The following is a 97,013-nucleotide window of genomic DNA, read 5'->3' as shown; positions in this document are numbered from 1 at the left end:
CAGGGCTATGCGCTTTATGGCAGCAAGGTCATTGCTCGCTGTGAGCTAAGCACGCCACCCCAAGGAGCGCCGGCCCATCGGGCCGGTCCGGCGCGCGCCCGGCACCTTCGGTGCTATTCGGGCGCAAGGGGGCGCGTGGGGTGATTGGGTTCGGAAGACCTTCGAAACCACGGGCGGCAAGGCGCGGGGCCGGGGCGGGGCGCCAAGCCCCCTCACACCCCGCACCAACAGAGGGCGCGCGCCGGGCCGGGGGCCGGCGCTTCTGACCTCAGAGCGAGGCGTTTTATCCCAGCAAGGTCAGGGCTAGAGGCGATCTAAGCACGCCATCCCAAGGAGCGCCGGCCCAAGGGGCCGGTCCGGCGCGCGCCCGGCACCTTCGGTGCTATTCGGGCGCAAGGGGGCGCTTTGGGTGTCGATAAGCCGCATCGCACCGGGCGTTCGAACTTGGTCAACTCGCTACGCACGGATCGCTCCGAACGCCTTGCCCAAGCTAAGCATCCGCCCCCACCGCCACACCACGACCCACCCGACTCACCCCACCCTGACCACACCCACCCCCACACCAAACACCCCCACACCACACCCCAAACACCTCCACCCCCCGCGCAACCCCGGGGCGAGGCGCCCCGGGCGGCCTACCCCGGCGCGGTCGGGGTGTCGCAAATGCACCGGCGCAAGCCGCCGGCGACACGGGGCGGCAATTTCACGCTGATTTGCCGCATGGCCACCCTTTCACAAGCGGCGGGACCCACATATAAGTCGCCCCGCTCGGCCCGTGACGGAGTCGCGGGCCGATCACGCTTTAGGGGAACGCATTATGTTTGGTTTGGACAAGCTCATGGGCGCCTTTTCGGCGGACATGGCCATCGACCTCGGCACCGCGAACACGCTGGTCTACGTCAAGGGACGCGGCGTGATCCTGTCGGAGCCCTCCGTCGTCGCCTATCACGTCAAGGACGGCGTGAAGAAGGTGCTGGCCGTGGGCGAGGACGCCAAGCTGATGCTCGGCCGCACCCCCGGCTCGATCGAGGCGATCCGCCCGATGCGCGAAGGCGTGATCGCCGACTTCGACACCGCCGAGGCGATGATCAAGCACTTCATCCGCAAGGTGCACCGCCGCTCGACCTTCCATAAGCCGAAGATCATCGTCTGCGTGCCGCATGGCGCCACCCCGGTGGAGAAACGCGCGATCCGCTCCTCGGTGCTCTCGGCCGGGGCGCGCAAGGCCGGCCTCATCGCCGAGCCCATCGCCGCGGCCATCGGCGCGGGCATGCCGATCACCGATCCGACCGGCAACATGGTCGTCGACATCGGCGGCGGCACCACCGAGGTCGCGGTCTTGTCCTTGGGCGACATCGTCTATGCCCGCTCGGTCCGGGTCGGCGGCGACCGCATGGACGAGGCGATCATCAACTACCTGCGCCGCCAGCAGAACCTCCTGATCGGCGAATCGACCGCCGAGCGCATCAAGACCTCGATCGGCACCGCGCGGATGCCCGACGACGGGCGCGGCGCCTCGCTGCAGATCCGCGGCCGCGACCTGCTGAACGGTGTCCCGAAGGAGACCGAGATCAGCCAGGCGCAGGTCGCCGAGGCGCTCTCGGAGCCGGTGCAGGCGATCTGCGAGGCGGTGATGACCGCGCTCGAAGCCACGCCCCCGGACCTCGCCGCCGATATCGTCGACCGCGGCGTGATGCTCACCGGCGGCGGAGCGCTCCTGGGCGACCTGGACCTGGCGCTGCGCGAACAGACCGGGCTTGCGGTCTCGATCGCCGACGAGAGCCTGAACTGCGTCGCCCTCGGCACCGGCAAGGCGCTGGAATACGAAAAGCAGCTCCGCCACGCGATTGACTACGACAGCTGAGCGCCCGACCCTCTGAGGCGAGGGGAGACGACATGGCACGGGACAGATCTGGCGAGGATTATACCGGCCCGCTGAAGCGTCTGCTTGTGGCGGTGCTGATCCTGTGCCTGCTGGGCATCTTCCTGATCTGGCGCATCGACAGCCCCCGGGTCGAACGCTTCCGCGCCCAGGTCGTCGACCATGTCGTGCCGAGCTTCTCCTGGGCCATGGCGCCGGTCACCGCGGTGGTGAACCTCGCCGGTGACTTCCGCAGCTACCAGCAGATCTACGACCAGAACCAGGAGCTGCGCCGCGAGCTCAGGCAGATGACCGCCTGGAAGGAGGCCGCGCTGCAGCTCGAGCAGGAGAACGCCCGCCTGCGTGACCTCAACAACGTCCAGCTCGACCCCAAGCTGACCTATATCACCGGGGTCGTGCTGGCCGATTCGGGCTCGCCCTTCCGGCAGTCAGTGCTGATCAACGTCGGCAGCCGCGATGGCATCGTCGACGGCTGGGCGACCATGGACGGGATCGGGCTGGTGGGCCGGATCTCGGGCGTGGGCGCCAATACCTCGCGGGTGCTGCTCCTGACCGATGCGACCAGCCGCATCCCGGCGGTGATCCAGCCCTCGGGCCAGCGCGCGCTCATTGCCGGGGACAATTCCGCCGCCCCGCCGATCGACTTCCTCGAGAACCCCGACCTGGTGCGCCCCGGCGACCGGATCGTGACCTCGGGCGACGGCGAGGTCTTCCCGCCGGGCCTCCTGATCGGCCAGGTCGCCGAGGACCCCAACGGCCGGCTGCGGGTGCGGCTCGCGGCGGATTACGAGCGGCTCGAGTTCCTGCGGGTGCTGCGCGACCACGGCGCGCGGCGGGTCTCGGAACAGGGCGGGCTGATCGCCCCGCGCCTGCCCCTGCCCGACGAGATGCCGCTCGAGGGGCCGCCCGCGCCGGAGCCGGAGGTCACCCAATGATCGACGCCGACGGCCTCAGGATCTGGATGATGCGCGGCGTCTTCGTGCTGCTGGCGGGGCTGGTGGTCTTCTTCCACCTCCTGCCGCTCTCGCATCTGCCGCAGCTCCTGGCAGGGCCGGATTTCATCACGCTCCTGGTCTTCGCCTGGGCGCTGCGGCGCCCCGAATACGTGCCGGCCTGGCTGATCGCCGTGGTGGCGCTCCTCGTCGATCTGATCTTCCAGCGCCCGCCGGGCCTCTGGGCCGCGCTCACCGTCATGGTCGCCGAAAGCCTCAAGACCGGCGAGCGGCGCCAGCGCGAGACCAACTTCCTGCTCGAATGGCTCTCGGTCTCGGTGAGCCTCGGGGCCATGGTTCTGATCTATCAATTGGTGAAGCTCCTCCTTATCATCGAGCCCATGGGTTGGGTGCTGGCCCTGTCCTCGCTGCTGGCCTCGATCCTGATCTATCCCGGCGTGGTGGCGCTGAGCCGGATCCTCGGCGTGGCGCGGGCCGCTCCGGGCGACGGCGACAGGCTGGGGCAAGGCGCATGAAACGCACCGCCAAGGAAACATCCGAAAGCTGGGCGCGGATCTCGCGCCGGGGGCTGATCCTGGGGGGCCTGCAACTGGGCTTCGCCGGCGCCCTGGCGCTTCGGATGCGCTACATGCAGGTCGACCAGGCCGATGAGTTTCGGCTCCTGGCCGAGGAGAACCGCATCAACCTGCGGCTCATCCCGCCGTCCCGCGGGCAGATCTTCGACCGCGAAGGCCGGGTGATCGCCGCCAACGAGCCCGCCTACCGGATCACCATCGTCCGCGAGGAGGCCGAGGACGTCGACGCCGCGCTCGAGGCGCTGGGGCGGATCGTCCGGCTCGACCCCGACGAGATCGAGCGCGCCCGCGCCGAGATGGCCCGGTCCGCGCCCTTCCTGCCGGTCACCGTGGCCGACCGGGTGAGCTGGGAAGAGGTGAGCCGCGTCGCGGTCAACGCCCCCGCCCTGCCCGGCGTCAGCCCCGAGGTGGGCCTCTCGCGGGTCTATCCCCACGACGGCACCTTCGCCCATGTGGTGGGCTATGTCGGCCCGGTCTCCGACCGCGACCTGGCGCGCTACGAGGACCCCGAGCCGGTGCTGCGCATCCCCCGCTTCCAGGTCGGCAAGGTCGGCGTCGAGCGCAACTACGAGGAAGAGCTGCGCGGCCGCGCCGGCGCCAAGCGCGTCGAGGTCAATGCCGTCGGCCGGGTCATGCGCGAGCTCGACCGCCGCGAGGGCGAGGCCGGGGCCGACGTGCAGCTCACCGTCGACGCCGAGCTGCAGAACTACGTCCAGGCCCGCCTCGGCGAGGAAAGCGCCAGCGTGGTGGTCATGGACCTGGCCGAGGGCGACCTCCTGGCGATCTCCTCGGCGCCCTCCTACGACCCCAACAAGTTCGTGCGCGGGATCTCGGTCGGCGATTACGGCATCTACCGCGAGAACGAGCGCCGCCCCCTGGCCTCGAAGACCGTCCAGGACGCCTATCCGCCGGGCTCGACCTTCAAGATGGTCACCGCGCTGGCGGCCATGGACGCGGGCGTCGTCAGCCCCTCCGAGACGGTCTGGTGCCCCGGCCACCTCGATGTCGGCGGCCGCCGCTTCCACTGCTGGAAGCGCGCCGGCCACGGCCATATGAACTTCGAGCAGAGCCTGCGCGAAAGCTGCGACGTCTACTACTACGACCTGGCGCTGAAGGTCGGCATCGAGAAGATCGCCGAGACCGCGCGGCGCCTGGGCCTCGGCGAGGTGCATGACATCCCGATGTCGGCGGTGACCGACGGGCTCATTCCCGACAAGGCCTGGAAGCGTGCCAACCGCGGGGCGGAATGGGTGATCGGCGACACGGTGAACGCCTCGATCGGCCAGGGCTTCGTCTTGTCCTCGCCGCTGCAGCAGGCGGTCATGGCGGCGCGGCTGGCGACCGGGCGGTCGATCTCGCCCCGGCTGGTGAAATCCATCGACGGGATCGAGGCCCCGGGCCGCCCCGGCGCGCCCATGGGCTTCAACGAGACCCACCTGCAGCGGATCCGCGAGGCGATGTTCGCGGTCTCCAACAACCGCCGGGGCACCGCTTACGGCTCGCGAATTATCGACGACGCCATGCGCATGGCCGGCAAGACCGGCACCAGCCAGGTGCGCAACATCACCGCCGCCGAACGCGCGCGCGGCGTGACCCGCAACGAGGACCTGCCCTGGAACCGGCGCGACCACGCGCTCTTCGTGAATTTCGCCCCCTACGAGGCGCCGCGCATCGCCGTGGCGGTGGTGGTCGAACACGGCGGCGGCGGCTCGGCGGCGGCCGCGCCCATCGCCCGCGACGTGACGCTGCAGGCGCTTTTCGGGGGCGACCCGCCGCTCGACGCCTATCCCACCAAGGACCGCGACCGGATCCGCGAACAGCAGGACCGCATGGCCGCCGAACGCGAAGAGCGCCTCCGGGCGTGGCAGAGCCGCGCATGAGTTACCTCGAGTATTCCGTCAAGACGACGCCCGCGGGCTGGCGCAAGGTCTTCTACTTCAACTGGCCGGTGGTGGTGCTGGTCACAGCGGTGGCCTGCGTCGGCTTCCTGATGCTCTACTCGGTCGCCGGGGGCTCTCTGACGCCCTGGGCCGAGCCGCAGATGAAGCGCTACGTCCTGGGCCTCATGGCGATGTTCACCGTGGCGCTGGTGCCGATCTGGTTCTGGCGCAACATGGCCTTCCTGGCCTATCTCGGCGCCTTGGCACTGCTGGTCGCGGTGGAGTTCATCGGCACCGTGGGCATGGGCGCGCAGCGCTGGATCGACCTGGGGTTCATGCAGCTCCAGCCCTCGGAGCTGATGAAGATCACGCTCGTCATGGCGCTTGCCGCCTATTACGACTGGCTGCCCCTGCGGAAGACCTCGCGGCCCTTCTGGGTGCTCCTGCCGATCCTGCTGATCGTCCTGCCCACCGGCCTGGTGCTGACCCAGCCCGACCTCGGCACGGCGATCCTGCTTCTGACCGCGGGCGGGCTCCTGATGTTTCTCGCGGGCGTGCACTGGGCCTATTTCGGCGCGGTGATCGCCGCGGGCGCCGGCACGGTGGCGGCGGTCTTCCAGAGCCGCGGCACCGACTGGCAGCTCCTCAAGGACTACCAGTTCCGCCGCATCGACACCTTCCTCGATCCCTCCACCGATCCGCTCGGCGCCGGCTATCACATCACCCAGGCGAAGATCGCCATGGGCTCGGGCGGCTGGACCGGGCGCGGCTTCATGCAGGGCACCCAGTCGCGGCTGAACTTCCTGCCCGAGAAACACACCGACTTCATCTTCAACACCCTCGCCGAGGAGTTCGGCTTCGTGGGCGGCTTCTCGCTCCTGGTGCTCTACGTGCTGATCCTGGTCTTCTGCATCGTTTCGGCGCTGAAGAACAAGGACCGCTTCTCCTCGCTCCTGATCCTCGGGATCGGCCTGACCTTCTTCCTGTTCTTCGCAGTCAACATGTCGATGGTCATGGGGCTCGCCCCCGTGGTCGGCGTGCCGCTGCCGCTGGTGAGCTACGGCGGGTCGGCCATGCTGGTCCTGATGATCGCATTCGGCCTCGTCCAGAGCGCCCATATCCACAGGCCCCGCTGATGACCCTGAATATCCTGTTTGCCGCCGGTCCCGACCGGTGGGAGGACTACGCCCGCCCGCTCCACAAGGCCCTGACCGACGAAGGACTGGACTACCAGCTCGCCACCGAGCTGCCCCCCGAAGCGGTCGACTACATGGTCTATGCGCCGAACAGCACGGTGCAGGACTTCACGCCCTACACCCGGCTCAAGGCGGTGCTGAACCTCTGGGCGGGGGTCGAGGCGGTGACCGGCAACCCGACGCTGAAGGTGCCGCTGACCCGCATGGTCGACGCCGAGGGGCTGACCCAGGGCATGGTCGAATGGGTGACAGGCCATGTGCTGCGCCACCACCTCGGGATGGATGCCCATATCGTCAATCCCGAGCACCGCTGGGCGCCCGAGGTGCCGCCGCTGGCCACCGACCGGAAGGTGACGATCCTGGGCCTCGGCGCGCTCGGCACCGCCTGCGCCGAGATGCTCTCGGCCCTGAAGTTCGACCTCGCCGGCTGGGCCCGCAGCCCCAAGGAGATCCCCGGGATGACCTGCCACAGCGGCCCCGAGGGGCTCGCCGCCGCGCTCGAAGGCGCCGAGATCCTGGTCCTGCTCCTGCCCGACACGCCCGAGACCCGCGACATCCTCGATGCCCGCGCACTCGCCCGCCTCGCCCCCGGCGCCGCGGTGATCAACCCCGGGCGCGGCCCGCTGATCGAGGACGCCGCCCTCCTGGCCGCGCTCGACACGGGCCAGGTCGGCCATGCCACGCTCGACGTCTTCCGCGAGGAACCGCTGCCCCGGGACGACCCCTACTGGGCGCACCCGAAAGTCACCGTGACCCCGCATATCGCCTCGGAGACGCGCCCGCCCTCCGCCGCCCGCGTCGTGGCCGAGAACATCCGCCGCCACCAGAGCGGCGCCCCCCTCCTGCACCAGGTCGACCGCAGCGCCGGCTACTGACCGAGGCGCGCCCTCTCAGCCGGGCGCCCCGCCCCACCAGCTTCAGCTTGGGTAAAATACCTCGGGGGTGAATGCGGGCCGCAGGCCCGCTGAGGGGGCAGCGCCCCCCGTCCGGGACGCCAAAGGCGGCCCGGACCCACAAAGAACGCCACGCCCCTCTCCCGAAAAACCACATACCACCCCAAACCACCCCCACTTGCGCCTGACCGGGCCCAAAATACTCCGGGGGTGAATGCGGGTGGCACACCCGCAGAGGGGGCAGAGCCCCCTCCCCCGGTCCGGGGCGCCGAAGGCGGCCCGGACCAAACACCCATCACACCCCCGGCGCCAGGCGCACCCGCTCGACGGAGAGCTCCCGCAGGCGCAGCCCGACCGGCGCGCGCAGGACCCGGCCCCGGGGCGAGAGGCCGCGCTTGCGATCGAGCGGGCCGTAGCCCTGGTGCAGGAGGCCGAGGCGCATCTCGACCGGGTGGTCGGGCTCCTGCAGCTCGGGGCGGCACTGGTAGGTATAGGGCGCCGCGCAATCCGCGGGCACCAGCGTGTCGATGCCCTGACGGGCGATCACCTGGCGGCCGTCGCAGCGCACCCGCAGCAGGCCGCGCTCGGCGTCATAGCGGATCAGCACCTCGATCTGCGCCCAGTCGCCGAAATCCGCGGGCGAGAGGCAGGGCGTGTCGCCGAAGCGCAGCCCCCGGCGGGCGTCGAGATGCAGGGCGTAGAGCTTGTTCTGGCTGGTCCGGTCGCGGCGCCAGTCGGCGATGGTCAGGAGGCTGCGGCGGTTCGGGCCGCCGCCGTAACGCAGGGGCTCCTCGACCAGCACCTCGAAGCGGTAGCGCGCGGCCTCGCCCGGAGCGATCAGCCGGGTCGATTTCAGCATGGCGCGGCTGTTGCCGTTGTAGCAATCGCTGACCTCGCGGTTGATGTATTCGGTCTCGGAACAGTCGGCGGCGGGCAGGGAGACATACACTTCCCCGCCGCGCATCTCCGGGTCGCGGCCGTTGTGGGCGTGGGGGACGAAGCCCGCCGGGGCGGCCTCGGCCAGGGGGGCTGCGAGGAACAGGCAGAGCGAAAGCGCAAGGCGCGGGGCGGCCTTGGGGCGCATGGGGACCTCCTTTCGGAAGCGTGGACGTGAGATTTGCACGGCGGGACCGGCGCGGAGGCCGGCTCGACAGGAAAGGACCGCGCGGACCGAAGCCAGACGGCACGGGGCCGTGCCACGGGGGCGCGGCGCGGGTGTGTTGTCGGGGTCATCGCGAGGGGCCGACAGCGCTCGGGTCACGGTGCTCGGGGCAAAGCGCCCAGGTCACAGAGCTCTGGGCAAAATGCTCAAGTCACAGTGCTCAGGGCAGCCTGCACAGGGCACGGCATGCCGCAGATCAAACGCTGTCGCGATGCGGCGGGCTAAGACGCATCCGCCCGCCGACCGGGGCCGCCCCGGAAAGGCGGCCCCGGGAGAAGGGGCCCGAAGGCCCCCAGAAACCTACCAGAGCGCGGACTGGCTGCCGCCGAGCTTGGAGTTGCCGAGCGGGCGGTAGTCCTCGACGAAAGCCGCGATCTCGGGGGCGTCGAAGAGCGAGAGATAGGCCTCCGCCCAGGCCAGCTCGAAGCTCTGCAGATCGTCCTCGCCCGAGAACATCAGCTGCGCCTCGCCGGCGCGCTCCTCGACCAGCGAATTGTCCTCGAAGGCGGCGGGCGTGAAACCCGCGATCCGGTGCAGCGCGCCGTCGCACATCTCGAAAGGCGCGAAGCCGTCGTCGTCGAGAAGCGCCGCGCCGACCACCAGGGCGCCGGTGGCATGCAGCTGGTATTTCATCGCCCGGGGGCCGCGGCTCATCTCGTGCGGCAGGGCACCGGCGTCATCGGCCTGGCAGGCGACCTCGGCGATGGAATAGGCGGCCCAGGCGCGCAGCATGTCGTCGTCGGTCGCCTCGCCCACCGCGGCCACGGCGTAACCGGCCCAGGCGCGCAGGTTGTTCTGACTCGCCATCGGCGGGGCCTCGGCGTCGAAATACTGCATCGAGGCGCGGGCCAGCGCGCCCAGCCAGTCCTCGATCCGGGCCTGGCGTTCGGGATCGACCGAGGCGACCTCCTTGGCCTGCAGATAGGCCATGGCCATGCCGCCCCAGCGCGAGGGCGAGGAGATCCGCGCGTTCATGGTCTCGAGCTCGCTCATCGCCCCGGCCTCGGCCCAGCTGTCGAGGGCGGCGAAGATGCAGCCCGCGCGGCGCTCGGCCTCCTTGCCCTGCAGCGCCTTGTTGGCGCTCTGGGCCAGGGCCTGCACGAAGTCGTCGATCGGGCCCAGGGCTTCGTCGACGGCGGCATCGGACTCCTTGTCGATGTCCGAGCGGTCCTCGCTCTTTTCGGTGTAGCGGCTGCCGTAGGACAGCGAGACCACGGGGTCGGGCACCTCGAAGCAGTCGCCGGGGGCGGCGTCTTCCTGTGCGAGGGCCGGGACGGCGGGCGCGAGAAGCGCCAGCGCGGTTGCGGTGAGGACGGTCTGTCTCATTGCGGTTCGGTCCTTGCGTTGTCGATCATGCGTGCGGTGGATTGCGCCGGCGCGTGGCCGGCCTCGGCGGCCCGGAACAACCAGTCGTCCGAGCGGCTTTGCGAGCGGTCGACGCCGATGCCATAGGCATAGGCCTGGGACAGCAGGAACATCGCCTCGGCGTTGCCCTGCCCGGCCGCGGCGCGCAGAAGGCTGCCGTAGCGCGCCATCTCCTCGGGGCCGCGGGCCTCGTCGCGCAGGATCCGGGCGAGTTCAAGCTGCGCCAGCGGGTTCCCCTTTTCGGCGGCGGTCTCGTAGAGGGCGCGGGTGTCCACCCGCTCCCGGACCGCGCGGGCGACCTCGGCGTCGGAATAATCGAGCAGGTTCAGCCCCGAGGCGACCTCGTCGATCGGCGCATCCCTCAGGAAGTCGACCCAGAGGTCGGTGGCCTCGGGCGCGGGCATCTCGATCCGACCTTCCTGGCGCAGCGACAGGAGCCGCCGCATGCCCTGCGGATAGCCCAGCTCGATGGCCGCGCGGTAGAGCTCTTCGGCGCGCGGCATGGGTGCCTCGTAGAAGCCCTCCTCGAGGATCGCATCGGCGAGGGAGACGAGCCGCCAGCCCGAGCCCTGCGCCTGGCTGCGCGCGATCTCGAGCCAGTGCTGCGCGCGCTCGGTCTCGTCCAGCGCCTGCAGCGCCTCGGCGAAGCGCAGCGCGCCCTCGGCGCTGCAATCGGCCAGGCTGCGGATCCGGCCGAGCTGCGGGCCCAAGGGCGCGCCCTCCTCGGCGAGATAGGGCAGCGCGAAGATCAGCCCGGCGAAATCGCCGTTCCGGGCGATGGCCTCACGGTATTCGGCCCAGGCGCCCGCGGCATCGAGCCCGGGGTCTTCCGCGATCAGGATCTCGATGGCCTGGCCCTGCCCTTCGGCGGCCAGCGCGCGGGCCAGCTCCAGCATCCGGGCGCGGGTCTCCTCGGAGGGATCGGCGTCGCGCAGATGCTCGATGAGCCGCATCCGGGCGCCGCCCTCGCCCGCCGCGATGGCGGCGCGCAGGTGCTCGCGGGCGGCCTGCATCTCGCCGCGGGTCTCGGCGACCTGGGCGCGGGCGACATGCACCTGCGCGCCCTGCGCCCGGGCCAGCCCGCGCAGGGGCGCGAGGCCGCGGTCCTCCTGGGTGACCGCGTCGAAATGCGCGAGCGAGCGCGCGCGGGCGTTCAGCGCCTGGCTCTGCAGCTTGGCATAGACCAACGGCGCGCTCTCGCGGTCGACCCGGGCCAGCGCCTCGGCGGAAAGCTCCACCGTCTCGTCGCCCGAGAACTGCTCCATCCCGGCCCAATAAGCGGCCTCCTGCGGCTGCGGCGCGGCGGGGCCGCGGCACATATGGGCGGTCTGCAGGTCCTCCATCGGGCCGGTGCGGCCATTGGCGCGCACCACGTTGCGCAGCGCCGAGGTCACGTCCAGGAAGTCCTGCCGGTCCTCGATCGCGCGCAGGTTCAGACGCGCCAGCCGCAGCTCGGCGGCATGGTCGGAGCCGTCGATCTCGGCGGCGCGGCGGAAGTCGGCGAGCGCCGCCTCGGCCCCGCCCCAGCGGCCGTCACGCGCGAGATAGGCGTCGCCGCGCTGGACGAAGGCCCAGGCCGGCGGGTCGGTCAGCTCGGTGAGCGCGGTGAGCCGGGTGATGACGCGGGTCAGGTCCTCTTCGGAGCCGTCGTTCTCGGCCCGCGCCATGCCCGCCAGCCGGGTCAGCGCGGTGCGGTCGCCGTAGCCCGCCGCGCGTTCGTAAATCTCCCGCGCGCGGGCGGCGTCCCGGTCGGTCAGCGCGCCGCGGTTCAGGATCTGGGCGTATTCCGCCATGGCGAAGGTCAGCCCGAAGTTTGAGGCCTGTTCGAGGTGGTCGAGCAGGACCGCGTTGTCCTTGTCGATCTCCTGCGCGTCGAGGTGGTATTGCGCCACGTCCCAGGCGGCGTTGGCCCCGCCGATGCTGGCGGAGAGGCGATACCATTCCTCGGCCAGCGCGGGGTTGCGGGTGACGACCTCGCCGTCGCGGTATTCCCCGGCGATCTGGTTGATCCGGTCGCAGACCAGCGCGTCGACCTCGCCGATACGGGCGCCGAAGGCCATGGTCACGGCGACCTCGGGGTCGATGTTCCAATCGCCGATCTCGGCGCCCTCGCTGGCAAGCCGCGCCATCTGCAGAAGCGCGGTGGGATGCCCGCCGTAGGCAGCCTCGCGGAAGAGCGCGATGGCGCGCGGGCGGTCGGCCTCGAGCCCCTCGCCCGCGAGCAGAAGTTCGGCGGCCATGATCTTGGCCTTGATCGGCCCGTTCTCGGCGGCCTCGAGAAGCGCCTCGAAAAGGCCCTCCTCGCGGACCTCCTCCATCCGGTCGGCGGCCATGAGCAGGTCCAGCCGGTCAAGCATCTGGTCGGTCGCGCCATAGCTCTCGACCTCGGCGCGCAGGAGGTCCTGCGCGGCGCTGATGGTCTCGAACCAGCCCTCGGCGTCGCGCTGGCGCAGGAGCCGCAGGTCACGCCGGACAAGCGCCACGGGGCGCCCGTCGAAGCCCTGGCCCTGCCAGTCGGCCCAGCGCTCGGTCAGCACATGGCCCGGCGGGCGCGGGGCGCAGACCGCGTGGGCCTCGATCTCCGGCGGCGCGAAGGTGACGTCGATCGGCGCGGCTTGGGCGCCGGGGGCAAGCCCCGCGACGGCCCAGAGGGCCGCCGCCGACAGAGGCATGGCGCGTGGGAAGGTCATCGGGTCCTCCTAGGGATCTGCGGCCCGCGGGTCCGGGGCTTATTGCGCGTAGGTGCTGGTGGTGGCCGCGGCGGCCAGCGCCTCGGCGCCCTCGCCGGTCAGCACCACGGTGGTGGCGGTGCCGCGCCGCAGCTCCACGGGATCGAGCGCGACCAGCGGCTCTTCCTCCTGGCGGACCTCGAAGCTCAGCGTCAGCGGCGCCTTGAGCCCGACGCCGTCGTGGCCCTCGGGGGCGATGTCCGAAAGTGCTGCGGTCTCGGCCTCGAGCGCGTAGAGATCGAAGCTTTCCAGCGTCGAGAGGTTGTAGAGCAGCAGGTCCGCCTGGGCCGGGGAATCCTTCACCTTGTCCTCGATCAACCCGGCTTCGGTGCCGGCGAGGAAGGTGTAATGGGTGTTGGCGCCCAGCTCGACGGTGGTCTCTTCCTCGCCCAGGCGCAGCGTCACCTCGCCGGGCGCGGCCTCGACATAGGGCGTGACGCCGGCGTCACCGGGGGTGACCTCGGTGCCGGCGATGGCCACGCGGTCGGCCTCGGCGCCGATCACCCGCAGGAAGGAAGCGTCGGGCGAGCTCGGTTCGGGATAAAGCCCTGCGTCCTGGGCCAGCGCGGTGCCCGCGGTCAGCAGCGCGGCGGAGAGCGGCAGCAGCGTCGAACGGTTGATCATGTGGAGGTCTCCTTCTCGTGACAGATGGACAGGGAGGCACCCTCGCGCGCCGGCTGGTCGAGCGTGACGCTAAGGGCGGTGAAATCGTCCCGCCAAAGCGGGGCGACATGGTGGTAGAAGCGCTGCGTCGGGGCGTAGCGGTCCGGGCGGGTCACCTCGGCGCGGGCCTCGAGCCCCGCGTCGGTGACGAAGGTCAGCCGCGCCGCGCGGCCGTCGGCGGCGCCGGTGTCGACCTCGACGTAGCTGTCGCGATTGAGGCCCTCCTCGGGCAACGCGGCCCGCAGCCCGCCGTCCTCGGTGACCTCGGTCTCGAGCGGCGCGCAGGTGGTCGCGACCGCGCCCAGCAGCTCGCGGAAGGGAAATTCGCCGAAGTCTCCGAGGTTGTTGTAGATCGGGTTTTCCCAGACCAGCACCTCGGGGGGATTGTCGCGGAAGTCCTCGGACAGAAGGTAGCCGGTGATGCCGCCGAACTGGTTGCCGCCGGTCACCGAGTAGTTCGCGACCGCAGCACCTGCAGCCTGCGACAGGAAGCCCTCGAAGTGAAAGCGCGGCTCGGCCGACATCGAGGTCCCGGCCAGCGCGATCGGCGGGCCGGAGCCCTCCTCGGCGAAGATGCCGCCGCTTGTGTCGGCGCCGCCCGCGGCCTCGGTCTCGAAGCCGCGCACCTCGGCGCGGGGCACCGTCTCGCGGCAATGCGCCTGGATCTGGCGGCGGAGCGCCGAGTTCACCATGCGCGGCTCCGAGGCCGTGGTCTCGAAGTCGGTCTTGGGCATCTCGCCGTAGCCCGGCAGCTCGCGGATGCGCGTGCCCAAGGCCTCGGCCACCGCGCGGGCGCCCTCGGGGCTCCAGTGGAAATCGGTGCCGATGAAGGGCGCGCCCTCGGCCCCGCGCATGGCGCGCATGCTGTCGACGGTGGTCACGCCGGCCTCGCGCAGCTTGCCCAGGAAGGCGTCATAGGCGGTCTCGGCGATGCCGATGTCGAAGCCGTAGCCCGCCGCCGCCTCGGGCAGGTTGTCGGGCATGGCGAGGCTCTTGGTCGGCACCGGCACATAGATCAGCTCGGTGCCCTGGGCGCGCAGCGCCTCGGCGAGGCGGCCCATCAGGCCCGCGGCCTCGACCGACAGCGGGTGGTTCGTCCGCATGTCCAGCGTGACGCGGTAGAAGGTTCCCTCGGAGCCTTCCATCAGGCGCATCGGCTTGGCCGATTGCAGCCCGTGGCAGCCGTAGCGCGAGGGCGCGGGGCCCTCTCCGCCCTCGGGGGCGGCGGCGAGCGGCGGGGTGGAAAGCGGCGAGGTCAGCGCCAGGAGCGCGGCGCAGAGCTTTGGGGCGGCCTTGGTCATTCCGGGGCCTCCTCGGGGTTGGATGTGTCCTGGGTGTCGAGCTGGCGCAGCAGGTTCTGCGCCGCGGTGCGGGTGCCGAGGCTCTCGGCCTGCATGGCGCCCTTCAGAAGCCCGCGCAGCCGCGCCGGATCCTCGGGGCCCGGGCCCGAAAGCGCCTCGGTCGCGAGCTCCAGCGCCGCCTCGGCGTCGCCGGCGGCGGCCTTCTCTTCGAGAAGCGCCTCGACCTTGCCGGGCTTGCGGCCGAAGGGATGGCCGGTCTCGTAGTAGCGCAGCAGCGCCTCGGAGGCGGTGTCGCTGCCCTGCAGCGCGAGGTTGCGCATGGCGTTCTCGAGGTGGTCGAGCCGCGCCTCGGAGAAGTCGATGTCGCGCTGGTCGAGCAGCCGCACCAGCTCGTAGACCGCGTAATCGCGCCCGGTCAGCCCCGCCGAGGCGAGATAGAGCGCCGCCGCCGAGCGCATGTCGCGGCCGTCCAGTTCCAGGAGCCGCTCGGCGTAGCGGAAGGCGGCGAGCCCGTCGCCCGCATCCGCGAGCCGGCGCATGTCCTGGAAGGAGATGGGCTTCTCGTCCAGCATCCGGCGGCGGAGCTGCTGCAGCTCCCAGGTGGGCAGATCGGTGGTTTCGGTGACGCGCCGGTCCAGCGCCTGGGCCTGGATCACCGGCGCGGCGCCGGAGGCCCTGGCGGCCTCGGGGCGCAGGGGGCCAAGCGGCGCGGCCAGCGCCGGGGTCGCGGCGCAGAGCGCCAGCGCCGCGCAGGCGAGCCTGGGATCAACCATGGGGGGCCTCCTCGGAATTCGGATGGCTTTGCGGGAGCCCGAGGTAGCGGACCGGATACTCCCAGAGGACAAGCGCGGGCGGCGCCTCGGAAAGTGCCGGGTCATCCAGGAGCGCGCGCATCGGTGCGACCGGGCCACGGCCCTCTTCGGCGAGGTTCAGGATGTCCCGCCCGAGCGCGAGCTTCAGCGCGGGCAGGAAGCTCCAGCTGTCGTTGGCGCTGTAGCTCGTGCCGACCAGGAGCGTGTCGACCCGGGGCGCGTCGGCAGCGAAGATGCCGCCCTCGGCGCCGCCCGCTTTCTTGGCGACATACGGCGTGACCCGCTCGGGCCCGAGCCCCAGCGCCGGGGCGAAGCTTTCCGAGGTGACGAAGGACACCAGGTCGCCGACGAATTCCTCGGGCTCGGCCGGGGCGCGGCGGAAGCGGGTGTCGCCCGGCTCGATCAGCCCGGAGGCCGCGACCGCCTCGGCCACCTGCCGGGCGCCCTCGGGCGTCCAGTGGGTGTCGGTGGTCAGATAGACCGGCGCGTCCTTGGCGGCCTCGGCCAGCGCCGGGCGGGTGTCGACGGCGGGGATGCCCGCACGGTTGAGCGCGGCGCGGAAGCGATCGTATTGCGCCTGCATCCGGGCGCCCGCCCCGTCCGGCGCGTGGTCGCGGTAGATGTCGGCCTTGGCGGGCACCGGGATCATCACCAGCCGCGCGCCCATCTCGGCCAGCGCCTCGTCCGCGCGGCGCACCGCCTGCATGGCCAGATCGAGGCTGTCCTCGGAGGCGCGGGTCATCTCCTCGTTGGTGAAAAGCCAGCCCTCCTCGCCCGCGGTGACCCCGGCGCGGCCCTCGCCCAGAAGCGCGTAGCGCCCCGCGCCGATCAGCCCCACCGAGGCCGCGCGATGCGGCAGCTCGGCGCTGTAGAGCTGGCCCAGCTCGCTCGTCGCCTCGCCGCTGACCAGATCGCCCTCGACCCCGTCGAGCGCCTCGGGCGCGGTGAAGATCTGAAGGTTCACCACGGCGGCATAGCCCAGGAAGGCCAGGGGCAGCGCGTGCCGCATGATCTGCAAGACTCTCTGCATCTCGGGCCTCAGAACTGGAAGTAGAGGAAAGGAGAGAAGCTCTGCTCGGCGAGCTTCATCAGCGTCAGCGCGGCCAGCCCGGAGACCAGGACCGAGGGCGCGAGCGCGCTGGCCAGGGTCAGCGTCCCGTCGGTGCGGGGCATCATCCGGCGGTGCACGAGGCCGCGCAGCGCGGGCTCGATCAGCACCACCCCCGCGGCCAGCGCGGTGAAGAGCAGGCTCTCGCCGCTGATCTCGAAGGCGGCGACAGGGCTCAGCGCCAGGCCATGCGCGCCTGCCATGCCGGCCAGAACCTGCCCCGCGGTGCCGAGGTCCGGCGCGCGGAAAAGCACCCAGCCGAAGAGCACCACGAGAAGCGTGCGCACCAAGGGCGCGAGGCCGGCCGCGCGGTCGCGGCCCGTGGCCCGCTCACCGGCCATCCAGAGCCCGTGCCAGGCGCCCCAGAGGACGAAGGTCCAGGCCGCCCCGTGCCAGAGCCCGCCCAGCACCATGACCGCCACGACGTTGACATAGGTGCGCAGGCGCCCCCGCCGGTTGCCGCCCAGCGGAATATAGAGGTAGTCGCGCAGCCAGACCGAGAGCGAGATGTGCCAGCGCCGCCAGAACTCGGTGATCGAGCGGGCGTGATAGGGCAGATCGAAGTTCTCGATGAAGCGGAAGCCCATCATCCGGCCGAGGCCGATGGCCATGTCCGAATAGCCCGAGAAGTCGAAGTAGAGCTGCAGCATATAGGCCACCGCCCCGGCCCAGGCGAGCGCCATGGAGGGGTTCTGCGTGGCGAAGGCCAGGTCCGCCAGCGGCGCCACGGCATCGGCCAGGAGCACCTTCTTCGACAGCCCGATGAAGAAGCGGATCATGCCGCTGGTGACATTCTCCATCGAGTGGTGGCGTTCGCGGAACTGGTCGGCCAGGTCCTTGTAGCGCAGGATCGGCCCGGCGATGAGCTGCGGGAACAGCGCGATGAAGGCGGCGAAGTCAAGAAGCCGCACGTCCTCGGGCGCGTCGCCGCGATAGGTGTCGACCAGGTAGCTGACCGACTGGAAGACGTAGAAGGAAATGCCGATCGGCAGCAGGATCTGCCAATGCATGCCCAGCGCCTCGGGCGTGGTGCCGAAGAGCCCCGCGAGGCTCGCCACGAAGAAATCGAGGTATTTGAAGAGCCCCAGCACCCCCAGGCAGCCGGTCACGCCCAGCGCGCACCAAAGCTTGCGGGCCCGGCCCTCCGCGTGGCGGATCATCCGGCCGATGCCAAAGGTCCAGAGCGTCGTACCGACGAGCAGCGCCAGGAAATCCAGCCGCCACCAGGCGTAGAAGACGTAAGACCCCGCCAGCAGCGTCGCCGATTTCCAGCGCCAGGGCGTCAGGAAATAAAGCGCCAGGAAGCCCGGCAGGAAAAGGAACAGGAAGGTTTCGGAGGAAAAGACCATCAGATTGCCCCCCCGGAGCGGCAGGCCTCGAAGGCGCGGTCGGCGGCGTCACGGCGCAGCGCCAGCGCTTCGCGGGCGGCGAGCCCCTCGACGATGACATCGGCCCGCGCGGGGCCCGTGCCGGCCTTCAGGACGGTCGGGGTGAGCTGGTCGAGATCGCCGCCCAGAAGCCGCGGCAGCTGGTCGGAGAGGTCGTTCATCGCCAGCCGCACATGGGTCATCTCGGAGCCGCGGATGCCGACGCGGTTGCCCGCCACCCGGTTGCGGATCAGGAGCGCGCTGGCGCCCGGCGTCTGGCGGTGCAGCGCGATGCCGGGGCCGTCGTTGTCGAGGATGCGGTTGCCCTTGGCGATCAGCGTGCCGCCGCCGCGCAGCGCGAGGCCCGCGCCGTCGTTGCGGGTGATGCGGTTGTCGCTCAGCCGCAGGCAGTCGGCGCGTTCGGCCAGGGTGACGGCGGTGCCCCCGAAGTCGGCCAGCGTGTTGCCGCTGAGCGCGACGCCATGCGCGCCGTTGTCGACCCGCAGCCCCTTGCCGCCGCCGCGGCGCAGGGTGTTGTCGCGGACCTCGCTGCGCGAGACGTCCGAGAGATGCAGCGCCTGGGCACCATGGGTGCCGAGGATCTCGTTCCCGGCGATCACGCCCTCGGCGCCGGTGCGGACATGCAGCGCGGTGCCGGTGCTGGCCTGAAAGCGGTTTTCCGTGATCTCGAAGCCGTCGACGCCGCTGAGCGTGACGCCGCGCAGGCCGAGGAAGCGGTTGCCGCTGAGCGCGCCCGCCTCGCCGCGCCCCAGCATCCCGCGCCCGCCGATGTGCAGGCCCGCCGCATGGGGCGCGTCGCCGTAGCCCAGATGCGCGATCTCGCTGTCACGGACGGCGAGGCTCTGGCGCCCGACGCCCGCGATGAAGGGCCGGAAGCCGTCGATCTTGGGATGCGCGCCGCCCTGCGCCGCGATCCGCGCGCCGGTGATGCGCGTCTCGCCGAGCGACAGCAGGAAGGCCCCGGCGCGGCGATCGAGAGTCAGCTCCTGACCCTCGGAGATGCTGAGCTCGGCGCCCTGGACGACGACCACCGGCAGGCTCAGCCGGTAGCCCGCGCCGCGGGTGGTCACCGCCTCGGGGGCGCCCGCCTTCTCGGTGGCGCGGTCGAGGTCGGCCAGCGTCGCCGCGCCGGACTGCAGGTAGATCGCGCGCTCGGGCCCGGCCTCCACGAGGTCCGAGACATCCGCCCCGATCCCCGTGGCCAGCTGCATCACCGCGAGCCGCGCGTTGGCGATGGAGACCTGCGGCGCGGTCGTCTCCTGCCCGGCCGCCATGGCTGGCAGGAGCGCCGCTGACGCGCAGGCCAGGATATGGCGCAGCGCCTTAGGCAAGGGCCCGGCTCCTTTTTCCGCCCGGAAGTTCCGCCTGCGCCGCCACGGGCTCTTCGGCCTTCTCCGAAGGGGAGCCCGCCGATGCGCAGAGATCGACACGCACCAGCGCCAGCGGCTCGGGGCCGTCGTTGGCGACCCGCAGCGCCTCGCCCGGGGCGAGGGTGACATGTTCACCGGCCTGCCGCGCGCCCGCGGCCTGCGCCGGGCCCTCGATCGAGGCGCAGCCGGCGGTCACCGCCAGCACCAGGCTGGCGCCCGGCTCGGCGCAAAGCTCCAGGCTCTCGCCCGGGGCCAGATATTCCTCGGCGACCCGGTCGGTGGCGCCGTCCGAGGCAGGCGCGGCCTCGGCATGGGTCAGCACCTCGCTCCGGTCGCGCTTTTTCAGCTCGCCCACGGCCTCTTTCACCTTCTGGGCGTTCTCGTGGTTGGTCACCAGGAGCGCGTCGGGCGTGTCCACGACGATCACGTCCTCCATGCCGACCACGGCGACAAGCTTGTCGCTGGCGCGGATCAGCGAGTTGCGGGTGTCGAGCGTGACCACCGAGCCGGTCTCGACGTTGCCGTCGTCGGACTTCTCGCCAAGGCTGTGGATCGCGGGCCAGGCGCCCACGTCGCTCCAGAGCACGTCGACCGGCACCACGCTCACCCGGTCGGACTTCTCGAAAATCAGCCGTTCGGTCGGGTCGTCCTTGGCGCGGGCGAAGCTCTCGGCCTCGAGCACCTGGCCGTCGCGGTCGCGGCTGCCCAGCAGCACGGCTTCCTGCACCGCGGTCAGGGTCTCGGGGTCGTGGCGGGCGAACTCCTCGATCAGAACGTCGGCGCGCATCATGCTGATGCCCGAGGACCAGAAGGTGTCACCCTGGTCGACCAGCTGCTGCGCGCGCTCGGCCTCGGGTTTCTCGATGAAGCCCTCGACCGCGTGCAGCCCGGGGTGTTCGGGATATTCCGCGCCCGAGCTGATGTAGCCGAAGCCGGTCTCGGGGTAGCGCGGCACGATGCCGAAAAGCACGATATGCCCGGCCCGCGCGGGCGCCACCATGGCGCGCACATAGGCGTCCATGTCGCCTTCGATGATATGGTCCGAGGGCAGCACCAGCAGCAGCGCCTGCGGATCGCGGGCATAGAGCGAGAGCGCGGCGGCCAGCACCGCGGGACCGGTGTTGCGGCCGACCGGCTCGCCGATGAAGCGCGCCTCGGCGCCGATCCCGGAGACCTGGTCGAAGAGCAGCTCGCGCTCGGCCTCGGAGGCCACCACGATGGGCGCCTCGAACAGGGCGGAGGTGTGCCGCAGCACGGTTTCCTGGAAGAAGCTGCGCCCGTCCGCGCCGTCGATCGGCTGGAACTGCTTGGGCTGGCGCACCCGGGACATCGGCCAGAGGCGTGTCCCCATGCCCCCCGAGAGAATGACCGGATTCACGAGGTTATGTGTCATTGGATGTCTCCTTGGGGTTCGTCGGCCGCGGCCGAAGGGGTGTCGGCCGTGCCGGCCAGAAGCGCCTCGGCGCCATCGCTCGCACCGGTCCAGAGCGCGGCGGCGCCCGACAGGGCGCGCGCGCCGAGGTCCTGCAGAGGGGCCAGCGGCGCCAGGGCGTCATGCGAGACGCTGAGCGCCGCGACCTGGCCCATGGCGCTTTCGGGCAGGTCGGTCTCGGGGGTGAAGGTCGCGTGGACGTGGTCCTCGGCCATGGTGCCCGGCGCGATGCGCGGGGCGTCCTCGGGGCGGGCCTCGAAGGACAGCCCGTTGGCCAGTTCGACCTCGACCGCGCCGCTGCGCTGGATGTCGAACAAGAGCGCGCTGGGGATGTCGGCCTCGACCACCATGCTGCCCTCGGCACGGCGCAGCGCGATCAGCGGCTCGCCGGCCAGGACGGTGCTGCCCTCGGCGATGTTCAGCGGCCGGGCCGCGCAGTCGCAGGGCTTGGCGAAGGACAGGGTCTCGCCGTCCGAGGTGTCGATGCTGTAGAGCACCTCGCCCTGGGCAGCTTCGGGGTTCAGGAAGGCGATCTGCCCGTCGGCGGTGGCGCGCATCGCCTGGCCGCTCGGCAGCACCCGGCCGGGCGTGTCGATCGAAGTGGTGAAGATGCGCTCCTGCATCAGCGTCAGGATCAGCCCGATCAGCGCCAGCGAGAACACCGCCACGGCGAGCCCCGCGAAGGCGCTGCCCAGCCGGTCGCCGAACCCGCGCGCCGGCGGCGGTGCCTTGGGCCCGCGCGGCTGGGTCAGCGCGCCGCTGCGAATGAGCGCCCCGGCGCTGGTCAGATCGCCCGAGATGTAGTCGTTCAGGATCTGCCTGAGCTGCGCCTGATGCTCGCCGGTGGGATCGGTGAAGACCAGCGCGGCGCTGGCGTCGTCCTGCAGCGTGATCCGCGCGGTGGGCGTCAGCACCACCTGGAAGCCGGGAAAGTCGAAGCCCAGGCGCACCACCCGTTCGGCACCGTCGAGCGCCGGGTCGACAAGCCCCGAGATCCGGGCCTCGACCAGCGACAGCGCCTCGCCCTTGTGGTGGCGCCCGTCGATCAGGACGCTGAAGGGCAGGTCGATCATCGGGTGTTCGTTGCCGTCATGGACCTGCGCGGGATGCGCGTGGGCCTGCGGGAATTGAGGGGATGAGGTCATGGAATACTCTTGGGCAGGAAGGGTCAGAGAAGGCCGGTGAGAAACAGCGCCCCGATGGCCAGCCAGCCGAAGGCCAGCGCGTGCATCCCGGTCGAGGAGGCGGCTTTCACCCGCTCGCGGAAGGCCGGGCGGGCGCCGCCGCCCGAGGCGCTCTGGCGGGTCCATTTCTGCCGGTCGAGCCGGAAGAGCGCGTAGCTCTTCACGCTCGCCCCGACGATCTGGCCGAAGTAGAGAAGCGGCGGGAAGACGATCGGGAAATAGCCCGGCCGGAACAGCGACAGCGCGGCGCAATAGACGTAGCGGGTGAACATGATCCAGGCGAGATAGGCGGGCAGCACCGCCGGCGTCGCGAGAAGCGCCGTGGCGATCACCGCCAGCGGCCCGGCCAGCGTCGTCCAGATCGAGAGACGCTGGTCGACGATCGACCACCAGGTGAAAAGCCCGATCCGCCAAGGCCCCAGCGCCATGGCCCGCCCGTTGGTCCGCAGCATGTTGCCGAACCAGCGCTTCATCAGCGCCACGGCGCTTTCGACGAAGCCGGGCTTGGGCTGCTCCTCCATGCTCAGCGAATGCAGGTCGGGCAGATAGGTCATCCGGTAGCCCCGGCTCAGGAGCCAGTACCAGGTGGACTTGTCGTCCCCGGTCAGGAAGCGGATGCGCCCGAGCCGCCAGTGGTCGATCTGGTCGGATTGCACCTGGGCGATGAAGCTCGGATCGGTCGCGAGATCGGCCCGGAAGACCGACATCCGCCCGGTCAGCGTCAGCACCCGCCCGCCGAAGGCCATGGAGGACATCATCATCTGGCGCTGGGTGAAGCGCAGCTCGAACCAGTCCCGGAAAAGCGGCGTCTCCTCGATCTCGACCTGTTCGTCGGTGGTCAGCGCACCGACCCGCGGATCGGTGAAGAAGGGCGCCGAGCGCGCGACGATGTCCTCTGGCACGCAGCTGTCGCCGTCGACGAAGACCAGCACGTCCCGCGGGCTCGGGGCCTCGCGCTGCAACAGCCGGAGCGAGCGCGCGATGGCGTCGCGCTTGCCCGATCCGGGGATCTGGTCGATCACCAGCTTGACGCCGGGCATCTGCGGTTTCCTGGCCTCGAAGAGGTCGCGGATGATCCTCAGGTCGGCCCCTTCGACCACCGAGGCGACGATGGTGGCGCCCCCCGGAGAGGCCGCCGCCGCCTCGAAGATCGAGGCGTAGACCCGGGCGGTGACCCGGGGCTCGATCTTGAAGGTGGTGACCATGAAATAGCCATGCGCGGGCACCGCGCGGCGGGCATAGGCCGCCTCGGCGCGGCGCCGCTGCCGGGGGTAGCGCCAGTGGATGTAGGCCAGGGCGCGGCTGAAGTTGATCGCCCCCCAGCTGTAGCGCCAGGCCCCGATCGCGCCGAGCGTCAGGATCGCGCCTTCCGCGCCGGAGAAGCTCCGGTCGTGGACGGCCAGCGCGATCGCCGCGCAGAGGGCTATGTAGGCCAGGTGTCCGAGCATGGGGTTACCAGCAGATGCCCTGGTAGGTCGCGTCGGACATCATGCCGGGCTCGATCCGCGTGAGGTCGACCACCCGGCGGCTGCCGATGCTGTCGCGGATGCGGGCCTCGACCTCGGGGTAGCGGTTGCCGACCACGATGACCTCGGAGCCCTCGATCAGCGCGTCGATGTCGGTCTGCATCCGGTCGCTCAGCTCCGGCACCACGGCATTGCCGCGGCCGACGGCGGTCGGATCCATCTCGAAGGCGGTCGAGACATAGGGGTCGTAGATCTGCACCTCCTGGCCGGTCTCGATGAGCCGCGCCGCGAGATCCGCAAGCGGGCTCTCGCGCAGGTCGTCGGTGCCCGACTTGAAGGAGACCCCGACGAGGCCCACGGCCTTCTTGGAGGCCGCCCGGACCAGCCCTTCCGCGCGGGCGATCTGCCCGTCGTTGGCGGTCAGCACCGCGTCCAGAAGCGGCGTCGGCACCCGGCGGTCGGCGGCGACATGGCGCAGCGCGCGCACGTCCTTGGGCAGGCAGGAGCCGCCGAAGGCAAACCCCGGCCGCAGGAAGGCCGGCGACATGGCAACCTTGCGGTCCGAGCAGAGGATCTGCATGACCCGCTGCCCGTCGAGGTCGTTGGCCTTGGCGATATTGCCGATCTCGTTGGCGAAGCTGATCTTCATCGCGCGCCAGGAGTTGGAGGTGTATTTCACCATCTCCGCGGTGCGCAGGTCGACGCGGTTGATCTCGCAGGGCAGATGCTCGTTCAGCCCCGAGAGCAGCGCCTCGGTCTTGGTGTCGAGGCTGCCGAAGACGATCAGCCCCGGGTCGTCGTAATCCTTGATCGCGGTGCTCTCGCGCAGGAACTCGGGGAAGTAGCCGACGCCGAAGTCGCGCGCGGCGATCTTGCCCGAGGCGGCCTCGATCGTCGGGATGCAGACCTCTTCCATGGTGCCCGGCACGATGGTCGAGCGCATCACGACCGAGTGGAACTCGGATTTCTGCGCCAGGGCGCGGCCGATGTGCTCGCAGACCGAGACCACGTATTTCAGCCCGACGGCGCCATCGGCGTCCGAGGGCGTGCCGACGCAAACAAAGGAGGCTTCGGTGGAGGCCACCGCCGCCTCGGCATCGGTGGTGGCGCGCAGGGCGCCGCTGGCGACGGTCTCGGCCACGAGCGTGTCGAGCCCGGCCTCGACGATCGGCGGCCTGCCGGCGTTGAGCGCCGAGACCTTCTCCGCGTCGACGTCGACGGCGATGACCTCATGCCCGTCCCGGGCGAGGCAGGCGGCCGAGACGACGCCGACATATCCGATGCCGAAGACGCTGATCCTAGCCATGTCTATCCCTTTCTGCCCCGCGGCCCGGGGCCTTGTGCGATTCTGTCTCCGGCGCGCCGCCCTGCTGGCGGCCGCCGGGTTCGGGGCGGGGGATAGAGGCTTTGGTCAGGGAGCTTCAGTCGGGAGGACTACGCAGTCGGGTCGGGCGTTCGCCCCCGGCCTGCGTGGTATTCCCGAGGGCTGGTGGGGCGGCGCCCCACCTGAGGGATTTGGGAGAGGTGCTGTGGTGGGTGAGAGGCGCGAGGGACGCGCTGAGACCGCCCGCACGCGGGCTCAATGCCCTTGAACCCGTCAAACCAGAATTGTCGGAGGAATGGCAAAGAGCGGCTGAAGCTGCGGCAAAGTCCTGCCGATCCAGCTCGTGCCACGCGGCTCTCCAGCGGTCTTTGCTAAAGCGGTTTCACACGGCCCGCGCCCGGCCCCCACCAGTCGGTTCTCAACAGGCACAGGCCAACTGACTATCTTATTGTCCGCGCCACGCGGCGCGCGCTTGGAATTCGCCATGAGCTACGCGCCCGACCCCGACCTCGGCCCCGCGCGCCGCGCTCAACACCCGCGCCGCAGCGCCAGCCCTACAGCAGCCAGCCCCGCGCCGCCGCCATGCGCACCAGCTCGGGCTTGCTGGCGATCTCCAGCTTCTGCATCGCCCGGGCGCGGTGGGTGTCCACGGTCTTGGGGCTCAGCTCCAGCGCCTCGGCGATGGCGCGGTTGGCATGGCCGAGCGCCGCCATGCGCAGGATCGTCTCCTCGCGCTCGGTGACGTCGCGCCCGGCGGTCCGGGCGATCTGCCCGCGCGCCAGCCCCCGGCCCACCGACTTGTGCACGAAGGTGCCGCCCTCGCAGACCACCCGCACCGAGCGCGCAAGCGCCTTGGCGTCCACGGTCTTCGGCAGCACCCCGCGAAAGCCCATCTCGACGCAGTAGCGCGCCAGCTCCACCGTCGGGCGGGTGGCATAGGCGATGAGCCGCACCCCTGGCACCGCCGCGCGCAGCGCCGCGACCAGCGGCTTCAGGGGATGCGCCAGGAGCGGATCGAGCAGCACCACGTCGGGCCGCGCGCCGCAGAGCCCCGCCTGCGTCACCGGCGCCTCGGCCCCGACCTCGTGGCCCTCGGGCCCGAGCGTGTCGCGCAGGAGCCCGGCCAGGGCCTGGGCCAGGATCGGGTTCTCCTCGGCGACGACGATCTTCGCGGCGGCTCTCGGCATGAAAGGCGTCCTTCAGAACCAGGCGTTCTGCATGGCGAAGCTGTGCAGCGAGGAGCGGTTGGCCAGCCCCAGCTTCTCCATGGCGCGGTACTTGTGAGTCTCCACCGTCCGCGCGGAGATCGAAAAGAGCCGCCCGATGTGCTTGCAGCTCTGCCCGCGCGCCACTTCGACCAGCACCTCGCGCTCCCGCGCGGTCAGATCGCCCGTGCCGGAAAGCGTCAGCGCCTCGGTGGGCGCGCCCGGGTCGCCGAAGGCGCCGTCGACATAGATCCCGCCCAAAAGCACGCTTTCCACCGCGCTGGCGAAATGCTCGAGGCTCTCGCTCCGCGCGATGACACCCGAGTAGCCCGCCTCGAGGCAGGCCGCCGCTGTGCTCGCCGCCGAGGGCGGCAGGAAAGCCAGGGTCTCATGCTGGCCGAGCTGCTCGGTCAGCGCCGCGCGCAGCCGGTCGGGGGACTGGCCGCAATGCGCGGGGTCGCAGATCACCATGTCGGGCCCCTGCCCCATGCCCCGCGGCGGCAGGGCCTTCTGGCCCACATGGGCCTCGGCGGAACAGTCCGGCAGCGCGTCCAACCGCTCTGCGAGGGTGGTCGCAAGGATCAGGCTGGTGTCGATCACCAGGATCCGGACCGCGGTGTCGGTCGTGGGGGCCTGCATGTAGGTCCTTTGTTGGTCGTTTCACGGGACAATTCGTCACCGAGGCAAGCCCGCTGCGCGCGCGCGAGTTCCAAAGAAATTCATATTTTTGAAAATCACGTTAGGTAACCGCAGAAACCCGCCCAAACCACCATCCGCCGCCGCGCAAATCCGCCGAAAATAGCGCCCCTCGATCACACCTCCGTGCCACCAGCACACCGCCACCCAACAGAGGGCCCGCACCCCAACAGGCGCCCCACCCCACCTGCTTCAGCTTGGTCCAAATACCTCGGGGGTGAATGCGGGCCCAAAGGCCCGCTGAGGGGGCAGCGCCCCCCCGGTCCGGGGTGCCACAGGCGGCCCGGACCCGCCCGCAGCGCCTGCCAAGGCGCCAAGGGCCAGACCTGCCCCCGCGCCGCCAAGGCGCGGGGACCGCCGGATCAGACGCCCGGGCTAACCCCGCCCTTCAGCCCGTCTCGGTGCAATGCCGCCGGAAGGCGCGTTTCAGCATGTCGAGCTCGGCGCGCAACAGGTCGACCTCGGCGCGGATGTCCTCGGCCAGGGGCTCGTCGCCGATCATCGTGAAGGACCCGAGCCGGGCGCCGCTCGCGGCCTCGGTGATCAGGAAGGTCATCACCCCGTCGCCCAGCGCCTCGGGCGGCACCGGCACTTCGAGCGCCCAGCGGCCGGGCCTGTCGATGGGGCTCAGGACCGCGCCGCGCAGGGGCGCGTCGAAGAGCGAGACCAACACCTCTGGGGCCGGCGCATCGGCGGGCTCGGCGGCGATCTCGCCTTGCCAGCGTCCGTCCTTGAAGCGGGTCTTGGTCAGCGTGTAGGCGGCCATGGCATCCCTCAGAGTTCGGCGCGCGGGCGGCGCGAGAAGGTCAGGTCGCGCAGCACCACCTGGTTCATTTCCGGCCCCTCGAAGATGATGTCGAGCCAGAGCTTCTCCACCCGCTTCTCGTTGAGCTTGGTATAGGCCAGGTCGAACTCCACCGCGACCTCCGGGGCCCCGAGCGGCAGCTCGCGCACCAGCTGTTCGGTGTTCGGCCCGTGCTTGATGTTGAGCCGGGCGAAGATCTCGATCGGGCGCTCCATCTCGATCACGCTCTCGAGCCGGATCAGGTGGCGGCGCTTCAGCCCCTTGGCGACCTCGCGCGGCAGTTCGAGCGCCAGCGACAGGTAAGAGCCGTCGAAGCGGAAGACATCCATGCGCAGCCCCTGCGGCGCGAGGTCGGCCTCGCGGCGGTTGCGCAGCTGGCGCAGAGTCACCTCGGAGCGGGCGCAGTCGTGGAAAAGCCGCGCTTCGCGGCCGAGCGCCGTGCCGCTTTCCACGGCGGCCGCGCCGGGGGCCGGCAGCGGCGCGGTCCAGATCTCGGGGCGCCAGGCCCAGTCGGCGTCATGCGGGCGCGGGAAGGACTGGCTGCCGAGCGGCGGCAGCGCCAGCCGGCTGTCGGCCACGAAAAGCAGATCGTCGAGCGCCCGGCGCAGCTTCTGCGCCTCGCCGCGCTGGCGGCGCAGCCGCGCGAGGTCGGCCCGGGGCGCGCGCCGCGCCATGCGCTTCAGGCGGCGCAGCGCGCCGCGCTGGAACAACCCTTCGAGAAAGCCCTGCCGCCCCGCCATGTCACTGCCTGTAACTCTGCCCGCAATCCGGCACCTCTGCGCCGGTTCATCATCCTATGACAGAAAGTCGGGCTTTGACAAAGCCCGCTCAGCCCGGCGGGGTGGCGCTGCCGCTGGCCGAGACCGGGATCTCGCGGCGCGGGCTGGCGCGGCGGATGCGTTCGGCGGTGATCGACAGAAGCTCGGCGCCCGCGTCGCGGGTCAGCCCGCTGTCGGCGGGGGCATAGACCGCAAGGCCGACAAGCCGCGCGCCCTGCAGGAAGGCGCCGCGCCAGTAGCCCGGGCTGCCGCCGGGCAGGAGCTCCTGGCCGCCCTCTTCGAGGTAGACAAATGTGGTCGCCTCGTCGCTGCGCGCCTCGAGCACCGAGGCGCCGGACAGCTCGGCCAGGGTCTCGACGCTGGGCTGGACCGGGGTTTCCTCTTCCGGGCCGACCGAGACGGTGATGATCGCGGGGGTGACCTCGGGGCCGGTCTTGCCGCCCGAGAGGATGTTGCAGCTGGCCAGCATGGCGAAGCCGCCGCGGCGGCCGCTCTCGACCGTTTCGGGGTCGATGCAATAGCCCGGCGGGCCGGCGACGATGATCTCGCCGTCGGCAAGCGGAGCGGCCTCGATCAGCCGCGCCCCGCCGTCGGGCTGGGCCAGTGCCGAGGCCCCGCCCGAGGAGCCGGGCGAGGCGAAGTCCGACAGGAAGCCGCGCGCGGGCACGAGCTCGCCTTCGGGTGAGACCTCGCAGCCCGCGAGCACCGGAAGACAGAGCGAAAGGAGAACCGCGCGCGTTCTGGTCATCAGATATCCATATAGACGTGTTTTTCCTTGGCGCCGCCCGGATGGGTCACGGCGCCCTTGTAGGTCGCGCCCACGAGCTGGGCGAATTTCCACAGCGCGCCCGAGGCGTAGATCGTGTCCTTAGGACCGGCCCAATCGGCGCGGCGCTTGTCCAGCTCCTCCTGGGAGAGGTCGACCGAAAGCTCGCCCGAGACCGCGTCGATGGTGATCATGTCGCCGTTCTTCAGAAGCGCGATGGGCCCGCCGTGGGCGGCCTCGGGGCCGACGTGGCCCACGCAAAAGCCGCGGGTCGCGCCGGAGAAGCGGCCGTCGGTGATCAGCGCCACCTTCTTGCCCATGCCCTGGCCCGAGAGCGCCGCGGTGGTCGCCAGCATCTCGCGCATGCCCGGCCCGCCAGCGGGGCCTTCGTTGCGGATCACGATGACCTCGCCTTCGGCGTATTCGCGGTTCTTGACACCCTCGAAGGCCTCTTCCTCGCATTCGTAGACGCGCGCCGGGCCGGTGAAGACCTGGTCCTCGGCGGCGATGCCCGCGACCTTCACGATGGCGCCCTCGGGGGCGAGGTTGCCCTTGAGGCCGACCACGCCGCCGGTCTTGGTGATCGGCGTCTCGATGCTGTGGATCACCCGGCCGTCGGCCTCGCGGGTGGTGCGGTCGAGCTCTTCGCCGATCGAGCGGCCCGAGGCGGTGATGCAATCCTCGTGGATCAGCCCGGCCTTGCGCAGCTCCTTCATCACCACCGGCAGGCCGCCGGCCTCGTAGAGGTCCTTGGCGACAAACTGCCCGCCGGGCTTGAGGTCGACGAAGTAAGGCGTGTCGCGGAAGATCTCGCAGACGTCGTCGAGGTAGAACTCGATGCCCGCCTCATGGGCGATGGCCGGCAGGTGCAGCCCGGCATTGGTCGAGCCGCCGGTGCAGGCCACCACGCGGGCGGCGTTCTCCAGCGCCTCGCGGGTGACGATGTCGCGGGCGCGGATGTTCTTCTCGATCAGGTCCATGACCGCCTGGCCCGAGGCCTCGCCATACTGGTCGCGGCTCTCGTAGGGGGCGGGCATGCCCGAGGAGTTGAAGAGCGCCAGCCCGATCGCCTCGGAGACGCAGGCCATGGTGTTGGCGGTGAACTGGCCGCCGCAGGCGCCCGCCGAGGGGCAGGCCACGCGCTCGAGCACGTCGAGCGCGGCGTCGGAGAGCTGGCCGTTCTGGTGCCGGCCGACGGCCTCGAACATGTCCTGCACGGTCAGGTCGCGGCTGGCGAAATCCTCGGGGATGTCGGCCCCGGCGGGCGCCTTGCCCGGCAGGATCGAGCCGCCGTAGATGAAGACCGAGGGCACGTTCAGCCGCACCATGGCCATCATCATGCCCGGCAGCGACTTGTCGCAGCCCGCGAGCCCCACGAGCGCGTCGTAGCAATGCCCGCGCATGGTCAGCTCGACGGTGTCGGCGATGGCCTCGCGCGAGGCCAGCGAAGAGCGCATACCCTCGTGGCCCATGGCTATGCCATCGGTGACGGTGATGGTGGTGAACTCGCGCGGGCTGCCCGCGGCCGCCTTGACGCCGAGCTTCACCGCCTGGGCCTGCCGCGAGAGCGCGATGTTGCAGGGCGCAGCCTCGTTCCAGCAGGTCGCCACGCCGACCAGCGGCTGGTGGATCTCCTCTTCGGACATCCCCATGGCGTAGTAATAGGACCGGTGCGGCGCGCGCGCCGGCCCCTCGGTGACGTGACGGCTGGGCAGTTTGGTTTTGTCGAAGGCGCGCTTCAGCATGGCTTCCTCCCGCGGGGCTCGTGCGATTGTTCGATCCCGCATACAAAAGCCCCTGTGGCTTCACAAGAAAGAAGGCTCGGCGCTGCCATGCGCGGGAGCATGGCGCGGCGCGGACGCAGGGGCCAGCGGATCGGCTGTGCTGGGCGGGCTGTCGGCCACATCCTGCCGAGAGGGGCGGCTTGGGGGCGGTTGGTGGGCTCGGCGGAGGGGCGCGAGGTGCCGACGAAACGCGCGGCGCCTTGGTGAAAAGTCGGGGCGTCGCGCCGAGGTCGACAACATCCCCCACCACCCTCTCACCCCTTCCAGACAGAGGGCGCGCGCCGGGCCGGGGGCCGGCGCTACTGACCTCTGAGCGGCGCGCTTTATCTCAGCAAGGTCATTGCTCGCTGTCAGCTATGCACGCCATCCGAAGGAGCGCCGGCCCAAGGCGCCGGTCCGGCGCGCGCCCGGCATCCTCGATGCTGCTCGGGCGAAAAGAGGGCACTTTTGCTCCAACACGGCATCTTCGATGCCATTAGGGCGCTTTGACCCCGGCGCCGCATCTTCGTTGCTATTCGCACGCAGGCGGGCGCTTCGTCCCCAGCGTGGCGTCCAACTGAGAGGTTTGATCAACGCGCGGTCGCCTTGGGCCGCCCCACCAACCTCTCCACCAGCTCCACAGAGGGCGCGCGCCGGGCCGGGGGCCGGCGCTACTGACCTCTGAGCTATGCGCTTTATCCCAGCAAGGTCAGGGCCAGGGGTGAGCTGTGCACGCCGCCCGAAGGAGCGCCGGCCCAAGGGGCCGGTCCGGCGCGCGCTCGGCACCTTCGGTGCTATTCGGGCGCAAGTCGGGCGCGGTCTAGTCGGGGCGCTCGGAACTGGGAGCTTATTCGGGTGCTTGGCGTGCCGCGCAAGGCGGCCTTGAGTGCCGCTTTGGGCGGGCTTTGCGTGCAGCTTTAGGCCGACCTAGGAACCTCAAGGCGACCCGCAGCCCCCCAATCGACCCACACCCAAAACAAGCCTTCCATCCGCACCCCACCACAACTCACCCCAACCCCAACCGCCGGTCCAGCGCCTCCCCCGCCCCGGCGCGGTAGTGGAACACCTGCCACCCGCGCGCGCTCGCCGCCTCGAGGTTCTCCTCGGTGTCGTCCACCAGCAGGATCCGCCCGGGCGGCACCTCGGTCTCGCGCTCCAGGATCGCGAAGAACTCCGCGAAGGGCTTGCGCACCCCCATCCGCCCCGAGGAGAACATCCCGTCGATCAGCGGGCCGAAGCCCATCTCCTCCTCGATGTAGCGGCAGCGGCGGTCCTCGTTGTTGGTGGCGATCACCTGGCGCAGCCCGCGCGCCCGCAGCGCCTTCAGCCGCGCCCGCATGGCCGGGTCGGTGTTGGCGTCGCGCTCGAACCAGTAGCGCAGGATGGCGTCGGGGCCGGGGGCGTAGCCGACCTCCTCGGTCCAGCCCGCCACCGCCTCGCGCAGGTCGCGGCGCCCGGCGACCACGGCCTCGAAGACCTCGCCCGAGAGATGCCGCGTCAGCGAGGACACCGGATGCCCGATCTCCGCCTCGAAGTGGCGCGCCCAGAGGTGGCGCCCCTCGTGGATGTTGTCGTTCAACACGCCGTCGAAGTCCCAGGCGATGAGGGCGAGATCCTGTGCCATCACCGCCAAGCTAGGCCCCGCGCGCCCCTTTGCCCAGAGGACGTGGCGTCCTGCTTGACCGGGGCCGGGCGCGGGGCGCAGAATGAGAACCAAGGGAGAACGACATGACACCCGGCAAGGCCTTTTTGACATCCGAGGAGATCCGCAGCCTCTCGGCCCGATCGGATCTCTGGGGGATGTGGCTTGTCGGCCATTGCTGGGGGGTAATCCTCCTGGCGCTGGGGCTCTTCGCGCTCTGGCCGAACCCCGCGACCTTCCTGATCGCGGTGATCGTGATCGGCTCGCGGCAGCTCGGCCTTGCGATCCTGATGCACGAGGCGGCGCATAACGCGCTCTTCCGCACCAAGGCCTGGAACGAGTTCGCCGGCGAATGGCTCTGCGGACGGCCGATCATCGCCGATCTGCCGGAATACCGGCACTACCACCTGACCCACCACCGCCACACCCAGACCGAGCGCGACCCCGACCTGCGGCTCTCCAAGCCCTTCCCGACCACCCGCGCCTCGCTGATGCGGAAGTTCTTCCGCGACATCACCGGCCAGACCGGCATCAAGCAGCGCGCCCAGCAGTTCATGTTCGCCTTCAAGATGGCCGGCGAGGTCGAGGGCACGCCCTCCTCGCAGGACCTCGCGCAGGCCTTCTCGGGGCCGGTGATCGGGCGGGCGGTGCTGGCCAACCTGGCGCTTTTCGCGCTGTTCTGGGCCGTCTCGGGGCTCTGGTGGGCCTGGGTCGCCTTCTGGCTCCTGCCGCTCCTGACCTGGTTCCAGCTGGTCCTGCGGATCCGCAACATCGCCGAGCACGGCGCGGTGGAGTTCTCCGACGACCCGCTGCGCAACACCCGGACGACGCTGGCCAACCCGCTCGAGCGGCTGCTGGTTGCGCCCTACTGGGTGAACTACCATCTCGAACACCACCTGGTGATGCACATCCCGGCGCATAACCTGCCGAAACTGCACGCCCTGATGATCGAGAAGGGACACGGGAGCACGATGACCACCGCGCCGAATTACCTTTCCGTCCTGGCCCGCGCCTCGTCGCGCCCCGCATGAGCTACGCCCCCTACGGCCCCCGCATCGCGGAGGCCCGGACCAAGCCCGCCCTCTGGCGGCTCCTGGCCGGGCTGGCGCTGGCGCTCATCGTCTCGCTGGCGCTGAGCCAGGCGCTCCTGTTCGGCGCCGTGCGCATCGGCGGCGAAGAGCTCCTGCCCGGCATCATCGGCGGCACCACGCCGGCGGGGCTGATCCTGGTGCTCTCGGGCATGGGCACGCTGACCCTCGGCACGCTGGCGGCGACGCATCTTTTGCACGGGCGCGGGCTGCGGACGCTGATCGGGCCCTACGGGCTGGCGCTGCGCCAGGCGGGCCGGGTCTTCGGCGCGCTGGTGGTGCTGCAGGCGTTGCTTCTGGGGCTGATGAGCTGGGGCTTCGAGGGCGCGCTGATCCAGCAGCGGGCGCTGGGGATCTGGCTTGCGCTCTTGCCCCTGGGGCTGCTCGCGGTGCTGATCCAGACCAGCGCCGAGGAGATCCTCTTCCGCGGCTACATCCAGGGCCAGCTCGCGGCGCGTTTTTCCCATCCCGCGCTCTGGATACTGCCGCAGGCGGCGCTTTTCGCCGCCGGGCATTACACCGCCGGGACCTTCGGCTCGAACGCGCTGGGGATCGCGCTCTGGGCCGGGGCCTTCGGGCTGATCGCCGGCGATCTGACCGCGCGCTCGGGCACGCTGGGGCCCGCCATGGCGCTGCATTTCGTCAACAACGCCATAGTGATCCTGGTGATCTCCATGGACGGGATGCTCTCGGGCCTGTCGCTCTACACCCTGCCCTTCTCGCCCGGCGACGAGGCCGAGGTCGCCCGCGCCATGCCGCTGGAGTTCGGCGGCCTCCTGGAGAGCTGGCTCGCCGCGCGGGTCGCGCTCAGGCGATAGACGCCCGCATTCCCCCGCGTGATTGCATTTCGCCCCGCCCCGGAATAAGTCGGGCCTCGACCTAGGCAGCGCCGGAAAGACCGCATGAACTGGATCACCAACTACGTTCGTCCGCGCATCAACTCGATCTTCTCGCGGCGCGAGATTCCAGAGAACCTCTGGACCAAGTGCGAGTCCTGCGGGACGATGCTGTTCCACCGTGAGCTGACCGACAGCCTCTATGTCTGCTCGAACTGCAGCCACCACATGCAGATCACCCCGCGGGCGCGCTTCACCGCGCTTTTCGACGGCGGGATCTTCTCGGAGGTGACGGTGCCCGAACCGGTCGCCGACCCGCTGCATTTCCGCGACCAGAAGAAATACCCCGACCGGCTGAAGTCGGCGCAGCGCTCCACCGGCGAGAAAGAGGCCATGCTGGTCGCCGCCGGCGAGATCGGCCGCACCCCGGTGGTGGCCGCCGCGCAGGACTTCAGCTTCATGGGCGGCTCCATGGGCATGTATGTCGGCAATGCGATCATCGCCGCCGCCGAAGAGGCCCTGCGCCTGCACCGTCCGCTGGTGCTGTTCTCGGCCGCTGGCGGCGCGCGGATGCAGGAAGGCATCCTGTCGCTGATGCAGATGCCGCGCACCACGGTCGCGATCCAGATGCTGCGCGAGGCGGGGCTGCCCTATATCGTCGTGCTGACCCATCCCACGACCGGCGGGGTGACCGCCTCCTACGCGATGCTGGGCGACGTGCAGATCGCCGAGCCCAACGCGCTGATCTGCTTCGCGGGCCCGCGGGTGATCGAACAGACCATCCGCGAGAAGCTGCCCGAGGGCTTCCAGCGCGCGGAATACCTGCTCGAGCACGGGATGCTCGACCGGGTGACCGACCGCCGCGAGCTGCGCGAGGAACTGGTGGTCATCCTGCGCATCCTGATGCAGTCGCCGCCGGCGGTCTGGGGCGATCTGCCCGCCCCCGCCGAGCCCGTCGTCGAGGATCAGGGCGCGGAGGCCCCCGAGCCCCCCGCGGGCGAGTCCTCCAAGGAATGAGCGGGGCCGCCTCGGACCACATCCTCGAACGGATGATGGCCCTGCACCCCAAGTATATCGACCTCACGCTCGACCGGGTCTGGCGGCTTCTGGAAAAGCTCGGCCACCCGGAGCGCGACCTGCCGCCGGTGATCCACCTCGCGGGCACCAACGGCAAGGGCTCGACCCAGGCGATGATCCGCGCCGGGCTCGAGGCCGGGGGCGCGCGGGTGCATGCCTATACCTCGCCGCATCTGGCGCGCTTCCACGAGCGCATCCGCCTGGCCGGGGCGCTGATCTCGGAGCCCGACCTCGCCGCGCTCCTCGACGAGGTCTATGCGGTCAACGGCCCCGACCCGAACACCTATTTCGAGATCACCACCTGCGCCGCGCTCCTGGCCTTCGCGCGCAGCCCCGCGGATTACCTGCTGCTCGAGACCGGGCTGGGCGGGCGGCTCGACGCGACCAATGTGGTCGCGCGCCCGGCGCTGACGGTGATCACACCGATCGCCATGGACCACGAGGCCTATCTCGGCGACACGCTGACCAAGATCGCCGGCGAGAAGGCCGGCATCCTGAAGCGCGGCGTGCCGGTGGTCGTCGGCCCGCAGGACGACGCCGCGCTCGAGGTGATCGAGGCCCGCGCGGCCCGGCTCGGCGCCGAGGTCATCGCCGCGGGCCAGCACTGGCATGTGACCGAGGAGCACGGCCGCCTGGTCTTCCAGGACGAGCGCGGGCTGCTCGACCTGCCGCGCCCGGTGCTGCCCGGGCGGCACCAGTTCGACAACGCCGGGGCCGCGCTGGCCGCGCTCCGGCACCTGGGCTGCGGTGAGGCCGCCTGCGAGGCCGCCGTGACCCGCGCCGAATGGCCCGCGCGCATGCAGCGGCTGCGCGAAGGCCCGCTGGTCGCGGCCGCCGGGGGCGCCGAGCTCTGGCTCGACGGCGGGCACAACCCGGCCGCCGGAGCCGCGCTGGCCGCGCATCTGGGCGATCTGCCTGAGCGGCCGACCTATCTACTTTGCGGGATGCTCAACACCAAGGATGTGACCGGCTTCCTGCGCGCCTTCGCGGGCCAGGTCCGCGGGCTTGTCGCGGTGGACATCCCCGGAGAGGCCAACACCCTGCCCGCCGAGGAGACCGCCGCCCGCGCCCGCGCCGCCGGGCTCGAGGCAGAGACGGCTTCCGATGTGCTTGCCGCGCTTGGCGCGATCACCGCCCGCAGCCCCGGCGCCCGGGTGCTGATCTGCGGCTCGCTCTACCTCGCCGGCCGCATCCTGCGCGAGAACGGCTGACCCGCAACAAGTTGTCGGGTCGGAATTCTGCGAAACCATAGCTTGGCGGCAACACTATATATTGACGGCTCTGTGCAAAGCCCGCTATGATTCGGGCAACATCTTGCCGAACAATACAACCAGGGGACGGCACGAGGGGACATCGCCCAGGCGATCGCGGCCTCGCGCGACGGAAGGACTCCGTCTCGCGACCGCGGGGACAGCGCCCGGGCCACGCGACAAAACAGGCAGTTCAAGGCCGGATCGAGCAGAGAACAATAGGGGTCCTTCGGGGCCCCTTTTTTTGTGTCGTTTGCTTGGGAGGGGGTTGGGGGGGCGTGAGTGAGGTGGGTGTAGCGGGCGGATGGATTTTCTTGGGGGCGCTTGGCGGGTGCTGGGGTCGAGGCGCACGCGTGAAACGCGCGGGGGGTGCCGGGGTCGAGACGCACTCGTGAAGCGCGCGTGGCGGGCTGACGGCCGGGTCGCACCTGGATGGAACGCACCCCTACACACCGATCAACTCGACAGCGCATGAGGCCACCGCCTCGCGACGCCTCCACACCCAACAGAAACAGCCAAATCCCGCGCCCTTCTCCCCCTCTCAACAAGCCCCAACAGAGGGCGCGCGCCGGACCGGGGGCCGGCGCTGCTGACCGGCAAGCTAAGCACTTTATCCCAGCAAGGTCTGGACGAGCTGCAAGCTAAACGCACCACCCCAAGGAGCGCCGGCCCAAGGGGCCGGTCCGGCGCGCGCCCGGCATCTTCGATGCTATTCGGGCGCAAGAGGGCGCTCTGGCTCGAACGCGGCATCTTCGGTTCTGTTCGGACGCAAGAGGGCGCCTTGACCCAAGCGCGGCAACTTCGGTGCTGTTCGGGCGCAAGAGGGCGCTTTGGCCCAAGCGCGGCATCTTTGATGCTGGCCGGGCGCAAGTAGGGGCGTGGAAGGTAAGGGCGGCACCTCTCACAGAGGGCGGCAGCCCACTCTACCCCTCCTGCCCCCAATCCGCGGACTGCATCTCCCGCAGCCGGCTCGCGGTGCGCTCGAACTCGAAAGCTCCCGGCCCCTCGACGTAAAGATACTCGGGCTCCGCCGCCGCCGAGACGATCAACCGCGTCCCGGCCTCGTAAAGCGTGTCGATCAGCGTCACGAAGCGCTTCGCCTCGTTGAAGTTCGACCGGCCGAGCTGCGGCACGTTCTCCAGGATCAACACCCGCAGGCTCTCGGCCAGCTTGAGGTAATCCGCGGGCCCCAGCGGCTTGCCGCAAAGCTCGTAGAAAGGCACCCGCGCGGCGCCTCCGGCGTAGCGCGGCAGGGTGATCTGGCGGCCCTTGACCGAGAGCACCAGCTCCTCTTCCTGCTCCCCGGAGAGCCGCTCCCAGAGCGCGTCCAGCGCGGCGCGGGCCTCGGTATTGGCGGGGGTGAAATAGGTCTCGGTCCCGGCCAGCCGGTCCTGGCGGTAGTCCTTGGCGGCGGAAAGCTCGTGCACCACCATCCGCTCCTTCAGAAGCGCGATGAAGGGCAGGAAGAGCTGCCGGTTCAACCCGTCCTTGTAGAGGTCGTCCGGCACCCGGTTCGAGGTGGTGACCACCACGCAGCCGGCCTCGAAGAGCTGCTCGAAAAGCCGCCCCACGATCATCGCGTCCGCGATGTCGGTGATCTGCATCTCGTCGAAGGCAAAGACCTTCACGCTGTCCGAGACCGCCTTGGCGACCGGCTTGATCGGATCCTCGGTGCCGGCCTGGCGCTCCCGGTGCACGGCCTCCTGCACCTCCTGCATGAAGGCGTGGAAATGCACGCGACGGGTCGGCACCTCGAGGCTTTCCACGAAGAGGTCCATGAGCATCGACTTGCCGCGCCCGACCCCGCCCCAGATGTAAAGCCCCTCGGGCGGCGGCGGCGCCTTGCGGAAAAGCCCGCGCTTCTTCGGCGCGTTCAGGGCCTTCGCGATGCGGTCGAACTCGGGCAGGACGGCGCGCTGCGCGGGGTCGGCCTCGAGCCGTCCTTCCGCGATCCGCGCCTCGTAAAGCGCCGTCAGCGGGTCAGACATTCGGTTCGCCCTGCAGCCCCAGGAGCTTGCGGAAGCCGGTCCAGTAGCCGGGCAGCTGCGGCGGGCCGTCGAGCCCCTCGATCGCCGCATCGGCCCAGGGCGCCATATGCGAACGCGCGAAGCCGCGCCCCCAGTCGAGGTAGTCGTCGGCATATTCCGGGCGCAGCCGGCAGGCCGAACCGACAAGCCCCACCAGGGTCTCGGGCGGCGAATACCATTCGTCCTGGATGCCGGTCACGGTGGACTGCAGGAAAGGCCCGACAAGCCGCATGATGCGCTTTTCCGAAAACTGCAGCAGCAGCTTGCCCATCTCGTCGCGGTTGTAGTGGATCAGCGGCGGGAAGGTGTCGAAGAAGATCGCCCGGCCGTCGCGGATCGCGAAGTTGCGGATCGAGGGATGGAAGCCGACGCGGGTCTCGAGCCCCTCGGCCTTGGCCCAGAAGCCGGCGATGACCTCGCCCGCGGCCTGCATCATGTCGAGCGTCGCCTGTTTGCCGTCGTCGCGCATCCGCGGCCGCATCAGGCTGTCGAGCGGCAGCGCCTCCTGCACGATGACCGGGGTCTCCTTGCCGGAGAGCTCGACGAGGTGGAACTCGGTCTCGGGCAGCGGCACGTCGCAGTCGGTCAGCACCCGGACGTAATCCTCGTGCGCCTGGGCGAGCTTGGCCAGCTCGGCGCGGCTGGCCGCCCCGCGGTAGACCTTGATCACCCGGTCCGAGAAGGGCCCCGAGGGCGGCTGGAAGGGCGCGCAGAAATAGCCCAGCCGGGATATCGTCCGGCCCCGCGTGGCGGCATCGGAGGTGATCAGATCGGCAAGGGCGGCAAGGTCGGTCATGGCGTCTCCGGGCGCGGGTCGGACATCCTCTGCCCCCGGGGTCTACCCGGTTGCGAGCCGCTCTGCCACCTCTTGTGCAAGCGCCTCGACCTCGGCGCGGGCCGGGGTCTTGCGGCCCTCGGCGCCCGAGAGCCCCTTGCCCATGGCCTCGGCGTAGATCGTGCGGTTGGCGATCTGGCTCGCCGCGATCGCGGCCTCGAGCCGGGCCGCGGCCTCGCTCACCTCGCCGGCGAGCCGGGTGCGCGCGCGGGTGCGGTTCATCACCACCAGCGCGTCCTTCTCCTCGCGCCGGGCGAGGTCGAGCACGCCCTCGGTGGCCCAGAGATCGACATGGCTCATGGCCACCGGCACGACCACGAGGTCGGCCACCCGCAGCGCAGGGCGCAGGTCGCTGTCGGCCTTGGGCGGGGTGTCGACGATGACCACGTCGCATTCCGAGGAGAGCTTGCGGGTCTCATAGGTGATGCCCCAGGCCGAGGAGGTCGCGAAATCGAGCCCCACCGTGGCGTCGGGATGGTCCTCGACCCGGGTCATGAACCAGCGCCCGAGGCTGCCCTGCGGGTCGGTGTCGACCAGCGCCACGGTCTTGCCCTGGCGCAGGAAGCCGACCGCGAGATTGGCGGCCAGCGTGGTCTTGCCGGAGCCGCCCTTCTGCTGCGCGACGGTGATGATCGAGCCGGCCATGCGAATCGCCCTCCTGTTGATCCGCGAGGGAGTTTGCACCTGCAGCATAGGAATGGCCACATGCGCCGCCGAGACAGCGCCGCAGCGCGGCGTGAGGGTGACGGGGGTGCTGAAAGGGTGGGCTTGGGGGGGGGTGTTTGGGGAGGGCCGGGAGGTGTGTGGAAGGGAGACTGACCGACGGGATCACCGCCTTGCCAGAAACTCTCGTGCTCGCGCGCTGCGTCTCCTGCCCCGCCGCCACAGACGCGGCTTCTTCGCAGACGCCCCCCACCGCCACACCGAATGTCCGCGTCCCGCCCGCCAAACCTCGGAACGGTTTCCCGACCCAGCCTCCCCGCGCCCTCTTGCGCCCGAATAGCACCGAAGGTGCCGGGCGCGCGCCGGACCGGCCCGATGGGCCGGCGCTCCTTCGGGCGGCGTGCATAGCTTGTCGCTAGCCCTGACCTTGTTGGGAAAAAGCGCATAGCGCGGAGGTCAGCAGCGCCGGCCCCCGGTCCGCCGCGCGCCCTCTGGTGCGCTTTGCTTCGGGCCGGGTGGTGGGCGGCGAGGCGGGTTGGGGTGGTGCGCCGGATGCCGCCGCCGGGAACTGTGATGCCGGATCGTTTCTCCGATCAAAGGGGCTTGCACCGTCGCAGGTGCCCGGGCCCGTTCGCCCAGGTCCGCTGCGTTCCACGCCTTCACGCCCGATGTTCGCTCTCTCCGGCGCATCGCGCCCTTACGTCCCCCCTACCCCCACCGATTAACCAACGGTTAACCGCTTTGGCGAGACGATTCCGCCATGTTGCGCTCCGCCCTCCGCCGCGCCGGTCTGGCGCTTCTGGCCTGTCTGCCTGCCGCCCTCGCTGAAGCCGGGGCCTGGCCGCGCGAGAAGGGCGCGCTCTTCGTCTCGACCACCAGCTACCTCTCCTGGTCGCAGGACCTCACCACCTGGACGAGCTACTATCCGAGCGCCCGCTACGACACGCTCTTCATCGAATACGGGCTGACCGAACGCTGGACGGTGGGGCTCGACCTCGGACGCTCGGTCTCGGGGGCGACCAAGACGGTGGCCTTTGCGACCCGGCCCTTCGCGCGGCCGGTCCTTGGGCTGCAGGTGGCGCCGACGCTGGGCATCGGCCAGATCGACGGGATGCAGGTGATCCGCCCGGCGCTCTCGCTCGGCAAGGGCGCTGACTGGGGCTGGCTGGCGGCGGATTTCGCCGCCGAGCTTTTCCCCGAGCGCGGTGAGACCGACGTGAAGCTCGACCTGACCATGGGCGCCAAGTTCGGCCGCCGCCGGGCCATGGTGCAGTTCCAGGGCGGCCAGCAGGCGGGCGACGCGCCGTTCCTGCGGGTGGTGCCCTCGGTCACGACGCCGCTCTTCAAACGCTACGAGTTGGAGCTCGGCGGCAGCTACGGGGTGATCGGGGACAGCAGCATGGGGCTGAAGCTGGGGCTCTGGGCGGAGTTCTGAGAGGGCAGCGGCGGACGCCTCCGGCAGCCACCCGAGCGACAGCTCAGCGCCGAGCTGCCCGGAGACCGCCCCTGCCCCATAGCCACGCCCGCCACGCTCTCCCGCACCCAGCCCCCGCCCAAACCTCAATCCATCCGGATCGTCACATTGGCGTCGCCTCGCACCGCGCCGGGGTAGATCAGATGCACCTGGTTGTTCGCCCCGCCCTCGCGGGTCGAGACATAGGGCATCCACCACTCGCTCACGTTGGCGGCGTTGCGCAGCCGCGAGGTATGCACCACGGCGTCCACCTCCTCGGCCCAGGCATCGAAGGGCAGCTCGCCCTCGGTGTCGATCACCCAGGTGTCGGCATGGGTGTTCTGCGCATGCGCCACCACCAGCGGGTTCTGCGCGGCCTTCTCGACATTGGCGAAGGTGTTGTTGGTGAAGCGCACCCGCTTCATCCGGGCGAAATCCAGCGGCGCGAAGCTGGTGTCGGGCCGCTCGACCCGCTCGATCGTGCCCGAGGAGGCCCGGAAGGTATTGCCCGAGACGTTGAACCCGTTGAGGAAATGCCCCGAGCCATAGGGTTTGACCACGATGAAAGCGAAGCTCGTCGCGACCTTGGAGCAAAGGAAGACATTGTCGGTGATCGAGAGCCCCGCGAAGCCGAAGCCGCTCACGTAGTCCGGCTCCGGCTCGCGCTCGTTGGTCCATTCGACGAAGCAATTGTCGATGTAGTTGTTGGCGATCTGCGTGTTGCAGGCGCGGAGCGCCAGCACGATGCCCGCCGTGCGGATGCCGTTCGCCGCCGCGTCGCCCTGGAAGAAATGGTTGCCGGTGATCAGGTTCTGCGCCCCCGAGGCGACCACGAAATGGCGGAACTGCGAGGCCCGGCAGTCGCGCAGCTTCACGTCGTTTGCGTTGACGTTGATCGCCACGGACTGGCGGTTCTGCACCAGCTCGCCGCCCTCGTGGCTGAGGAACTGGCAATGTTCGATCAACATGCCCTGGCAACCTTCGCCGGGGCTGGTGATGCCGCGGTTCTTCGGCCGGTTGAAGGTGCATTCGCGGATCACCATCACCGTGCCCGAGGGCGCCAGCATGACGCCCGAGGCCTCGATCGCGCATTGGAACTCGATGTCCTCGAGCTGGAAGACGTCGAGCCGTTCGAAGCCCGAGAAGTCCAGCATGTAGCGGAAGCGCCGGAAGGTGTAGTTCTGGGTGCCCACCGCGTCCGAGAGCGGCTGCGAAAGCGTGACCTCCTGGGCGGCGGGATTGACCGCGCGGACGTAGATCTCGCGGCCGACACCCGCGCCCTCGACCAGCGCGCCGACGGGGATGACCTCGGCATTGGTCACATTGCTGAGCCGGGTGGGCTGGGCGGCGGAATAGCTGGCCTGCCGGGTGACCACGCTTTCCGCCCAGTCGCCGCCCGCCGAGGCCTGCAGCTGGCCGTTCCGCAGGACCCGCCGCTGGGCATAGCTCGTGCGGTTGGCCACCGCCGCCTGCACGTCGAGCGGGCCCGAAAGCGAGACCCGCCGCCCGCCCATGTCGAGGCTCTCGTGGTCGGCGTCGTTCATCAGCGCCTGGAGCGCCTTCTTCAACGCCTCCTCCTCATCGCCGAAGGCGTCGATATAGCTCGGCAGGCGGAAGTTCTTGGTCAGCGACAGCCGCTTCTCGGCGGGCATGGTCACCTGGCCCTCGAAGATCACCTCGCTGTCGAGGGTCACGTCCTCGGCCAGAAGGTAGCTGCCCGCGCTGACGAAGAGCGAGCGCCCCTGGGTCGCGGCGTCGGCGGCCTCGAAGGCGGCGCTGTCGTCGGTGATCCCGTCGCCCAGCGCGCCGTAGTCGCGCACGTCGACATAGCCCAGCATGTCACGCAGGAAGACCGCGGTCACATCCTCGATCTCGATGTCGTCGACGCGCAGGAGCGCGCCGGTGGCGCCCGTAAGGTCGATGCCGAAATGGCCGTATGTCGGGCTCGGCCCCCAGACCATGTCGACGCCGGTGCGCGCGCCCGAGCCGATGATCGCCGAGACCTCCACCACGGTGCCGTAGTCCGGCACCGCGACGCTCGCGGCGGTGAGCGGGATGCCGGTCACGGCCGCTCCGCCCGGGCTCCCGGCCCAGGCCGCGACCCGCACCGAGGGCAGGCTGCCCGAGAGGACCTTCACCCGGGTCCGCACCCGCAGGTAGACGCCCGGCGCGATGGGCACCTCGCCCATGTAGCGGATCTTCTGGGTGGCCTCGGTCTTCAGAAGCTCGAGGCAGCCGCCGAAGTCCTGGTCGGCGGTCACGATGCTGGCGCCGGCGGCGCTGGCGTAGCTGTCCGAGCCCGGCGTGCCGTCCTGGCGCGACCAGACCTCGAGCCCCTCGGCAAAGGGTGGCGGCATCAGGTCCCAGCCCTCGGTGATCGCCTTGTTCATCGCTGTCCCCTTCCTTGGCAGGCCGCGCGGCGGCACCGCGCGGGAGGACAGGGATAGCGAGCCCAGGGTTAACCGGGCCTTGGGGCGGCGTGCGTTGCGGCCTTTTGAGCGGGCCCGAGCGCGGTTTGGCTCAGGCCGCGACGCCGGTCTGCGGCAGGATCTGCACGCCGTCGATCAGCCAGCCGCCCTCGGTCTCCAGCATCCGGTATTCGAGGACATGCAGCCGCCCGCCCTCGTCGGTGACGATGACGCGCTGGAAGAGCCGCCCGTCCATCTGCCTGAGCGCACCGAAGTCGATGGTCTCGGGGCGCCAGACCATCGGGTAGCCCTGTTCGACCATGCGCCCGAACATCTCGGGCGTGCGGAAGATGCCGCGGATCATCGGGCTGGCGTATTCGAAGGCGCCCGCGACATCGCCGCCGCGGAAGGCTTCCATCTGGTTCGAGATCACCGCCTCGATGCCGGGCTCGGGGGCCAGGACATCCTGCGCCCAGGCCGGCAGGGCCAGCCAGAGCGCGGCGAGCGGGGCGAGAATGCGCAGGCGCATCATGGGTCCTCCTCTCCTCGGGGTGGGAGGAGAGATAGCGCGTCTCCGCCCGTCCCCAAGTCACGGCCCGGCGAGCGGGGGAGTTTCGGGGGGGGGGGAGGAGGCTTTGGGGGATGGGGTGTGTCTTCGGATGGGAGCGGACAACCCGCCGTGGGCGCTCTAGGGATTAGCGTTGTGCAGCGGACGGTCGGCACAGGCAGCGCCATGTCGCCCTATCGGCTCGCAGAGCCAGAGGGCGCGCGCCGGGCCGGGGGCCGGCGCTGCTGACCTCTGATCTAAGCGCTTTATCCCGGCAAGGTCAGGACTGGCTGTGAGCTAGGCGCGTCGCCCACAAGAGCGCCGGCCCAAGGGGCCGGTCCGGCGCGCGCCCGGCACCTTCGGTGCTATTCGGGCGCAAGGGGGCGCGGGGATTTGGGCGGTGTGAGCAACTGGAGCGGTGAACCGCACCAGCGCCATCACGCCACGCCGCCCCCCAAAACCCCGCCAACATCACCCCAGCTCGCCCGCCAGGCCCTTTTCGATCAGCGCCACGCTCTCTTCCACGCCGTAAAGCGCGATGAACCCGCCGAAACGCGGGCCCTGGCTCGCACCCATCAGCACCTCGTAGAGCGCCTTGAACCAGTTCCGCAGCGGCTCGAAGCCGTGCTCCTTGCCGACCGCGAAGACCAGGCTCTGCAGCGTCTCGTCGTCGCGCGGGCCCTCGTGGGCGCGCAGCCGCTCGGCCAGGTCGCGCATCGCGGCGGCCTCGGTCTCGTCGGGCGCGCGGTAGGTCTTGCCCGGCTTCACGAAGTCCTCGTAGTAGCGGATCGCGAAGCCCGCCGCCTGGTCGAGATCCGGGTTGCCCTCGGGCGAGGCCTCTGGCGCGTAGCGGCGGATGAAGCCCCAGAGCGTCTCCTTGCTCTCGGCGCCCGAGACCGACACCAGGTTCAGCAGCATCGCGAAGGGCACCACCATGGTCGAGGCCGGCACCGCGCCGCCGTGGATGTGCCACACCGGGTTCGCGGCCTGCTGCTCGGGGCTCTGGCCCGGGTAGGCGCGCAGCTGCTGGTGGTATTCGTCGACCGCCTTGGGGATCACGTCCCAGGACAGCCGCTTGGCGGTCTTGGGCTTCTGGAACATGTAATAGGCCAGGCTCTCGGTCGAGGCATAGGTCAGCCATTCGTCGATCGAGAGGCCGTTGCCCTTGGACTTCGAGATCTTCTCGCCGTTGGCATCGAGAAACAGCTCGTAGGTGAAATGCTCGGGCTTGGCGCCGCCGAGGATCTCGCAGATCCGGTCGTAGATCGGCGTGTTGGTGGAATGGTCCTTGCCATACATCTCGAAGTCGACGCCCAGCGCCGCCCAGCGGGCGCCGAAATCGGGCTTCCACTGCAGCTTCACCTGGCCGCCGGTGACCGGCAGGGTCCACTCGCGGCCGTCCTCGTCGTCGAAGGTGATCTCGCCCTTGGCCGCATCGACATGCTTGATCGGCACGTAGAGCACGCGGCCGGTCTCGGGGTGCAGCGGCAGGAAGATCGAATAGGTCTGCTGGCGCTCCTCGCGCAGCGACTTCAGCATCACCGCCATGATGTCGTCGTAACGCTCGCAGGCGCGCAAGAGCACCTCGTCGAAGGCGCCGGACTTGTAGTATTCGGTGGCCGAGTAGAACTCGTACTCGAAGCCGAAGGTGTCGAGGAAGCGCCGCAGCATGGCGTTGTTGTGATGGCCGAAGCTCTCATGCGTGCCGAAGGGATCGGGCACCGAGGTCAGGGGCTTCTGCAGGTGCTCGCGCAGCATCTCGGGGTTGGGGACGTTGTCGGGCACCTTGCGCATGCCGTCCATGTCGTCCGAGAAGCAGATCAGCCGGGTCGGCACATCCGAGATCGCCTCGAAGGCGCGGCGGATCATCGTGGTGCGCGCCACCTCGCCGAAGGTGCCGATATGCGGCAGCCCCGAGGGGCCGTAGCCGGTCTCGAACAGGATGTGGTCCTTCTGGCTCTTGCCGGCCTCGTGGCGTTTGAGCAGACGGCGGGCCTCTTCGAACGGCCAGGCCTTCGAATTCATCGCGGCGTCGCGAAACTCCGACATCTCGTCTGCTCCTTGATTGGCAAGACCCCGCGCAGGCGGGGAAAATGGGGCTCTCTCGAGCGCCCGCTACCTATTGCGGCGCTTGATCGGGGTCAATATTTTCAACGCAGGCAAAAGTTCCCCTCCGGCAAGGACCGACACATGCAAGATTCGATCGAACATTCGTTTTCACCGCAGGACGCCCTGGTGGCGCTGATGGTCGCGGTCTCGGCCTCGGACGAGAACATCCGCACCACCGAACTGGTGAAGATCCAGTCGATCGTGACCACCCTGCCGGTCTTCACCGATTTCGACGTCGACCGGATCAAGAACGTCTCGCAGAGCGTCTTTGACCTCTTCGACCAGGAAGACGGGCTCGACGCGCTTTTCGGGCTGTTGCGCGAGGCCCTGCCCGAGCGGCTGAACGAGACCGCCTATGCCCTGGCCTGCGACGTGGCCGCCGCCGACGGCACGCTGACCGACCCCGAGCTGCGCCTGCTCGAGGAGATCCGCTACGAGCTCGACATCGACCGCCTGCACGCCGCCGCCATCGAGCGCGGCGCCCGCGCCCGCCACATGCGGGCGTGAGGGGCGGTGCCGCGCGGCACGATTCTTGAAAAACCCAACTGGATGGGTTAAATCCTGATGGTGACGATCCATCGGGCCCAAGGACTGCGCGTGGTGATCTTCACCGACGATCACGAGCCGGCGCATGTGCATGTCTTCGGCGACGGCCACGCCAAGATCGACCTCTCCGGGCCCGACGGGACGCCGAGACTGGTCTGGATGGTCGACATGAAGCGCAACGAGCTGCGCCGCGCCCTGGCGATCGTGACCGAGAACCGGGCGGACTTCCTGGTACGCTGGAGAGAGATCCATGGCTGAGCTGACCGACGACGAGATCGAGGCCGCCCGCGCCCGCGGCGAGGAGGCCCATGCCCGCGAGCCCCGCGCCACCGGCGCGCGCTACGATTCCGCCACGGGGCGGGTGATCGTCGAGCTGTCGAACGGCTGCACCTTCGCCTTCCCCGCCGCCCTGGCGCAGGGGCTTGCGGGTGCTTCGGACGGGGATCTGGCGGACGTCGAACTTCTCGGACGCGGCTACGGGTTGCACTGGGAGTCGCTGGACGTGGACCTTTCGTTGCCCGGACTGATGGCCGGGATCTTCGGCACCAAGACGTGGATGGCCCAGCGTGGTGGGCGCGCGACCTCCAAGGCCAAGTCGGCGGCGGCGCGGGCCAACGGCGCCAAGGGCGGACGTCCAAGGAAGCACGCGACGCCCTGATCCGCGTGGCCCCCGGGGAGCCCTGATCCGCGCGGCGCCCTCGTCGCGCGCCCGCCCCCCCCCCCCGAATCGTATCGGTGACAATCGAAAAATTGCCCGTCCGGGCGACGCGGGGTATTTCCGGGCCAAAGGAGCCCGCCCATGGACCGTCCCGCGCCCTTGATCACGCCCGTGCTTGTCGCCGGCTGCATCATCATCCTCGTGAGCTTCGCGATCCGCGCGAGCTTCGGGGTCTTCCAGATCCCCATCGCCGAGGAGTTTGGCTGGCTGCGCTCGGAGTTCTCGCTCGCCATCGCGATCCAGAACCTGGCCTGGGGCATCGGGCAGCCGCTCTTCGGGGCCATGGCGGAGCGGCTGGGCGACCGGCTGGCGATCGTGCTCGGGGCGATCACCTATGCGGTGGGGCTGGTGCTGTCGTCCTTCGCGACCACGCCCGAGGCGCACCAGGCGCTCGAGGTGCTGGTGGGCTTCGGCGTGGCGGGCACCGGCTTCGGGGTGATCCTCGCGGTGGTGGGCCGTGCCTCTTCGGACAAGAACCGCTCCATGTCGCTGGCCATCGCCACGGCGGCCGGCAGCGCGGGCCAGGTCTTCGGCGCGCCCCTGGCGGAATGGATGCTGGGCTTCATGGCCTGGCAGGAGGTCTTCCTGCTCTTCGCCGCGGCGATCCTCGCGGTGCTTCTGTGCCTGCCGATGATCCGCGCCCCGCAGGCCTCGAAGAGCGAGCTTGAAGAGAGCATGGGCCACATCCTCGGCAAGGCGCTGCGCGATCCCTCCTTCTCGCTGATTTTCATCGGCTTTTTCTCCTGCGGCTACCAACTCGCCTTCGTGACCGCGCATTTCCCCGCGCTGGTGACCGAGATGTGCGGCCCGATCCTGCAGGGCGGGGTGCTGCATTCGGTGGGGATCACCACGACCTCGGCGCTGGGGGCGGTGGCGATCTCGCTCATCGGGCTCTTCAACATCGCGGGCACGCTGGTGGCGGGCTGGCTCGGCAACCATTTCCCGCGGAAATACCTGCTGACGGCGATCTACACCGGGCGGACCATTGCCGCGGCGCTGTTCATCATGCTGCCGATCACGCCGATCTCGGTCCTGGTCTTCAGCGCCGTCATGGGGGCGCTCTGGCTCGCGACGGTGCCGCTGACCTCGGGGCTCGTCGCGCATATCTGGGGGCTGCGCTACATGGGCACGCTCTACGGGATCGTCTTCTTCAGCCACCAGCTCGGCAGCTTCATCGGCGTCTGGCTGGGCGGGCGGATGTACGACCTGACCGGCGGCTACACCATGGTCTGGTGGGTCGGCGTGGGCGTCGGCGCGGTCTCGGCGCTGGTGCACCTCGGCGTGAAAGAGGACCGCGGGCCGCGGGTCAACCCCGCGACGGCCTGAGCCGCAGCTCGTCCATCATCCGCGCCATGGCGCGCGCCAGCGGCTCGGGATGGGTGAAGGGCAGCCCGTGGTCGGCCTCTTCGACCACCTCCTGGTGGGCGCGGCGCACCGATTGCGCGAGCCGGCCCATGCAGGCGACGGGGATCACCCGGTCGGCCCCACCCCAGACCGCCAGCACCGGCAGCCCGGTGGCCGCCAGCCGCGAGAAGACCTGCGGCGCGGGATCGGCCAGCGTGTGGCGCAGGCTCGAGAGCACGCCGGGCACGAAGCCCCGCCGGTCGAGCTGGGCGAGCTGCACGGCCAGCACCTCCTCGGGGGTCTGCCCGGCCCGGAGCGCGGCGGCATGGGCGCGCGGGTAGCGCATCTGGAAGACCCAGTCGCCGATCCAGGGCCAGCGCATGGCGAAGCGCTGCGCGGGTGAGAAGGGCATGCCCAGCCCGGCGGGCGCTACAAGCGCCACCTGGCGGAAGCGCTGCGGCTCCTCGCCGGCCAGTTTCGCGGCGATGAGCCCACCCATGGAATAGCCGAAAAGCGTCACGTCCTCGGTCAGCCCGTAGTGGTCGAGCACCTCGCGCAGCTGGTCGGTGAAGAAGGCCAGGTCCTGCCGCCCGGCCGGCGCATCGGAAAGTCCGCGCCCGTAGAGGTCGTAGACCAGCACCCGGAAGCCCGCCGCCTCGAGATAGGGGGTGAAGCCGTCCCAGGCCTCGGAAGGCGTGGTCAGCCCGTGCACGCAGACCGCCACCGGCCCCCGCACCCGGCCCGACCAGCGGCACTGCGTGGCCCCGCGCGACAGCTCCAGCGCCTCGCCGGGGGCCTCTTGCCGCTGGGCCTCGGTGATCGGGCGGCGCATCCTCTCGCGCAGGGTGGGCAGCAGCGCCAGCACCAGGACGAGGAGGAGAAGCGCCCAGCCCATCACGCCCCCCGCCAGGCCTCGTAGATGTAGCGCGCGCACATCAGGTCTAGATGCGCGCCGCCGCCGTTCTTGAGGATGGTGATGTCCTCGGGCGCGCGAGAGAAGGCGCCGGGGTCGTAGTAGTCGCCCAGCACGTCGGCGCGCGAGATCACGCCGGCCTCGAGCGGGATCTTCAGCTCGCCGATATGGCCCAGCGTGGTGTCGAAACTGTCCACGAAGATGCGCGCGCGAGCCAGCGCGGCATCGTCGACCTCGCGCATGTCGGGGCGATAGGCGCCGATCAGGTCGAGATGCTGGCCCGGGCGCAGCCAGTCGCCGCGCAGGACCGGCTCCTTGGCCATGGTCGTCGTGGCGATGATGTCGGCGCGGGCCACGGCGGCCTCGAGGTCGGTGGCGACGCGCAGGCCCGGCACCTCGGCGGCCAGTTCCTCGGCCCGGGCGGGCGAGCGGTTCCAGATCGTCACCCGCGCCTCGGGGAAGCCCGCCCCATAGGCCGCGATCAGCGAGCGCGCGACGGTGCCGGCGCCGATGATCAGGATCTCGCGGCTCTCGGGCCGGGCCAGCATCCGCGCGCCGTAAAGGCTGTCTCCGGCGGTCTTCCACTTGGTCACCAGGTGGAAATCGACCACCGCCTCGAGCATGCCCGTGGTGTCGGAAAAGAGGTTCACCGCCCCGTTGACCGCCGGCTGCCCGGCGGCGGCATTGCCCGGGAAGATGGTCGCGGCCTTCACCGCGAGGCCCAGCCCGTCGATCCAGGCGCCGCGGTTCAGAAGCGTGTCCTCGCCGCGGTAGAGGAAGGTATCGGCGATCTCGGCGCGGGGGCGGGCGTGGCCCGCCTCGAAGGCCGCGCAGAGGCCCAGCCAGTCGAGCGCCGCCTCGCCCTCGGCAAAGGGGATGACCGCGGGGGCGCTCATGCCAGGTCCCCGGGCGCAAGAAGGCCCAGGTCCACCAGCCGGGCGGCAAAGCCCTCGGGGCCGTCGAATAGATGGGTCTGCCAGCCGCGCGCCTCGGCGGCGGCGATGTTCTCGGCCCGGTCGTCGGTGAAGAGAAGCCCGCCGGGCGCCACGCCGCTGTCGGCCTCGAGCGCGGCGTAGATCTCGGCGTCGGGTTTGGCCATGCCCATGTGCCCCGAGATGTAAGGCCGGTCGAACTCGGTCAGGAAGGGCCAGACCTCCTGGGCCACCTCGAAGGGGCCGATGCCGAAGTTCGACAGCGCGAAGACCGGCACGCCCCGGCGACGCAGCGCGCGCAGCGTGGCGACCGAGGCCGGGATCTCGGGCCCGGCGATGCGCGACCAGCTGTCGTGCCAGTGCCGGATCTCGTCTTCCCAGCCGGGGTTGGCCTCGGCGGCGGCATAGACCAGCGCGCGGAAATCCCCGCCCCGGTCCACGGCGTCGTTGACCCCGTGCAGATCCACCTCCGAGAACAGCCGCTTGCGGCGTTCCGGCCCGATCCGGGCGTCGTAGAACCGCTCGGGCTGCCATTCGATCAGCACGTTGCCGATGTCGAAGACCACCGCCTGTGGCTGCATCAGCCTGCCTCCTTCGCTGCCTGCCGCATGGCGCGTTCCAAGCCGTCGAGGAATCGCGCCCGGTCGCTCTTGGAGAAGCCGCGCCCGCTGCCCTGCCGGAAGGGATCGGCGGCGCGCAGATCCGCCGCGAGATCCCGCGCCGCGAGCTTGGCACCGATATTGGCTTCCGTGAAGGGTGTGCCGTCGGGCGCGAGCACCTGTGCCCCGGCTGCGACGGATTTCGCGGCCAGCGGCACGTCCGAGGTCACCACCACGTCCCCCCGGCCCGCGCGTTCGGCGATCCAGATGTCGGCGACATCCGGGCCCTCGGGCACCACGACCACCTCGACCAGCGGGTTGCGCGAGGGGCGCAGCCCGCCGTTGGCGACCAGGAACATGCGCACCCCGTGGCGGGTGGCGACCCGCTCGGCCTCATCCTTGACCGGGCAGGCGTCGGCGTCGACGTAAAGCGCGCTCACCGATAGAGCGCCTCGGCGTGGAAGGCGACATGCTCTTCCATGAAGCTCGAGATGAAGAAGTAGCTGTGGTCGTAGCCCTTCTGCATCCGGAAGGTCCCCTCCTGCCGGCGCGCGGCCATGGCCTCAGACAGCGCCTCGGGCCGCAGGAGCGGCAGGAAGTCGTCGGCGGCCCCCTGGTCGATCAGCACCGGGCCGTCGAAGCCCGTCTCGCGCATCAGGAGCGTCGCGTCATGCGCGGCCCAGGTCGTCTCCTCCGCGCCGAGGTAGGCCGCGAACTGCTTGCGCCCCCAGTCGCTTTCGGTCGGATTGGCGATCGGCGCGAAGGCCGAGACGGAGCGGTAGCGCCCGGGGTGGCGCATCGCCAGTGTCAACGCGCCATGGCCGCCCATGCTGTGCCCGGTGATCGCCTGCCGCTCCATGTCGAGCGCGAATTCCGCGCCCAGAAGCGCCGGCAGCTCCTCGGAGAGATAGTCCCACATCCGGTAATGCGGCGCCCAGGGAGCCTCGCTGGCGTTGACGTAGAAGCCCGCGCCCTGGCCAAGGTCGAAGGCCTCGTCGTCGGCCACATCCGCGCCGCGCGGCGAGGTGTCGGGGAAGCACAGCGCCACCCCGTGTTCGGCCGCCCAGCCCTGGGCGCCGGCCTTGGTCATGGCGTTCTCATGGGTGCAGGTCAGCCCCGAGAGATACCACAGCAGCGGCACCGGCGCGGTCGCCGCCTCCTCGGGCAGGAAAAGCCCGAAGGTCATCTCGCAGCCGCAGGCCTCCGAGGCGTGGCTGTAGACCCCTTGGACGCCTCCGAAGGCGCGGTTTTCCGATTTCGTCTGCATCTGTCGATCCCTCGCTCAAGCGGCTTTGCGGTTTTGGCTACCGGCCCGGCGCGGGCCCGGCAAGGGGTCAGCCGGTGACCCAGGCGATCCAGGCCGAGACGGTCACGATGCTGGCCGCCGTGGAGATCAGGATCGAGGCCGAGACCCGCTGCGGCGAGGTGCCGTAATGCTGGGCCAGGATGAAGACATTGCCCGCCACCGGCAGCGCCGCCGCAGAGATCGCCACCGCCGCCGGATAGGCCTCGACCGGGAAGAGGACCAGCGTGCCCAGCGCCACGAAGAGCGGGTGCAGGATCAGCTTGCCGAAGCTCAGCCAGCCCGCGATCACCAGCCGCTCGGCGGATTTCGAGGCCAGCGAGGCGCCGATGGCAAAAAGCGCCCCGGGCGTCGCGGCATTGCCGAGGATGGTGACGAACTCGTTCACCGGCACCGGCAGTTGCCAGCCCGAAGCCGCCACCGAGATGCCCAGCGTGATCGAGACGATCATCGGGTTTTTCAGCAGCCCCAGCCCGATGGTGCGCAGCACCCCGAGCGACATCCGCCCGTCGCGCGAGCCCTCGACCAGGATCACCAGCGCCGAGGAAAAGATGATCAGGTCGATCGACAGAAGCAGGATGATCGGCCCGACCGAAGCCTCGCCCAGAAGCAGCGCCAGCATCGGCACGCCGAGAAAGCCGGTGTTGCCGATCGCCACGCATTGCGCCTCGATCGCGGCGGTCTCGACCTTCACCCGGCGCCAGAAGGCCACCATCAGCCCGACGCCGTAGACGAAGGCGGTGCCCCAGAGATAGGCCAGCGCCAGCCAGGGGTCGAAGATCTCGCTGAAGGAGAGGTTCGCCGAGAACCGGAAGAGCATCGCCGACAGCGCGAAGTAGAAGACGAACTTCGTCAGATAGGCGCTGGCCTCCTCGGTGAAGAACCGCGTCTTGGCCGCGCCGTAGCCGAGCCCGATCAGGGCGAAGAACGGCAGGGTCTTGAGAAGGATCGCCAGCATGAGCCGCTAACTGCGCGCGCGTCGCCCCGGGGTCAACGGGGCGACGGCCCCGCGGGGAAAAGCGTCATCACCTCGTCGAGCGGTTTCTTCCGCTTGGCGGCCTGCGGCACCGTGGCCTCTTCGGAAGGGTAGCCCACCGGCAGGATCATCACCGGCTTCTCGCGCTCGGGGCGGTGGCACATCTCGTTGAGGAACTTCATCGGGTTGGGCGTGTGCTCGAGGCAGACCAGCCCGGCCTGGTGGATCGCGGTGATCAGCATGCCGGTGGCGATACCGACGCTTTCGGGGACGTAGTAGTTCTTGTAGCGTTCGCCTTCCGCGTCGACGCCCCAGCGTTCGGCGAAGACCACGATCAGCCAGGGCGCGGTGGTCAGATGCGGCTTTTCCACCCCGGTGCCGATCGGTTCCAGCGCCGAGAGCCAGGCGTCGCCCGCCCCGCCGCCGTAGAACTGGCGTTCCTCTTCCTCGGCGCCCTCGCGGACGCGGGCCTTCATCGCCGGGTCCGAGATCGCCACGAAGTGCCAGGGCTGGCGGTTGGCCCCCGAGGGCGCGGTCGCCGCCGCCTCGATGCAGGCGCGGATCACCGCCTCGGGCACCGGCGTCTCGGCGTAGTCGCGCACCGAATGGCGCTTTTTCATGTAGTCGCAGAAGGCTTCCGCCGCCTCGATCGACTGCTCGGCGGGCAGCTGCACCCGGTCGGGCAGGGGCAGGGGCGTGTAGACCGGCTGGTCGTCCTTGGGCATGGCGTTCTCCTCCGTCGCGTTGCGAGACAGGACCACCCTGCCCGCCCGGCGTCAACCTGAGCCGATCAGCGCGCCCGCTGCGAAGACCAGCGCGCCGCCCAGGACCACCTGGAAGGTCGCGCGCAGGAAGGGCGTCTCCATGTAGCGGTTCTGGATCCAGGCGATGCCCCAGAGCTCGATGAAGACCACCACGATGGCGATTGCCGTGGCGGTGGTGAAATGCGGGATCAGATAGGGCAGCGCGTGGCCCAGCCCGCCGAGCGTGGTCATCACCCCCGAGGCCAGCCCGCGCTTCCAGGGCGCGCCGCGGCCCGAGAGCTCGCCGTCGTCCGAGGCGGCCTCGGTGAAGCCCATGGAGATGCCCGCCCCGACGCTGGCGGCAAGGCCCACAAGGAAGGTCGTCCAGGTGTCCTGGGTGGCAAAGGCGGTGGCAAAGATCGGCGCCAGGGTCGAGACCGAGCCGTCCATCAGCCCCGCCAGCCCCGGCTGCACCCAGGTCAGCACGAACTGCCGCCGGGCGCTGTCGTCCTCGGTGGCGCGCACCTCCTCGGGCAGATGCGCGGCCTCGAGCGCGCCGGCGGTGCCCTCGTGCTGGGCCTCCTCGGCGGCGAGGTCGCCCAGAAGCCGCCGCGTGTCGGCGTCGCTGCAGCGCCGGGCGGCCTCGCGGTAGAAGCGTTCGGCGGCGCGCTCCATCTCGCGGGCCTCGCTGCGGATCGCCTCGAGGCTCATGGTCTCGGCCTGCCAATGCGGGCGGCGCTGGTGGAAACCCGCGACATGTTCGCGGCGCAGAAGCGGGATCACCTGCCCGAAGCGCGCCGCGAAAAGGTCGATCAGCCGGCGGCGGTGGCCGTCCTCTTCCCGGGCCATGCCGTCGAAGACCCGGGCGCTGGCGGGATACTCCGGGCGCAGGCGTTCGGCATACATCCGGTAGATCCGGGCGTCGTCCTCCTCGGAGGAGATGGCCAGCGCCAGAACCTCCTTCTCGGAGAGGTCGCGGAACCGGCGGCGGTGCGGGAGAAAGCGCATGGCGGCAGCCCTTTGTTTAGAACGATTCTAATCTAACCCCGCCAGATCCCCGCACAACCCGAAAAAGTGAACCGATCAGTTCAGCAAGAACTTGAAAAAGTGAACTGCACTGTTCATTTCAGTTTCACGAACCCACAGGAGGCCAAAATGCGCACTTTCCTTTCCCTGATCGCCGCCGCCACCCTTGCCTCGGCCGCTTCGGCCGGCATCCCGGCACCCGACATCCCGAACCTCTGGTTCCCCGAAAGCGCCCCCACGGTGCCGGCGCCGCAAGCGCCTTCCGGGACACAGAGTTACTGAAAAGCCGCAACTGGCATACGGGCAGGAATTGTTGAAACTGAACCACCCAGTTTATAGTTCTTTCCCAAAGCGGGAGAGAGCATGGACGCCGCACTCGACACGATCCGCAAGGGTCGCAAATACGACCAGGTGATCGCGGGCGCGCGGGACGTCTTTCTGCGTGACGGCTTCGACGGCGCGAGCGTGGATGACATCGCCCGCGCCGCCGGGGTCTCGAAGGCCACGCTCTATTCCTATTTCTCGGACAAGCGGCTGCTCTTCCTCGAGGTGGCCCGGCTGCAATGCCGCGACCAGGCCGAGGAGGCGATCACCCATCTCGACCGCTCGCGCCCGACCGAGGCGCTCCTGCACGAGGCGGGCCGCACCTTCGTCGAGATCGTCTTCTCGCCGCTCGCGATCCAGAACTGCCGGATGTGTCTGGCCGAGGCAGAACGCTTCCCCGCGCTCGCCGAGGAGTTCTGGCGCTGCGGCCCGGTCTATTTCGTCGAGGCGCTTCTGACGCTCTTCGACCTGGCCATCGCGCGCGGCGACCTCGAGATCCCCGAGGACCAGCGCGAACACGCCGCGCATCAATTCGGCGAGCTTTGCAAGGCGCGGCTTTTCATGGCGCGGCTCTTCAACATCCGCAGCGATGTGAGCGAAGCCGAGAAAGAGGCCAATGTGACCGAGGCCGTGCGCACCTTCATGGCGCGCTACGGCACCCGGGCCTGAGCCTCAGTCGAGCCGCCGCACCAGCATCTGGTTGCCCTGCGACCGCTTGGTCTCGAAGACCTTGAGGTCCGAGATCAGGTCCGAGAGCTTGCGCTTGCCGTAGGTGCGGGTGTCGAAATCGGGGTTGGCGGCGGTCAGATACTGGCCGAGCTGGCCCAGCGTGTACCACTCGTCGTCCTGCTCGATCGCATCCATGGCGTTGAAGATCAGGTTGCGCGCTTCCTCCATGCTGCCGGTGGCCTTGGTGTCGCGCTGCCCGGATTTCGCCGCCTCGGCCGCCGCGTCGATGTTTTCCAGGAAGATGAACCGCTTGCAGGCCTTGCGGAAGGCGTCGGGCGTCTTCTTCATGCCCATGCCGTAGACCTCGAGCCCCTGTTCGCGCAGCCGCGAGGCGAGCCGGGTGAAATCGCTGTCCGAGGAGACCAGCACGAAACCGTCGAAGCGGCCCGAGTGCATCAGGTCCATCGCATCGATCACCAGCGCGATGTCCGAGGCGTTCTTGCCCACGGTATTGGCCGGCTGGTGGTGCGGCACCAGGCCGAACTCGGCGGCGACCTTGGACCAGCCCGACATCTGGTGGCTGGAGAAATCGCCGTAGAGCCGCCGGACGCTCGCCTCGCCCAGGGTGGCGATCTCGTCGAAGAGCGCGCGGGCGTATTTCGGCGAGGTGTTGTCCGCGTCGATCAGCACGGCAAGCAGCGGGTTCGGTTCGGCCATGTGGCCTCCTGTCGGGTCAGAGGTGTTTCATCATCACCAGGGCGTCGACATAGCCGGCCGAGGGATGATGGAAAGCGCCCGGAAGGCGCCCGACGACCGCGTATCCCGCCCGCTCCCATGTGGCAACGGCGCGGGTGTTCTCGGCAACCACGAAATTGAACTGCATCGCCCGGAAGCCCGCCGCGCGGGCCGCGGCCTCGGCATGGGCGAGCATCTGCCGGGCGACGCCCCGCCCCTGCGCGGCGGGCGCGGTGACGAAGGCGGCATTGGCCACATGCGCCCCGCCGCCGCGCTTGTTGGGGCGCAGGAAATAGCTGCCGAGGATCGTGCCGTCCGCATCCTCGGCGAGGCTCACCCGGTTGCCGTCGCCGGTCCAGAAATCCAGCGCCTCCGCGCGCGAGATGTCGGGCTCGATCGCATAGGTCTCGCCCGCGCGGAACACCGGCTCCAGCATCCGCCAGAGCGGCTCGGCGTCTGCGGGCGCGTAGGGGCGCAGGTGGAGAGGTGCGGTCTGGGGTGTGGACTGGGGCGCGGTCTCGGGCATCAGGGCATCCGGTAGTCTTCGTGGCAGGCCCGACAGGTCGCGGCATACTCACCGAAGCTGCCGGTAAGCGCCTGGCGCGAGCCGGTGCGCATCGAGGCGGCGGCTTCGGCCATCTCCTCGGCGCGGGCGGTGAAATCGTCCCAATCGGTCCAGATCGCGGGCAGCGCCTCGGATTTCGGGTCCTCGGCCTTGCGGGCGAAGGCGTCGGGGATGGCCTCGGCCTTCTCAACCAGGAGCGCGCGGTCGGCGGCGGCCTTACCGGCGTCGAAGGGCGCCTGGCCCCGGCGCATCTTGTCGATCCGGGCGGTGGCGGCCTTGATGTCCTCCATCAGCTCCATCCGCGCCATGACATCGGGATCCTTCACGCCCTCATGGGCGAGGGCCATACCGGCGGTGAGGGCCAGCGCAAGGGTCAGGCTCAGGGTACGGGTCATCATGGGGCTCCTTCCAGGGATCCGGCGGCGCTTGGCACCGGGGTCCGCCGGTCATGCCAGCCGGCCCCCGGGGCGCAAGCGCAAAGGCGGCTCAGAAGGTCACAACCGCGCGAATCGACTTGCCTTCGTGCATCAGCTCGAAGCCGTGGTTGATCTCGTCGAGGCTGAGGGTATGGGTGATCATCGGGTCGATCTCGATCTTGCCGTCCATGTACCAGTCGACGATCTTCGGCACGTCGGTCCGGCCCTTGGCGCCGCCGAAGGCCGTGCCTTTCCAGACCCGCCCGGTGACCAGCTGGAAGGGCCGGGTCGAGATTTCCGCCCCCGCCGGCGCCACGCCGATGATGATCGACTGCCCCCAGCCGCGGTGGGTGCATTCCAGCGCGTCGCGCATGACCTGCACGTTGCCGGTGGCGTCGAAGGAGTAGTCCACCCCGCCGATCTGGTCGAAATCGGTCTTGGTGAGCGCGACGATCTCTTCGACGACGGTGCCCGAGAGCTCCTTGGGGTTCACGAAATGGGTCATGCCGAACTTCTCGGCCATGGCCTTCTTCTCGGGGTTGATGTCGACGCCGATGATCTTGTCGGCGCCGGCCATGCGCAGGCCCTGGATCACGTTGAGCCCGATCCCGCCGAGGCCGAAGACCGCGGCGGTGGAGCCGATCTCCACGCCCGCGGTGTTGATCACCGCGCCGATGCCGGTGGTCACTCCGCAGCCGATGTAGCAGATCTTGTCGAATGGGGCGTCCTTGCGCACCTTGGCCAGCGCGATCTCGGGCAGGACGGTGTGATTGGCGAAGGTCGAGCAGCCCATGTAGTGATGGATCGGCGTGCCGTCCGCCATCGAGAAGCGCGTCGTCCCGTCGGGCATCTTGCCCTGGCCCTGGGTGGCGCGGATCCGGGTGCAGAGGTTGGTCTTGCCGGACAGGCACGAGGCGCATTCGCGGCATTCCGGCGTGTAGAGCGGGATGACATGATCGCCCGGCTCCAGGCTGGTGACGCCTTCGCCCACCTCGAGCACGACGCCCGCGCCCTCGTGGCCGAGGATCGCGGGGAAGATGCCCTCGGGGTCGGCGCCCGAGCGGGTAAACTCGTCGGTGTGGCAGATGCCGGTCGCCTTGACCTCGATCAGCACTTCACCGGCCTTCGGGCCTTCGAGGTTCACCTCCATGATTTCGAGGGGTTTTCCGGCTTCGAGAGCGACGGCGGCGCGGGTTTTCATGGAGGGCCTCCTGATGTTCAATCGGGGCAGAGATTGTGCCGAAAGGAGCGCCCATGCAACCGAAGACCGCGCCGCGCCTCGCCTGGCTTCTGCCGCTTCTGCTCGCCGCCTGCGCGCCGGGGGGCGCGGCGGTGGGAGCGCCGGGGGTGCCTGGGGGTGACGAGGTGGCCGATGGCGGGCCCGGTGCGCGCCCCGGTGTGCCGGGTGGCGCGCCGGGGGACGGCCTGCAGGAGCCCGGGTCTCCCGACGCGGATTCCTGCGGCGCCGAGGGCTACCGCGCATTGGTCGGCAGCCCCCTCGCCGCCGTGACCCTGCCCGCCGACCTCGACGCCCGGATCATCAGGCCCGGCGACATGGTCACCATGGATTACTCCGAAAGCCGGCTGAACATCGCGCTGGACGCGGAAGGCGTGATCACCCGGGTGTATTGCGGATGAGGTGATTGGGGCGCGGCTCGGGGAGCGCGGGCGCGCGCCGGAAGGCGCTTGGCTGGACGGCGCAGGACCGGATGGCCGCAGCTGGGAGCCTGACGCACTCTCCTCAAATACATCGCCCGTCCCCCCTGCCCGGCCGATACCCCGCCCAACAGAGGGCGCGCGCCGGACCGGGGGTCGGCGCGGCTGACGATTGAGCGACGCGCTTTATCCCAGCAAGGTCAGGACTAGAGACGAACTAAGCACGCCACCCCAAGGAGCGCCGGCCCAAGGGGCCGGTCCGGCGCGCGCCCGGCATCTTCGATGCTGTTCGGTCGCAAGAGGGGCGCTTGGGTAAGCGGGAGTTCGAGAGATGCGGACTCGTGACAGCGGAGCGCAGCGTGTGGCGCGCGTCCCTCGCAAGCAAGCCCGCAATCCGAAGCCACGCCCCCACCACCAAGCCCCCCCTGACTCGACCCCGCAGCCGACTCGCCCTATAAAGAACAAAGCACGAACACTTGCTGCCGCCTGCCATGCCCAACCGACGCATCCTCTCCCTCTGGTTCCCCCGGCTGGGGGCCGAACGGCTGATCCGCCGCGACCCCAATCTCGGGCAGGTGCCCTTCGCCACCGTCGAGGAACAGGGCAACGCCCAGCTTCTGGCGGCGCTCTCGCCGCGCGCCTCGGCGGAGGGGCTCTATCCCGGCCAGCCGTTGCGCGACGCCCATGCCGCCTGCGCCGACCTGCTGACCCGGCTGGCCAACCCGCACCGCGAGGCGGCCTTTCTCGGCACCCTGCACCGCTGGGCGGGCAAGTTCTCGCCCTGGGTCGCCCGCGAGGCCCCGGACGCGCTGGTCATCGACCTGACCGGCTGCGCGCATCTCTTCGGCGGCGAGGCGGCGCTCCTGGCCCAGGTCGAGGAGGATTGCGCCGACCTCGGCCTCAGCCTGCGCGCGGGCATCGCCGACACCCTGGGCGCGGCCTGGGCGCTGGCGCGCTACGGCGGCCGCCGCGCCGAGGGCCACCGCAGCGGCGATGCCATCGACCAGGAGGCCCGCGCCACCCGGGCCCGGGCCGGCAAGCGGCGCCACTGGGAGCGCGGCGGCGCGGCGCCCCAGGCCGGCACGCCCCAGACCGGCACCCCCCGGAGCGGCAGCGAGAGGATCGCCCCGCCGGGCAAGACCTACGGCGCGCTCGCACCCCTGCCCGTCGCGGCGCTCCGGCTGCCGCCCGAGACGGTCGAGAGCCTCTCGCGGCTCGGGCTGCGGCGGATCGGCGACCTGGCCGGCCAGCCGCGCGCCAGCCTCGCGCGGCGCTTCGGCACCGGGCTCGTGGGACGGCTCGACCAGGCGCTCGGCGCGGCGCCCGAGCCGATCACGCCGGCCGCCCCGCCGGTGCGCTTCTCGATCCGCCTCACCCTGCCCGAGCCGATCGGGCTCGAGGCCGACCTCCTGGCCGGGCTCGACCGGCTGCTGCCGCCGCTCTGCGAGAAGCTCCGCCGGCAGGGGCGCGGCGCCCGGCGGGTGCGGCTCGAGGCTTACCGCGCCGACCAGTCGATGGACTGGGCCGTGGTCGGGCTCGCCCGGCCCGCCCAGGACCCCGCCCGGCTGCGCCCGCTCCTGGCGATGAAGGTCGCCGAGATCGACGCGGGCTTCGGCATCGACATGCTGCGCCTCGAGGTGCTGACCCACGAGCCGGTGCATGCGCGCAGCCCCGCGGGGCATCTCGATGCCGGGCGGCGGGTCTCGGAGAAGCTCAGCGCCGATACCGCGCTCGAGGACCTGATCGGCCGGCTCGGCGCGCGGCTCGGGCTCGAGGCGATCACCCGGCGCCACCCGGCCTCGAGCCATATCCCCGAGAAGGCCGCGCTGACCCTGGCCGCCGCCTGGTCCGAGCCCGCCCCGGGCTGGCCCGAGCCGCCGGTGCCCCGGCCGCTCAGGCTCTGGCGGCCCGAGCCGGTGCAGGCCCCCGACGCGCCGCATCTGCCAGGGCGCTTCCGCTGGCGCGGCCGCGACCACGAGACCCGCGGCGCCACCGGCCCGGAACGGATCGCGCCCGAATGGTGGCTCGAGGAGCCCGACTGGCGCTCGGGCCAGCGCGACTACTGGCAGGTGGAGACCGACCGCGGCGAGCGGCTCTGGCTGTTCTACGCCCACGGCGGCCTGCTGTCCTCGGGCTGGTTCTGCCACGGGACGTTTGGGTAGGGGGGGTGTGGCGATGCGGGCGGCGCGCGCTCTCCGCCCGCGCTCCATGCCTCCTCCCAAAGAGAAGGCACCGCTAACCCCGCAGCTTTCACTTCCCGAAGAAAAGGCACCGGGGTCACCACCCTCTCGGCCTTCCCAACAAAGGGCGCGCGTCGCCCGGCTTTGCACCGGCCTCTCAAACTGCGACCAAGCCCGGTCGACACCCTCGCCAACAGAGGGCGCGCGCCGGACCGGGGGTCGGCGCTTCTGCCCTCTGAGCGAGGCGCTTTATCCCAACAAGGTCAGGGCTAAAGGCGAGCTATGCACGCCACTCCCAGGAGCGCCGGCCCATCGGGCCGGTCCGGCGCGCGCCCGGCATCTTCGATGCTATTCGGGCGCAAGAGGCGCAACGTCGGCCGACAGACGCAGAAGGCGGCCGGGCCTTGCAGTAACGCCCCTACAGAGCGGCAAGTCAGTCGAGAACGCGCTTCAGCCGGCTTTGCACCGACATCTCAAACTGCGCCCAAACACGGTCGCCCCCCCAACAGAGGGCGCGCGCCGGACCGGGGGCCGGCGCTGCTGACCTCTGAGCAAGGCACTTTATCCCAGCAAGGTCAGGGCTAGAGGCGATCTAAGCGCACCCTCCCAAGGAGCGCCGGCCCATAGGGCCGGTCCGGCGCGCGCCCGGCACCTTCGGTGCTGTTCGGGCGCAAGGGGGGCGCGAGGGGGATAGTGAGGACATTGCCCGACCTACGTCGCAGACAGCACAGCCCCCCTCACCCCTCGCCCAGCTTCGGCGCGGCGCGATCCAGCACCAGCTCGGCGTCCGAGAACCGGAAGGGCGCGCGCACGCCGGGCAGGCCCTCGGGGGCGATCTGCAACCCGCGCGCCACGACCTGCGGGTCGGCCATGACCTCGGCCATGTCGTTGATCGGCCCGGCGGGCACGCCCTCGGCCTCGCAGGCGGCCAGCAGCTCGGCCTTGGAGAAGCGCAGCGTCGCCGCGCTCAGCCGGCGGATCATCTCCTCGCGGTGGGCCACCCGGTCGGCATTGGTCAGGAACTCCGGCGCCTCGGCCATCTCCTCCAGCCCCAGAAGCCCGCACAACCGCCGATACTGCGCATCATTGCCGGTGGCGATGATGATGAAGCCGTCGGCCACGTCGAAGACCTGGTAGGGCGTCAGGTTCGGGTGGTAGTTCCCGGTCCGTCCCGGCGGCGTGCCCGTGGCGAGATAGTTCATCGCCTGGTTCGCCGTGGCCGCCACCGCGCAGTCGAGCAGCGCCATGTCGATGTGCTGACCGCGCCCGGTGCGATGGCGCTGCTCGAGCGCCGAGAGGATCCCCACCACCGAATAGAGCCCGGTGAAGAGATCGGTCACCGCCACGCCGGCGCGCTGCGGCTGGCCCTCGGGGTCGCCGGTGATCGACATGAGCCCCGACATCCCCTGGATGATGTAGTCATAGCCCGCGCGATGGGCGTAGGGCCCGTCCTGCCCGAAACCGGTGATCGAACAGTAGATCAGCCGCGGATTGACCTGTGAGAGCGTGGCATAATCCGCGCCATATTTGGCCAGCCCACCGACCTTGAAGTTCTCGATCAGGATGTCGGCCTCGGCGACCAGCGCGCGCAGCTCCGCCTGGCCCTCCTCGGTGCGCAGGTCGATCACCACCGAGCGCTTGCCGCGGTTGCAGGAGTGGAAATAGGCGGCCGAGCGGTCGCCCTCGCGCTCGATGAAGGGCGGGCCCCACTGGCGGGTGTCATCGCCTGCAGCGGCCTCGACCTTGATCACCTCGGCGCCGAGATCGGCCAGCGTCTGGCCGGCCCAGGGGCCGGCCAGGATCCGCGCGAGCTCGACGACCTTCAGCCCGGCCAGCGGGCCATCCGGAGCCGAGACGCTCATTCCGCCGCGGCGATCTTCTCGTCGAGGATCTCGGCGAAGTCGTCGTAGTTCATGTTGGAATGCAGCTCGCCGTCGATCATGAAGCTCGGGGTCGAGCGGATGCCGTCGGCCTCGGCGTTCTCCTGGTACCATTCCACCAGGCTGCGCAGCTGGTCGCCGTCGGTCAGGCAGGCTTCGAGCTGGCTGTCATCGAGCCCCGCCACCTTGCCGATCTTGCGCAGCCCGTCGGCGATGGCCGCATCCGAGCCCGCGCGGGCCCATTCGGACTGGGTCTCGTAGATCATGTCGGTGATGCCGAAGAAGCGGTCGGTGTTGCCGCCGCAGCGCGCCACCAGGGAGGCCCACATGCCGTATTTGTCGAAATAGACCTCGCGGTAGACGAATTTCACCTGGCCGGTCTCGACGTAGTTTTCCTTGATCCGGTCGAAGACGTTCTCGTGGAAGCTGGCGCAATGCGGGCAGGTATAAGAGGCGTATTCGATCACCTCGACCGGCGCGTCCTCGGCGCCCAGCACCATCTCCTGGACCGTGCCCGTGGGCGCGGCATCCTCGCTGTCGTCCTGCGCCTGGGCCGCACCCGGCAGGTCGAACTCGGGCGAGGCCGGCGTGCCGATCCGCTCGAGCGCCCAGAAGCCGCCGAGGCCCAGCACCGCCGCAAGCGCGGTCGCGGAAATCATCCGTTTCATTCACGTCACCTTTTCTGTCGCGGGCCTCAGCCCGGTTTTCGATTTCGGGATAGAACGTTGGTCGCCAGACGTTCAAGCGCAACCCTGAGCCCCTCGTCGCCCACGTCGCTGGCACGATCCTGCGCCTCGGCGACAACCTTGGGATCGGGCGGCGCGGGTTCGGCCTTGGGCGCGGGCGCGAAGCGCACCTGCCCCTCGGCAAAGCCCGTCGGCGCCGTCTGGGTGATCCGCACCTTCTGGATCGCGTTGAACCCGTAGACCTGGTTCACCCGGGTGCGGATCTGCTCTTTCTGCATCTCGAGCTGCGGCGCATTGGCGCCGGTGGTCAGAAGCACCAGCGTCGCGCCCAGCCCGCCGCGGCCGTAGCTCACCTCGACCGGGCGGGCGATGCGGGCGGTTTCCGGCCCGGCGATCTCCTCCCAGTGGGTCAGCACCCGCGACTGCGAGAAGCCGCGCGTCTCGGTGGCGCGGCGGATCGAGGTCTTGAGCAGGCTCGCGGTCTGCTGGAAGCCCCGCGTGGTGCTGCGCTGTCGCGTCATGGTTGGACTCCACTCCTGGCGGATATACTAGACACCCGCGCGGCCAGCGCCACCCCAGCCGCGCCGGCCACAAGATCAAAGGGACTTGATCCGTGCGTGAAACCGCCGATACCGCGCTGCTGCCGCAGGACCTTCTCGACTGGTACGACCGCCACGCCCGGGTGATGCCCTGGCGGGTGGGCCCCGCCGACCGGGCCCGGGGGCAGCGGCCCGATCCCTACCGGGTCTGGCTCTCCGAGGTCATGTTGCAACAGACCACCGTGGCCGCCGTCAAATCCTATTTCGAGGCCTTCACCGCGCGCTGGCCGCGGGTCACCGACCTCGCCGCCGCCGAGGACGCCGAGGTCATGGCCGCCTGGGCGGGGCTCGGCTACTATGCCCGGGCGCGCAACCTGTTGAAATGCGCCCGCGCCGTGGCCGAGGAGCATGACGGCGTCTTCCCCGACACCCGCGAGGGGCTTCTGGCCCTGCCCGGCATCGGCCCCTATACCGCCGCCGCCGTCTCCGCCATCGCCTTTGACCGGGCCGAGACCGTGGTCGACGGCAACGTCGAGCGGGTCATGGCGCGCCTTCACGACGAACATGTGCCGCTGCCCCAGGCCAAGCCGCTCCTGACCGCCCATGCCGAGGCGCTGACGCCCTCGGCCCGCCCCGGTGATTACGCCCAGGCGGTGATGGACCTCGGCGCCACCGTCTGCACCCCGCGCAATCCCCTTTGCGGGCTCTGCCCCTGGCGCGGCGCCTGCGCGGCCTGGGCGGCGGGCACCCAGACCGAACTGCCGAAGAAGGCGCCCAAGAAGCGCAAGCCGGTGCGCCACGGCATCGCCTATCTCGCGCGGCGCGTGGACGGCGCCTGGCTCCTGGAGACCCGGCCCGAGACCGGGCTTCTGGGCGGGATGCTCGGCTGGCCCGGCACCGACTGGGTGGACATCGAGACGCCCCTGCCCGGCGAGGCCGCCCCGATCCGCGCGGAATGGAAGACCCTGCCCGAGGAGGCGCGGCACACCTTCACCCATTTCCACCTGCGCCTGACCCTGAAGGTGGCGCTGGTGCCCATGGACCGCGCGCCGGAGCGCGGCGAGTTCGTGCCGCCGGAGGCGTTCCGCCCGGGAGACCTGCCGACGCTGATGCGGAAGGCGTTTGATTTGGGGCGGCCGCGGTAGGGGGCTGGCGAGGCGCATTGGCTGGATAGCGTGGCAGTCGGAATGACTGGAGCCGCGCGGGAAGTGGCTGGGGACGTGCAGGCGCGACTGCTCGCCGAGCCGGAAATCTCTCGGAACGGTCGACAAGGCGCTGCACCAAAGACGCCTCACCCCACACCCCTCTGACAATCGCCCCTACCGCTCCCACCAAGCCCACCCCCTTGCGCCCGAATAGCACCGAAGGTGCCGGGCGCGCGCCGGACCGGCCCCTTGGGCCGGCGCTCCTGTGGGCAGTGCGCCTAGCTCACAGTGAGCCCCGACCTTGCTGCCATAAAGCGCGCCGCTCGGAGCTCAGCAGCGCCGCCCCCCGGTCCGGCGCGCGCCCTCTGGGTGAGAGCGGGGGACAGGCTCGGTGTGGTCGGTGGTGTGACGGATTGGGAAGGTTCAGTGTTGTGACGGATTGGGAAGGTTGGAAGGGCTTGGCCAAGGCTCTGCGCTCGCCCGTCGGACAGGGCGCTTGACTGGCGCATCAGGGCGGACGTCAACGAGGGAGCCACGTCGTGGTCCGCCTCGGGCCCCAGCCGCAGTTCTTGAACCGAGCCACCGTGCCCCTCCCCCCACCCCCGCGCGCATCTGACCTCTTGCGATACCCCGCGGCCGGGGTATCGTTCCGGTTGAGGTTCCGCAGAGCGACACAAGGCCCACCCCGACATGTCAGACGCCCATCCGACCGGCCCCGAACCGGGCTTCCTGCCGCCCGAGAAACTGAGCCGCATCAGCGCGGCGCTGCCTTTCTGGATGTCGCTGACGCTGCTGCCCGTACTCTGGCTGGGGGCGTTCCTCGGCGGCTGGTGGCTGGTGCTGACGCCGCTCGTCACCTGGTATCTCTTCTCGGCGCTCGACGCCGCACTGGGCCTCAACCTCGAGAACGCGGACCCGCAGACCGGCGAGGACCAGCTCTTCTGGTATCGCCTGATCACCCTGATCTGGTGCCCCCTGCAGGTCGTCACGCTTTTTGCGCTGATCGGCTATGCGACCTCGGCCGAGCATCTCTCGACGCTGGAGCGGATCGCGCTGTTCTTCGGGGTCGGCGTGGTCACCGGGGCGGTGGGGATCAACTACGCCCATGAGCTCATGCACCAGAAGAACGCGGGCGAGCGGCGGCTGGCCGACCTGCTGCTTGCGACCGTGCTCTATTCGCATTTCCGCTCCGAGCATCTGCTTGTCCATCACCGCTACGTCGGCACCCCGCGCGACACGGTGACGGCGCGCTACAACGAGGGCTTCCACCGTTTCTACCCGCGCGTCCTCCGGCAGTCGCTGCGCTCGGCCTTCGAAGCCGAACGCGCGCTGCTCGCGCGGAAGGGCCTGCCCTGGACGCATCACCGCAATCCGTTCTGGCTCTACTGGGGGTTGCAGATCGCCTGCCTCGCCGGGGCTTTCGCGCTGGGCGGCTGGGCCGGTGTCGGACTCTTCCTGGTGCAGGCCGGGGTGGCGGTCTGGCAGCTCGAACTGGTCAACTACGTGGAGCACTACGGGCTCACCCGCGCGCATCTGGGCGGGGGCAAATACGAACACGTCAAGCCGCGCCATTCCTGGAACGCGGCGCATAAGGCTTCGAACTGGCTGCTGATCAACCTGCAGCGCCACTCGGACCACCACTACAAGCCCGACCGGCGCTTCCCGCTTCTGCAGACCTATGACGCCGAGGAGGCCCCGCAGCTGCCGCATGGCTACCCGGTGATGACCGTGGCGGCGATGATCCCGCCGGTCTGGCGGCGGGTGATGAACCCCCGGGTCCGCGCCTGGCGGCGGCATTTCTATCCCGAGATCACCGATTGGACGGAGTACAACCGCCACGAGACGCCGATGCCGCGGTGAGTGCGGCGGATCCTGAGGCGTGCGGGGCGTGAGACGCCCGCGCTGGCTCGCGGCGCGCGCCTGAACGCCGCGCAAAGCTGAACGGACGTTGCCGCCCAAGCCCGAGAGGCACAGCGGACGCCGCAGCCGCAGAGACTGCGCCGACCCGCCTCAGCGGCTTAGGCGCCACCCCACCCCGTCACACCATCTCCGCCACATAGGCGCGCAGCGCCGCCTCGGTGCCCTCGGACCAGACGCAGCGGGCCCAGCGGGCGAAAGCCTCGGTGAAGGCCGAGGCCTCGGCCAGATCGCCGTAGATGACCCGCAGCCCGCTCCAGGCCGCGGGGTCCGCGCCCGTGCGGGCGGCGGCCTCGGCCAGCATCTCCCAATGCGGATCGTTGGGGGCGATCTCGCTGCCGTCCTCGCGGCGCCCGGTGCACATCCGCGCCCAGAGCGCCTCGGCCAGGGCCAGCCCCTCGATGCCCTGCCCCGCCGCGATGCGCTCGCGGATCATCGGCAGAAGAAAGCCCGCGTGCCGCGAGGAGCCGTCGAAGGCCACGCGCCGCACGGTGTCGACGATGGCGTCATTGGCGAAGCGCCCGGCGATCAGCCGGGCGTAGCCCTCGGGCGTCATGCCAGGCACCTCGGAGACCTGCGGCGCGATCTCCCGCGTCTCGACCGTGGTGAAGAACGCGGCGATGGCGGGATGCGCCATGCAGCCGGCGATGGTCTCGACCGAGAGAAGCTCCCCGGCGTTGGCCAGCAGCTGGTGCCCGGCGTTCAGCATCCGCAGCTTCATCGTCTCGTAGTCGTGCACCCGGTCCGAGAAGGTCGCGCCCACCCGGTCCCAATCGGGGCGGCCGGCGCAGAAGTCGTCCTCGATCACCCATTGACGGAAGTTCTCATGGGTCACCGGCGCGGCATCCGCGATGCCCAGCTCGCGGGCCAGGGCGATCTCCTTCGGGCCCGTGGCGGGCACGATGCAATCGACCATGGAGTTGGGAAAGCTGCATTCCGCCGCGATCCAGTCGGCCAGCGTGGGATCGGAGAGCCGCGCGAGCCCCTCGACGGTCTGGCGCAGCACCGCGCCATTGCCCTGGACGTTGTCGCAGGAGAGCCCGGTGAAGGGCCCGTGCCCCGCCGCGCGCCGCGCCTTGAGCGCCGCGACCATGGCCCCGAAGGCGGTGCGCGGGGCCTCGGGGTGGGCGGCGTCGTGACGGATGTCGGGATGCGCGGCGTCGAAGCCGCCCGCGGCGTCGCGGTAATAGCCGCCCTCGGTTACGGTCAGCGACACGATGCGGATCGCCGGGTCGGCCATGCGGGCGATCAGCGTGGCATGGCCCTCTTCGACCGGCAGGAAGTCGATCATCGGACCGGTGACCTCGGCGGCCCGGCCCGAGGGATCAAGCTCGATCAGCGTGTTGAGGCAGTCCTGCGCCAGGAGCTTCTCGCGGGTGGCGGCATCGGCGGGGCGCACGCCCGCGCCGAGGATCGCCCAGTCCCGGGCTTGCCCCGCGTCCATCAGCCGGTGCAGATACCAGGCCTGATGGGCGCGGTGAAAATTGCCGAGCCCGATGTGCAGGATGCCGGGGCTGAGCGCCGCGCGGTCGTAGCGCGGCACCCGCACGCCCCGGGGCAGGCGGTCCAGCGTGGCGTTCGACAGCGGGGTCAGCTCATCCATTGGCCACCATCCACGTTGTAGCATTGCGCGACGATGTAGTCGGCCTCGGGCGAGGCCAGGAAAACCGCCATGCCGGTCAGATCCTCGGCCCGGCCCATGCGGCCATAAGGCACGGCGGCGCCGACCTCGGCCTTCTTCTGGCCGGGCTTCTTGCCCTCGTATTTGGCGAAGAAGGCGTCGACGCCGTCCCAGTGCTCGCCGTCGACCACGCCGGGGGCGATGGCGTTCACGTTGATGCCGTGTTCGATCAGGTTCAGCCCCGCCGACTGGGTGAGCGAGATCACCGCCGCCTTGGAGGCGCAGTAGACCGCCACCAGGGGCTCGCCCCGGCGCCCGGCCTGGCTCGCCATATTGATGATCCGCCCGCCCTTGCCGCGGTCGATCATGTGCCGCGCCACCGCCTGCATGGTGAAGAGGCAGCCCGCGACATTGACCCCGAAGACGCGGTCGTAATCGGCCCGGGTGATCTCGGCGATCGGGGAAGCCGTGAAGAGCGCGGCGTTGTTCACCAGGATGTCGATGCCGCCCAGGACCTCGGCGCTGCGGGCCACGCCGGCCTCGATGCTCTCCTGGCGGGTGACGTCCATCTCGACGGCAAAGGCCGCCTCGCCCAGCTCGCGCGCGCAGGCCTCGGCGCGCGCCATGTCGATGTCGGCGATCACCACCCTGGCGCCTTCGCGCAGGTAGGCCTCGGCGAAGGCGCGGCCGATGCCGCGCGCCGCCCCGGTGATCAGCGCCGTCTTGCCTGCCAGCCGTGTCATGCGATGCGCAGCCCTTCCGCGTCGAAACGATGGATCTGGTCCTCGCGCGGGCTGAGCGAGATCTTGTCGCCGTGGCGGAAGCTGACCTCGCCCGGGGCGCGGACGGTGAGCGTCTCGGCCAGACCGGTGTCGTGGATGTGGAAGAAGGTGTCCGAGCCCAGGTGCTCGGCCACGCCGACGCGCCCGGTCCAGGGCCCGCCCTCCGAGGTGACCTCGATGTGCTCGGGCCGGATGCCGATGGTATTTGCCTGACGCGAGCTGGCCTCGGAGCCTTCGATGAAATTCATCTTCGGGCTGCCGATGAAGCCCGCCACGAAGAGGTTGCGCGGCGCGCGATAGAGCTCGAGCGGCGAGCCCACCTGTTCGATCACCCCGGCGCGCAGCACAACGATCTTGTCGGCCATGGTCATCGCCTCGACCTGGTCGTGGGTGACATAGATCATCGTGGTGTCGAGCCGCTTGTGCAGCTCGGAGATCTCGAGCCGCATGCCCACCCGAAGCGCCGCGTCGAGGTTCGACAGCGGCTCGTCGAAAAGGAAGGCCGCCGGCTCGCGCACGATGGCCCGGCCGATGGCGACCCGCTGGCGCTGGCCGCCCGAAAGCTGCCCGGGCCGCCGGTCGAGGTAGTCGGTCAGGTTCAGCGCCGAGGCGGCCGCCTCGATACGGCGGGTCTGCTCGTCCTCGGGCACGCCCGCCATCTTCATCGGGAAGGCGATGTTCTTGCGCACCGACATATGCGGGTAAAGCGCGTAGCTCTGGAACACCATGGCCAGGCCGCGCTTGGCCGGGGGGATGTCGGTGGCCGCGGCGCCGTCGATCTCGATGCTGCCCGAGCTGACGTCCTCGAGCCCGGCGATCAGCCGCAGGAGCGTGGACTTGCCGCAGCCCGAGGGGCCGACGAAGACCGCGAATTCCCCGTCTTCGATGGATAGGTCGAGCGGCGGGATGACCTGAACGTCGCCGAAGCTCTTGGTGACCTGCTTGAGGGTGATCTGTCCCATCGGTGTCTCCTTACTTCACGGCGCCGAAGGTGAGGCCGCGGACAAGTTGTTTCTGGCTGAACCAGCCCAGGATGAGGATCGGCGCGATGGCCATGGTCGAGGCCGCCGAGAGCTTGGCGTAGAACAGGCCCTCGGGGCTGGAGTAGCTGGCGATGAAGGCGGTGAGCGGCGCCGCCTTGGCGGCGGTCAGGTTCAGCGTCCAGAAAGCCTCGTTCCAGGCCAGGATGATGTTCAGCAGCACCGTCGAGGCGATGCCCGGGATCGCCATGGGCGTCAGCACGAAGAGGATCTCCTCGCGCAGGCCCGCCCCGTCCATCCGCGCGGCCTCGAGGATCTCGCCCGGGATCTCGCGGAAGTAGGTGTAGAGCATCCAGACGATGATCGGCAGGTTGATCAGCATCAGCACGATGGTCAGGCCGATCCGGGTGTCGAGCAGCCCGAGCTGGATGAACAGCAGGTAGATCGGGTACAGCACGCCGACCGCGGGCAGCATCTTGGTCGAGAGCATCCACAGCAGGATGTCCTTGGTGCGCCGCGAGGGCACGAAGGCCATGGACCAGGCGGCGGGCACGGCGATCAGGATGCCCAGGAGCGTCGAGCCCCCGGCGATGATGATCGAGTTCCACAGGAAGCGCATGTAGTCCGAGCGCTCCTGCACCACGCTGTAGTTCTCGAGCGTCCAGTCGAAGAACAGGAAGACCGGCGGGTCGGCGATTGCGGTCGCCTCGGTCTTGAAGCTGGTCAGGATGGTCCAGAGGATCGGGAAGAAGATCAGCAGGCCGACCGTCCATGCGGCGAGGCTGTTGATCGTCTTGCGGCGGGTGGTGACGGCGCGGGCCATGGTGAGGTCTCCTTCAGGCGTCGAGGTTCTTGCCGACGATGCGCATCAGGAAGAGCGCGACGATATTGGCGAGGATGACGGCGTAGATGCCGCCCGCGGAGCCCAGGCCGACGTTCTGGCTTTCGAGAACGCGCTGGTAGATCAGGTAGGTGAGCGTCCGGGTCCCGAAGGAGCCCTGGGTGGTCACGAAGATCTCGGCGAAGATCGACAGAAGGAAGATCGTCTGGATCAGCACCACCACGGTGATCGCCCGGCTGAGATGCGGCAGGATGATGTAGAAGAACCGCGACAGGGCCGGGGCGCCGTCCATCTCGGCGGCCTCGAGCTGCTCGCTGTCGAGCGACTGGATCGCGGTCAGCAGGATCAGCGTCGCGAAGGGCAGCCACTGCCAGCCGACGATCAGCACGATCGAGAACAAGGGCGCCTCGGAGAGCCATGACACCGGCTCGGCCCCGAAGAATTTCCAAAGATGCGCGAAAAGGCCGTTCACCGGGTCCATGAACATGTTCTTCCAGACCAGCGCCGAGACGGTGGGCATGACGAAGAAGGGCGCGATGACCAGGATGCGCACCACCCCCTGCCCCCAGATCGGCTGGTCGAGCAAGAGCGCGATCAGCACCCCGAAGACCACCGTCACCAGGAGCACGCCGCCGACGATGATCAGCGTCGCCTGGACCGCGGGCCAGAAGCTCGAGGAGGTGACGAAGCGGGCGTAGTTCTCGAAGCCGACCCAGCCCAGGTCGCCGCCGCGCAGCGGCAGGTAGCGCTTGAACGAGAAGTAGAGCGTCATCGTCAGCGGGACGAGCATCCAGCCCAGGAGCAGGATGACGGCGGGCGCCATCATCAGGCGGGCGGCGGAGCGGGCGTGTTGCGTGGCCATGATCTCATCCTTCCAGGACAGGCGCCGGGCGGGCGGCCATGTGATCGGAGCGCGGGGGCGCGCGATGCGGGCGGGCGTCGGGGGCTCGGGCCACGCAGCGGGCGCCGGCAGCGGGCGGACGCCGGGACAGGCGCGGCGCGCGCGGGGCAGCGGTCCCCGGGGGGCGGGCGGGCCGCCCCCCGGGTCGGGAGGAAGGCGTCAGTAGCCTGCCGCCTCCATTTCGTCGGTCACCAGGGCCTGTGCCTTGGAGAGCGCCTCTTCGGGGCTCTGCTGGCCCGCGACCATGGCCGAGAACTCCTGGCCGGCGGCGGTGCCGATGCCGGCCCACTCGGGGATCGCGACATACTGGATGCCGACATAGGGCACGTCACCCACGGTCGGATCGCTGGGATCGGCCGCGTTGATCGACTGCAGCGTCATGTCCGCGAAGGCGACCTTCTGGTACTCGGGGTTCTCGTAGAGCGAGGTCCGGCTACCCGGGGGCACGTTGGCCCAGCCCTCGTTCTCGGCGACGAGCGCGAGATACTCTTTCGAGGTGGCCCATTCGATGAAGGTCTTGGCCGCATCGGTCGCATCCGAACCCGCGGGCACGGCGAGCGCCCAGGCCCAGAGCCAGTTGGCGCGCTTCTCGACGCCGTCCTTGTTCGGCGCCAGCGCGAACCCGACGCTGTCGGCGACGGTGGAGTCGTTGGGGTTGGTCACGAAGGAGGCCGCCACGGTGGCGTCGATCCACATGCCGCATTTGCCCTGCTGGAACAGCGCCAGGTTCTCGTTGAAGCCGTTGGTCGAGGCGCCCGGCGGGCCGTAGTTCTCGAGCAGGTCGTTGTAGAAGCTCACCGCCTCGGCCCACTCGGGGCTGTCGAGCTGGGCTTCCCAGTTCTCGTTGAACCAGCGCGCGCCGAAGGAGTTGGCCACGGTGGTAATGAAGGCCATGTTCTCGCCCCAGCCGGCCTTGCCGCGCAGGCAGATGCCGTAGACCTCGTTCTCCTTGTCGGTCATCGCCTCGGCGGCGGCGCGGATCTCTTCCCAGGTGGGGGCCTCGGGCATCTCCATGCCGGCGGCTTCCATCAGGTCGGTGCGATACATGACCATGGAGCTTTCGCCGTAGAAGGGCGCAGCATAGAGCTGGCCGTCGTGGCTCAGACCGGCGCGCATGGCCGGCAGGATGTCCTCGGCGTCGTAGTCGTCGCCCATGTCGTCGAGCGGCACGAGCCAGCCGTTCTTGGCCCAGATCGGGGTCTCGTACATGCCGATGGTCAGCACGTCGAACTGCCCGCCGTTGGCGGCGATGTCCTGGGTGACGCGCTGGCGCAGGATGTTTTCCTCGAGCGTGACCCACTCCAGTTCGATGTCGGGGTGCTTCGAGGTGAAGTCGTCGGTCAGACCCTGCATCCGGATCATGTCACCGTTGTTCACGGTGGCGATGGTGACGGTGGTCTGGGCGGCAGCCACGCCTGCGGTGAGGGCAAGCGCGCTGGCCGCACAAAGTGCGGTTTTGAAAGACATCAGTTCCTCCCTTTCGAGCCGAAGTGCTCAAGAGAAACCTTGCGGGATTCCTTACCGCGCGTCAACAAAAATTTTACGCGCGCAAATTTACGAGGTTTTTAAGCGGAAGCGCGCAGGATCAGCCGCGCCGGGACCAGGGTTTCCTGGCGCTCGGGCAGCCGCCCGCCGGCCTCGATCAGCGCAAAGAGCGATTCGACGGTGTTCTTGGAGACCGATTCGTAGTCATGCGCCGCGGTGGTCAGCGGCGGGCAGGTGAAGCGCGAGAAGGGGTGATCGTCCTGCGAGGCGACGCGGATGTCGCAATCCTCGCCGATGCCGACCTTCACGCCCTTTTCCCAGCAGGCCGACAAAAAGCCGATCGCCAGACGGTCGTTGCTGCACAGCACCGTGTCGGTGGGCAGGGCCTTGCGCTCCAGCACCTCGAGCCCGCCGCGGCGGCCGATCTCCTCGAAGGCCCAGCCCTCGCCCGCGACCGAGATCACATGCGGCTCGAGGCCCAGCTTCTCCATCCGCGCGAGATAGGCCAGGCGGCGCTTGTTGGCGTTGGGGTTCGCCGGGTGGCGCATCTCGAAGAAGGCGGGCGGCTCGCCGCTGCGGGTCAGGTAGTCGACGGTCTGGTCGACGAAACTGTTGTTGTCCGAGCCGATGAAGGCCGCGCCCATGCCGTCGATATTGCTGTCGAAGAGCACCGTCGGCACGTCCTTGCAGAACTTCTCGATGGCGCCCCGGTCCGAGGCCCGGCCGAGCGGCGCCAGCAGGACGCCTGCAGGTTTCAGCGCGCGCAGGTCGTTCAGGATGTCGACCTCGAGCTCGGTCTTGCCGTGCGCCGAATAGAGCGTCGGGCGCAGCCCGGCGGCGATGCAGCGTTCCTCGAGGTTGCGGGCGATCTCGGCGAAGAAAGGGTCCGCCAGGTAAGGCACCACGATGCCGATGTTCTTGGTCAGCCGCCGGTTCTGGTTCACCGCGTAGATGTTCGGCTGGTAGTCGAATCGCTCCAGCGCCTTCTCGATCTTCTCGCGGGTCGAGGCGCGCACGCTGGTCGGATCGTGGAAATACTTGGAGATCGTCGGCCGCGAGATCCCGCTGACGGCGGCGAACTCCTCCATGTTCTTGATCTTGGCCACGAGCGTCCCCAAAATTTACGCGTGCAAAGATTTTGACCCAGCTGGCAAGTTTGGTCAATCTTCCGGCGGCCCGATGCGCGCGGTCTCGCGGACGGCCCCAAGCGGGACGGCGGCCCCGGACAGGCCCGGCGCGCACCCCGCGGGGCCGGGTTTACCCCAGCCCCGGGCGAAGCGGAACCGCCAAGCGGGGCCCGCGCTTAACGGCGCCCACGACGCGAACGCCCGGCCACAAAAAAACCGCCCGAGACCTTGGGCCCCGGGCGGTTCGATCTTCCTGTCCCTCGGAAGGTCGGTTCAGTGCAGCTTCTTGCCCACCGTGTCGATCGCCTCGTCGATCAGCTTGGCCTTCTCGGCCGAGCCCATCTTCTGCGCCACGACGTCCCGCGCGGCGGCGGTCGCGATGGCGATGGCGCGGTCACGGACCTCTTTCACCGCCTGCTGTTCCGCCGAGGAGATCTGGTCCTCGGCCGCGGCGATGCGGCGCTCGATGGAGCGCTGAAGGTCGGCCTTGGCCTGTTCGGCGTTGGCCTTGGCGTCGTCGCGCGCCTTGGCGACGATGCGGTCGGCCTGGTCCTGCACTTCGCGGCTCTTGCGCTCGTAGCTGGCCAGAAGGCTCTGGGCCTCCTCGCGCAGCGCGCGCGCCTCGTCGAGCTCGGAGCGGATGCCCTGGGCGCGGTCGTCGAGCAGCTTCGACACGAGGCCCGGCACCTTGAAGTAGAACAGCACGCCGATGAAGACGAGGAAGGCGATGAGCACCACGAAGTCGGTGTTCTTCAGCGAGAAGAACACGTCGCCCGCGGCCAACGAAGGCGTGGCGGCCAGGGTGAGCGGAGCGGAAATCGCAATCAGCTTTTTCATCTCGGTCACCCTTTCAGCCGCTGGTCGACGGCGCTGTCGATCTCGCCCTGATCCGCCGAGGCGCCCAGTGCCGCGACAAGCGCAGCGGTGGTGTCCTTGGCGACCGCCTCGACATTGGCGAGGGCGGAATCGCGGATCGCGGCGATTTCCTTCTCCGATTCCGCCGTCTTCGCGGCGATCTCGGCATCGGCCTTGGCCTGCGCATCGGCGACCTGGGCCTTGATCTCGTCGCGGGTCTCGTCGGCGATCTTCTGGGCCTCGGAGCGCGCGTCGGCGAGGGCCTTCTCGTAGGCGTCCTCGGCCTCGGCCGCCTGTTTCTTCAGGTCTTCGGCCTTGGTGAGGTCATTGGTGATCGTGCCCTGACGCTCGGCCAGCACGGCCGCGATCCGCGGCAGCGCGACGCGCGACAGGATGAAGTAGATGACCACGAGCGTGAGGACCAGCCAGAAGACCTGGTTCCACACCCAGTCGCCGCAGAGCTGCGGCATGCCGATGGCAGAGCCGTCGGGGCCCACGCAGGCACCGGCGATCTCCTCGGCAATCGGTTCGGTCGCCATGGCGTCCTCCGGTTGATGTCTGGATCACTGCGGGCGGTGCCGGAGACCGGCGCCGCCCACGCGCAAGGATCTATCTTAGCGGATTACACCGCGAACATCAGCAGGAGCGAAACGAGGAACGCGAAGATGCCCAGAGCTTCGGCGAATGCGATGCCGATGAAGAGGGTCGCGGTCTGCGATGCGGCCGCCGAGGGGTTGCGCAGGGCGCCGGCCAGGTAGTTGCCGGCCACGTTGCCCACCCCGATGGCGGCTGCGCCGGAACCGATTGCTGCGAGGCCTGCGCCGATGTGTGCGAGATCGCCTTCCATGGTGTTACTCCTTACGAATTGGAAGTTGCGTTCGTTGGTGACATTCGGCGCTGTCGCGCCGCGCGGGAGAGCGGGCCGCCGCAAGGGCCGCCCGCGCGCCCCGGATCAGTGATGCGGATGCAGCGCGTCCTTGAGGTACACGCAGGTCAGGATGGTGAAGACATAGGCCTGGATGAAGGACACCAGGATCTCCAGCCCGTACATGGCGGTGATCGCCAGGACCGCGATGGGCGAGACCGCCGCGATGGCCGCGAAGCCCGCGAAGACCTTGATCACCGCGTGGCCGGCCATGAGGTTGCCCGCCAGACGAATGGAGTGGCTGACCGGGCGCACGAAGTAGGAGATCAGTTCGATCACCGCGAGGATCGGCCGCAGCGCCAGCGGCGCCGAGCTGACCCAGAAGAGGCCCAGGAAGCTCATGCCGTTCTTCACGAAGCCCAGCACCGTGACCGAGATGAAGACCGCCAGCGCCAGCACCACTGTGACCGCGAAATGCGAAGTGGTGGTGAAGGCCATCGGGATCAGCCCGAGGAAGTTCGCCAGGACGATGAACATGAAGAGCGTCATGATGTAGGGGAAATACTTCACGCCCTCCTTGCCGGTGACGTCCTCGACCATCTTGTAGACGAAGCCGTAGGCCAGTTCCGCGATCGACTGGGCGCGCGAGGGGATGATCGCGCGGGCGCTGGTGCCGAGCACCAGGAGGCCGATGACGCAGAGCACGGTGATCGCCAGCCAGAGCGTCACATTGGTGATCGTGAACATGCCCACCGGACCGTCGCCGAAGAGCGGCGAGACGATGAATTGGTCCATCGGGTGGAAGACCAGGCTGCTGCCTTCGCCTTCAGCAGCTGCGGTTTCAGTCGCCATGCGTGTTCCCCTCGTCCTCTTCGGCCGTCTCGGCCAGGCGTTTCTCTTGGATTTCCTTGGCCGAACGCATCATCACGTTCACCCCGGCCGCGAAACCCAGCATCGTGAACAGCACCAGAAGCCAGGGGGTCGTGCCCAGGAGGCTGTCGAGCCCAAATCCGATGCCAAAGCCGATCCCCAATCCGGCGACCAGCTCGGTAACCATGCGCCAGGCGTGTTGGGCCTGGCTGTAGTGCTCCTCCTGGTGGCGTTTGGGCGGCGCCTTCGCCGCCTTCATTGCCGCGATCTTCTCGTCGAGCGACGCCATGCGCCGTTTTCGGTCGTGGTCTTCCACGTCGGATCGGCCCCATTCGGAGTTTGGCTGGTTGCTATGCGCCCCCCGGCTTCGAGTCAAGCGGCAGGCCGCCGCAGGGCGTGGGGCGGTAAGTCGTTGGAATTGCTTGCCTTTGTCAGGCGCCAAACCGAGCCACCACCACTCGCCCGGCCCGCACGGGCCCCAAACCCCGCCCGCGCGCATATTCAACCGCCAAGTTGACAATGGCCTCGCGCCCGCTTGACGGCACCGCCAACTCGGGCGCAACTGCCGGCCCATGTCGCATGACCTCGACCTCATCTTCGCCGCGCTCGCCGATCCCACCCGGCGGCAGATCCTCGCCATGCTGCTCGAGGACGACATGGCCGTGAGCGACGTGGCCGAGCCCTTCGAGATGTCGCTGGCGGCGATCTCCAAGCATCTCGCGATCCTCGCCGGCGCGGGGCTGATCAGCCAGGACAAGCGCGGGCGGCTGAAGTGGTGCCAGCTCGAGCCGGACGCTTTGCGCGAGGCGGCGGTCTGGATGCAGGGCTTCGGGCAGGTGGAGCCGATCAACCTCGACGCCTTCGAGCGGTTCCTGGAGGCCGAGCTGTCGGCTGAGAAGCGCACCGAGGCGGTACCCGGCGAGGCCCCGGACGACTGGCTGGAGCCGGTGACGCCCGAGGAGGGCGGCGCGACCGGGGAAGAGCGCGGCGAGCGCGGGGGCTAGGCCCGGCAGAACGGCGCGGCAGCTACGACGGTTTAGCGAGTGCGGGCACGCCCCGCCCCTTTGGCGACGGAGGGCTCTCGCCCGCGCAGCAGCGGCGAGGCGCTCTCACCGGCCCGGCGGCAACGGAACTCTCGCCCGTCCCGCGGCAACCGCGTGCTGCCGCCCCTTCACATCACGCGAACCCGCCGCCTCAGGACAGCCCCTGCTCCGTGACATAGGCCTTCAGATGCTTCAGGAAGGCCTGCACCTTCGCGGTCCGGTGCAGGTCCACATGGGTCACCAGCCAGGTGTTCGAGACCCAATCCTCGAGCGGCGGCATGACCTCGACCAGCCGGTCGTCGCCCTCGGCGGCGCGGACCGAGACGAAGCCGATGCCCACCCCGTCCGAGACCGCCCGCTCCGTCACCCGGCTGTCGGCGGCGCGGAAGACGATGCGCTCGCGGGGGATGTTCTCCTTCATCCAGCGGAAGAAGGGCGCGCGGTTCTCGATGTTCTCGGGGCCGACGAAGCGGTGCTTCAGCATGTCCTCGGAGGTCGCCGGGCGGCCCTCCTTCTCGATGTAGTCGACCGAGGCGTAAAGCGCGACATACTGCTTCATGAAGGCCTGCACGACGTTGTCGGGCTCTTCGGGCTTGGGCCCGGCGCGAAGCGCGATATGCGCCTCGCCGTATTCCAGCCGGAAGACCCGGTCGTCGGTCAGGTAGCGGACGATGACCTCGGGATGGGCCGCCTGGAAGGAGGCGATGGCCGGCACCAGGAGCGGTGCGAAGTTGATCAGCGAGGTCACCATGAGCTCGCCCGAGACCTCGGAGCCCCGGCCCTTGATGCGGCTGGCGAGTTGGTGGAACTGCTCGTCGGTGGTCTGGGCGACGCGCAAGAGGTCCTGGCCCGCCTCGGTCGGCGTGTAGCCCCGCGCGTGGCGCTGGAAGAGCTTGACCCCGAGCCGCCCCTCGAGCGCGTCGATATGGCGGATCACCGTGGCGTGGTGCACGCCCAGCGCATCCGCCGCCCCCGAGACCGTGCCCATGCGCGCCACCTGGAAAGCGGTGCGAACCTCGTCCCAGTTTTCCATCTCAGGCCCTTTTCTTTGTGCATCCACCCACAGTTCTTGTTCATTTGGGCTTCTTGAGTGCGGAAATGCAAGTGACAGATACGAGGGGTCACGCAACATTTCCTCATGAGAGGCCCGAGATGACCCAGACCGTTCTTCACATCGACACCTCCGCCCGCCGCGAGGGCTCGGTTTCCCGCGACCTGACCGCCCGCGTCGTCGACCAGCTTGGCGCCGACAAGGTGATCGAGCGCGACCTCGCCACCCCGCTGCCGGCGGTCGACGCCGAGTGGATCGGCGCCAATTTCACCCCCGAGGCCGACCGCAGCGAGGACCAGCGCGCCGCGCTGGCGCTCTCCGACAGCCTGATCGAGGAGCTGCGCGCCGCCGACACGCTGGTGATCGGCGTGCCGATCTACAACTTCGGCACCCCGGTCAGCTTCAAGACCTGGATCGACCTTGTGGCCCGCGCGGGCGTCACCTTCCGCTACACCGAAGAGGGCCCCGAGGGCCTGCTGAAGGGCAAGCGCGCCATCGTGGTGGTGGCCTCCGGCGGCACCCGCGCCGGCTCCGACATCGACTTCGCCTCGACCTACGTGCGCCACGTGCTGGGCTTCATCGGCATCACCGATGTGGAGCTGGTGAGCGCCGACCTGCTGATGGTCGACCCCGAGGCGGCGATGAAATCCGCCGAGGACCAGCTGGCGAAGCTGGCGGCTTGAGGCTGGGCGCGGCGCGCGCCTGAGGAGGTTTGGGCGTGTGGCTGGGGGCTGGCTTTTGGAGTTGGGCCCGGAGCGGGGTGGCTTTCTGGCGATCCGGCCCCTGGTGCCTCACACTGCAAAAATGTTCGTAATGAAGGGGGGCACGGCTGCGGTCGTGCCCCTTTTTGCGTCTAAACAGACGGGCGGCTGGGTCTCGCTGGGTGAAGCTGCTCGCGCCTCCTCAGAGAGGCTTCACATCTCAACTCCGCTACTCCAACCCTCTTCTCACCTATCTTCTTCTCGCCTCTTGCCGTCTCCTCTCGTCACCCTTGCCCCCTCCCCTTTCGTGTCGTCTCCTTTGCTCTCCACTCCTGCCTTCATTTCCCCGCCTTCCCCTAACTTTCTCGTCCCTCCCCTACCTTTCCCTTCTGACCTCCGCTCAACGCAGCGCCGCCCTCCGCGTGACGCGACACAAGGCAAGAGCCCCACCACCCTCTCAACCAGCTCAACAAAGGGCGCGCGCCGGACCGGGGGCCGGCGCTGCTGCCCTCTGAGCATGGCGCTTTATGGCAGCAAGGTCAGGGCTAGGGGATAGCTATGCGCGCCATCCCAAGGAGCGCCGGCCCATCGGGCCGGTCCGGCGCGCGCCCGGCATCTTCGATGCTATTCGGGCGCAAGACGCGCGGGCCTGGCGACCTTTGGTCTGAGGAATACCGCAGTTTGCCGCCCGGGGTGCAAAGGCTCAGAACGCACCAGCCCTTTTGATTGGCGACCCCGCATCTCAATCCCCGCCCTCCGCCGCCATCACCCCTCGCAACAGAGGGCGCGCGCCGGGCCGGGGGTCGGCGCTGCTGACCTCTGGGCGAGGCACTTTATGGCAGCAAGGTCAGAGCTAGGGGCATGCTATGCACGCCATCCAAAGGAGCGCCGGCCCAAGGGGCCGGTCCGGCGCGCGCCCGGCACCTTCGGTGCTGTTCGGGCGCAAGAAGGAGAGCGAGCACATGGTGGTGGGAGGTGCGCGGTTGATGGCGGGGGCAGCAAGGTATCCGCCCCGATTGCAGCCGTGGCGCACCGGCCCCGCGAGGCTACCGCTCCTGCAGCTCAGCCCAACAGAGGGCGCAAGAAGTAGGGGGCACATGGCCGTTGGTGGTGCGCAGTTGATGGTGGTTGGTGCGCGGTGACCGCTCCGGGTGTAGCCGTAGCGCGCCGGCCCCGCGAGACGACCGCTCCTGCCGCTCAGTCCGCCTACAGCTCAACCCACCCGCCGCACGGCCACCCACCGCCCCACAACACCCTCACCCACTCACCCTCCATCCCCCCACCGCACCCTTGACTCCCCCGCTCCGCGCGCGTATCGCGCCTCGATAACTCCGGAAGTGGCAGAACTTCCGGTCCTATGGGCTTGGCCCGGGATCGCCCTCCGTCAGCGCGTTGCGCCCACGGGGGCGCTACTGGTTTGAGCCTGCGCCATTTGCGTGGCGCGCCCGCAGCCCCCACCTCGGGGGCAGTGGACAACGGAAGATGAAGGGGGCGGAAGCGCCATGTTCGAGAACCTGTCAGATCGCCTGGGCGGCGTCTTCGACCGGCTGACCAAGCAGGGCGCCCTCAGCGAGGAGGACGTCAGGACCGCGCTGCGCGAGGTCCGCGTGGCCCTGCTCGAGGCCGACGTCTCGCTGCCGGTGGCGCGCGCCTTCATCAAGTCGGTCGAGAAGAAGGCCACCGGCGCCGCGGTCACCAAGTCGGTGACGCCGGGCCAGCAGGTGGTGAAGATCGTCCACGACGAGCTGATCGCCGTGCTCGCCGGCGAAGAGGGCGCCGACCCCGGCGACCTGCGCATCTCCAACCCGCCCGCGCCGATCCTGATGGTCGGCCTGCAGGGCGGCGGCAAGACCACCACCACCGCCAAGCTCGCCAAGCGCCTGACCGAGCGCGACCGCAAGAAGGTGCTCATGGCCTCGCTCGACGTGCAGCGTCCGGCGGCGATGGAGCAGCTCGAGATCCTCGGCAAGCAGATCGGCGTCGACACCCTGCCGATCGTCAAGGGCGAGGACCCGGTGGCCATCGCCAAGCGCGCCAAGACCCAGGCGAGCCTCGGCGGCTACGACGTCTACATGCTCGACACCGCGGGCCGGCTCTCGATCGACGAGGAGCTGATGACCCAGGTCGAGGCGGTGCGCGACGTCGCCAACCCGCGCGAGACGCTCCTGGTGGTCGACGGCCTGACCGGCCAGGACGCGGTGCATACCGCCGAGAACTTCGACCAGCGCATCGGCATCTCCGGCGTCGTGCTGACCCGGATGGACGGCGACGGCCGCGGCGGCGCGGCGCTCTCGATGCGCCAGGTCACCGGCAAGCCGATCAAGTTCGTCGGCCTCGGCGAGAAGATGGACGCGCTCGAGACCTTCGAGCCCGAGCGCGTCGCCGGCCGCATCCTCGGCATGGGCGACATCGTGGCGCTCGTGGAGAAGGCGCAGCAGACGCTCGAGGCCGAACAGGCCGAGCGCATGATGAAGCGCTTCCAGAAGGGTCAGTTCAACATGAACGACCTGAAGATGCAGCTCGACCAGATGCTCAAGATGGGCGGCATGGAAAGCATGATGTCCATGATGCCGGGCATGGGGAAGATGGCCAAGCAGATGGAAGGCGCGGGCATGGACGATTCGGTCCTGCGTCAGCAGATCGCGCTGATCAACTCCATGACCAAGAAAGAGCGCGCCAATCCCCAGCTTCTGCAGGCCAGCCGCAAGAAGCGCATCGCCAAGGGCTCGGGCCTCGAGGTCTCGGAGCTGAACAAGCTTCTGAAGATGCAGCGGCAGATGGCCGACATGATGAAGAAGATGGGCAAGATGGGCAAAGGCGGCGCGCTGAAGCAGGCCATGCGCGGCATGTTCGGCAAGGGCGGCATGCCCCCGGGCATGGATCCCTCGCAGATGGACCCCAAGCAGCTCGAGGCCGCGGCCAAGGCCATGGGCGGCAAGGGCGGGATGCCCGGCGGCATGGGCGGCATGGGCGGCGGCCTGCCCGGCGGTCTTTCGGGCTTCGGCAAGAAGAAGTGATGATGTCGCGGGCGGCATATCCTCTTGCGCCCGGCGCGGCGCGGAACGCGGTCGCTTCGGCGGGCCGCGGTGTCGCCTGCGTGCACACGGAAGCGACACGCCCCGCCCTGCCCGCGCGCCTTGCGGCGGAGGCACCCGCATGAGCCTCACCAACGCCCCCACCCTCTCAACCGAGCGGCTGATCCTGCGCGGCCCCCGCCGCGAGGACGCCGAGGCCGTCATGGCCTTCCTCATGGATCCCGCCCGCGCCGAGGGCTTCGGCCATATCTCGCAGCGCGGCGAGGCCTGGCGCTGGTTCGCCATGCTGGTCGGCCACTGGCACTGGCACGGCTACGGCTATTTCGTCATCGAGGACCGCGAGACCGGCCGCCCGGCGGGCATCTGCGGCATCTGGAACCCCGAGACCTGGCCCGAGCCGGAACTGGGCTGGGTGGTCTTCGACGGCTTCGAAGGCAAGGGCCTGGCCTATGAGGCCGCCATCCGCGCGCGCCGCTGGGCCTATGACGACCTCGGGATGACCACGCTGACCTCGAACATCGTGCCCGGCAACGACCGATCCAAGCGGCTCGCGACGCGCCTCGGCGCGGTCTACGAGCGCACCTACCACAACGAGAACATGGGCGAGGACGAGCTTTGGCGACACCCCTCTCCCGAGGAGCTCGGGGCATGAGCGAGCGCGTCTTCCTGCACACCGACCGGCTGACCCTGCGGCCGCTGCGCGCCGGAGATTTCGACGGCTATGCCGCCTATTACACCGGGCCGCGCGCGGCCTATGTCGGCGGGCCCATCTCGCGCAGCGACGCCTTCTCGCGGTTCTGCGCCATGATCGGCCACTGGCAGATGCGCGGCTTCGGCCGGCTGGCGATCTGCCGCAAGGAGGACGACAGCCGCGCCTTCGGCCACGCCGGGTTGATGCAGCTCGACGACCACCGCCTGCCCGAGCTGACCTGGACGCTCTGGGAGGCCGAGGCCGAGGGCCAGGGCTACGCCCGCGAGGCCGCCCGCGCGGTGCGCGACCATGCCTTCCAGCAGCTCGGCCTCGAGACCGTCAGCGCCGTGGTGCACCGCGAGAACGCCGCCTCGGCCCGGATCGCGGAACATATCGGCGGGACGCGCGACGAAGCCCTGCCGACCCGCTTCGCCGACGAGGTGGCCTTCCGCTTCGACCGCGCCCGCATCCTCGAAGGGGCCTCGGCATGACCCGGATCGACACGCCCCTTCGCACCTCCATCCGTCCGGCAAGGAAAGGCCCGGCCCATGACTGACAGCACAAGCGCAGATCCCGTGGCCGCGGCCGCCGAGCTCCTGAAGCACCACCGCGAGTCGATCGACCGGCTCGACGCGATCCTGGTCTTCACCCTGGCCGAACGGTTCAAGCACACCCAGTCCGTGGGCGTGCTGAAGGCCGAACACGGCCTGCCCCCCTCCGATCCCGCGCGCGAGGAAAACCAGATCGCGCGGCTCGAATCCCTGGCGAAAGAGGCCGACCTCGACCCGAGCTTCGCCAGGAACTTCCTGAATTTCATCATTCAGGAGGTCATCCAGCACCACCGAAAGCACCAATCCTGAGGCCGGGACGACCGGCCCGAAAGAACAGCCAGACAAAGGAGATACCCTCATGGCACTGAAAATTCGTCTCGCCCGCGGCGGCTCCAAGAAGCGCCCCCATTACGCCATCGTTGTGGCCGACAGCCGCATGCCGCGCGACGGCCGCTTCATCGAGAAGCTCGGCACCTACAACCCGCTCCTGCCCAAGGGCGACGAGCGCCGGGTGATCATGGACATCGAGCGCGCCAAGGCCTGGATCGCCCAGGGCGCCCAGACCACCGACCGCGTGTCGCGCTTCCTCGAAGCCGCCGGCGAGGTCGACAAGAAAGAGCGCAGCAACCCCAAGAAGGGCACCCCGGGCAAGGCCGCCCAGGAGCGCGCCGCCGCGCGCGCCGAGAAGGCCGCCGCTGCCGAGGCGCCCGCCGAGGAAGCCGCCGCGGAGGAGTGATCCTTCCGCGCGTTGCGCATGACATGAGAAGGCGCGCGGGGCTTCGGCCCTGCGCGCCTTTTCCTTTGCGGGGGGGGCTTTGGCCTGCGGTCCCGCAGTGCGCCGCGTTCGTGTTTTTGAATGCACAGCGGGTTTGGCCGCCCGCGGCTCCCTTTCGAAACAACCCCGCTCGCAGCCCCCGGATTATCCCCGCCCCTGCGCGCTTTCACGGCGCCAGCCGCCTCGAAAGACGCGGTTTTTCGCCGGCCTGACGCCACGGCACCGGCGGAAACTGGCCAAGCCCACCTGCGCGCACTAGACCTTGCAGGAAGACCCCCGCGCGCGACCTGCGCGCTCCCCACGACGCAGTTTCCCGAAAGGCCTTTCATGCTCCGCAGTCTTCTTGCCGTCCCGGCCCTCGCCGCCTGCCTGACCACGCCCGCCTTCGCCCAGAGCGGCTCCGACGCACCCGCGCTCAGCTTCACCCTACGCGGCGGCGTCGCCTCGGGCCCGGCCTATTTCGGCGCCGAGGAATACGAGGTGAAGCCCGACATCGGCTTCGGCCTGCAATCGGCCAACATCGGCCCGCTGCGCTTCGGCGATCCCGACCCCCAGGCCGAGAAGACCGGCCTCGGGCTGCGCGGCTCCTTCCGCTACATCGCCGCCCGCGACGCCAGCGAGCATGACCTGCTGGCCGGCCTCGACGACATCGACGCCGCGGTCGAGCTGGGCCTGGGCCTCGGCTATGCCTCCGAGCATTTCATGGCCTTCGCCGACCTGCGCCAGGGCTTCGGCGGCCACACCGGCGTCGTCGCCGAGGCGGGCGCCGACGCGATCTTCCGCGCCAGCCCCGAGCTGACCCTGACCGCCGGGCCGCGCGTGCTGTTTGGCAACGGCGAATACACCGACACCTATTTCGGCGTCTCGGGCTCCGAGGCCTCGGCCCTGAACCCGGCCTATGACGCCGACGGCGGGCTGGTTTCGGCCGGCATGGAGTTCGGCGCGATCTACCAGATCGACGAGAACTGGGGCGTCGAGACCGCGGTCACCTGGGACCGCTACATGAACGATGCCGCCGACAGCCCGATCGTCGACAACGGCCGCCGCGACGACTGGGGCGCCCGGGTGGGTCTGACCCGCAGCATCCAGATCGGCCGCTGAGCCCTCCCCCGATTGCGCTTTGCCCCTCCGGCGCGGTAAGCACCGGGTCGGAGATGGGCACAAGCGACGGGCGAGGCACAGGGTGAGCGACAGGATCTGCGTGGGCGTGATCGGCGGGGCGTTCGGCGTGCACGGCGAGGCACGCATCAAGAGCTTCACCGCCGAGCCCGAGGCCATCGCCGATTACGCGCCCCTCGAAAGCGAGGACGGCGCGCGCAGCTTCGAGCTGCAGATCACCCGGCCGGTGAAACAGGGCTTTGCCGCGCGCCTTTCAGGCGTGCGCTCGAAGGAGGACGCCGACGCGCTGAAGGGCGCGCGGCTCTACGTCCCGCGCGACCGGCTGCCGCAGCTGCCCGACGACGAGTTCTACCACGCCGACCTGATCGGGCTCGAGGTCTATGACACCGGCGGCGTGGTGCTGGGGCGGATCAAGGCGGTGCTGAACCACGGTGCGACGGATTTGCTGGAGGTCGGGCGGCCCGGAGGCTCGCAGACCGCGCTCCTGCCGTTCACCCGCGAGGCGGTGCCCACGGTGGATCTGACCGCGGGTCGGATTATCGCGGATCCCCCGGAGGGGATCTTCGACTGAGGGGGGCTTGGGGTCGCCGGACGACGGACCCGCTGCTCCCAAAGCCGCCATCAACAAACGCCCGATCCCCTGAGCAGCCGGTCGAGCTTGTCTCCGCAGACCGCCTGCATCTCGCCCCCTGTCACAGCCCCAGGCAAACCGACCCTTAGCCACCCCTCACAACAGAGGGCGCGCGCCGGACCGGGGGCCGGCGCTGCCGACCTCCGAGCGAGGCGCTTTATCCCGACAAGGTCAGGGCTAGAGGCGAGCTAGGCGCGCCACCCCAAGGAGCGCCGGCCCAAGGGGCCGGTCCGGCGCGCGCCCGGCACCTTCGGTGCTGTTCGGGCGCAAGACGCGCGAGACTGGCGACCTGCGGTCTGAGGACGACCGGGGAACGCCGCCCAGGGTGCAAAGGGTCAGAACGCATGATCTCTGTCGATTGGCGACCCGGCATATCAATCACCGCCCTTCCCCCGCCATCACCCCTCGCAACAGAGGGCGCGCGCCGGACCGGGGGCCGGCGCTTCTGACCTCCGCGCTAAGCGCTTTATCCCAACAAGGTCAGGACTAGGGGTGAGCTAAACACGCCACCCACAAGAGCGCCGGCCCAAGGGGCCGGTCCGGCGCGCGCCCGGCATCTTCGATGCTATTCGGGCGCAAGACGCGCGAGACTGGCGACCTGCGGTCTGAGGAAGACCGGGGAATGCCGCCCGAAGTGCAAAGGCTCAGAAAGCGTCATCCCTGTCGATAAGCGACCCGGCATCTCAACCACCCCCCCTTTGCCAACCCGCCGCCAAGCCTCTAAAGGACGCGGCGGACACCTCACTTCGGGACAGGCTCATGCGCTCTCACGGTCGCAAATCCATCCAGGCCACCTCGGCCCCGCGCGATCTCATGGCCGAGAAGCGCCTCTCGGGCACCTGGACCGCGCAGGTGGTCACGCTCTTCCCCGAGGCCTTCCCGGGCACGCTGGGCCTCTCGCTCACCGGCCGCGCGCTGGACGAGAACCGCTGGCAGCTCGACACGCTGCACCTGCGCGAGTTCGGCGAGGGCAAGCACCGCAACGTCGACGACACGCCGGCGGGCGGCGGGGCGGGCATGGTGCTGCGCGCCGACGTGATGGAGCGCGCCCTGAGCGAGGCGCGCGGGCGGATGCCCGAGGAGGCGCCGATCCTCTACCTCTCGCCGCGCGGCGCGCCCTTCACCCAGGCCCGCGCCCGGCGCCTCGCCGAGGGGCCCGGCATGACGCTGATCTGCGGCCGCTTCGAGGGGCTCGACGAACGGGTGATCGAACATTTCGGCATCGAGGAGGTCTCGCTCGGGGACTACGTGCTGACCGGCGGCGAGATCGCCGCGCAGGCGATGATCGACGCCACCGTGCGGCTCCTGCCCGGGGTCCTGGGCAATGCCGCCTCGACCGAGGAGGAGAGCTTCTCCGAGGGGCTGCTCGAGCATCCGCAATACACCCGCCCGGCGGTCTGGCAGGGCCGGGCGATTCCCGAGGTGCTGCTCTCGGGCAATCACCGCGCCATCGCGGAGTGGCGGCGCGCGCAGTCCGAGGCGCTGACCCGCGCCCGGCGCCCCGACCTCTGGGCGGCCCGCGAGGACGGCGAGGACTGAGCCCCAGCGGCGCTTTTCCCCCTTGATCGACGCCGATCAACCCCCTATACGGCGCGGGTCGGTCGGCCCCGCCTGGGGTCGGCTCACTGGCCCGTGCGCCAAGGCGTGACGCTTCGACACGCCGCGGGGTGGCCGGGCCCGGATACGGAAAAGACGTTGTGACCTCCTGCGGGCGCCAAGGCGGACCCGACCGAAGACCGGAGCTCTCGGAACGCGAGACACCTTCACGGGGCAACCGTGAGCAGAGATGGAGAGATCAGATGGACCTGATCGCAGAACTCGAGGCGGAACAGATCGCCTCGCTCGGGAAGGACATTCCCGACTTCAAGGCCGGCGACACCGTGCGCGTCGGCTACAAGGTGACCGAAGGCACGCGCACCCGCGTGCAGAACTTCGAAGGCGTGTGCATCAGCCGCAAGAACGGCCATGGCATCGCCGGCTCGTTCACCGTCCGCAAGATTTCCTTTGGTGAGGGCGTCGAGCGCGTGTTCCCGCTCTACTCCACCAATATCGACGCGATCACCGTGGTCCGCCGCGGCAAGGTGCGCCGCGCGAAGCTGTACTACCTGCGCTCGCGCCGCGGCAAGTCGGCCCGGATCGCCGAGGACGTCAACTACAAGGCCCTCAAGGGCGACGGCAAGAAGCCGGTGCAAGGATCGTCGACATGAAAAAGAACCTTCATCCCGAATACCACGTCGTCACCGTCAAGATGACCGACGGCAGCAGCTTCGAGACCCGCACCGTCTGGGGCAAGGAAGGCGACACGCTGACGCTGGACATCGACCCGACCGTGCACCCGGCCTGGACCGGTGGCTCCTCGCGCCTGATGGACCAGGGCGGCCGCGTCTCGCGCTTCAAGAAGAAGTACGAGGGCCTGGGCTTCTAATCGCCCTTCCCCTCGCGGAAAGTTTACGGGATCGCCGTCCTTCGGGGCGGCGATTTCGCGTTTGGGGCCCCTCTTCGCCCCGCCGGGCCGCATCGACAGCCCTGCCCCCGCCCGCTAGAACCCCCTTCATCGCAAAGGGACAGACGGGCCGATCATGCGGAACATCCTGACACGCGCGCTGTGCCTCGGCGCCCTGCTTTTGCTTGCCGCCTGCGCCGCGGCGCCGCTGCCCGACAGCACCAGCCGCCAGGACGAGATCGCCGCGCTGACCCGCGCCTTCCGGGCGCTCGACGCCGAGGTCGACCCCGAGGAGGCCGCCCGCGCCGCGCGGATCGCCGTCACCTACCCGCTGGAGCTGCGCGCGCTCTACGAGATCGAGGACAGCCCGGTGGTGCACAACACCAAGGTCAACGCCGGGCTGAAGCCGCGCGGGCTCTGCTGGCACTGGGCCCAGGACATGGAGCGGCGGATGCGGCAGGAGAACTTCCAGACCCTCGACCTGCACCGCGCCGTGGCCCCGCCGCGCAACCTGATGCGGCTGGAGCATTCCACGCTGATCATCTCGGCTGCGGGCGACGGCTACCGCGAGGGGCTGGTGATCGACCCCTGGCGCTACGGTGGGGTGCTCTACTGGGGCCCGACCGAGGAGGATGCGCGCTACGACTGGCTGCCCCGCCGCGAGGTGCTGGCCGCCAAGGGAATCTACCTCGCGCCGGAGTGAGCCCGTGGGGGTGGGTCGCTCAAGCTCGTCCTCCAAGGAGTTAGAGAAGCCACGGGCCAAACGCCCACTTGCCTCCCGGTCGCCCGCACCTTCCGCCGCGACAACGCCCCTTACCGATACCGGTGCAACGTCGCGTCGAAGGCGCCCATCTTCAGATCCTCGCGGTAGTAGGCCTGGTCCTGGCGCATCCGCGCCACCGCCTCTTCGGCGAAGCGCAGCGTGTCCTCGATGAAGAGCCGTTCGGGCGCCACGGCCTCGAGGATGCTCTCCTCGATGTCGTAGTCGAGAAGCCCTGCGTCGTCCGAACGCGCATGCGCGAGCGCCAGCGCCCAGCCGCAGGCATGGGCATAACGCTTCCAGGTCTTCTTCGAGAGATCGTCGAGGTCGATGTCCTCGCGGAAGGGCGCGCGCTCGCGGGACATGAAGCTGAGCCCGTCGATCTCGGCGCTGCCGTAGAAGACATCGCCGTCCGAAAGATGCACCGACTGGCCATGGGCGATGCGCTCGGCCTTGGTGCCCGCGTCGAAGTCATGCGGCGGCACCAGCCCTTCGAGCGCCGAGCGCCGGGCTTGCTTGAACTCCACGATCAGGTCGTCGCTGGCATCCCGCGAAGGCCCCTCGAGCAGGCAGTAGTAGCGCGGCAGCCCCAGCGAGGCGGTGCCCTGCCCGTGCCGCATCGCCACGTCCTTGACCCGCAGCGTGCCCGCGCGGCCCTCGGGGCGGATGCCGTTGGCCTTGGCCAGCGCGTCGATCAGTCCCTGGAACTCCTCGCGGCGCGAGGAGATCGGCGTCAGCTCGTCATTGGCCCGGAAGCCCCGCCCGCTGTCGTCGAGGTAGCGCTTCTGCAGCCAGTTGGCGCGCTTGGTCCGGGCCTCCTCGAAGAGCCGCCGGATCACCTTGGGCGCGTTGTCCTCGCGCATCTGGGCGTGGGTCTCGGTCTCGTGCCGGGCGAAATGGCGGATCCCGTCGAGGTAGCCGCGCAGGAACTTGCGGGCGATCTTCCTCTGGCGCTTGCGCTTGTGCCCGCCCTCTTCCTCGGCGGCGATCAGGAAGCCGGTGGCGCCGCGCTTCAGGTCCCAGGAGAAGGGCGCGTAGATCGCATCGTCGAAGTCGTTGACCCCGAAGATCGGCACGTTGTCGGCATTGGGCATCACCCCGAAGTTCGAGGGATGCACGTCGCCCAGCGCCAGCACCGTCGGCATCCGCGCGTCGGCGCCCAGCATGTCGCGATGGAACAGGAGCGAGGTGCCCCGAAAGAAGGAGAAGAGCGAGCCCGCGAGCTTCTCGAACTTGTCCCGCGTGCCATGGGCGCGCTGGTCGATGCGCAGGGCGTGGTCCTCGAGGATCGTGCGCCGGACGTGTTCGCGCCGGGCCTGGCCGGTGAGGTCGGCGGGCCGGAACATGAAGGGCGCCTCGACGTAGCGCGCGGCCAGCGCGCGGTAGGCCTCGAGCTGGCTGCCGATCTTCTCCTTGTGGTCGGGGGTCTCGGCGGCGGGGGTGGCGGGTGCCTTGGCGGTGGTGTCAGCGGGTTTGGCGCGGGTTGCGGCGGTGCTTTTTGCCGTGCCGCGCTTCGCCGAGGCCGGTTTGGTGCCGGTGCTCTTCGCCGCGCTGCGCTTCGCCGGGGCCGCCGTGGCGCTGGAGGTCTTCGCCCCACCGCGCTTCGCCGAAACCGCCTTTGTGCCGGCGCTTTTCCGGCTGCGGCTCGCGGCGCTCTTCGTTGTCCGCTTCGCGGGCGCGGTCCCCTTGCTCTCGCCAGCCTGCGCTGCACGCGTCGGCGTCTCGGCCTGACCTTCGCCCTCGGCAGCTTTGGCACCGCGCCGGGGCGTCCGGCCTGCCGCAGATTGTGATCTCGGGCTCTTCGACATCCTGGTTCTGTCCTTTACGTTGCCCTCAACCGACAACGCGCCGGGGTCGGACAAAGGTCCCTGACCGCCCCGGCGCGCGCACAACACCACAGGGAAAAGGCGCGGATGATGATCCTCAGACGGCTCTTCAAGGCGGTCCTCGCCGTGGTCGCCCTCCTGGCGCTGGTGGCCTGCGCGCTGCAGGTCGGCCATTCCACCGACAGCACGCTGCCGCCCCGCGAAGAGGGCACGCTGCGCGTCGCCACCCACAACGTGCATTACATCTGGGCCAATCGCGCCGAGGGCGCCTGGTCGCGCGCCGACTGGGCCAGCCGCGCGCCCGCCATGGACGCCGCCTTCAAGGCGCTCGACGCCGACATCGTGGCCTTCCAGGAAATGGAAAGCTTCGCGGGCGGCAATTCCGACGAGGAGAACCTCGCCCGCGACTACCTGCTCGCGCGCAATCCGGGCTACGCGGCCGCCGCCGTCGGCGACTGGCGCAGCTTCCCCTCGACCCAACCGATCTTCTACCGCAGCGCGCGGCTCGAGCAGATCGACCAGGGGTGGTTCTTTTTCTCCGACACGCCCGACGTGATCTATTCGCGCACCTTCGACGGCTCCTACCCGGCCTTCGCCTCCTGGGCGCGCTTCCGCGACCGCGACGGCGGGCAGAGCTTCACGGTGATGAACCTGCACTACGAATACAGCAGCGGCTCGAACCGCCTGAAATCCGCCGAGCTGACCGCCGAGCGGCTGGCGCCCCGCCGGGCCGAGGGGCCGGTGATCCTGACCGGTGATCTGAACGCCCGGCGCGGCGCGCCGACGGTGGAGATCCTCGAAGAGACCGGCCTGCGCTTTCTCGAGGTGCCCGGCGCGACCTATCACTTCGACCGCGGGCTGAACCTCTTCGGCGCGATCGACCATATCGCGCTCAGCCCCGAGCTGACCCTGCGGGCCGGGCCGGTGACGCTGCAGAAGCGATTCGCCGGGGAATGGCCCTCGGATCACTACCCCGTGGTGGCCGATATCGCCTTCGGGTCGTGACCCCGAGGCCGCGATTCGCGGCTTGAGGGTCGCGCGCACTTCACTTGTGGGGTCCCCCAAGATACCGTAGCGCCTGATCTGATACGGGGAATATCTGGGGACAATCGTGGCGCATATCATCGTTGTGGGGAACGAAAAGGGGGGCGCGGGCAAGTCGACCGTGTCGATGCATATCGCCTCGGCGCTGGTGCGTCTGGGCTATCGCGTCGGCGCGCTGGATCTCGATCTGCGCCAGCAGAGCTTTGGCCGCTACGTCAACAACCGCCGCAATTACGCCGCCTCGGCCGGCATGGAACTGCCGGTGCCGACCTATATCGAGCTGCCCGAGATCGACAAGGACAGCCTGCCGCCGGGCGAGAACCTCTACGACCACCGGCTGTCGGCCGCCATCGCCACGCTGGAGCCCGATTCCGACTTCGTGCTGATCGACTGCCCCGGCTCGCACACCCGGCTGAGCCAGGTGGCGCATTCGCTGGCCGACACGCTGGTCACGCCGCTCAACGACAGTTTCGTCGATTTCGACCTCTTGGCGCATATCGCCTCGGACGGGGTCAAGATCGAGGGCCCCTCGGTCTATTCCGAGATGGTCTGGAACGCCCGCCAGCTGCGCGCCCAGGCCGGGCTCACGCCGATCGACTGGGTGGTGCTGCGCAACCGGCTCGGCGCCCAGCAGATGGTCAACAAGCAGAAGATGGAAAAGGCGCTCGACCGGCTCTCGAAGCGCATCGGCTTCCGCATCGCGCCGGGTTTCTCCGAGCGGGTGGTCTTCCGCGAGCTCTTCCCGCGCGGGCTGACGCTGCTCGATCTCAAGGACGTGGGCGTCAAGCAGCTCAACATCTCCAATATCGCCGCCCGGCAGGAGCTGCGCGAGCTTCTGAAGGCGCTGAACCTGCCCGGCGTCGAGGTCAGCCTCTGATGGCCGGGAACGGGCCCGGCCGGGGCGAGCTGATCTTTCGGCTGTGCTTCAGCATCGGCGGGCTGGGCCTGCTGGCCGCCGCCGTGGCGATCCGGGGCATGCCGCGCGGCGCGGCGCTTTTCGAGGTCTTCGGCATCGCCGGGGTCTTCTTCCTCGGCACCGTGCTCTGGTCGGCCTGGCGGCTCTGGACCCGGCGCTAGCCCCCTTGCCATTCCCGCCCCGGGCGGAAATCCTCGTCCCCGGATGTGACCCAGGCGGGAGGATGGTATGGCGGCACCGAAGAACCCCTTCAAGGCGGCGCTGGCGGCGGGCGAGCGGCAGATCGGTCTCTGGATGGGCTTCGCCGATCCCTATGCCGCCGAGGTGGTGGCCCGCGCGGGCTTCGACTGGCTGCTGATCGACGGCGAACACGCGCCGAACGACCTGGCCGCGATCGCCCGGCAGATGCAGGTCATCAGCCCGCACAGCCACCCGATCGTGCGCCTGCCCATGGGCGAGCCCTGGCTGATCAAGCAGGTGCTCGACACCGGGGTGCAGACGCTGCTGATCCCCATGGTGAACTCCGCCGAGGAGGCCCGCGCGCTGGTCCGCGCCATGCGCTACCCGCCCGAGGGCATCCGCGGCATGGGCGGCGCCTTGGGCCGCGCGACGAACTTCGGGCGGGACAAGGACTACGTCGCCAGCGCCAACGCCGAGATGTGCCTGATCGTGCAGGTGGAGACCGGCGCCGCGCTCGAGGCGCTGGACGAAATCCTCGCGGTCGAGGGCGTCGACGGGGTCTTCGTCGGGCCCGCCGATCTGTCGGCCGACCTGGGCTACCCGGGCCGCGCCGATGCGCCCGAGATGCGCCAGGTGGTGGCCGAGACGCTGGCGCGCATCGCCGCCTCGGAGAAGGCCGGCGGCATCATCGACTTCTCGGACGCGTCCATCGCGGCGCATTTCGAGGCCGGGGCGCAATTCGTGGCGGTCGGCGCGGATGTGACCTTCCTGGCCCAGGGGCTGAGCGGGCTTTCGGCGAAATGGCGCGGGCGTTAACCCTTACTTGAGAGGTCGTGCGGCAGGATGCGGGCATGGTGATCCGTGTCCTGGCCCTGCTCGCGGCCTGTTTCTGTCTGTCCTGCAATTCCGGCGGCCCGGGGTTTTCCGGCCTGCCCGCGGAGGCGGTGACGCAGGAGGGATCGCGCTTCCTTTTCCGCCGCGACGGCCCGCTTCTCGAGGCGCAGCGCGTCTCGCCGGAATGGCTGCCGCGCTTCCAGCCGGTGGCGCGCAAGGCCGGAATGGCGGCGGAACGGCGCACCGGCTGCCGGGTGGCCTGGGTGACCGGCGACCAGGCGATGATGCTCCTCGGCCTCGCCTGCCCCGGCGGCCCCGACCCGCCGCCGCCCCCGCGCAACCGCTACTGGAGCTGCGAGGCGCTGACCCAAAGCCGCGACCTCGGCGGCGGGCTCACGTCGAGCGACATCGCGCTGAGCTGTCGGCGGCGGTGAGGGCGTGGGTTGGGCTGGCGCGGTGGTGAAGGTTGGGCGTGGAGGTCACGTCCGGCGACCAGCGGTGCGGGGTGGAGGCCACCTCCCACCACCAGCAGACCTGATGTAGCGCCTAGCACCCTGCGGTGCGGTGCGGTGCGGTGCGGTGCGGTGCGGTGCGGTGCGGTGCGGTGCGGTGCGGTGCGGTGCGGTGCGGTGCGGTGCGGTG

At 69.8% G+C, this 97,013-nt stretch carries 94 protein-coding genes and 1 pseudogene; 40 read left to right on the top strand and 55 right to left on the bottom strand.

Going from position 1 to position 97,013, the window contains the following annotated elements; all coding sequences use genetic code 11:
- The first annotated feature begins 817 nt into the window (after positions 1-817).
- The 6 genes from ACX938_RS14060 to ACX938_RS14035 are packed head-to-tail and all read left to right on the top strand — an operon-like array spanning position 818 to position 7,361.
- Positions 818-1,864: a rod shape-determining protein gene (locus ACX938_RS14060; RefSeq protein WP_232755188.1), complete on the top strand. Its 1,047-nt coding sequence runs from the start codon at positions 818-820 to the stop codon at positions 1,862-1,864.
- 32 nt (positions 1,865-1,896) lie between these two features.
- A complete protein-coding gene (mreC, locus tag ACX938_RS14055; protein ID WP_232755187.1) occupies positions 1,897-2,817 on the top strand; it encodes a rod shape-determining protein MreC in 921 nt (306 codons plus the stop codon).
- Positions 2,814-3,350, top strand: coding sequence for a rod shape-determining protein MreD (locus ACX938_RS14050; protein ID WP_232755186.1), 537 nt, complete (start codon positions 2,814-2,816; stop codon positions 3,348-3,350). Before mreC ends, ACX938_RS14050 begins: the two co-directional genes overlap by 4 nt.
- A complete protein-coding gene (mrdA, locus tag ACX938_RS14045) occupies positions 3,347-5,290 on the top strand; it encodes a penicillin-binding protein 2 (protein WP_232755185.1) in 1,944 nt (647 codons plus the stop codon). Before ACX938_RS14050 ends, mrdA begins: the two co-directional genes overlap by 4 nt.
- The gene (gene rodA / locus ACX938_RS14040; protein WP_459431521.1) at positions 5,287-6,426 is read left to right on the top strand and encodes a rod shape-determining protein RodA; all 1,140 of its coding nucleotides are present in this window, start codon (positions 5,287-5,289) and stop codon (positions 6,424-6,426) included. The genes mrdA and rodA overlap by 4 nt, the downstream gene beginning before the upstream one ends.
- Complete coding sequence (locus ACX938_RS14035; protein ID WP_459431520.1) at positions 6,426-7,361, top strand: 2-hydroxyacid dehydrogenase; 936 nt, start codon at positions 6,426-6,428, stop codon at positions 7,359-7,361. The genes rodA and ACX938_RS14035 overlap by 1 nt, the downstream gene beginning before the upstream one ends.
- A gap of 313 nt (positions 7,362-7,674) precedes the next feature.
- Here the strand turns inward: ACX938_RS14035 and ACX938_RS14030 are convergent, their stop codons facing one another.
- The 20 genes from ACX938_RS14030 to ACX938_RS13935 all read right to left on the bottom strand — a co-directional run bounded on the left by ACX938_RS14030 (position 7,675) and on the right by ACX938_RS13935 (position 32,321).
- Complete coding sequence (locus ACX938_RS14030) at positions 7,675-8,463, bottom strand: hypothetical protein (RefSeq protein ID WP_459431519.1); 789 nt, start codon at positions 8,461-8,463, stop codon at positions 7,675-7,677.
- Positions 8,464-8,841: 378 nt separating this feature from the next.
- Complete coding sequence (locus ACX938_RS14025) at positions 8,842-9,867, bottom strand: alginate lyase family protein (protein WP_459431518.1); 1,026 nt, start codon at positions 9,865-9,867, stop codon at positions 8,842-8,844.
- A complete protein-coding gene (locus ACX938_RS14020) occupies positions 9,864-12,596 on the bottom strand; it encodes a hypothetical protein (RefSeq protein ID WP_459431517.1) in 2,733 nt (910 codons plus the stop codon). Before ACX938_RS14020 ends, ACX938_RS14025 begins: the two co-directional genes overlap by 4 nt.
- A 39-nt stretch (positions 12,597-12,635) precedes the next feature.
- Positions 12,636-13,259, bottom strand: coding sequence for an alginate O-acetyltransferase AlgF (locus tag ACX938_RS14015; protein ID WP_459431516.1), 624 nt, complete (start codon positions 13,257-13,259; stop codon positions 12,636-12,638).
- A complete protein-coding gene (locus ACX938_RS14010; protein WP_459431515.1) occupies positions 13,256-14,599 on the bottom strand; it encodes an alginate O-acetyltransferase AlgX-related protein in 1,344 nt (447 codons plus the stop codon). The genes ACX938_RS14015 and ACX938_RS14010 overlap by 4 nt, the downstream gene beginning before the upstream one ends.
- A complete protein-coding gene (locus tag ACX938_RS14005) occupies positions 14,596-15,372 on the bottom strand; it encodes a hypothetical protein (protein ID WP_459431514.1) in 777 nt (258 codons plus the stop codon). The genes ACX938_RS14010 and ACX938_RS14005 overlap by 4 nt, the downstream gene beginning before the upstream one ends.
- On the bottom strand, positions 15,365-16,441 hold the full coding sequence (locus ACX938_RS14000; protein ID WP_459431513.1) for an alginate O-acetyltransferase AlgX-related protein: 1,077 nt from the start codon (positions 16,439-16,441) through the stop codon (positions 15,365-15,367). The genes ACX938_RS14005 and ACX938_RS14000 overlap by 8 nt, the downstream gene beginning before the upstream one ends.
- 8 nt (positions 16,442-16,449) lie before the next feature.
- Positions 16,450-17,868, bottom strand: coding sequence for an MBOAT family O-acyltransferase (locus tag ACX938_RS13995; RefSeq protein ID WP_459431512.1), 1,419 nt, complete (start codon positions 17,866-17,868; stop codon positions 16,450-16,452).
- The gene (locus ACX938_RS13990) at positions 17,868-19,238 is read right to left on the bottom strand and encodes a right-handed parallel beta-helix repeat-containing protein (protein WP_459431511.1); all 1,371 of its coding nucleotides are present in this window, start codon (positions 19,236-19,238) and stop codon (positions 17,868-17,870) included. Before ACX938_RS13990 ends, ACX938_RS13995 begins: the two co-directional genes overlap by 1 nt.
- Positions 19,231-20,670 carry a mannose-1-phosphate guanylyltransferase gene (locus ACX938_RS13985; RefSeq protein ID WP_459431510.1) on the bottom strand — a complete coding sequence of 480 codons (1,440 nt, stop codon included), beginning with the start codon at positions 20,668-20,670 and terminating at the stop codon, positions 19,231-19,233. The genes ACX938_RS13990 and ACX938_RS13985 overlap by 8 nt, the downstream gene beginning before the upstream one ends.
- Positions 20,667-21,854, bottom strand: a complete 1,188-nt coding sequence (locus ACX938_RS13980; protein WP_459431509.1) for a hypothetical protein — start codon at positions 21,852-21,854, stop codon at positions 20,667-20,669. Before ACX938_RS13980 ends, ACX938_RS13985 begins: the two co-directional genes overlap by 4 nt.
- 23 nt (positions 21,855-21,877) lie before the next feature.
- Entirely contained in the window at positions 21,878-23,341 is a 1,464-nt protein-coding gene (locus ACX938_RS13975) for a glycosyltransferase (RefSeq protein ID WP_459431508.1), read from the bottom strand.
- 4 nt (positions 23,342-23,345) lie between these two features.
- A complete protein-coding gene (locus ACX938_RS13970) occupies positions 23,346-24,665 on the bottom strand; it encodes a nucleotide sugar dehydrogenase (RefSeq protein ID WP_232755170.1) in 1,320 nt (439 codons plus the stop codon).
- A gap of 572 nt (positions 24,666-25,237) precedes the next feature.
- A complete protein-coding gene (locus tag ACX938_RS13965; protein WP_232755169.1) occupies positions 25,238-25,870 on the bottom strand; it encodes a response regulator transcription factor in 633 nt (210 codons plus the stop codon).
- Positions 25,871-25,882: 12 nt separating this feature from the next.
- On the bottom strand, positions 25,883-26,527 hold the full coding sequence (locus ACX938_RS13960; protein ID WP_459431507.1) for a response regulator transcription factor: 645 nt from the start codon (positions 26,525-26,527) through the stop codon (positions 25,883-25,885).
- A 445-nt stretch (positions 26,528-26,972) separates the two neighbouring features.
- The gene (locus tag ACX938_RS13955; RefSeq protein WP_459431506.1) at positions 26,973-27,350 is read right to left on the bottom strand and encodes a hypothetical protein; all 378 of its coding nucleotides are present in this window, start codon (positions 27,348-27,350) and stop codon (positions 26,973-26,975) included.
- Between the two features lie 8 nt (positions 27,351-27,358).
- Positions 27,359-28,129 carry a DUF6478 family protein gene (locus ACX938_RS13950; RefSeq protein WP_232755166.1) on the bottom strand — a complete coding sequence of 257 codons (771 nt, stop codon included), beginning with the start codon at positions 28,127-28,129 and terminating at the stop codon, positions 27,359-27,361.
- 88 nt (positions 28,130-28,217) lie between these two features.
- Positions 28,218-28,916: a dihydroxy-acid dehydratase gene (locus ACX938_RS13945; RefSeq protein ID WP_232755165.1), complete on the bottom strand. Its 699-nt coding sequence runs from the start codon at positions 28,914-28,916 to the stop codon at positions 28,218-28,220.
- Positions 28,916-30,679, bottom strand: a complete 1,764-nt coding sequence (gene ilvD / locus ACX938_RS13940) for a dihydroxy-acid dehydratase (protein WP_459431505.1) — start codon at positions 30,677-30,679, stop codon at positions 28,916-28,918. Before ilvD ends, ACX938_RS13945 begins: the two co-directional genes overlap by 1 nt.
- Positions 30,680-31,703: 1,024 nt before the next feature.
- On the bottom strand, positions 31,704-32,321 hold the full coding sequence (locus tag ACX938_RS13935; RefSeq protein ID WP_459431504.1) for an HAD family hydrolase: 618 nt from the start codon (positions 32,319-32,321) through the stop codon (positions 31,704-31,706).
- A 104-nt stretch (positions 32,322-32,425) separates the two neighbouring features.
- Here ACX938_RS13935 and ACX938_RS13930 point away from each other — a divergent pair, with 104 nt between their 5' ends.
- The 4 genes from ACX938_RS13930 to ACX938_RS13915 all read left to right on the top strand — a co-directional run bounded on the left by ACX938_RS13930 (position 32,426) and on the right by ACX938_RS13915 (position 36,551).
- The gene (locus tag ACX938_RS13930) at positions 32,426-33,370 is read left to right on the top strand and encodes a fatty acid desaturase family protein (RefSeq protein WP_459431503.1); all 945 of its coding nucleotides are present in this window, start codon (positions 32,426-32,428) and stop codon (positions 33,368-33,370) included.
- A complete protein-coding gene (locus ACX938_RS13925; protein ID WP_459431502.1) occupies positions 33,367-34,245 on the top strand; it encodes a CPBP family intramembrane glutamic endopeptidase in 879 nt (292 codons plus the stop codon). Before ACX938_RS13930 ends, ACX938_RS13925 begins: the two co-directional genes overlap by 4 nt.
- Positions 34,246-34,329: 84 nt before the next feature.
- Complete coding sequence (gene accD, locus ACX938_RS13920; RefSeq protein WP_232755160.1) at positions 34,330-35,280, top strand: acetyl-CoA carboxylase, carboxyltransferase subunit beta; 951 nt, start codon at positions 34,330-34,332, stop codon at positions 35,278-35,280.
- The gene (locus ACX938_RS13915) at positions 35,277-36,551 is read left to right on the top strand and encodes a bifunctional folylpolyglutamate synthase/dihydrofolate synthase (protein WP_459431501.1); all 1,275 of its coding nucleotides are present in this window, start codon (positions 35,277-35,279) and stop codon (positions 36,549-36,551) included. The genes accD and ACX938_RS13915 overlap by 4 nt, the downstream gene beginning before the upstream one ends.
- 962 nt (positions 36,552-37,513) lie before the next feature.
- Here ACX938_RS13915 and zapE read toward each other — a convergent pair.
- The 3 genes from zapE to parA are packed head-to-tail and all read right to left on the bottom strand — an operon-like array spanning position 37,514 to position 40,097.
- Positions 37,514-38,578 carry a cell division protein ZapE gene (gene zapE, locus ACX938_RS13910; protein WP_459431500.1) on the bottom strand — a complete coding sequence of 355 codons (1,065 nt, stop codon included), beginning with the start codon at positions 38,576-38,578 and terminating at the stop codon, positions 37,514-37,516.
- A complete protein-coding gene (locus tag ACX938_RS13905; RefSeq protein WP_459431499.1) occupies positions 38,571-39,413 on the bottom strand; it encodes a DUF6206 family protein in 843 nt (280 codons plus the stop codon). The genes zapE and ACX938_RS13905 overlap by 8 nt, the downstream gene beginning before the upstream one ends.
- Positions 39,414-39,455: 42 nt before the next feature.
- Positions 39,456-40,097: a ParA family partition ATPase gene (gene parA, locus ACX938_RS13900; protein ID WP_232755156.1), complete on the bottom strand. Its 642-nt coding sequence runs from the start codon at positions 40,095-40,097 to the stop codon at positions 39,456-39,458.
- A gap of 778 nt (positions 40,098-40,875) precedes the next feature.
- Between parA and ACX938_RS13895 the strand changes: the two genes are divergently transcribed.
- Positions 40,876-41,550 (top strand): hypothetical protein, encoded by a 675-nt coding sequence (locus tag ACX938_RS13895; protein WP_232755155.1) that lies wholly within the window; start codon positions 40,876-40,878, stop codon positions 41,548-41,550.
- A gap of 125 nt (positions 41,551-41,675) precedes the next feature.
- On the opposite strand, the gene ACX938_RS13890 is transcribed toward ACX938_RS13895, so the two are convergent.
- The 3 genes from ACX938_RS13890 to ACX938_RS13880 form a co-directional block, all read right to left on the bottom strand.
- Positions 41,676-43,958 carry a right-handed parallel beta-helix repeat-containing protein gene (locus tag ACX938_RS13890; protein WP_459431498.1) on the bottom strand — a complete coding sequence of 761 codons (2,283 nt, stop codon included), beginning with the start codon at positions 43,956-43,958 and terminating at the stop codon, positions 41,676-41,678.
- A gap of 130 nt (positions 43,959-44,088) precedes the next feature.
- Positions 44,089-44,508, bottom strand: coding sequence for a DUF4864 domain-containing protein (locus tag ACX938_RS13885; RefSeq protein ID WP_459431497.1), 420 nt, complete (start codon positions 44,506-44,508; stop codon positions 44,089-44,091).
- Between the two features lie 486 nt (positions 44,509-44,994).
- Positions 44,995-46,572, bottom strand: a complete 1,578-nt coding sequence (locus tag ACX938_RS13880; RefSeq protein ID WP_232755152.1) for a lysine--tRNA ligase — start codon at positions 46,570-46,572, stop codon at positions 44,995-44,997.
- Between the two features lie 141 nt (positions 46,573-46,713).
- On the opposite strand from ACX938_RS13880, the gene ACX938_RS13875 reads away from it, so the two are divergent.
- The 4 genes from ACX938_RS13875 to ACX938_RS13860 all read left to right on the top strand — a co-directional run bounded on the left by ACX938_RS13875 (position 46,714) and on the right by ACX938_RS13860 (position 49,222).
- Positions 46,714-47,139 (top strand): tellurite resistance TerB family protein, encoded by a 426-nt coding sequence (locus ACX938_RS13875; RefSeq protein ID WP_232755151.1) that lies wholly within the window; start codon positions 46,714-46,716, stop codon positions 47,137-47,139.
- Positions 47,140-47,196: 57 nt separating this feature from the next.
- Positions 47,197-47,436, top strand: a complete 240-nt coding sequence (locus ACX938_RS13870) for a DUF4160 domain-containing protein (RefSeq protein ID WP_459431496.1) — start codon at positions 47,197-47,199, stop codon at positions 47,434-47,436.
- Complete coding sequence (locus ACX938_RS13865) at positions 47,429-47,836, top strand: DUF2442 domain-containing protein (RefSeq protein ID WP_459431495.1); 408 nt, start codon at positions 47,429-47,431, stop codon at positions 47,834-47,836. The genes ACX938_RS13870 and ACX938_RS13865 overlap by 8 nt, the downstream gene beginning before the upstream one ends.
- Positions 47,837-47,977: 141 nt before the next feature.
- Complete coding sequence (locus ACX938_RS13860) at positions 47,978-49,222, top strand: MFS transporter (protein ID WP_459431494.1); 1,245 nt, start codon at positions 47,978-47,980, stop codon at positions 49,220-49,222.
- Here the strand turns inward: ACX938_RS13860 and ACX938_RS13855 are convergent.
- From ACX938_RS13855 to mbfA, 8 genes are all read right to left on the bottom strand, one after another.
- Entirely contained in the window at positions 49,203-50,135 is a 933-nt protein-coding gene (locus tag ACX938_RS13855) for an alpha/beta fold hydrolase (RefSeq protein ID WP_459431493.1), read from the bottom strand. The two genes, ACX938_RS13860 and ACX938_RS13855, sit on opposite strands and share 20 nt — an antisense overlap.
- A complete protein-coding gene (locus tag ACX938_RS13850; protein WP_459431492.1) occupies positions 50,135-51,049 on the bottom strand; it encodes an ornithine cyclodeaminase family protein in 915 nt (304 codons plus the stop codon). The genes ACX938_RS13855 and ACX938_RS13850 overlap by 1 nt, the downstream gene beginning before the upstream one ends.
- Entirely contained in the window at positions 51,046-51,666 is a 621-nt protein-coding gene (locus tag ACX938_RS13845; RefSeq protein WP_459431491.1) for an HAD family hydrolase, read from the bottom strand. Before ACX938_RS13845 ends, ACX938_RS13850 begins: the two co-directional genes overlap by 4 nt.
- Positions 51,666-52,124: a YaiI/YqxD family protein gene (locus ACX938_RS13840; protein ID WP_232755146.1), complete on the bottom strand. Its 459-nt coding sequence runs from the start codon at positions 52,122-52,124 to the stop codon at positions 51,666-51,668. The genes ACX938_RS13845 and ACX938_RS13840 overlap by 1 nt, the downstream gene beginning before the upstream one ends.
- The gene (fghA, locus tag ACX938_RS13835; RefSeq protein ID WP_459431490.1) at positions 52,121-52,951 is read right to left on the bottom strand and encodes an S-formylglutathione hydrolase; all 831 of its coding nucleotides are present in this window, start codon (positions 52,949-52,951) and stop codon (positions 52,121-52,123) included. Before fghA ends, ACX938_RS13840 begins: the two co-directional genes overlap by 4 nt.
- 67 nt (positions 52,952-53,018) lie before the next feature.
- Positions 53,019-53,945, bottom strand: a complete 927-nt coding sequence (locus tag ACX938_RS13830; RefSeq protein ID WP_459431489.1) for an AEC family transporter — start codon at positions 53,943-53,945, stop codon at positions 53,019-53,021.
- Positions 53,946-53,977: 32 nt separating this feature from the next.
- Positions 53,978-54,688 carry a nitroreductase family protein gene (locus tag ACX938_RS13825; RefSeq protein WP_459431488.1) on the bottom strand — a complete coding sequence of 237 codons (711 nt, stop codon included), beginning with the start codon at positions 54,686-54,688 and terminating at the stop codon, positions 53,978-53,980.
- A 51-nt stretch (positions 54,689-54,739) separates the two neighbouring features.
- Entirely contained in the window at positions 54,740-55,714 is a 975-nt protein-coding gene (mbfA, locus tag ACX938_RS13820; RefSeq protein WP_459431487.1) for an iron exporter MbfA, read from the bottom strand.
- 147 nt (positions 55,715-55,861) lie between these two features.
- On the opposite strand from mbfA, the gene ACX938_RS13815 reads away from it, so the two are divergent.
- Positions 55,862-56,014 (top strand): hypothetical protein, encoded by a 153-nt coding sequence (locus ACX938_RS13815; protein WP_232755141.1) that lies wholly within the window; start codon positions 55,862-55,864, stop codon positions 56,012-56,014.
- An 81-nt stretch (positions 56,015-56,095) separates the two neighbouring features.
- Positions 56,096-56,725: a TetR/AcrR family transcriptional regulator gene (locus ACX938_RS13810; protein WP_232755140.1), complete on the top strand. Its 630-nt coding sequence runs from the start codon at positions 56,096-56,098 to the stop codon at positions 56,723-56,725.
- Positions 56,726-56,728: 3 nt separating this feature from the next.
- Here ACX938_RS13810 and ACX938_RS13805 read toward each other — a convergent pair whose 3' ends face one another.
- From ACX938_RS13805 to ACX938_RS13790, 4 genes are all read right to left on the bottom strand, one after another.
- The gene (locus tag ACX938_RS13805) at positions 56,729-57,442 is read right to left on the bottom strand and encodes an NYN domain-containing protein (RefSeq protein WP_459431486.1); all 714 of its coding nucleotides are present in this window, start codon (positions 57,440-57,442) and stop codon (positions 56,729-56,731) included.
- Positions 57,443-57,458: 16 nt separating this feature from the next.
- Entirely contained in the window at positions 57,459-57,986 is a 528-nt protein-coding gene (locus ACX938_RS13800; RefSeq protein WP_459431485.1) for a GNAT family N-acetyltransferase, read from the bottom strand.
- A complete protein-coding gene (locus tag ACX938_RS13795; protein ID WP_459431484.1) occupies positions 57,986-58,420 on the bottom strand; it encodes a c-type cytochrome in 435 nt (144 codons plus the stop codon). The genes ACX938_RS13800 and ACX938_RS13795 overlap by 1 nt, the downstream gene beginning before the upstream one ends.
- A gap of 91 nt (positions 58,421-58,511) precedes the next feature.
- Complete coding sequence (locus ACX938_RS13790; RefSeq protein ID WP_459431483.1) at positions 58,512-59,642, bottom strand: S-(hydroxymethyl)glutathione dehydrogenase/class III alcohol dehydrogenase; 1,131 nt, start codon at positions 59,640-59,642, stop codon at positions 58,512-58,514.
- Between the two features lie 53 nt (positions 59,643-59,695).
- Here ACX938_RS13790 and ACX938_RS13785 point away from each other — a divergent pair, with 53 nt between their 5' ends.
- Together ACX938_RS13785 and ACX938_RS13780 are read left to right on the top strand one after the other, a co-directional pair.
- Complete coding sequence (locus ACX938_RS13785) at positions 59,696-60,079, top strand: I78 family peptidase inhibitor (RefSeq protein WP_459431482.1); 384 nt, start codon at positions 59,696-59,698, stop codon at positions 60,077-60,079.
- 509 nt (positions 60,080-60,588) lie between these two features.
- Positions 60,589-62,259 (top strand): Y-family DNA polymerase, encoded by a 1,671-nt coding sequence (locus tag ACX938_RS13780; RefSeq protein ID WP_459431481.1) that lies wholly within the window; start codon positions 60,589-60,591, stop codon positions 62,257-62,259.
- A gap of 755 nt (positions 62,260-63,014) precedes the next feature.
- Here the strand turns inward: ACX938_RS13780 and ACX938_RS13775 are convergent.
- The 3 genes from ACX938_RS13775 to ACX938_RS13765 are packed head-to-tail and all read right to left on the bottom strand — an operon-like array spanning position 63,015 to position 65,364.
- Complete coding sequence (locus ACX938_RS13775) at positions 63,015-64,139, bottom strand: CaiB/BaiF CoA transferase family protein (RefSeq protein WP_459431480.1); 1,125 nt, start codon at positions 64,137-64,139, stop codon at positions 63,015-63,017.
- The gene (locus tag ACX938_RS13770; protein ID WP_459431479.1) at positions 64,136-64,825 is read right to left on the bottom strand and encodes a DsbA family protein; all 690 of its coding nucleotides are present in this window, start codon (positions 64,823-64,825) and stop codon (positions 64,136-64,138) included. Before ACX938_RS13770 ends, ACX938_RS13775 begins: the two co-directional genes overlap by 4 nt.
- A gap of 26 nt (positions 64,826-64,851) precedes the next feature.
- On the bottom strand, positions 64,852-65,364 hold the full coding sequence (locus tag ACX938_RS13765; RefSeq protein WP_459431478.1) for a DUF721 domain-containing protein: 513 nt from the start codon (positions 65,362-65,364) through the stop codon (positions 64,852-64,854).
- Positions 65,365-65,456: 92 nt separating this feature from the next.
- On the opposite strand from ACX938_RS13765, the gene mutY reads away from it, so the two are divergent.
- A complete protein-coding gene (gene mutY / locus ACX938_RS13760) occupies positions 65,457-66,527 on the top strand; it encodes an A/G-specific adenine glycosylase (protein ID WP_459431477.1) in 1,071 nt (356 codons plus the stop codon).
- A gap of 690 nt (positions 66,528-67,217) precedes the next feature.
- Positions 67,218-68,387: an alkane 1-monooxygenase gene (locus tag ACX938_RS13755; protein WP_459431476.1), complete on the top strand. Its 1,170-nt coding sequence runs from the start codon at positions 67,218-67,220 to the stop codon at positions 68,385-68,387.
- Positions 68,388-68,565: 178 nt separating this feature from the next.
- Here the strand turns inward: ACX938_RS13755 and ACX938_RS13750 are convergent, their stop codons facing one another.
- From ACX938_RS13750 to ACX938_RS13695, 12 genes are all read right to left on the bottom strand, one after another.
- Positions 68,566-70,047 (bottom strand): mannitol dehydrogenase family protein, encoded by a 1,482-nt coding sequence (locus tag ACX938_RS13750; protein WP_459431475.1) that lies wholly within the window; start codon positions 70,045-70,047, stop codon positions 68,566-68,568.
- Positions 70,035-70,808, bottom strand: a complete 774-nt coding sequence (locus ACX938_RS13745) for an L-iditol 2-dehydrogenase (protein WP_459431474.1) — start codon at positions 70,806-70,808, stop codon at positions 70,035-70,037. The genes ACX938_RS13750 and ACX938_RS13745 overlap by 13 nt, the downstream gene beginning before the upstream one ends.
- Entirely contained in the window at positions 70,805-71,809 is a 1,005-nt protein-coding gene (locus tag ACX938_RS13740) for an ABC transporter ATP-binding protein (RefSeq protein ID WP_459431473.1), read from the bottom strand. The genes ACX938_RS13745 and ACX938_RS13740 overlap by 4 nt, the downstream gene beginning before the upstream one ends.
- 10 nt (positions 71,810-71,819) lie before the next feature.
- On the bottom strand, positions 71,820-72,650 hold the full coding sequence (locus ACX938_RS13735; protein WP_232754147.1) for a carbohydrate ABC transporter permease: 831 nt from the start codon (positions 72,648-72,650) through the stop codon (positions 71,820-71,822).
- 13 nt (positions 72,651-72,663) lie between these two features.
- Positions 72,664-73,530: a carbohydrate ABC transporter permease gene (locus tag ACX938_RS13730; protein ID WP_232754148.1), complete on the bottom strand. Its 867-nt coding sequence runs from the start codon at positions 73,528-73,530 to the stop codon at positions 72,664-72,666.
- A 198-nt stretch (positions 73,531-73,728) separates the two neighbouring features.
- The gene (locus ACX938_RS13725; RefSeq protein ID WP_232754149.1) at positions 73,729-75,036 is read right to left on the bottom strand and encodes an ABC transporter substrate-binding protein; all 1,308 of its coding nucleotides are present in this window, start codon (positions 75,034-75,036) and stop codon (positions 73,729-73,731) included.
- A gap of 98 nt (positions 75,037-75,134) precedes the next feature.
- Complete coding sequence (locus ACX938_RS13720) at positions 75,135-76,160, bottom strand: LacI family DNA-binding transcriptional regulator (RefSeq protein WP_232754150.1); 1,026 nt, start codon at positions 76,158-76,160, stop codon at positions 75,135-75,137.
- 294 nt (positions 76,161-76,454) lie between these two features.
- Positions 76,455-77,018: a F0F1 ATP synthase subunit B gene (locus ACX938_RS13715; protein WP_232754151.1), complete on the bottom strand. Its 564-nt coding sequence runs from the start codon at positions 77,016-77,018 to the stop codon at positions 76,455-76,457.
- A 5-nt stretch (positions 77,019-77,023) separates the two neighbouring features.
- Positions 77,024-77,575 carry a F0F1 ATP synthase subunit B' gene (locus ACX938_RS13710; RefSeq protein ID WP_232754152.1) on the bottom strand — a complete coding sequence of 184 codons (552 nt, stop codon included), beginning with the start codon at positions 77,573-77,575 and terminating at the stop codon, positions 77,024-77,026.
- Between the two features lie 83 nt (positions 77,576-77,658).
- On the bottom strand, positions 77,659-77,883 hold the full coding sequence (locus ACX938_RS13705; RefSeq protein WP_072775827.1) for a F0F1 ATP synthase subunit C: 225 nt from the start codon (positions 77,881-77,883) through the stop codon (positions 77,659-77,661).
- 105 nt (positions 77,884-77,988) lie between these two features.
- Positions 77,989-78,753, bottom strand: coding sequence for a F0F1 ATP synthase subunit A (locus ACX938_RS13700; protein ID WP_232754153.1), 765 nt, complete (start codon positions 78,751-78,753; stop codon positions 77,989-77,991).
- The gene (locus ACX938_RS13695) at positions 78,743-79,060 is read right to left on the bottom strand and encodes an AtpZ/AtpI family protein (protein WP_459431472.1); all 318 of its coding nucleotides are present in this window, start codon (positions 79,058-79,060) and stop codon (positions 78,743-78,745) included. The genes ACX938_RS13700 and ACX938_RS13695 overlap by 11 nt, the downstream gene beginning before the upstream one ends.
- A 283-nt stretch (positions 79,061-79,343) precedes the next feature.
- Between ACX938_RS13695 and ACX938_RS13690 the strand changes: the two are divergent.
- A pseudogene (locus ACX938_RS13690) lies at positions 79,344-79,670 on the top strand (ArsR/SmtB family transcription factor); the annotation flags it as partial.
- Between the two features lie 295 nt (positions 79,671-79,965).
- Here the strand turns inward: ACX938_RS13690 and ACX938_RS13685 are convergent.
- On the bottom strand, positions 79,966-80,847 hold the full coding sequence (locus ACX938_RS13685) for a LysR family transcriptional regulator (RefSeq protein ID WP_232754155.1): 882 nt from the start codon (positions 80,845-80,847) through the stop codon (positions 79,966-79,968).
- Between the two features lie 119 nt (positions 80,848-80,966).
- Here ACX938_RS13685 and ACX938_RS13680 point away from each other — a divergent pair, with 119 nt between their 5' ends.
- From ACX938_RS13680 to ACX938_RS13625, 12 genes are all read left to right on the top strand, one after another.
- Positions 80,967-81,548, top strand: a complete 582-nt coding sequence (locus ACX938_RS13680; protein ID WP_459431471.1) for an FMN-dependent NADH-azoreductase — start codon at positions 80,967-80,969, stop codon at positions 81,546-81,548.
- A gap of 1,520 nt (positions 81,549-83,068) precedes the next feature.
- Positions 83,069-84,583, top strand: coding sequence for a signal recognition particle protein (gene ffh / locus ACX938_RS13675; RefSeq protein ID WP_459431470.1), 1,515 nt, complete (start codon positions 83,069-83,071; stop codon positions 84,581-84,583).
- A 139-nt stretch (positions 84,584-84,722) separates the two neighbouring features.
- Positions 84,723-85,253 (top strand): GNAT family N-acetyltransferase, encoded by a 531-nt coding sequence (locus ACX938_RS13670; RefSeq protein WP_459431469.1) that lies wholly within the window; start codon positions 84,723-84,725, stop codon positions 85,251-85,253.
- Positions 85,250-85,783: a GNAT family N-acetyltransferase gene (locus ACX938_RS13665; RefSeq protein WP_459431468.1), complete on the top strand. Its 534-nt coding sequence runs from the start codon at positions 85,250-85,252 to the stop codon at positions 85,781-85,783. Before ACX938_RS13670 ends, ACX938_RS13665 begins: the two co-directional genes overlap by 4 nt.
- Before the next feature lie 57 nt (positions 85,784-85,840).
- On the top strand, positions 85,841-86,152 hold the full coding sequence (locus tag ACX938_RS13660; RefSeq protein WP_459431467.1) for a chorismate mutase: 312 nt from the start codon (positions 85,841-85,843) through the stop codon (positions 86,150-86,152).
- Between the two features lie 49 nt (positions 86,153-86,201).
- Complete coding sequence (gene rpsP, locus ACX938_RS13655; protein WP_232754161.1) at positions 86,202-86,579, top strand: 30S ribosomal protein S16; 378 nt, start codon at positions 86,202-86,204, stop codon at positions 86,577-86,579.
- A gap of 366 nt (positions 86,580-86,945) precedes the next feature.
- Positions 86,946-87,719, top strand: a complete 774-nt coding sequence (locus ACX938_RS13650) for a MipA/OmpV family protein (protein WP_459431466.1) — start codon at positions 86,946-86,948, stop codon at positions 87,717-87,719.
- An 82-nt stretch (positions 87,720-87,801) separates the two neighbouring features.
- The gene (gene rimM, locus ACX938_RS13645; protein WP_459431465.1) at positions 87,802-88,308 is read left to right on the top strand and encodes a ribosome maturation factor RimM; all 507 of its coding nucleotides are present in this window, start codon (positions 87,802-87,804) and stop codon (positions 88,306-88,308) included.
- 819 nt (positions 88,309-89,127) lie between these two features.
- Positions 89,128-89,907: a tRNA (guanosine(37)-N1)-methyltransferase TrmD gene (trmD, locus tag ACX938_RS13640; RefSeq protein WP_459431464.1), complete on the top strand. Its 780-nt coding sequence runs from the start codon at positions 89,128-89,130 to the stop codon at positions 89,905-89,907.
- Positions 89,908-90,167: 260 nt separating this feature from the next.
- Positions 90,168-90,575: a 50S ribosomal protein L19 gene (gene rplS / locus ACX938_RS13635; protein ID WP_232754165.1), complete on the top strand. Its 408-nt coding sequence runs from the start codon at positions 90,168-90,170 to the stop codon at positions 90,573-90,575.
- Positions 90,572-90,793, top strand: coding sequence for a 50S ribosomal protein L31 (gene rpmE, locus ACX938_RS13630; RefSeq protein ID WP_232754166.1), 222 nt, complete (start codon positions 90,572-90,574; stop codon positions 90,791-90,793). Before rplS ends, rpmE begins: the two co-directional genes overlap by 4 nt.
- A 154-nt stretch (positions 90,794-90,947) precedes the next feature.
- On the top strand, positions 90,948-91,514 hold the full coding sequence (locus ACX938_RS13625) for a hypothetical protein (RefSeq protein ID WP_459431463.1): 567 nt from the start codon (positions 90,948-90,950) through the stop codon (positions 91,512-91,514).
- Between the two features lie 110 nt (positions 91,515-91,624).
- On the opposite strand, the gene ACX938_RS13620 is transcribed toward ACX938_RS13625, so the two are convergent.
- Positions 91,625-92,917, bottom strand: a complete 1,293-nt coding sequence (locus ACX938_RS13620; RefSeq protein WP_459431462.1) for a DUF2252 domain-containing protein — start codon at positions 92,915-92,917, stop codon at positions 91,625-91,627.
- 145 nt (positions 92,918-93,062) lie between these two features.
- Here ACX938_RS13620 and ACX938_RS13615 point away from each other — a divergent pair, with 145 nt between their 5' ends.
- The 6 genes from ACX938_RS13615 to ACX938_RS13590 all read left to right on the top strand — a co-directional run bounded on the left by ACX938_RS13615 (position 93,063) and on the right by ACX938_RS13590 (position 96,805).
- Positions 93,063-93,302 carry a hypothetical protein gene (locus ACX938_RS13615; protein WP_459431461.1) on the top strand — a complete coding sequence of 80 codons (240 nt, stop codon included), beginning with the start codon at positions 93,063-93,065 and terminating at the stop codon, positions 93,300-93,302.
- A gap of 182 nt (positions 93,303-93,484) precedes the next feature.
- Complete coding sequence (locus tag ACX938_RS13610) at positions 93,485-94,402, top strand: endonuclease/exonuclease/phosphatase family protein (protein ID WP_459431460.1); 918 nt, start codon at positions 93,485-93,487, stop codon at positions 94,400-94,402.
- A gap of 106 nt (positions 94,403-94,508) precedes the next feature.
- Entirely contained in the window at positions 94,509-95,318 is an 810-nt protein-coding gene (locus ACX938_RS13605) for a division plane positioning ATPase MipZ (RefSeq protein WP_232754170.1), read from the top strand.
- Positions 95,318-95,518: a hypothetical protein gene (locus tag ACX938_RS13600; RefSeq protein WP_459431459.1), complete on the top strand. Its 201-nt coding sequence runs from the start codon at positions 95,318-95,320 to the stop codon at positions 95,516-95,518. The genes ACX938_RS13605 and ACX938_RS13600 overlap by 1 nt, the downstream gene beginning before the upstream one ends.
- Before the next feature lie 67 nt (positions 95,519-95,585).
- The gene (locus ACX938_RS13595; RefSeq protein WP_459431458.1) at positions 95,586-96,353 is read left to right on the top strand and encodes an HpcH/HpaI aldolase family protein; all 768 of its coding nucleotides are present in this window, start codon (positions 95,586-95,588) and stop codon (positions 96,351-96,353) included.
- Between the two features lie 35 nt (positions 96,354-96,388).
- Positions 96,389-96,805, top strand: coding sequence for a hypothetical protein (locus ACX938_RS13590; RefSeq protein ID WP_459431457.1), 417 nt, complete (start codon positions 96,389-96,391; stop codon positions 96,803-96,805).
- Positions 96,806-97,013: the final 208 nt, after the last annotated feature.

Source organism: Roseivivax sp., from assembly GCF_054552075.1.
This window is presented reverse-complemented; position numbering and strand designations above follow the sequence as displayed.

Coding starts and splice junctions, on each gene's coding strand:
- ACX938_RS14060 (WP_232755188.1), top strand. CDS start 818: ATGTTTGGTTTGGACAAGCTCATGGGCGCCTTTTCGGCGGACATGGCC.
- mreC (WP_232755187.1), top strand. CDS start 1,897: ATGGCACGGGACAGATCTGGCGAGGATTATACCGGCCCGCTGAAGCGT.
- ACX938_RS14050 (WP_232755186.1), top strand. CDS start 2,814: ATGATCGACGCCGACGGCCTCAGGATCTGGATGATGCGCGGCGTCTTC.
- mrdA (WP_232755185.1), top strand. CDS start 3,347: ATGAAACGCACCGCCAAGGAAACATCCGAAAGCTGGGCGCGGATCTCG.
- rodA (WP_459431521.1), top strand. CDS start 5,287: ATGAGTTACCTCGAGTATTCCGTCAAGACGACGCCCGCGGGCTGGCGC.
- ACX938_RS14035 (WP_459431520.1), top strand. CDS start 6,426: ATGACCCTGAATATCCTGTTTGCCGCCGGTCCCGACCGGTGGGAGGAC.
- ACX938_RS14030 (WP_459431519.1), bottom strand. CDS start 8,463: ATGCGCCCCAAGGCCGCCCCGCGCCTTGCGCTTTCGCTCTGCCTGTTC.
- ACX938_RS14025 (WP_459431518.1), bottom strand. CDS start 9,867: ATGAGACAGACCGTCCTCACCGCAACCGCGCTGGCGCTTCTCGCGCCC.
- ACX938_RS14020 (WP_459431517.1), bottom strand. CDS start 12,596: ATGACCTTCCCACGCGCCATGCCTCTGTCGGCGGCGGCCCTCTGGGCC.
- ACX938_RS14015 (WP_459431516.1), bottom strand. CDS start 13,259: ATGATCAACCGTTCGACGCTGCTGCCGCTCTCCGCCGCGCTGCTGACC.
- ACX938_RS14010 (WP_459431515.1), bottom strand. CDS start 14,599: ATGACCAAGGCCGCCCCAAAGCTCTGCGCCGCGCTCCTGGCGCTGACC.
- ACX938_RS14005 (WP_459431514.1), bottom strand. CDS start 15,372: ATGGTTGATCCCAGGCTCGCCTGCGCGGCGCTGGCGCTCTGCGCCGCG.
- ACX938_RS14000 (WP_459431513.1), bottom strand. CDS start 16,441: ATGCAGAGAGTCTTGCAGATCATGCGGCACGCGCTGCCCCTGGCCTTC.
- ACX938_RS13995 (WP_459431512.1), bottom strand. CDS start 17,868: ATGGTCTTTTCCTCCGAAACCTTCCTGTTCCTTTTCCTGCCGGGCTTC.
- ACX938_RS13985 (WP_459431510.1), bottom strand. CDS start 20,670: ATGACACATAACCTCGTGAATCCGGTCATTCTCTCGGGGGGCATGGGG.
- ACX938_RS13980 (WP_459431509.1), bottom strand. CDS start 21,854: ATGACCTCATCCCCTCAATTCCCGCAGGCCCACGCGCATCCCGCGCAG.
- ACX938_RS13975 (WP_459431508.1), bottom strand. CDS start 23,341: ATGCTCGGACACCTGGCCTACATAGCCCTCTGCGCGGCGATCGCGCTG.
- ACX938_RS13970 (WP_232755170.1), bottom strand. CDS start 24,665: ATGGCTAGGATCAGCGTCTTCGGCATCGGATATGTCGGCGTCGTCTCG.
- ACX938_RS13965 (WP_232755169.1), bottom strand. CDS start 25,870: ATGCCGAGAGCCGCCGCGAAGATCGTCGTCGCCGAGGAGAACCCGATC.
- ACX938_RS13960 (WP_459431507.1), bottom strand. CDS start 26,527: ATGCAGGCCCCCACGACCGACACCGCGGTCCGGATCCTGGTGATCGAC.
- ACX938_RS13955 (WP_459431506.1), bottom strand. CDS start 27,350: ATGGCCGCCTACACGCTGACCAAGACCCGCTTCAAGGACGGACGCTGG.
- ACX938_RS13950 (WP_232755166.1), bottom strand. CDS start 28,129: ATGGCGGGGCGGCAGGGCTTTCTCGAAGGGTTGTTCCAGCGCGGCGCG.
- ACX938_RS13945 (WP_232755165.1), bottom strand. CDS start 28,916: ATGACCAGAACGCGCGCGGTTCTCCTTTCGCTCTGTCTTCCGGTGCTC.
- ilvD (WP_459431505.1), bottom strand. CDS start 30,679: ATGCTGAAGCGCGCCTTCGACAAAACCAAACTGCCCAGCCGTCACGTC.
- ACX938_RS13935 (WP_459431504.1), bottom strand. CDS start 32,321: ATGGCACAGGATCTCGCCCTCATCGCCTGGGACTTCGACGGCGTGTTG.
- ACX938_RS13930 (WP_459431503.1), top strand. CDS start 32,426: ATGACACCCGGCAAGGCCTTTTTGACATCCGAGGAGATCCGCAGCCTC.
- ACX938_RS13925 (WP_459431502.1), top strand. CDS start 33,367: ATGAGCTACGCCCCCTACGGCCCCCGCATCGCGGAGGCCCGGACCAAG.
- accD (WP_232755160.1), top strand. CDS start 34,330: ATGAACTGGATCACCAACTACGTTCGTCCGCGCATCAACTCGATCTTC.
- ACX938_RS13915 (WP_459431501.1), top strand. CDS start 35,277: ATGAGCGGGGCCGCCTCGGACCACATCCTCGAACGGATGATGGCCCTG.
- zapE (WP_459431500.1), bottom strand. CDS start 38,578: ATGTCTGACCCGCTGACGGCGCTTTACGAGGCGCGGATCGCGGAAGGA.
- ACX938_RS13905 (WP_459431499.1), bottom strand. CDS start 39,413: ATGACCGACCTTGCCGCCCTTGCCGATCTGATCACCTCCGATGCCGCC.
- parA (WP_232755156.1), bottom strand. CDS start 40,097: ATGGCCGGCTCGATCATCACCGTCGCGCAGCAGAAGGGCGGCTCCGGC.
- ACX938_RS13895 (WP_232755155.1), top strand. CDS start 40,876: ATGTTGCGCTCCGCCCTCCGCCGCGCCGGTCTGGCGCTTCTGGCCTGT.
- ACX938_RS13890 (WP_459431498.1), bottom strand. CDS start 43,958: ATGAACAAGGCGATCACCGAGGGCTGGGACCTGATGCCGCCACCCTTT.
- ACX938_RS13885 (WP_459431497.1), bottom strand. CDS start 44,508: ATGATGCGCCTGCGCATTCTCGCCCCGCTCGCCGCGCTCTGGCTGGCC.
- ACX938_RS13880 (WP_232755152.1), bottom strand. CDS start 46,572: ATGTCGGAGTTTCGCGACGCCGCGATGAATTCGAAGGCCTGGCCGTTC.
- ACX938_RS13875 (WP_232755151.1), top strand. CDS start 46,714: ATGCAAGATTCGATCGAACATTCGTTTTCACCGCAGGACGCCCTGGTG.
- ACX938_RS13870 (WP_459431496.1), top strand. CDS start 47,197: ATGGTGACGATCCATCGGGCCCAAGGACTGCGCGTGGTGATCTTCACC.
- ACX938_RS13865 (WP_459431495.1), top strand. CDS start 47,429: ATGGCTGAGCTGACCGACGACGAGATCGAGGCCGCCCGCGCCCGCGGC.
- ACX938_RS13860 (WP_459431494.1), top strand. CDS start 47,978: ATGGACCGTCCCGCGCCCTTGATCACGCCCGTGCTTGTCGCCGGCTGC.
- ACX938_RS13855 (WP_459431493.1), bottom strand. CDS start 50,135: ATGGGCTGGGCGCTTCTCCTCCTCGTCCTGGTGCTGGCGCTGCTGCCC.
- ACX938_RS13850 (WP_459431492.1), bottom strand. CDS start 51,049: ATGAGCGCCCCCGCGGTCATCCCCTTTGCCGAGGGCGAGGCGGCGCTC.
- ACX938_RS13845 (WP_459431491.1), bottom strand. CDS start 51,666: ATGCAGCCACAGGCGGTGGTCTTCGACATCGGCAACGTGCTGATCGAA.
- fghA (WP_459431490.1), bottom strand. CDS start 52,951: ATGCAGACGAAATCGGAAAACCGCGCCTTCGGAGGCGTCCAAGGGGTC.
- ACX938_RS13830 (WP_459431489.1), bottom strand. CDS start 53,945: ATGCTGGCGATCCTTCTCAAGACCCTGCCGTTCTTCGCCCTGATCGGG.
- ACX938_RS13825 (WP_459431488.1), bottom strand. CDS start 54,688: ATGCCCAAGGACGACCAGCCGGTCTACACGCCCCTGCCCCTGCCCGAC.
- mbfA (WP_459431487.1), bottom strand. CDS start 55,714: ATGCGCTTTCTCCCGCACCGCCGCCGGTTCCGCGACCTCTCCGAGAAG.
- ACX938_RS13815 (WP_232755141.1), top strand. CDS start 55,862: ATGCGCACTTTCCTTTCCCTGATCGCCGCCGCCACCCTTGCCTCGGCC.
- ACX938_RS13810 (WP_232755140.1), top strand. CDS start 56,096: ATGGACGCCGCACTCGACACGATCCGCAAGGGTCGCAAATACGACCAG.
- ACX938_RS13805 (WP_459431486.1), bottom strand. CDS start 57,442: ATGGCCGAACCGAACCCGCTGCTTGCCGTGCTGATCGACGCGGACAAC.
- ACX938_RS13800 (WP_459431485.1), bottom strand. CDS start 57,986: ATGCCCGAGACCGCGCCCCAGTCCACACCCCAGACCGCACCTCTCCAC.
- ACX938_RS13795 (WP_459431484.1), bottom strand. CDS start 58,420: ATGACCCGTACCCTGAGCCTGACCCTTGCGCTGGCCCTCACCGCCGGT.
- ACX938_RS13790 (WP_459431483.1), bottom strand. CDS start 59,642: ATGAAAACCCGCGCCGCCGTCGCTCTCGAAGCCGGAAAACCCCTCGAA.
- ACX938_RS13785 (WP_459431482.1), top strand. CDS start 59,696: ATGCAACCGAAGACCGCGCCGCGCCTCGCCTGGCTTCTGCCGCTTCTG.
- ACX938_RS13780 (WP_459431481.1), top strand. CDS start 60,589: ATGCCCAACCGACGCATCCTCTCCCTCTGGTTCCCCCGGCTGGGGGCC.
- ACX938_RS13775 (WP_459431480.1), bottom strand. CDS start 64,139: ATGAGCGTCTCGGCTCCGGATGGCCCGCTGGCCGGGCTGAAGGTCGTC.
- ACX938_RS13770 (WP_459431479.1), bottom strand. CDS start 64,825: ATGAAACGGATGATTTCCGCGACCGCGCTTGCGGCGGTGCTGGGCCTC.
- ACX938_RS13765 (WP_459431478.1), bottom strand. CDS start 65,364: ATGACGCGACAGCGCAGCACCACGCGGGGCTTCCAGCAGACCGCGAGC.
- ACX938_RS13755 (WP_459431476.1), top strand. CDS start 67,218: ATGTCAGACGCCCATCCGACCGGCCCCGAACCGGGCTTCCTGCCGCCC.
- ACX938_RS13750 (WP_459431475.1), bottom strand. CDS start 70,047: ATGGATGAGCTGACCCCGCTGTCGAACGCCACGCTGGACCGCCTGCCC.
- ACX938_RS13745 (WP_459431474.1), bottom strand. CDS start 70,808: ATGACACGGCTGGCAGGCAAGACGGCGCTGATCACCGGGGCGGCGCGC.
- ACX938_RS13740 (WP_459431473.1), bottom strand. CDS start 71,809: ATGGGACAGATCACCCTCAAGCAGGTCACCAAGAGCTTCGGCGACGTT.
- ACX938_RS13735 (WP_232754147.1), bottom strand. CDS start 72,650: ATGGCCCGCGCCGTCACCACCCGCCGCAAGACGATCAACAGCCTCGCC.
- ACX938_RS13730 (WP_232754148.1), bottom strand. CDS start 73,530: ATGGCCACGCAACACGCCCGCTCCGCCGCCCGCCTGATGATGGCGCCC.
- ACX938_RS13725 (WP_232754149.1), bottom strand. CDS start 75,036: ATGTCTTTCAAAACCGCACTTTGTGCGGCCAGCGCGCTTGCCCTCACC.
- ACX938_RS13715 (WP_232754151.1), bottom strand. CDS start 77,018: ATGAAAAAGCTGATTGCGATTTCCGCTCCGCTCACCCTGGCCGCCACG.
- ACX938_RS13710 (WP_232754152.1), bottom strand. CDS start 77,575: ATGGCGACCGAACCGATTGCCGAGGAGATCGCCGGTGCCTGCGTGGGC.
- ACX938_RS13705 (WP_072775827.1), bottom strand. CDS start 77,883: ATGGAAGGCGATCTCGCACACATCGGCGCAGGCCTCGCAGCAATCGGT.
- ACX938_RS13700 (WP_232754153.1), bottom strand. CDS start 78,753: ATGGCGACTGAAACCGCAGCTGCTGAAGGCGAAGGCAGCAGCCTGGTC.
- ACX938_RS13695 (WP_459431472.1), bottom strand. CDS start 79,060: ATGGCGTCGCTCGACGAGAAGATCGCGGCAATGAAGGCGGCGAAGGCG.
- ACX938_RS13685 (WP_232754155.1), bottom strand. CDS start 80,847: ATGGAAAACTGGGACGAGGTTCGCACCGCTTTCCAGGTGGCGCGCATG.
- ACX938_RS13680 (WP_459431471.1), top strand. CDS start 80,967: ATGACCCAGACCGTTCTTCACATCGACACCTCCGCCCGCCGCGAGGGC.
- ffh (WP_459431470.1), top strand. CDS start 83,069: ATGTTCGAGAACCTGTCAGATCGCCTGGGCGGCGTCTTCGACCGGCTG.
- ACX938_RS13670 (WP_459431469.1), top strand. CDS start 84,723: ATGAGCCTCACCAACGCCCCCACCCTCTCAACCGAGCGGCTGATCCTG.
- ACX938_RS13665 (WP_459431468.1), top strand. CDS start 85,250: ATGAGCGAGCGCGTCTTCCTGCACACCGACCGGCTGACCCTGCGGCCG.
- ACX938_RS13660 (WP_459431467.1), top strand. CDS start 85,841: ATGACTGACAGCACAAGCGCAGATCCCGTGGCCGCGGCCGCCGAGCTC.
- rpsP (WP_232754161.1), top strand. CDS start 86,202: ATGGCACTGAAAATTCGTCTCGCCCGCGGCGGCTCCAAGAAGCGCCCC.
- ACX938_RS13650 (WP_459431466.1), top strand. CDS start 86,946: ATGCTCCGCAGTCTTCTTGCCGTCCCGGCCCTCGCCGCCTGCCTGACC.
- trmD (WP_459431464.1), top strand. CDS start 89,128: ATGCGCTCTCACGGTCGCAAATCCATCCAGGCCACCTCGGCCCCGCGC.
- rplS (WP_232754165.1), top strand. CDS start 90,168: ATGGACCTGATCGCAGAACTCGAGGCGGAACAGATCGCCTCGCTCGGG.
- rpmE (WP_232754166.1), top strand. CDS start 90,572: ATGAAAAAGAACCTTCATCCCGAATACCACGTCGTCACCGTCAAGATG.
- ACX938_RS13625 (WP_459431463.1), top strand. CDS start 90,948: ATGCGGAACATCCTGACACGCGCGCTGTGCCTCGGCGCCCTGCTTTTG.
- ACX938_RS13620 (WP_459431462.1), bottom strand. CDS start 92,917: ATGTTCCGGCCCGCCGACCTCACCGGCCAGGCCCGGCGCGAACACGTC.
- ACX938_RS13610 (WP_459431460.1), top strand. CDS start 93,485: ATGATGATCCTCAGACGGCTCTTCAAGGCGGTCCTCGCCGTGGTCGCC.
- ACX938_RS13600 (WP_459431459.1), top strand. CDS start 95,318: ATGGCCGGGAACGGGCCCGGCCGGGGCGAGCTGATCTTTCGGCTGTGC.
- ACX938_RS13595 (WP_459431458.1), top strand. CDS start 95,586: ATGGCGGCACCGAAGAACCCCTTCAAGGCGGCGCTGGCGGCGGGCGAG.
- ACX938_RS13590 (WP_459431457.1), top strand. CDS start 96,389: ATGGTGATCCGTGTCCTGGCCCTGCTCGCGGCCTGTTTCTGTCTGTCC.